Origin of the sequence: Paenibacillus aurantiacus (assembly GCF_042431225.1) — a bacterium.
GTDB classification, from domain to species: domain Bacteria; phylum Bacillota; class Bacilli; order Paenibacillales; family Paenibacillaceae; genus Paenibacillus_Z; species Paenibacillus_Z aurantiacus.
In genome coordinates this window covers 57,672-173,014 of record NZ_JBHMDO010000039.1, presented here as the reverse complement: position 1 = coordinate 173,014, position 115,343 = coordinate 57,672, and the positions used below count along the sequence as shown (strand labels likewise).

100 protein-coding genes, 1 pseudogene and 3 riboswitches (2 of these 104 cut by a window edge) are annotated in these 115,343 nt (G+C 56.4%); of the genes and pseudogenes, 66 read left to right on the top strand and 35 right to left on the bottom strand.

All coding sequences use genetic code 11. From position 1 onward, the window contains the following. The 3 genes from ACFFSY_RS24635 to ACFFSY_RS24625 form a co-directional block, all read right to left on the bottom strand. Positions 1 to 521: the 5' portion of an ANTAR domain-containing response regulator gene (locus ACFFSY_RS24635; RefSeq protein WP_377499112.1), read on the bottom strand. It extends 79 nt beyond the left edge of the window; 521 of the gene's 600 nt are visible here — the first part of the coding sequence; the start codon lies at positions 519 to 521; the stop codon falls past the left edge of the window. Positions 522 to 800: 279 nt separating this feature from the next. Continuing rightward, a complete protein-coding gene (locus ACFFSY_RS24630) occupies positions 801 to 1,796 on the bottom strand; it encodes a Gfo/Idh/MocA family protein (protein ID WP_377499110.1) in 996 nt (331 codons plus the stop codon). A gap of 13 nt (positions 1,797 to 1,809) precedes the next feature. Next, positions 1,810 to 2,829 carry a Gfo/Idh/MocA family protein gene (locus tag ACFFSY_RS24625; protein ID WP_377499108.1) on the bottom strand — a complete coding sequence of 340 codons (1,020 nt, stop codon included), beginning with the start codon at positions 2,827 to 2,829 and terminating at the stop codon, positions 1,810 to 1,812. A 174-nt stretch (positions 2,830 to 3,003) separates the two neighbouring features. Here ACFFSY_RS24625 and ACFFSY_RS24620 point away from each other — a divergent pair, with 174 nt between their 5' ends. Next, positions 3,004 to 3,888, top strand: a complete 885-nt coding sequence (locus ACFFSY_RS24620) for a helix-turn-helix domain-containing protein (protein ID WP_377499106.1) — start codon at positions 3,004 to 3,006, stop codon at positions 3,886 to 3,888. Between the two features lie 522 nt (positions 3,889 to 4,410). Here ACFFSY_RS24620 and ACFFSY_RS24615 read toward each other — a convergent pair. After that, positions 4,411 to 5,322, bottom strand: a complete 912-nt coding sequence (locus ACFFSY_RS24615; RefSeq protein ID WP_377499104.1) for a DMT family transporter — start codon at positions 5,320 to 5,322, stop codon at positions 4,411 to 4,413. A gap of 124 nt (positions 5,323 to 5,446) precedes the next feature. Here ACFFSY_RS24615 and ACFFSY_RS24610 point away from each other — a divergent pair, with 124 nt between their 5' ends. Continuing rightward, complete coding sequence (locus ACFFSY_RS24610) at positions 5,447 to 6,904, top strand: aminotransferase-like domain-containing protein (RefSeq protein WP_377499102.1); 1,458 nt, start codon at positions 5,447 to 5,449, stop codon at positions 6,902 to 6,904. Between the two features lie 89 nt (positions 6,905 to 6,993). Here the strand turns inward: ACFFSY_RS24610 and ACFFSY_RS24605 are convergent, their stop codons facing one another. From ACFFSY_RS24605 to ACFFSY_RS24585, 5 genes and pseudogenes are all read right to left on the bottom strand, one after another. Further along, complete coding sequence (locus ACFFSY_RS24605) at positions 6,994 to 7,779, bottom strand: SDR family NAD(P)-dependent oxidoreductase (RefSeq protein WP_377499100.1); 786 nt, start codon at positions 7,777 to 7,779, stop codon at positions 6,994 to 6,996. A 249-nt stretch (positions 7,780 to 8,028) separates the two neighbouring features. Then, positions 8,029 to 8,451: pseudogene (locus ACFFSY_RS24600) on the bottom strand (C40 family peptidase); the annotation flags it as partial. Between the two features lie 116 nt (positions 8,452 to 8,567). After that, positions 8,568 to 8,738, bottom strand: a riboswitch (cyclic di-AMP (ydaO/yuaA leader). 74 nt (positions 8,739 to 8,812) lie between these two features. Continuing rightward, a complete protein-coding gene (locus tag ACFFSY_RS24595; RefSeq protein ID WP_377499098.1) occupies positions 8,813 to 9,346 on the bottom strand; it encodes a C40 family peptidase in 534 nt (177 codons plus the stop codon). Positions 9,347 to 9,351: 5 nt separating this feature from the next. Further along, a riboswitch (cyclic di-AMP (ydaO/yuaA leader) is annotated at positions 9,352 to 9,522 on the bottom strand. A 283-nt stretch (positions 9,523 to 9,805) separates the two neighbouring features. Beyond that, positions 9,806 to 12,358 carry a sensor domain-containing diguanylate cyclase gene (locus ACFFSY_RS24590; RefSeq protein ID WP_377499096.1) on the bottom strand — a complete coding sequence of 851 codons (2,553 nt, stop codon included), beginning with the start codon at positions 12,356 to 12,358 and terminating at the stop codon, positions 9,806 to 9,808. 75 nt (positions 12,359 to 12,433) lie between these two features. Beyond that, on the bottom strand, positions 12,434 to 13,021 hold the full coding sequence (locus ACFFSY_RS24585) for a biliverdin-producing heme oxygenase (RefSeq protein ID WP_377499094.1): 588 nt from the start codon (positions 13,019 to 13,021) through the stop codon (positions 12,434 to 12,436). A 229-nt stretch (positions 13,022 to 13,250) separates the two neighbouring features. On the opposite strand from ACFFSY_RS24585, the gene ACFFSY_RS24580 reads away from it, so the two are divergent. From ACFFSY_RS24580 to ACFFSY_RS24535, 10 genes are all read left to right on the top strand, one after another. Continuing rightward, a complete protein-coding gene (locus ACFFSY_RS24580; protein WP_377499092.1) occupies positions 13,251 to 13,850 on the top strand; it encodes a TetR/AcrR family transcriptional regulator in 600 nt (199 codons plus the stop codon). Positions 13,851 to 14,083: 233 nt separating this feature from the next. After that, positions 14,084 to 14,845, top strand: coding sequence for an ABC transporter ATP-binding protein (locus tag ACFFSY_RS24575; RefSeq protein WP_377499090.1), 762 nt, complete (start codon positions 14,084 to 14,086; stop codon positions 14,843 to 14,845). A gap of 35 nt (positions 14,846 to 14,880) precedes the next feature. Continuing rightward, complete coding sequence (locus ACFFSY_RS24570; protein ID WP_377499088.1) at positions 14,881 to 15,945, top strand: aliphatic sulfonate ABC transporter substrate-binding protein; 1,065 nt, start codon at positions 14,881 to 14,883, stop codon at positions 15,943 to 15,945. 10 nt (positions 15,946 to 15,955) lie between these two features. Continuing rightward, positions 15,956 to 16,750 carry an ABC transporter permease gene (locus ACFFSY_RS24565; RefSeq protein WP_377499086.1) on the top strand — a complete coding sequence of 265 codons (795 nt, stop codon included), beginning with the start codon at positions 15,956 to 15,958 and terminating at the stop codon, positions 16,748 to 16,750. A gap of 1 nt (position 16,751) precedes the next feature. Beyond that, the gene (locus tag ACFFSY_RS24560) at positions 16,752 to 17,582 is read left to right on the top strand and encodes an ABC transporter permease (RefSeq protein WP_377499084.1); all 831 of its coding nucleotides are present in this window, start codon (positions 16,752 to 16,754) and stop codon (positions 17,580 to 17,582) included. Between the two features lie 39 nt (positions 17,583 to 17,621). Then, on the top strand, positions 17,622 to 18,968 hold the full coding sequence (locus ACFFSY_RS24555; protein WP_377499082.1) for an LLM class flavin-dependent oxidoreductase: 1,347 nt from the start codon (positions 17,622 to 17,624) through the stop codon (positions 18,966 to 18,968). A gap of 119 nt (positions 18,969 to 19,087) precedes the next feature. Further along, the gene (locus ACFFSY_RS24550) at positions 19,088 to 19,504 is read left to right on the top strand and encodes a DUF1284 domain-containing protein (protein WP_377499080.1); all 417 of its coding nucleotides are present in this window, start codon (positions 19,088 to 19,090) and stop codon (positions 19,502 to 19,504) included. Positions 19,505 to 19,571: 67 nt separating this feature from the next. After that, positions 19,572 to 20,129: a chloramphenicol phosphotransferase CPT family protein gene (locus ACFFSY_RS24545; RefSeq protein WP_377499078.1), complete on the top strand. Its 558-nt coding sequence runs from the start codon at positions 19,572 to 19,574 to the stop codon at positions 20,127 to 20,129. A 106-nt stretch (positions 20,130 to 20,235) separates the two neighbouring features. After that, positions 20,236 to 21,168 carry an AEC family transporter gene (locus ACFFSY_RS24540; RefSeq protein ID WP_377499076.1) on the top strand — a complete coding sequence of 311 codons (933 nt, stop codon included), beginning with the start codon at positions 20,236 to 20,238 and terminating at the stop codon, positions 21,166 to 21,168. Between the two features lie 44 nt (positions 21,169 to 21,212). Further along, on the top strand, positions 21,213 to 21,785 hold the full coding sequence (locus tag ACFFSY_RS24535; protein ID WP_377499074.1) for an antibiotic biosynthesis monooxygenase: 573 nt from the start codon (positions 21,213 to 21,215) through the stop codon (positions 21,783 to 21,785). A 69-nt stretch (positions 21,786 to 21,854) separates the two neighbouring features. Here the strand turns inward: ACFFSY_RS24535 and ACFFSY_RS24530 are convergent, their stop codons facing one another. Continuing rightward, positions 21,855 to 22,220 carry a bilin-binding protein gene (locus ACFFSY_RS24530; protein WP_377499072.1) on the bottom strand — a complete coding sequence of 122 codons (366 nt, stop codon included), beginning with the start codon at positions 22,218 to 22,220 and terminating at the stop codon, positions 21,855 to 21,857. Continuing rightward, complete coding sequence (locus tag ACFFSY_RS24525; protein WP_377499070.1) at positions 22,217 to 22,522, bottom strand: antibiotic biosynthesis monooxygenase family protein; 306 nt, start codon at positions 22,520 to 22,522, stop codon at positions 22,217 to 22,219. Before ACFFSY_RS24525 ends, ACFFSY_RS24530 begins: the two co-directional genes overlap by 4 nt. 203 nt (positions 22,523 to 22,725) lie before the next feature. Between ACFFSY_RS24525 and ACFFSY_RS24520 the strand changes: the two genes are divergently transcribed. From ACFFSY_RS24520 to ACFFSY_RS24480, 9 genes are all read left to right on the top strand, one after another. Then, the gene (locus ACFFSY_RS24520; protein WP_377499068.1) at positions 22,726 to 23,406 is read left to right on the top strand and encodes a bifunctional transcriptional activator/DNA repair enzyme AdaA; all 681 of its coding nucleotides are present in this window, start codon (positions 22,726 to 22,728) and stop codon (positions 23,404 to 23,406) included. Beyond that, the gene (locus ACFFSY_RS24515; RefSeq protein ID WP_377499065.1) at positions 23,357 to 23,899 is read left to right on the top strand and encodes a methylated-DNA--[protein]-cysteine S-methyltransferase; all 543 of its coding nucleotides are present in this window, start codon (positions 23,357 to 23,359) and stop codon (positions 23,897 to 23,899) included. The genes ACFFSY_RS24520 and ACFFSY_RS24515 overlap by 50 nt, the downstream gene beginning before the upstream one ends. After that, positions 23,896 to 24,519, top strand: a complete 624-nt coding sequence (locus ACFFSY_RS24510; RefSeq protein WP_377499063.1) for a DNA-3-methyladenine glycosylase family protein — start codon at positions 23,896 to 23,898, stop codon at positions 24,517 to 24,519. Before ACFFSY_RS24515 ends, ACFFSY_RS24510 begins: the two co-directional genes overlap by 4 nt. Positions 24,520 to 24,547: 28 nt before the next feature. Beyond that, entirely contained in the window at positions 24,548 to 25,237 is a 690-nt protein-coding gene (locus tag ACFFSY_RS24505; RefSeq protein ID WP_377499061.1) for a DNA alkylation repair protein, read from the top strand. Positions 25,238 to 25,657: 420 nt separating this feature from the next. Then, complete coding sequence (locus ACFFSY_RS24500; protein ID WP_377499060.1) at positions 25,658 to 26,647, top strand: cation diffusion facilitator family transporter; 990 nt, start codon at positions 25,658 to 25,660, stop codon at positions 26,645 to 26,647. Between the two features lie 178 nt (positions 26,648 to 26,825). After that, the gene (locus tag ACFFSY_RS24495; protein WP_377499058.1) at positions 26,826 to 27,611 is read left to right on the top strand and encodes a DeoR/GlpR family DNA-binding transcription regulator; all 786 of its coding nucleotides are present in this window, start codon (positions 26,826 to 26,828) and stop codon (positions 27,609 to 27,611) included. A 403-nt stretch (positions 27,612 to 28,014) separates the two neighbouring features. Next, entirely contained in the window at positions 28,015 to 28,215 is a 201-nt protein-coding gene (locus ACFFSY_RS24490; RefSeq protein WP_377499056.1) for a hypothetical protein, read from the top strand. Between the two features lie 168 nt (positions 28,216 to 28,383). Beyond that, positions 28,384 to 29,712, top strand: coding sequence for a DRTGG domain-containing protein (locus ACFFSY_RS24485; protein WP_377499054.1), 1,329 nt, complete (start codon positions 28,384 to 28,386; stop codon positions 29,710 to 29,712). A gap of 41 nt (positions 29,713 to 29,753) precedes the next feature. Next, positions 29,754 to 30,770: a S66 family peptidase gene (locus ACFFSY_RS24480; RefSeq protein ID WP_377499052.1), complete on the top strand. Its 1,017-nt coding sequence runs from the start codon at positions 29,754 to 29,756 to the stop codon at positions 30,768 to 30,770. Positions 30,771 to 30,899: 129 nt separating this feature from the next. On the opposite strand, the gene ACFFSY_RS24475 is transcribed toward ACFFSY_RS24480, so the two are convergent. Continuing rightward, positions 30,900 to 31,460, bottom strand: a complete 561-nt coding sequence (locus ACFFSY_RS24475; RefSeq protein ID WP_377499050.1) for a helix-turn-helix domain-containing protein — start codon at positions 31,458 to 31,460, stop codon at positions 30,900 to 30,902. A 182-nt stretch (positions 31,461 to 31,642) separates the two neighbouring features. On the opposite strand from ACFFSY_RS24475, the gene tdh reads away from it, so the two are divergent. Next, positions 31,643 to 32,752 (top strand): L-threonine 3-dehydrogenase, encoded by a 1,110-nt coding sequence (tdh, locus tag ACFFSY_RS24470; protein WP_377499048.1) that lies wholly within the window; start codon positions 31,643 to 31,645, stop codon positions 32,750 to 32,752. Then, a complete protein-coding gene (locus tag ACFFSY_RS24465; protein ID WP_377499046.1) occupies positions 32,727 to 33,905 on the top strand; it encodes a glycine C-acetyltransferase in 1,179 nt (392 codons plus the stop codon). Before tdh ends, ACFFSY_RS24465 begins: the two co-directional genes overlap by 26 nt. Positions 33,906 to 34,035: 130 nt before the next feature. Here the strand turns inward: ACFFSY_RS24465 and sdaAA are convergent, their stop codons facing one another. Both sdaAA and sdaAB read right to left on the bottom strand, forming a co-directional pair. Beyond that, on the bottom strand, positions 34,036 to 34,911 hold the full coding sequence (gene sdaAA / locus ACFFSY_RS24460; RefSeq protein WP_377499044.1) for an L-serine ammonia-lyase, iron-sulfur-dependent, subunit alpha: 876 nt from the start codon (positions 34,909 to 34,911) through the stop codon (positions 34,036 to 34,038). Beyond that, positions 34,908 to 35,639: an L-serine ammonia-lyase, iron-sulfur-dependent subunit beta gene (gene sdaAB, locus ACFFSY_RS24455; RefSeq protein WP_377499042.1), complete on the bottom strand. Its 732-nt coding sequence runs from the start codon at positions 35,637 to 35,639 to the stop codon at positions 34,908 to 34,910. The genes sdaAA and sdaAB overlap by 4 nt, the downstream gene beginning before the upstream one ends. Positions 35,640 to 35,818: 179 nt before the next feature. Between sdaAB and ACFFSY_RS24450 the strand changes: the two genes are divergently transcribed. From ACFFSY_RS24450 to ACFFSY_RS24365, 18 genes are all read left to right on the top strand, one after another. Next, entirely contained in the window at positions 35,819 to 37,255 is a 1,437-nt protein-coding gene (locus ACFFSY_RS24450) for a hypothetical protein (RefSeq protein WP_377499040.1), read from the top strand. Between the two features lie 127 nt (positions 37,256 to 37,382). Then, entirely contained in the window at positions 37,383 to 39,521 is a 2,139-nt protein-coding gene (locus ACFFSY_RS24445) for an AAA family ATPase (protein WP_377499038.1), read from the top strand. A 135-nt stretch (positions 39,522 to 39,656) separates the two neighbouring features. Further along, positions 39,657 to 40,235, top strand: coding sequence for a Pvc16 family protein (locus ACFFSY_RS24440; RefSeq protein ID WP_377499036.1), 579 nt, complete (start codon positions 39,657 to 39,659; stop codon positions 40,233 to 40,235). 1 nt (position 40,236) lies between these two features. Further along, positions 40,237 to 41,025, top strand: a complete 789-nt coding sequence (locus ACFFSY_RS24435; RefSeq protein WP_377499034.1) for a hypothetical protein — start codon at positions 40,237 to 40,239, stop codon at positions 41,023 to 41,025. Positions 41,026 to 41,201: 176 nt separating this feature from the next. After that, entirely contained in the window at positions 41,202 to 42,941 is a 1,740-nt protein-coding gene (locus ACFFSY_RS24430) for a phage tail sheath family protein (RefSeq protein ID WP_377499032.1), read from the top strand. Between the two features lie 58 nt (positions 42,942 to 42,999). Beyond that, a complete protein-coding gene (locus ACFFSY_RS24425; protein ID WP_377499030.1) occupies positions 43,000 to 43,434 on the top strand; it encodes a phage tail protein in 435 nt (144 codons plus the stop codon). A 125-nt stretch (positions 43,435 to 43,559) separates the two neighbouring features. Beyond that, positions 43,560 to 43,937, top strand: a complete 378-nt coding sequence (locus tag ACFFSY_RS24420) for a phage tail assembly protein (protein WP_377499028.1) — start codon at positions 43,560 to 43,562, stop codon at positions 43,935 to 43,937. Next, the gene (locus tag ACFFSY_RS24415; RefSeq protein WP_377499276.1) at positions 43,892 to 44,131 is read left to right on the top strand and encodes a DUF6760 family protein; all 240 of its coding nucleotides are present in this window, start codon (positions 43,892 to 43,894) and stop codon (positions 44,129 to 44,131) included. The genes ACFFSY_RS24420 and ACFFSY_RS24415 overlap by 46 nt, the downstream gene beginning before the upstream one ends. Before the next feature lie 8 nt (positions 44,132 to 44,139). Then, positions 44,140 to 44,589 (top strand): phage tail protein, encoded by a 450-nt coding sequence (locus ACFFSY_RS24410; RefSeq protein ID WP_377499026.1) that lies wholly within the window; start codon positions 44,140 to 44,142, stop codon positions 44,587 to 44,589. Between the two features lie 59 nt (positions 44,590 to 44,648). Further along, positions 44,649 to 49,454 carry a hypothetical protein gene (locus ACFFSY_RS24405; protein WP_377499024.1) on the top strand — a complete coding sequence of 1,602 codons (4,806 nt, stop codon included), beginning with the start codon at positions 44,649 to 44,651 and terminating at the stop codon, positions 49,452 to 49,454. A 41-nt stretch (positions 49,455 to 49,495) separates the two neighbouring features. Further along, positions 49,496 to 50,122 (top strand): CIS tube protein, encoded by a 627-nt coding sequence (locus ACFFSY_RS24400; RefSeq protein WP_377499022.1) that lies wholly within the window; start codon positions 49,496 to 49,498, stop codon positions 50,120 to 50,122. A gap of 3 nt (positions 50,123 to 50,125) precedes the next feature. After that, positions 50,126 to 51,226, top strand: a complete 1,101-nt coding sequence (locus ACFFSY_RS24395) for a phage late control D family protein (protein WP_377499020.1) — start codon at positions 50,126 to 50,128, stop codon at positions 51,224 to 51,226. Beyond that, a complete protein-coding gene (locus ACFFSY_RS24390; protein WP_377499018.1) occupies positions 51,223 to 51,939 on the top strand; it encodes a phage baseplate assembly protein V in 717 nt (238 codons plus the stop codon). The genes ACFFSY_RS24395 and ACFFSY_RS24390 overlap by 4 nt, the downstream gene beginning before the upstream one ends. Positions 51,940 to 51,971: 32 nt before the next feature. Next, complete coding sequence (locus ACFFSY_RS24385; RefSeq protein ID WP_377499016.1) at positions 51,972 to 52,376, top strand: gp25 family contractile injection system sheath assembly initiator; 405 nt, start codon at positions 51,972 to 51,974, stop codon at positions 52,374 to 52,376. A gap of 20 nt (positions 52,377 to 52,396) precedes the next feature. Further along, a complete protein-coding gene (locus ACFFSY_RS24380) occupies positions 52,397 to 55,456 on the top strand; it encodes a baseplate J/gp47 family protein (protein WP_377499014.1) in 3,060 nt (1,019 codons plus the stop codon). Between the two features lie 5 nt (positions 55,457 to 55,461). Further along, positions 55,462 to 57,762, top strand: a complete 2,301-nt coding sequence (locus ACFFSY_RS24375; RefSeq protein WP_377499012.1) for a putative baseplate assembly protein — start codon at positions 55,462 to 55,464, stop codon at positions 57,760 to 57,762. A 124-nt stretch (positions 57,763 to 57,886) separates the two neighbouring features. Continuing rightward, positions 57,887 to 59,899, top strand: coding sequence for a phage tail protein (locus ACFFSY_RS24370; protein ID WP_377499010.1), 2,013 nt, complete (start codon positions 57,887 to 57,889; stop codon positions 59,897 to 59,899). 58 nt (positions 59,900 to 59,957) lie between these two features. After that, on the top strand, positions 59,958 to 61,622 hold the full coding sequence (locus tag ACFFSY_RS24365; RefSeq protein WP_377499008.1) for a hypothetical protein: 1,665 nt from the start codon (positions 59,958 to 59,960) through the stop codon (positions 61,620 to 61,622). Between the two features lie 199 nt (positions 61,623 to 61,821). On the opposite strand, the gene ACFFSY_RS24360 is transcribed toward ACFFSY_RS24365, so the two are convergent. After that, positions 61,822 to 63,771: a hypothetical protein gene (locus ACFFSY_RS24360; protein WP_377499007.1), complete on the bottom strand. Its 1,950-nt coding sequence runs from the start codon at positions 63,769 to 63,771 to the stop codon at positions 61,822 to 61,824. A 5-nt stretch (positions 63,772 to 63,776) separates the two neighbouring features. Then, positions 63,777 to 64,163 (bottom strand): DUF4280 domain-containing protein, encoded by a 387-nt coding sequence (locus ACFFSY_RS24355; protein ID WP_377499005.1) that lies wholly within the window; start codon positions 64,161 to 64,163, stop codon positions 63,777 to 63,779. Between the two features lie 189 nt (positions 64,164 to 64,352). On the opposite strand from ACFFSY_RS24355, the gene ACFFSY_RS24350 reads away from it, so the two are divergent. From ACFFSY_RS24350 to ACFFSY_RS24340, 3 genes are read left to right on the top strand one after another with little or no spacing between them, the layout of a single operon-like run. Continuing rightward, positions 64,353 to 67,121, top strand: a complete 2,769-nt coding sequence (locus ACFFSY_RS24350) for an adenylate/guanylate cyclase domain-containing protein (RefSeq protein ID WP_377499003.1) — start codon at positions 64,353 to 64,355, stop codon at positions 67,119 to 67,121. Between the two features lie 19 nt (positions 67,122 to 67,140). Continuing rightward, positions 67,141 to 67,635 (top strand): GNAT family N-acetyltransferase, encoded by a 495-nt coding sequence (locus ACFFSY_RS24345; protein WP_377499001.1) that lies wholly within the window; start codon positions 67,141 to 67,143, stop codon positions 67,633 to 67,635. Positions 67,636 to 67,656: 21 nt separating this feature from the next. After that, positions 67,657 to 70,695, top strand: coding sequence for an Npt1/Npt2 family nucleotide transporter (locus ACFFSY_RS24340; RefSeq protein WP_377498999.1), 3,039 nt, complete (start codon positions 67,657 to 67,659; stop codon positions 70,693 to 70,695). Between the two features lie 40 nt (positions 70,696 to 70,735). On the opposite strand, the gene ACFFSY_RS24335 is transcribed toward ACFFSY_RS24340, so the two are convergent. Next, positions 70,736 to 71,659, bottom strand: a complete 924-nt coding sequence (locus ACFFSY_RS24335; protein WP_377498997.1) for a helix-turn-helix transcriptional regulator — start codon at positions 71,657 to 71,659, stop codon at positions 70,736 to 70,738. A gap of 78 nt (positions 71,660 to 71,737) precedes the next feature. Here ACFFSY_RS24335 and ACFFSY_RS24330 point away from each other — a divergent pair, with 78 nt between their 5' ends. Continuing rightward, positions 71,738 to 72,262, top strand: coding sequence for a dihydrofolate reductase family protein (locus tag ACFFSY_RS24330; RefSeq protein WP_377498995.1), 525 nt, complete (start codon positions 71,738 to 71,740; stop codon positions 72,260 to 72,262). Between the two features lie 59 nt (positions 72,263 to 72,321). Here ACFFSY_RS24330 and ACFFSY_RS24325 read toward each other — a convergent pair whose 3' ends face one another. After that, a complete protein-coding gene (locus ACFFSY_RS24325) occupies positions 72,322 to 72,747 on the bottom strand; it encodes a pyridoxamine 5'-phosphate oxidase family protein (RefSeq protein WP_377498993.1) in 426 nt (141 codons plus the stop codon). A 244-nt stretch (positions 72,748 to 72,991) separates the two neighbouring features. Between ACFFSY_RS24325 and ACFFSY_RS24320 the strand changes: the two genes are divergently transcribed. Then, the gene (locus ACFFSY_RS24320) at positions 72,992 to 73,213 is read left to right on the top strand and encodes a CHASE3 domain-containing protein (protein WP_377498991.1); all 222 of its coding nucleotides are present in this window, start codon (positions 72,992 to 72,994) and stop codon (positions 73,211 to 73,213) included. 148 nt (positions 73,214 to 73,361) lie between these two features. Here the strand turns inward: ACFFSY_RS24320 and ACFFSY_RS24315 are convergent, their stop codons facing one another. Further along, complete coding sequence (locus tag ACFFSY_RS24315) at positions 73,362 to 75,182, bottom strand: CHASE2 domain-containing protein (protein WP_377498989.1); 1,821 nt, start codon at positions 75,180 to 75,182, stop codon at positions 73,362 to 73,364. Between the two features lie 210 nt (positions 75,183 to 75,392). Here ACFFSY_RS24315 and ACFFSY_RS24310 point away from each other — a divergent pair, with 210 nt between their 5' ends. Together ACFFSY_RS24310 and cyoE are read left to right on the top strand one after the other, a co-directional pair. Further along, positions 75,393 to 76,169, top strand: coding sequence for a Cof-type HAD-IIB family hydrolase (locus tag ACFFSY_RS24310; RefSeq protein ID WP_377498988.1), 777 nt, complete (start codon positions 75,393 to 75,395; stop codon positions 76,167 to 76,169). Between the two features lie 197 nt (positions 76,170 to 76,366). Beyond that, on the top strand, positions 76,367 to 77,299 hold the full coding sequence (gene cyoE / locus ACFFSY_RS24305; RefSeq protein WP_377498986.1) for a heme o synthase: 933 nt from the start codon (positions 76,367 to 76,369) through the stop codon (positions 77,297 to 77,299). A 56-nt stretch (positions 77,300 to 77,355) separates the two neighbouring features. On the opposite strand, the gene ACFFSY_RS24300 is transcribed toward cyoE, so the two are convergent. After that, entirely contained in the window at positions 77,356 to 78,390 is a 1,035-nt protein-coding gene (locus ACFFSY_RS24300) for a lytic polysaccharide monooxygenase (RefSeq protein WP_377498984.1), read from the bottom strand. 427 nt (positions 78,391 to 78,817) lie between these two features. Here ACFFSY_RS24300 and ACFFSY_RS24295 point away from each other — a divergent pair, with 427 nt between their 5' ends. The 6 genes from ACFFSY_RS24295 (at position 78,818) to ACFFSY_RS24270 (ending at position 86,789) form a co-directional block, all read left to right on the top strand. After that, positions 78,818 to 78,961 (top strand): hypothetical protein, encoded by a 144-nt coding sequence (locus ACFFSY_RS24295; protein ID WP_377498982.1) that lies wholly within the window; start codon positions 78,818 to 78,820, stop codon positions 78,959 to 78,961. Between the two features lie 570 nt (positions 78,962 to 79,531). Then, a complete protein-coding gene (locus ACFFSY_RS24290; protein WP_377499274.1) occupies positions 79,532 to 80,467 on the top strand; it encodes an ABC transporter permease in 936 nt (311 codons plus the stop codon). Between the two features lie 30 nt (positions 80,468 to 80,497). Then, a complete protein-coding gene (locus ACFFSY_RS24285; RefSeq protein WP_377498980.1) occupies positions 80,498 to 81,394 on the top strand; it encodes a carbohydrate ABC transporter permease in 897 nt (298 codons plus the stop codon). A gap of 69 nt (positions 81,395 to 81,463) precedes the next feature. After that, positions 81,464 to 83,176, top strand: a complete 1,713-nt coding sequence (locus tag ACFFSY_RS24280) for an extracellular solute-binding protein (protein WP_377498978.1) — start codon at positions 81,464 to 81,466, stop codon at positions 83,174 to 83,176. A gap of 273 nt (positions 83,177 to 83,449) precedes the next feature. Beyond that, on the top strand, positions 83,450 to 85,003 hold the full coding sequence (locus tag ACFFSY_RS24275) for a response regulator (protein ID WP_377498976.1): 1,554 nt from the start codon (positions 83,450 to 83,452) through the stop codon (positions 85,001 to 85,003). Between the two features lie 22 nt (positions 85,004 to 85,025). Next, a complete protein-coding gene (locus ACFFSY_RS24270) occupies positions 85,026 to 86,789 on the top strand; it encodes a sensor histidine kinase (RefSeq protein ID WP_377498974.1) in 1,764 nt (587 codons plus the stop codon). A gap of 310 nt (positions 86,790 to 87,099) precedes the next feature. Here the strand turns inward: ACFFSY_RS24270 and ACFFSY_RS24265 are convergent, their stop codons facing one another. Genes ACFFSY_RS24265 through ACFFSY_RS24250 form a run of 4 tightly spaced genes read right to left on the bottom strand, consistent with a single transcriptional unit; the run spans position 87,100 to position 91,058 of the window. Beyond that, on the bottom strand, positions 87,100 to 87,561 hold the full coding sequence (locus ACFFSY_RS24265) for a RidA family protein (protein WP_377498972.1): 462 nt from the start codon (positions 87,559 to 87,561) through the stop codon (positions 87,100 to 87,102). 59 nt (positions 87,562 to 87,620) lie between these two features. Then, a complete protein-coding gene (locus tag ACFFSY_RS24260; protein WP_377498970.1) occupies positions 87,621 to 89,231 on the bottom strand; it encodes an N-acyl-D-amino-acid deacylase family protein in 1,611 nt (536 codons plus the stop codon). A gap of 25 nt (positions 89,232 to 89,256) precedes the next feature. Beyond that, the gene (locus ACFFSY_RS24255; RefSeq protein ID WP_377498969.1) at positions 89,257 to 90,408 is read right to left on the bottom strand and encodes an alanine racemase; all 1,152 of its coding nucleotides are present in this window, start codon (positions 90,406 to 90,408) and stop codon (positions 89,257 to 89,259) included. A gap of 2 nt (positions 90,409 to 90,410) precedes the next feature. Next, positions 90,411 to 91,058, bottom strand: coding sequence for a helix-turn-helix transcriptional regulator (locus tag ACFFSY_RS24250; protein ID WP_377498967.1), 648 nt, complete (start codon positions 91,056 to 91,058; stop codon positions 90,411 to 90,413). Between the two features lie 320 nt (positions 91,059 to 91,378). Here ACFFSY_RS24250 and hemA point away from each other — a divergent pair, with 320 nt between their 5' ends. Continuing rightward, positions 91,379 to 92,713, top strand: a complete 1,335-nt coding sequence (gene hemA, locus ACFFSY_RS24245) for a glutamyl-tRNA reductase (protein ID WP_377498965.1) — start codon at positions 91,379 to 91,381, stop codon at positions 92,711 to 92,713. A 297-nt stretch (positions 92,714 to 93,010) separates the two neighbouring features. Further along, entirely contained in the window at positions 93,011 to 94,186 is a 1,176-nt protein-coding gene (locus tag ACFFSY_RS24240; protein ID WP_377499272.1) for a M20 metallopeptidase family protein, read from the top strand. Positions 94,187 to 94,326: 140 nt separating this feature from the next. Here ACFFSY_RS24240 and ACFFSY_RS24235 read toward each other — a convergent pair whose 3' ends face one another. Next, entirely contained in the window at positions 94,327 to 94,485 is a 159-nt protein-coding gene (locus ACFFSY_RS24235) for a hypothetical protein (RefSeq protein ID WP_377498963.1), read from the bottom strand. 386 nt (positions 94,486 to 94,871) lie between these two features. Between ACFFSY_RS24235 and ACFFSY_RS24230 the strand changes: the two genes are divergently transcribed. Next, a complete protein-coding gene (locus ACFFSY_RS24230; protein ID WP_377499270.1) occupies positions 94,872 to 95,654 on the top strand; it encodes a squalene/phytoene synthase family protein in 783 nt (260 codons plus the stop codon). A 147-nt stretch (positions 95,655 to 95,801) separates the two neighbouring features. Here the strand turns inward: ACFFSY_RS24230 and ACFFSY_RS24225 are convergent, their stop codons facing one another. The 8 genes from ACFFSY_RS24225 to ACFFSY_RS24190 all read right to left on the bottom strand — a co-directional run bounded on the left by ACFFSY_RS24225 (position 95,802) and on the right by ACFFSY_RS24190 (position 104,613). After that, the gene (locus ACFFSY_RS24225) at positions 95,802 to 96,062 is read right to left on the bottom strand and encodes an HPr family phosphocarrier protein (RefSeq protein WP_377498961.1); all 261 of its coding nucleotides are present in this window, start codon (positions 96,060 to 96,062) and stop codon (positions 95,802 to 95,804) included. A 2-nt stretch (positions 96,063 to 96,064) separates the two neighbouring features. Continuing rightward, on the bottom strand, positions 96,065 to 97,789 hold the full coding sequence (gene ptsP / locus ACFFSY_RS24220; RefSeq protein WP_377498959.1) for a phosphoenolpyruvate--protein phosphotransferase: 1,725 nt from the start codon (positions 97,787 to 97,789) through the stop codon (positions 96,065 to 96,067). A 25-nt stretch (positions 97,790 to 97,814) separates the two neighbouring features. Further along, entirely contained in the window at positions 97,815 to 98,975 is a 1,161-nt protein-coding gene (locus tag ACFFSY_RS24215) for a mannitol-1-phosphate 5-dehydrogenase (protein ID WP_377498957.1), read from the bottom strand. After that, positions 98,972 to 99,409: a PTS mannitol transporter subunit IIA gene (locus tag ACFFSY_RS24210; RefSeq protein ID WP_377498955.1), complete on the bottom strand. Its 438-nt coding sequence runs from the start codon at positions 99,407 to 99,409 to the stop codon at positions 98,972 to 98,974. The genes ACFFSY_RS24215 and ACFFSY_RS24210 overlap by 4 nt, the downstream gene beginning before the upstream one ends. A gap of 3 nt (positions 99,410 to 99,412) precedes the next feature. Beyond that, a complete protein-coding gene (locus tag ACFFSY_RS24205) occupies positions 99,413 to 101,467 on the bottom strand; it encodes a PRD domain-containing protein (protein WP_377498953.1) in 2,055 nt (684 codons plus the stop codon). A 75-nt stretch (positions 101,468 to 101,542) separates the two neighbouring features. After that, the gene (locus ACFFSY_RS24200; protein WP_377498951.1) at positions 101,543 to 103,000 is read right to left on the bottom strand and encodes a PTS mannitol transporter subunit IIBC; all 1,458 of its coding nucleotides are present in this window, start codon (positions 102,998 to 103,000) and stop codon (positions 101,543 to 101,545) included. A gap of 235 nt (positions 103,001 to 103,235) precedes the next feature. Continuing rightward, positions 103,236 to 103,394 carry an aspartyl-phosphate phosphatase Spo0E family protein gene (locus ACFFSY_RS24195; protein WP_377498949.1) on the bottom strand — a complete coding sequence of 53 codons (159 nt, stop codon included), beginning with the start codon at positions 103,392 to 103,394 and terminating at the stop codon, positions 103,236 to 103,238. Between the two features lie 205 nt (positions 103,395 to 103,599). Further along, complete coding sequence (locus tag ACFFSY_RS24190) at positions 103,600 to 104,613, bottom strand: zinc-dependent alcohol dehydrogenase family protein (protein WP_377498947.1); 1,014 nt, start codon at positions 104,611 to 104,613, stop codon at positions 103,600 to 103,602. A 103-nt stretch (positions 104,614 to 104,716) separates the two neighbouring features. Between ACFFSY_RS24190 and ACFFSY_RS24185 the strand changes: the two genes are divergently transcribed. Next, positions 104,717 to 105,115 carry a winged helix-turn-helix transcriptional regulator gene (locus ACFFSY_RS24185; protein ID WP_377498945.1) on the top strand — a complete coding sequence of 133 codons (399 nt, stop codon included), beginning with the start codon at positions 104,717 to 104,719 and terminating at the stop codon, positions 105,113 to 105,115. A gap of 109 nt (positions 105,116 to 105,224) precedes the next feature. Here the strand turns inward: ACFFSY_RS24185 and ACFFSY_RS24180 are convergent, their stop codons facing one another. Continuing rightward, the gene (locus ACFFSY_RS24180; protein ID WP_377498943.1) at positions 105,225 to 106,061 is read right to left on the bottom strand and encodes a helix-turn-helix transcriptional regulator; all 837 of its coding nucleotides are present in this window, start codon (positions 106,059 to 106,061) and stop codon (positions 105,225 to 105,227) included. A gap of 124 nt (positions 106,062 to 106,185) precedes the next feature. Between ACFFSY_RS24180 and fabF the strand changes: the two genes are divergently transcribed. The 5 genes from fabF (at position 106,186) to ACFFSY_RS24155 (ending at position 111,903) form a co-directional block, all read left to right on the top strand. Then, positions 106,186 to 107,427, top strand: coding sequence for a beta-ketoacyl-ACP synthase II (gene fabF, locus ACFFSY_RS24175; protein ID WP_377498941.1), 1,242 nt, complete (start codon positions 106,186 to 106,188; stop codon positions 107,425 to 107,427). Between the two features lie 210 nt (positions 107,428 to 107,637). Next, on the top strand, positions 107,638 to 108,546 hold the full coding sequence (locus ACFFSY_RS24170) for an NAD(P)/FAD-dependent oxidoreductase (protein WP_377498939.1): 909 nt from the start codon (positions 107,638 to 107,640) through the stop codon (positions 108,544 to 108,546). Positions 108,547 to 108,648: 102 nt separating this feature from the next. After that, positions 108,649 to 108,799: riboswitch (FMN riboswitch) on the top strand. 125 nt (positions 108,800 to 108,924) lie between these two features. After that, complete coding sequence (locus tag ACFFSY_RS24165; protein ID WP_377498937.1) at positions 108,925 to 109,884, top strand: DMT family transporter; 960 nt, start codon at positions 108,925 to 108,927, stop codon at positions 109,882 to 109,884. A 154-nt stretch (positions 109,885 to 110,038) separates the two neighbouring features. Beyond that, on the top strand, positions 110,039 to 110,890 hold the full coding sequence (locus tag ACFFSY_RS24160; protein ID WP_377498935.1) for an alpha/beta hydrolase family protein: 852 nt from the start codon (positions 110,039 to 110,041) through the stop codon (positions 110,888 to 110,890). A 23-nt stretch (positions 110,891 to 110,913) separates the two neighbouring features. After that, positions 110,914 to 111,903, top strand: coding sequence for a Gfo/Idh/MocA family protein (locus tag ACFFSY_RS24155; protein ID WP_377498933.1), 990 nt, complete (start codon positions 110,914 to 110,916; stop codon positions 111,901 to 111,903). Positions 111,904 to 112,230: 327 nt separating this feature from the next. Here ACFFSY_RS24155 and ACFFSY_RS24150 read toward each other — a convergent pair whose 3' ends face one another. Further along, positions 112,231 to 113,004 (bottom strand): alpha/beta hydrolase, encoded by a 774-nt coding sequence (locus tag ACFFSY_RS24150; protein WP_377498931.1) that lies wholly within the window; start codon positions 113,002 to 113,004, stop codon positions 112,231 to 112,233. Positions 113,005 to 113,123: 119 nt separating this feature from the next. On the opposite strand from ACFFSY_RS24150, the gene ACFFSY_RS24145 reads away from it, so the two are divergent. From ACFFSY_RS24145 to ACFFSY_RS24135, 3 genes are all read left to right on the top strand, one after another. Beyond that, positions 113,124 to 114,452: an MFS transporter gene (locus tag ACFFSY_RS24145; protein WP_377498929.1), complete on the top strand. Its 1,329-nt coding sequence runs from the start codon at positions 113,124 to 113,126 to the stop codon at positions 114,450 to 114,452. Positions 114,453 to 114,579: 127 nt separating this feature from the next. Further along, entirely contained in the window at positions 114,580 to 115,203 is a 624-nt protein-coding gene (gene rnhA, locus ACFFSY_RS24140) for a ribonuclease H (protein WP_377498927.1), read from the top strand. 112 nt (positions 115,204 to 115,315) lie between these two features. Continuing rightward, positions 115,316 to 115,343: the 5' end (the start) of an ATP-dependent DNA helicase gene (locus ACFFSY_RS24135; RefSeq protein WP_377498925.1), read on the top strand. 1,913 nt of this gene lie beyond the right edge of the window; the window shows 28 of its 1,941 coding nt (coding positions 1-28); it begins with the start codon at positions 115,316 to 115,318; the stop codon falls past the right edge of the window.

Sequence of the window (115,343 nt, the reverse complement as noted above, 5' to 3'; positions counted from 1 at the left end):
TTGCGGAGCAGATCATACGCCTCCGCTTCAGGGATGTTCCTCGTGCTCGAGAGGATGCCTTTCGCCCGCTCGATCCACTTCCGCTCCTCCAAGCGGGTCAGCAGCTGCTCCCGCTCCTTGACCCACTGCCGGCGTGTTTGGAACTGTCCGAGGGCGAGCTGCAGCGACCACTCAAGCTCGGCAGGGCTCATCCCTGGTGAGAGAATGCCATCTGTCGTTATGACGCCTGGATAGGCTGCTGGCAATACATTGGCGGTGCGCTCGGAACACCACCACAATGTCGGCAGTGCCCGGTGGCTGGAGATGCTCACCCGCCAATCAGAGTAGACCGAGATGGGTACGGCGAGCACGCAGGCATCTGCGCTTGATAGGAGGGGGAGCGCTTGCTCGCAAGTAGCCGCTGCCGTCACCTGATAACCGCCGCGAAGCAAGACAGCTGCCGCCGAAGCAGAAGGGCGGCTGCCATCGCCGCTATCGCTAGGCAAGTCGCTCCGATTTTCAATCACGACTATGGCACGCATGTTCCGTACTCCTTTTGGTTTATTTGTTATGTAACATTATATAACGTATTCGGTCGTTGTCTATCCAATTTGTGATATAAATTTATTTGGCGTCATATTTGTTTACATTAAATTCGGAGGATGACTGTTTTAGTCGCGATGAGAGGTGTGTTGATCGTTCGGGATACGATATCGAACGAACAAGAAGCCTGATTCCGCCTCGGTCATCGATTATCGACCAATGCAGGAATCAGGCTCTTTATGGTTAAATAGCAAACGGCGATACACAGGAAGGGGATATCAAGATTCGATCAGCGGAATGGCGCGGCCGGCTTCCAGCGAACGGTATCCGCTCAGCGCGACAAGCGCCGCCCGCTGGCCGTCTTCGCCGGTGACTGGTACGGGCCGACCATCGCGAATTGCTTCGATGAACGCCTGGACCATATGCGCATCCATATCGTCGCCCCAATAGTCCCATCTGCCCTGCATGTCCGCTCGGCTGTAGACATCGTTCTTCTGGGCGAATGCATCGACGTAGATGGAGCCGTTCGTGCCGGTTATTTCCAACGTTACGTCACCCCAGGTCGGGAACGGCGCTTGGCGCGACCAGCTTGTGTCAATGACGCCGACGACGCCGCTGTCGAAATGCACATGGAGCATCCCGGCATCGTCTACCTGAAGCCCCGGCTGGAATAGATTGGCCGCGTAGGCGTACACACGTTCAACTTGAGCGCCGGTCATCCAGTGCATCAAATCCATCACATGCACGGTATGGTCGAGCAGAGCGCCGCCGCCAGACAATTCGGGACGTACGAACCATCCGCCCGGACAGGTGCCTCGGTTCGTACCTTTAATGGCCACGATTTCCCCGATTTCGCCGTGCTCAATCATTCGCTTAGCTTCCCGTACCGCGGGCAGATAGCGGCAAGGGAATGCGGTCATCAGCTGGACGCCTTGCTCGCGGCAGACGAGGATCATCGCCTCCATTTGTTCGGGCGTTATGCCGAGCGGCTTCTCGCAGAGCACATGGGCGCCGCTTCTGGCAGCCGCCATTGTATGCTCGGCATGCAGTGCGTTCTCGGAGCAGATGACGACGGCATCCAACCCAAGCGCGAGCAATGACGCGTAATCTGCATAGTAGGGGATGCCATAATCGTCCGCTAGCGCCTGAACGCGGGCGAATTCGGGGTCAGCGATGCCCGAGATCTCAATGCCAGGTATGCGGCGCAGCGCATGAAAATAAGCATAGGCATGCCCGTGAGCGAAACTGATCATACCGATTCGTAAAGGTTTCATCGCAACATTCCTCCTATTTCCCGTTTGGCTCAGGCGAGTGACCACCTGAAGCAGAGGCCAGCTTGACGGGTTGGCCGCTCCGGCAGCTTTCTTGTGCAGCAAGCGCGAGTTCCAGCGCCCGGAGCGCATCTTCAGCCGTCACGATCGGCTCCGCTTCGCCGCGAATGCAGGCGATGAAATGCTTCAGTTCACGCTCGTAGGGTGAGCTTGCGCTCGGACTGCCAGGTATAGCGACGAAGGGAGAGTTCTCGGTCGCCGGCTCTCTTCGATGCAGCTTGATCGAGCTGCTGTCCAGGCTGCTTGCTTGCGCGATTCCGCCGCTGCCGGTCAGCTCGGCCTTTGTCTGGAACGGCCCCGGATAACCCCAGTAGCCTTCGGCGTTCGCAACGGCGCCGCTCTTGAATTCCAGCGTGACGAGCGCGTACTCGAGGAGTGTCTCCTTGCGCTCCATGGCGTACACTTGACTCACATCGCCTAGCGACCAACGCAGAAAGTCCAGATCGTGGATCATCAGATCGACGATAATGCCTCCGCTCTTGTCCGCGTCTGCGTACCAAGGATGCGTCTTGGCAGGATGTCCCCCTCTGCGGGATACATGTGCGACGCCTGGCTTGCCTAAACTTCCGTTGTCCAAGGTATACTTCAGCCGGGCATAATCCGGGAAGAAGCGGACGACATGCCCAATGAACAGTCGAACCCCATTCGCGGCGCAGACATCGATCATGTCGCGCGCGTCTTCCGGCGTAAGGGCGATCGGTTTCTCGCAAATGACGTGTTTCCCCGCGCGGGCGGCTTGAACGGCGTATGTGTGATGCAGCCAGCTCGGCACCGCGATGCTAATGACGTCGAATTCTGCTTGGCGGAGCATCTCGTCAAAATCGACGTAGGCGGCAACCTCTAGCTCTTCTGCCAAGCTTTGTGCCCGTGGGGGATCAGTATCGCAGACAGCCGTCAGCGTCACATCTTCCATCCCGGCATAAATGCGCGCGTGGACATGGCCCATCCCGCCGCAGCCTAATACGGCAACTTTCATGCTTAAGCACTCCTTTGTATGGAACATTTGCCCGTCGTGAGGGCGCAAACCTAACGACGCATGCGCATGCTGCAGTATGGTTTACATGATATAATCGATTCAAGTATGTGGAAATGCGGCATTTTAGCCGTTTTCTCCTCATTTTTAACCTGCGGCGCGGGAGTGGTGAAGGCTGTGAGGTCGTTTCAAGAACCGATACATTATCAGGATCCGCGCCTTCGGCTGAAGGTCTGGACCTTCGCTTATACCGGAGTTGGCGACGCTGGTGCCGCTATCTGGCATTATCACAAAGAAGTGGAGTTTATTGTCGTGCTGGACGGGGAGATGGAGCTGTTCACGCCGAACAACCGCTATCCGCTGCGAAGCGGCGACGTCGTCGTCGTCGGGAGCAGCCAACTGCATCGTTCGCGGACGGAACAGGGGCGCGAGGTGCGCTACATCGTGCTTCACGTGGATTTAAGCTCGTATTTCGACCCTGCAATGATGCATTATTCGCGGCACTTCATGGAGGTGCTGAACCCGCTCGAAGCGCTCAATTACATGTTTCGGGAGTCGGAGCAGGCGCGCAGCGAGGTCGGAGCGGTGCTGCTGCATGTTCATGACGAAGTGATCGGACGGCCAAAAGGCTACGAGATCGCGGTCAGCATGTATATCAAGCAGCTGCTGCTGATCTTGCTCCGCCATGACGACCGGGAACTGCTTCAGCCGCATGAAGGAATCGAAGCGGGTCTGCTCCGCACGATCGCGGATTACGTCGAAACGCATTTGAGCGGCCGGATCGATATGGGACAAGTGAGCGAAATGGCGGGGATGAGTTATGTATATTTCTCGAAATATTTCAAACGCAAAACCGGACTTGCGTTCACGGATTACGTCAACCGGAAACGGATCGCCCGCGCCGAACAGCTGCTGATCGTCGAAGGCTTAAGCGCGAGTGCGGCGGCGATCGCGGTCGGCATCGAGAATATGTCGCATTTCTACGCGTTGTTCAAGCGATTCAGCGGCTGCACGCCGAAGCAGTTTCAGACGAGAATTGGCCGCATGGGCAATCGTCCGTAAGCGGCAAGCGAACGGGCGGACGATCCCGGACCTGACTTGCGTTCTCCAAAAGAAGAAGCCGATTCGAAGCGCCACGCATCTGCGGGCGGCCGAATCGGCTTTTGTGTTTGTAGAACAACCGCGTTAGACGGCCGGGCGGCCGCTTGCGGCAGAGACGGACATGAATCGGGGAAGGCGGTGCGGGTGGATTTTCAGGGGAAGTGGCCGGGGTGGCCGATCGAAGTAAGAGGGGGGGCGTAATTGCTGAGATGTTCATTCCATACGCAGCAGAGGCTGGGAACCTGCTTGCATTCGCGTAATCGATTCGTGGAGGGGATTGTCAGTCGTGCGTTCATTTGTTTCTTTCTTGTCTTTATCTTAGCATCAGCAGCCGGCCTCTCGGAAGAGGAGACGGTTCCCGAAGTTCGGGAAAATCGTTTGGCATAGCCGGGAATGGCCTTCGGGAATCTGCTCCTCGTGCAGCGGATTACACCGTGAATTACTCGACGCCATTCTTCAGTTGGACGAATTGCAGAATGAACGCTATGAACGGCTGACGGCCGTTCTGCGCAGACGCATTCCCCATTCGCGCCAATTGGTCAGCACGATGCCTGCGAGTACGAGCACGCTGCCGAGCACCGAATAACCCGTGAGCTGTTCGTCGTACAGCATGGCGCCAAGCCCGAGGGCGATAATGGGCGATACATACAGCCAAGTAGAAGGGAAGAAGGCGTTGGTCGTCTTCAGCAGCCACGCGTAAATGCTATGTCCAAGCATGGAGCCGACGACGATCAGATAGGCCAGCGAACCGATGCCGGACCATGAACCGAACGCCTCGAGGCGAAAGTCTTCGGTGAAGGTTGACAACAACAGCAGCGACAATCCGCCGAATAACATCTGAACGGCATTGACCGCGATCGGCGGGGTCTCCTTCGCTGCCATCATCACCTTACGCGTAAATAAACTTCCGGCTGCATAGCCAAGCTCGCCCAGGAGCACGAGCAGACAGCTAAGCAGCCACAACGGATCGCTTCCTATGCCCAGCTTGGGGAGCAGCAGTACGAAGACGCCCGCGAATCCGATGGCACAGCCGAGAAATGCGCCGCCCGGCGGCGACTGGCGGGCGATCGCGCTTTGCAGCACAAGAATCATCATGGGGCCGGTAGCAGAGAGCATCGCCGCGATGCCGGAATCGATGTGCTGCTCCGCCCAGTACAGCGTGGCGAACGTGAAGAAGGTGCTGCCCAGGCCAATCAGCCAGAAATTGGGCTCAAGCAGCATGCGCAGCGTTGCTTTGCGCTTGACGAGAAGCCAGGTGAACAGGATCAGTCCCGCTATAAAGAAACGGAGGCCGGCGGCGAAGAATGGCGGCATTCCCGCTTCCACCCCAATTTTAATGGCCAGGAACGTCGTGCCGAAGATCGCGCACATGAGCAAGTAAGCGGTAAGTATCATAGCGTTTCCTCCTTTTTGTATACTATAATAGGTGGCAATAGAACAGATGGCTGTTAAATAGAACAGAAACGTCATTTTGGCTGGTGAAGAAGCTGGCGATGAAGAAGGCGATGGAGGCGAGCAGATGGCTTCAAGGAGAGGAATGGCGCAAGCCGAAATAGGCAGCCGGCGGGCGAACTCGGTATACGAGACGATACGCAGCGGGATTAAAGAGAGAAAGTGGCTTCCAGGCGGCAAGCTCCCTTCCGTTCGGGAGATGGGAGAGCGGATGGAGGTGCACCGCTTAACCGTGCTCAAGGCATACAGACAGTTAGCGGAGGAAGGCATTATAGAAGCCAAATATAAATCTGGGTATTACGTCAAGTCGCATTCGATGGCATCGAGCGAGTCCCTTCATGCCGGAGATTGGGACTACAAGGCGCGTTCGCTGTACGTGAATCGGAGCCGACTATCGGACATCCACCGGCAGCAGGTCGACTATCAGATGTCGGAAGCGCTCATCGACCCGAATCTGCTGCCCAACGCGTATTTGTCCAATTACGTGAAGCAAGTCTTCGACCTTTATCCGCGTGTGCTGAGTACCTATTCCACCGTGCTCGGAGACCCTGAGCTGCGAGAAGAACTCGCCTGCTTCTTCTTGGCCAAACACGGCATTAGCGTGCATCCCGACGAGCTGCTTATTACGACGGGGTCCCAGCAGGCGATCGATCTCGTATCCCGCGCGCTCGCCAAGCCGGGCGACAAGGCGCTGATCGAGCGGCCGACGTATTCGCCGGCGATCGACGCTTTCCACCAGCAGGGCATTACGCTGCTGCCCGTCGAGATTGCGCCGGAAGGCTACGACTTGGACGAGGTCGAGCGGTTCATGAAGACCGAGCGTCCGCGGTTGTTCTATATGAATCCGACTTATCAAAATCCGACCGGCTATACCGTGCCTGCCGCGCAGCGCAAACGGCTGGTCGAGTTGGCTGAGAAGTATCAGTGCCTGCTCGTAGAGGACGACGTCTATCACGATATTTACTTCGGCAGTCCCCCGCCCCCGCCGTTGTTCTATTACGACACGGAAGGGTATGTCCTCTATATTCGAAGCTTCAGCAAATACGTCGCGCCCGGTCTTCGCATCTCCGTGCTTGCGGCGCGTCCTGCGCTGATGGAGGCGATTGCGCCGGTCAAGGCGCTGTCGGATAACGGCACGCCGCTGCTCAACCAGAAGATATTCCAGCACTATTTCTTCTCGACGCGGCTGCAGGAGCATGTCGTCAAGCTGCGCACGGCGCTCGAGCTTCGCAAGACGGCGATGGAGTCGCAGCTCGCGGATACCGGCTGGCATTGGGCAAGCCCCGAAGGCGGTCTGAATTTATGGCTGCGGCTGCCAAGAGACATCCCGGTCGACGAACTGTTGCGGCGCGCCTTGTCCCGGTCGATCGCCTTCGTGCCGGGGAGCATTTGCGATCCGCTGGGCGGTATGAACGATCGAATGAGATTGAGCTATTCTTATTTGAATGAAGGGAAACTAGCGGAAGGTGTGCATCGGTTGATCGCGATCGCCGATGAGATTCGTGTGGAGCATCGATTCTTATAACGCAAAATAAACGGCTTGCCGAGCATCCATGCTTATTGCTGGATGTTAGCAGGCCGTTATGCATTTGCTATAGGCTTTGTACGTGAATGTTACGTCTTGCTGCGTTGTTCGATCGATTTGCGCATGGCCGCGCCTAAGATTTTGGCCAAGGTCGCCCGCGGCAGCACGCGTCCGAGCAGCGCGGTGAAATAATTGTTCGCGCCATCGATGACGAACCCTTTGTTCGACGACAACGCTCGAAGGGCAGTCGAGACAACTTGGGCTGGCGTACGCTTGGATTTGGTCTCGACTTCGCTTGCGGTCCGGAAGAAATTCGTATCGGTCGGACCTGGGCAGAGCGCGAGCACCCGAACGCCGCGATGACGATATTCCTCCCACAGCGATTCGGTGAAGGAGAGTACGAATGCTTTCGTACCGCTGTAGACAGAACAATAAGGGAATGGCATGAACGAGAGGAGAGAGGCGACGTTAATGATCGCGCCTGACTTTCGCGCGGCCATATCGGCGAGATACAGGTGGGTCATCTCCATAAGCGCGTTCACATTCAGCATGATTTGATTTCGATATGCATCGACCGGGTGATTCAGAAATTCGCCGCTCAGCCCGAATCCCGCATTGTTCACCAGCAGGTCGATCGTTACCCCGAGCTTGGCGGTTTCCGCATGGAGGCGATGCGCCGCGCCGGGCTCGCTTAGGTCTGCCGCGATAACGTGCGTGTTCACGCCGTGTTTGGCCGATATTCCTGCCGCAAGCTGGTCCAATTTATCTCTCGAGCGCGCGACCAGCACAAGATCATTTCCTTTTTGGGCGAGCTGCCAGGCGAATTGCTCCCCGATACCCGATGACGCGCCGGTGATTAATGCCGTTGTAGACACGATGGTTTCATCCTTCCAAGCTAATCTGACTGCCACGCATGACAGAATGGCTTAAGTATAGCGTGCGAAAGGAGAAGTGTGCCAATGTTTTTCGACAATTTTCACGGGTATTCGATTACGCGTGAGGAAAACAGCTGCCTTGCCTGCGAGTTTGTACATGCTTCCCCAAAGCAAAAACACGCCTCGGTTAGAGACGTGTCTTGATAGGACAGAATATATGCATGGTGCTTCGCGCAAACTAGCTACAACTTAGATCGCGCTGCCGCCGAACACGAAGCGGTATTCCCAATGCGTGCCGGCTACTTTGCTGATCGTGACGCCGCCGGATTGCTTGGAGTACGTATGGAGCACTTTGCCGTTCCCGAGATAAATGCCGACGTGCGTGATGCGCTGGGCGGATTTATTGATGCCTGCATAAGCAGATTTGGACGTGCCTTTATAGCTCATGAAGAACATCAGGTCGCCTGGTTTCAAGCTGCTCCAGTTGGTCGTCGTGCCGCCTCTGTTCTTCACATAGGTTGCCTGACCTCTGGAATCGGCCGGAAGCTTCACGCCGGTCGCATCCAGGAAAGCCTGGCGGACGAAGTCGGAGCAATCGAAGGTGCTTGTATTATAGCGGCTAGAGCCGTTCTCGTATGGGGTTCCGATATATTTCATGCCGGCGTTGATGACGCTCTGGGCGGTAGCCGCGGAGGCGGCGTGCGCGGTCATGCCGAGCGTCGGCGTAACGGCGGCGATCATGGACATGGCTGTAATGGTTGCTGCGATCACGATTTTCTTCATGGAATAATTCCTCCTTAGATTGGCCGGCGAGGTTAGTTGTCGGGTTCGGGCGGAAGGAGTCGGCCCTGCGCCGATGTCGGCGATTCACCCCAAGCAGCGCGGCGTTGATCGCGGCTGCATATCTTGCGTCCCCCGCACTTCAGGTTAATGTCCTGAAGTTTTGGCTCTGTTAGGTTAACACGATGTCGAATTGAAAGTATAGACATACAATTTGGCAGTGCTGGTCGCTATTGAACCGGCTTTCCTTCATTTAAATCGCGCTGCCGCCGAACACGAAGCGGTATTCCCAATGCGTGCCGGCCACTTTACTGATCGTAACGCCGCCGGCTTGATTAGAATACGTGTTCATCATTTTGCCATTCCCCAGATAAATGCCGACATGCGTGATGCGTTGGGCGGATTTATTGATACCCGCATAAGCGGATTTGGAAGTGCCTTTATAGCTCATGAAGAACATTACGTCGCCTGGCTTCAAGCTGCTCCAGTTGGTCGTCGTGCCGCCTCTGTTCTTCACATAGGTCGCCTGGCCTCTGGAGTCGGCCGGCAGCTTCACGCCGGTCGCGTCCAGGAAAGCCTGGCGAACGAAGTCGGAGCAGTCGAACGTGATTGTATCCGAACGGCTGGAGCCGTACTCGTACGGTGTGCCGATATATTTCATGCCGGCGTTGATGACGCTCTGGGCGGTAGCCGCGGTGGCGGCGTGCGCGGTCATGCCGAGCGTCGGCGTAACGGCGGCGATCATGGACATGGCTGTAATGGTTGCAGCGATTACGATCTTCTTCATCGAATAATTCCTCCTTAGATTGGCCGGCGAGGTTAGTTGTCGGGTTCGGGCCGAAGGAGTCAGCCCTGCGCCGATATCGGCGGTTCACCCCAAGCAGCGCGTCGTTAACCGCGGCTGCGAATCTTGCGTCCCCCGCACTCCGGCATGTTGTCCCGAAGTTTTGGCCCACTCAGATTAGCATGATCCCGAGACGGAAATACACCCATAAAATTTGGGAGTCCGTGTGCTTTCCTTAATAGTGTCGGGTCAAAAATTGTTCCCGGGTCATAGCGAAGCGGGACATTATTGCAGAACAATCTTGGGCAATAAGGGAATAAGTAGGGCGGTGTCGTCAGTCTCATGTCGAGTAAAATCCAACCGAAGAGAACGATTCGGCAAACGCGCAAGAGGGACATCCGCAATCGCGGGCGTCCCTCTTCTTCATGCTTATCGAACCTATAAGTGCATCGGGCGACTAAGTCAGGCATGCATAACGCGGTTGCGGCCGCCGGACTTGGCTGCACGAAGAGACTTCTGCGCCGAATGAAATAAATCCGCCGGACCGCTCGACGCCGCGGGCACGGACGTGGCGCAGCCAATGCTGACCGTCACGTAATCGCCGGCGCCGCCTTGGTTTAGCGGGATCTGCATGCCGGCGACGCCTTGGCGGATTTGTTCAGCTAGTGCCAGTGTCAGCTCCGCGTCGCGACCGCAAGTGAGAACGGCGAACGTGCCGCCTTCATAACGGGCGATGACTGTCTCGTCGTCCGCGTAGGCGCAAGCGCGCAGCACATCCGCGATCCACTGGATGCAGGTGTCGCCGCCTTGCAGCCCGAACAGGGCGTTGTATGTTTTAAAGCCATCGATATCAATGATAAGAACGGATAAGGTATGCCCGTTGATTCGGCCGAGATCCCATGACTGCAGCAGCCGATTCTCGAACAAGCGTCGATTCGGCATTTCCGTCAGCACGTCTGTTTCGATGATGCTTTGCAGCTGGCTGGCCGTATCCCGGTAGATGGCTTCCTCTTCGGTGCCTTGCTTGTGTTCGACTTGCCGCGCGATCGCCAGTATCGATGGCTTGCCGCTATAAATAACTTGCGCCATGCTCGTCTCGAGCAAATGCTCGGCACCGAAGCATTCGACCGTCATCCTCACGGTGGTGACGAGCGTGCGGCCGAGCGTGCCATCCTTCATCTGGGCTGCCAGTTGGGATTCCTTCCGAAGCAGCGATAGAACGCGGTGTCCGATCAAATCTTCGGCTTGAGCGGCTTTGACAAGCTCGGCTGCTTGTTGATTCGCGTAGACGATTTTGCCATCCGTCACGGCGAAGAAGGCGACGGGCGAATACTCCATCAACTGGAGATATCGCTTCTCGTTATCCCGAACCGCCTGGAGATGCTGTTCGGCCAGCGCCTCCGCTTGACGAAGCTGAGCTTGCGTCCGTTTGAAAATGATCGACTTCAGCTCGGGCAGCAGACGCAGCTCGTTATCCAGCCATGGGGCAGAGGTAGAAACGACGGTCTGCAGCCACTTCTCGAACGACTTGCGCGGCGAGACGCGCAGTCCGTCCTCGGCACGGGTGACCGCCTTGGCGGGGTCCCCCGCCCATTCGACGGTCTGGACGACTTCAGGTCTGAACCAGATGATGAAATCCTTGTGTCCAGCGGACAAGGCCAGATAGAGCATGCCTGATGCGGTTGCCTTATACCCGATGGCCGGTGCGAATTCAAGCGGCAGCTCCGACGTATGGTGGACGTGCTCGGATGCTCGCTCTTTGGCCCAGGCCGCCAATTCGAGGACTTGCTGCGCGGAAGGCGTGTCGCCGTAGAGCGCCAGATGATTATGGTAGCTGATTGCGGCGCCGCTCGCGTTCATAAGCGTAAGAAGGGCAGCTTGCTCTTGCTCCAGCTGCTCCATGATGCGGGCGGGCGTCGGTTCGCTGATGAAGATGGCCGCGATGCGGGTGGAGAGCGATTTTAATCGCAGCTCTGTCTCATAGGCATCCAGCTGTTGGCGCTGATAGAGCTCCCGCGAGAAAAATTCGCCCAGGAAATTGCACAAATTGCGAACTCGATGCGGCACGTATTTTTTCGTTTCATGATGACACGTAATAAGTCCCCATAGCTCGTTGTTATGGATAAGCGAGATCGTCACCGTCGCGCCGACGCCCATGTTGCGCAAATATTCAATGTGCATTGGGGAGACGCTGCGCAAGGTAGACAAACTCATATTGAGCGGTTGGCCCGTATCTGGGCGAAGCGAGGGAACGAGGTCGACCGGTTCGTAATGAACGTCCACGATCGTTCGCAGCCAATTGCGGAGATACAGCGCACGCGCCTGCTTCGGGATGTCCGATGCGGGATAGTTGTGTCCGAGATAAGGCTCCATATGGGCTTCTTTCGCTTCCGCGATGACCTTCCCGTTCCACGCCGGATCGAATTCGTAGATCATGACCCTGTCGTAGCCGAGCATCTGCTTGATTTGCTCGGCCGCGAATCGACTCGCCTCTAACCGGTTACCCGCCTGCTTCAGCTTGCCGAAGAACGTCTGAATCCATTCGAAATCGTTCAGGCTGCTCGCTTGTTCTTCCGGAAGGGCAGGTTCAAGCTCCAGAAGCAGAAAGCCGTCGCTCTCGTGCAAAATTCCGCAAAATGCTTGTTCCACCCCCTGGATCGCCAGCGACAAATCCAAATAATGAAGCTTAAAAGGATCAGCTTTCGCCCGGCTAGCCTCCATCGCGACCAAGGCGGACTGCGCTTCGCCGAGCAGCGCGTGAAGAGGGTGGTCTAGCAGCTCCTCGGGCTGCATGTCGAGAAGTTCGCTCACGTTGCGGCTGCATTGCACGATCCGGTAATCGTCGGCGGAATGGCACGCAAGCAGCACGCCATGCGGCTGGATGCGTCCGGGAATATGGATCGGCTCCTTCTCGCAATTCGTCAAATCAATCGGTTCATTAAGAACGTACTCGCCATCGGTCAGGAGTTCGCGGTTCAGCAGTTCGTTGTTCCGCTTGTGGGGCACTTCGGTCATATTATCGTCCTCCGTTCGCGATTAGCGGCCTTGCTTAGCGGCCTTAACTTGCCGCGCGGCTGATGCCGTCATAGGTTAATGCTGAATCCACCGGTCTAGAAGGCGGAACGTGTCCACGGCCGTCTGGACGATCCGGTCTTCGGAGGAAGAACCGCCACGCTTGGCGGCCGATTCGAGCAGCTCCCGAAATTCACCCCATCTGGCGCGAACGTCGTCGCCGTAGCTGCTGAAATACTTGCCGTTCGTATCCGCGCTCACTGGCAAAAATTTCGCAAACTGGCGCATGATGACCTGTCCGCCGAGCGTTGAGCCTTCCAACACATACATATAGCCGAGCGCGCCTTCGAAGTCGGAGACATCCGGCAGCTCCGCGCAGCGGGGAAGTGCGGCGAGCTCGGTCTCGGACAACCCGAGCTCGCGCAAATCGCTAGCGATCAAATCCGCTTTGGTCCGGTCGTCGAAGCGAAATTCATATTCGGACCACTCCGGCCGGGAGGCGATCTCCCGTTCGATCGGCTCAATGAATCCATAGAACTTGCTCAGATAGGCTTGGTAGCCGTCAATAGTCAGTGACTGGTCCATGATCCCTTTGGCATAGGGGTTCTGTTCGATCTGTTTATGAAAGGTTGCGGTATGCTCCCTCAATTGTTGCAGCACGTTCATCGTCCAATAAGCTCCTTTGTTTGGATATGGGGTTGCGCTTTTTGCGAAAAGTCGGCGTTTGCAATACGGAAATTTCATAATCCTTACCAATCATAGCATAGTCGCCTGCCTATACGGCTCGTATGAGGAATTACTCATTTAGTTCGTGGATTTCGCGGATGAGGCTTGAACTTTCGCGCTGTACCAACTAAGGTGAGGAGGACACTTTCAAGACGGGAGCGCGTTCGAATTGCCTAGAAATGTAGAGAAGGACATGCAGCTGCGTGAAAAACGGATTGCCCACATTCTGGATACGGCGATCGAAACGATGGCGGTGAAAGGAATCGGTTCGGTTAGCATCGGCGATCTTGCCCGTGCGGCGAGCGTCAGCGTCGGGAACGTGTATCACTATTTCAAATCCAAAGATGAAATTTTCGCCGAGCTGCTGCGCAGAGGACAGACAGGGTACGGCGATTTCGTCGCCCAATTGGCGGATGCCGACATGACCGCGCCGGAGAAACTCCGTACGCTCTGCGCGACATGGTTGTCCACGGGCAATAACTGGGCGTACACGATTCTCATTCATACGGCCCGGATGTCCGAGTCTTCGACGGAGGAGCTGCGCGCCGAGGTAACGAGGAGGTTCACCGACAACTTGAAGCCCGTCGCTCGCATGATCGAGCAGGGGCAGCAGGAGGGTACGGTCGTACCGGGGGACCCGAGAGAGCTGGCATTTTATTTCGTCAGCCTTATTCAAGGCTTGACGCTGCAGCGCGCTCCAGGCGCGGAAGTGCCGGTCGATATTCATGCCGACAACGTGCTAGGTCTCTTTTTGCAAAAAAAGGTTTGACAGTCTAAATGAACTCCTGTTACTATGACGTCAACAAACCGAATAATAATTCGGTTTGTGAGAAGGGAATCGAACTCGACCAGACCACTGGAGATGTCGAACCGCTTTTCGGGAAGAAGGGGATGCACATGTCCGCCCGTTTTCCGCAGAGCAGCGTGCGAGTCTCTTTTTTATTGCTTAAAACCTATTAAATACATCGAAATACAAGGTAAAAGGAGTGGCTTACCCTGCTGATGATCGAGGGATTAAACAGAACATTCGCTTCACCATCCGGCGATGTCGTGGCGCTGCGCGATATTCGGCTTGAGGTGGAACAGGGACAATTGGTCACCTTCATTGGTCCGAGCGGCTGCGGCAAAAGCACGCTGCTGAAGATCATCGCCGGTCTGGATACGGCGTACCAAGGGAAGCTGACGCTGAACGGCAAGCGAATTACCGGCCCGGGCGTCGACAAAGGCGTCATCTTCCAGGAGCCGCGTCTCTTTCCTTGGATGACGGTCGAGCGTAATATCGCGGCCAATCTGCCGCTCTCCTCGCCGGAGGTCAGGCGACGGGTCGGCGAGATGGTCGAGCTCGTCCGGTTGAAAGGCTTCGAGCGCGCCTATCCGCGCGAGCTGTCTGGCGGCATGTCGCAGCGGGTCGCGATCGCGCGGGCATTGCTACGCAATCCGGACGTGCTGCTGCTGGACGAACCGTTCGGCGCGCTCGACGCGTTCACGCGCACGCATATGCAGGAGGCGCTGCTCGATATTTGGCAGCGGAATCGAACGACGATGCTCTTCGTCACGCATGACCTGGACGAAGCGGTATTTCTCGGACAGCGCGTCGTGATCATGAACCCGCGTCCCGGGCATATCCGCCAGGTCGTTGGCATTGATTTGCCTTATCCGCGCAAGCGCGCCGGCGCCGCATTCCAGGAACTGCGCAGCCGCGTACTTGCGGAATTTGAGAAGGCAGAGCCCGGACTTCTTTACGAAGAAGGCGCGGGCATATAGCGCAAGTTACCAATACTTACTCGGGGGAACGATCGATGAAGAGAAGAATGCTGGGGATAAGCGCATTGCTGGTTGCACTGCTGGCGATGGCTGGCTGCGGTGGCGCGGCGCAGGGAGATACGAACAAGGCGTCTGCCGGGACGAGCAGCGCGGAGCAGAGCACGACTGGCCGAGAGCCGGACTACGATGGCTTGACCGTCAGACTTGGCGTGCAGGGCAAAGGCGGTCTATTCGGCAAAGCGCAAGAAGAGAAGTGGTTCGAGGACGCTTACGGCAAGCTTGGCGTCAACGTGGAGTGGGTGGAATTCCAAAGCGGGCCTCCGATGGTCGAGGCGATGGCGGCCGATCATTTGGATTTCGCGGGAATGGGGAATATGCCTCCGATTGCGGCACAAGCGGCTGGCATTAAGTTCACGATTATTTCGCAGCTGCTCGAAGGCAAAAACAACGTGGCGATTATCGTGCCCGTCGACAGCGCGATCAAGCACCTATCGGATTTGAAAGGGAAGAAAATCGCGGTCACGAAGGGCAGCAACGCCTATAACTTCCTCTACCGCGTCTTAGAAGAGGAGGGTGTGGAAACGTCGGATGTTGAAGTCATCCAACTGCAGCCCGACGAGACGCAGCCTGCATTCGAAGGGGGCAAAGTGGACGCATGGGCGACTTGGGATCCATACATTACCCTCAATACGCTTACCGGCAAGGCGAAAGTGCTGACCGACGGCGCTGCGACAGGCGTTCTCTCGCCTTCCTTCCAGCTCGTCCGTGCAGATTTTGCGAAGCAATATCCCGAACTGGTGACGCTTTATTTGAAGGTGCTGGAGCAGACGAGGTTGTGGGAGGAAGGCAATCAGAATGAAGCGTATCAGCGCTATGCGGATGAGCGAAGCATTCCGATCGAGGTCGTGAAAGGCATGCAGGAGCGGAGCACGTTCATCAACATCCCGGTCTCGGATGCCATTATCGATGAGCAGCAGAAGACAGCGGACTTCCAACTGGCGCTCGGCACGATCCGGACGAAGATCGACGTGAGGGCCGTCTTCGACAACCGATATATCGAAGAAGCGTTGGCGCAAGTCGAACAGGAGACGCGGAAGTGAGGAACCCAACATGGAGGGGATGAGAAACAAGCTCGCTCATCCGGCCATGAACGCGCTGGTCGGCTTGCTGCTGCCGGCCGCGCTCTTGATTGTCTGGCAGCTCGCGTCATCCACGGGGATGGTGAACGCGGTATTGCTGCCGCCGCCATGGTCCGTAGTGGAGGAATTGCTGCGTATGTTTGGTTCCGGCGATTTACTCGGCCATCTGGGCATTTCGGCATGGCGGGCGCTGCTCGGGTTTCTGATCGGCGGCGGATTGGGCCTTGCGGCCGGCTTGTGGGTCGGTTTCTCGATCCGAGCGGAGCGATTGCTTGATCCGTCGTTTCAGCTGCTTCGGACGCTTCCTCACCTTGCGGTCGCGCCGCTATTCATCCTATGGTTCGGATTCGGGGAGACCTCCAAAATACTGCTGATCGCTAAAGGCGCGTTCTTCCCGCTGTACGTCAACGCGTTCCTCGGCGTCCGGTCGGTGGACCGCCAGCTGTTCGAGGTCGCTCGGGTGCTGGCGTTCACGCGCTGGCAGACGGTGAAGAAGCTGATGATTCCATCTTCGCTGCCGTCCATCTTCCTCGGCATCCGGCTCTCGGCCGGGATTAGCTGGCTTGGCCTGGTCGTGGCGGAACTGATGGGGTCGAGCTCGGGGATCGGATATATCATTAACGATGCGCGTTCATTCTCGTTAACGCCGGTTATTTTCGTCGGCATCTTCGTGTTCGCGGCCGTCGGCAAAATCACGGATTCCGCCGTCAAGCTGCTGGAGAAGAGGCTGCTGCGTTGGCAAAATACGATGAAAGGAGCGGGTTAGCATGAACCCGGTCTCATGGGCTTCATCGTCCGAAGCCTCGACGGCGCGTGCGCAGACGAAGCAGGGCCGTCATGGCTTCCCGCATTGGCTGCACGGCTGGCTAGTCCCCTTCGGCATATTGGCGATTTGGGAGACGGGAGCGGCTCTCGGATGGATCTCACCATCCATGCTGCCAGCGCCTTCCGTTATCGCAACGGCATTCTGGCGGTTGTTGATAAGCGGGGAATTGATCCATCATCTGATGGCAAGCCTCGGGCGTTCGGCCGGCGGCTTCGCGATCGGCGCGTCGGTCGGACTATTCGCAGGCGCTTTCGCAGGGCTTGGCAAATGGGTGGAGCGGACGCTCGATCCTTCGCTGCAAATGCTGCGGACGATTCCGCTGCTCGCGTTGATCCCGCTGTTCATTCTTTGGTTCGGCGTTGGCGAGCTGGCCAAATGGCTGCTTATTTCCCTCGGCGCGTTTTTCCCGGTGTATTTTCATACATTCCTCGGCGTGCGGGGAACTGATCTTAAGCTGTACGAAGTGGCGCGTACGCTCCGATTTTCGCGGACACAGCTGTTCGCACGTCTTATTCTCCCGGCCGCGCTGCCGAATATTTTGCTTGGCGTTCGACTGTCCGTCGGCGCTTCGTGGCTGCTGCTGGCGGTGGCGGAGATGATGGGGGCGAGCGAAGGCGTCGGGTATATGATTCAGGATGCACGCGTATATGCGCAGACGGATATCGTATTCGTCGGGATTCTGATTTTCGCGCTAGTCGGGAAGCTCTCGGATATGGGCGTTCGGCTGCTCGAGCGTCGTTGGCTGCGCTGGCAGGACACGTATCAGGGCTAGCAAATAGAAGAACTACAAGATCGCGAAAGGATGAACGCTATGGCGGAACAACGGCAAGGACAACTTCACTTGGGCGCTTTCCTATATTTTACGGGCCATCATCACGCCGGCTGGCGGCATCCGAGCTCGGGGGTCGAGCAGATGTTCGACATCGGCAATTACGTGAGGATGGCGCAGACGGCGGAGCGGGGCAAGTTCGATATGATCTTCTTCGCCGACTTGCTCCATTTGATCTACCCAAGCCATGCGGCGGCGGGTATGTTCGACCCGATCGCGCTGCTCTCCGCGCTATCGATGGCGACGGAGAAGATCGGCCTGACGGCGACGATGTCCACGACGTACAACGAACCGTATAACGCGGCGCGCAAGTTCGCGACGCTGGACCATATTAGCGGCGGCCGGGCAGGGTGGAACATCGTGACGAGCCAGACCGATGCCGAGGCGTTCAATTTCGGGCGAGAACAGCACCCGGAGCATGGTCTTCGTTATGAAATGGCGCAGGAGTTCGTGGACGTCGTGACCGGATTGTGGGATAGCTGGGAGGACGATGCGCTCGTGATGGACCGCGGCGCGGGCTTGTTCGCCGACCCGGACAAGCTGCATGCGCTGGATGGACAGGGAAGGTGGTACCGCTCTCGCGGGCCGCTTAACGTACCTCGTCCGCCGCAAGGATATCCCGTGCTCATTCAAGCAGGCTCCTCGGGGCCTGGGCAAGCGTTCGCGGCGAGAGTCGGCGAGGTGATCTTCACCGCCCAACCCCATCTCGCCGGCGCGCAATCGTTCTATCAAGGGGTGAAGAGTCAGCTGGCCCGTTTCGGGCGCACGCAGGACAGCCTTAAAATCATGCCCGGCATCTCGCCGATCATCGGCTCCACCGAGGAGGAAGCGCGCAGGAGGGAGCGGGAGCTGCTCGAGCTCATTCGCCCGGAGGAAGCGATCGGCTTCTTGTCCGGCATGCTGCAGACCGACTTGTCGGGCTACCCGGCCGATGGGCCGCTGCCCGATATCCCGGATCCCGTAATCGCATCGAACGGCATGAAAAGCCGCGTTCAGCTCATCATGGATCTCGCGCGGAACGAGAATTTGTCCATGCTTGAATTGGGGCGCCGTCTGCTGGGCGCGCGCGGTCATCTCCAGTTCGTCGGGACGCCGGAGCGCCTGGCGGACCTGATGGCGGAGTGGTTCCGGCAGTATGGCTGCGATGGTTTCAATATCATGCCACCCGTTCTACCGGGCGATCTCGACGATTTCGTTGACCATGTGGTGCCGATTCTGCAGCGCAGAGGCTTGTTCCGGGAATCGTACGAAGGCGCGACGCTGCGGGACCATCTGGGTCTTGCACGCCCTGGCGTCGGGCATTTTCACCCTGATCGCGTACAGCAGTAGAAGTTAGGCAATAATCCGCCATCCCCTTCGCAGTGAATCAGTCGAAGGGGATTTTTTGATGCACCGAGGTGCAAGTTCCACTATCCTCCCTTATAATCATCGTGGGGAGGGGACGCGCAATGACGATTTCCTTAAGGGGACACCATCTGCTGTGCCTGCTTGGCTATCGCGGGATGGGGTATTCGGCGGAGTACGTGAAGAACATGACGAACGTGCACCGCAAGCTGCGGAACGAGCCGGGGACGGAATGCCTGATCGTGGAAGGGCCGGATCAGCTGTGCGCTTGTTTTCCCGCCGATGGGGATTATCACTGCGAGAGCCGCACCGTCGGGGAGCGCGATGCGTTGATTCTAGCAAAGCTGGGGCTAGCGATCGGGCAACGTCTGGCTTGGTCGGAGATTCTCGCACGCGTCGCGGCTACCGTGAAGCCGGAGGATTTGAACCGCATTTGCGCGACTTGCCCTTGGCTCGGATACGGCGTATGCCAGGAAGGCGTGCGAATGGTCGCATGCGGGCAGCCGCTGCCGTCGGTATAGCCGACTGCATATCGCGGGGGAATAGATAAAGGATGCATGTACATTGGAAGAAGCTGAGGAACAAAGGATGACAACGACAAGAGGCAAAATTATCTTATTAAACGGTGTCTCGAGCTCGGGCAAAACGACGCTCGCCCGTGCATTAACGGAAAGAATGCCCGGCTTGTTTCGTCTGAGCATTGATCGCTACGACGATTGGATAGCCGGCGTCGAGGATAGAGATAAAGGCCGGTTGATCCCGGTCGACACCGAGCATTATTTTCATCGTACCGTGGCCATGTTCTCCGACAGCGGCGTCAGCGTCGTCGTCGATCAGATTCTGCACAGCCCATCGGTGATCCAAGACTGCGTTGAAGTGCTAGCGGGGTATCCGGTGCTGTTCGTAGGCGTGCATTGTGGATTGGATACTCTCCGTTCACGGGAGCGGGAGCGCGGCAACCGTACAATAGGTCAAGCGGAGGAGCAGCTTCGCTTCGTGCATCGGCAGCTGGAGTGCTACGATCTCGAAGTGGATACAAGCGAGGAACCGCCTGCCTTCGCCGCTGAACGGATCGCTCGCGTCGCGGAGACTCCATCAAGCTGGTCGGGATGGGCGGCATGGCGCGAACGAATGTTAACGCCGTGAATTTAATGCGCACAATAACGTTAATCGTCTAAAACTTGCAATGCGGCCGGTTTCGCGAGATAACGGAGAAGAGTCGTATCTTACTTCGAGCGGGAGCCGGTCAGCGATGAACGTATTTGTCTTGATTATCGTCAATATCATTTTTCCCGTATTCGCCTTGATCGGCGTGGGGCTGTTCGCGCATCGGAAGTTCAAGTTCGATCTGCAGACGCTCTCTAAATTAACGACGTATATTTTGATGCCGACCGTCAGTTTCGCCAACCTCTATGAGAGCCGGGTGCAATGGGGGCTGTTCGGGCAAGTGGCGGGTTATCTGCTTCTGCTTAGCTTGATGCTGGTAGCCGTATCCGCCGGTTTCGCCCGCTTGAGGAGCATGGACAGGAAGTCTGCAGCCGTCTTCAAGAACAACGTCGTGCTGATCAATTCCGGCAATTTCGGATTACCGGTCAGCCAGCTCGTCTTTCAGCATCAACCGATCGGCATGTCCGTGCAGGTCATTATCTCGGTGTATCAGAACTTGTTAACCTATAGCTACGGCATGCTCAATTCGGTGTCGGCAGACCGTGGGGGCGGGTGGAAGGCCATTGCGTCTTTCCTGAAAATTCCGACGCTCTACGCGGTCATGCTGGGTCTACTATTGAACACGTGGAACGTCGATCTGCCGAGCTTTCTATGGAAACCGATCGAGAATGTGTCGGATGCATTTCTGGCGATCGCGCTCTTCACGCTGGGCGCGCAGAGCGCCGCCCTTCGCATTCGGCCGATCCCGCCCTTGCTTGTGTTCAGCGTTATCGGACGATTGCTTCTGTCGCCAATACTGGCGTACTTGCTTATCCGACTGCTGGGCATGGAGGGCGTCGTAGCGCAGGCGTGTTTCATCGCGAGCGCATTCCCGACGTCACGCAACGCTTCGCTGCTGGCGCTCGAGCATGACAATCATCCGGATTTGGCGGCGAAAGCGGTTATTCTGAGCACTTTCCTAAGCAGCCTGACTGTCTCGGTCGTCATCTATTCGTCTCAATTGTTGTTCGGTTCTTGAGTACAATAGGAGCCAGGTGGAATCGATGGGCGAATTTAGCTAGAATGAGAAGGAGGGCGGATGCCCGCAGACCGCACGGCGCGACGCTCAAGCAGCGTGCCTTGACGTGCGGAGAACCGGCGAAGGAAGTTGCAGACGATGCGAGGACGTTCGAACTTTGCGAGCAAGGGAGCGAGAGAACCGTGATTGTAGTAGAGAACCGGATTGAAGTGCGCAAAGGATACGGCGAAGCGATTCTGGAGCGTTTCCGGACGCCGAAGAACGTGCATACGTTCCCGGGTTTTATCCGAATGGACGTGCTGCACGCGGAGAATGCGGAAGGCAATGAAGAGATTCGGGTGTGTACGACGTGGGAGAGCGAAGAAGCCTTCCAAGGCTGGGCGAACAGCGATTCCTTCCGCGGCGCGCATGCCAAACGCGCTGAGCAGGCGAACGCGCAAGAACAGGCGCAGCCGCAAGCCGCCCACGGGCATGGACACGGCGCAGGCGGTCGTCCTGGCCAGACGGAATCGGCGGAATCGGCGAGTCCGATTATCGGGAACAAAGTGACGATCTATCAAGTCGTCGCGTCGCATCTGCCGGCATCGGCGGCAGCGGAAGAGCACGCTTCATCATGAACAGAGCCCCCGCAGCGGAATGCGTTCCGCCAGCGGGGGCTCTGTTCGTCGTTGGAGAAGGCAGCCGCATTACTCGCCTTTCAAAATGCGGTTGGCGGCTTGGAGCAGCGCCGTCATCCGGGCTTGTTTCTCTTCGGGGATCCGGTCTTGGATCGCGGCATCGATTCGTTCGAAATTATCGATCACGTGGTCGGCCTTCATGCCGCGCTTCTGCAGGAGGTTGTTCAGCCATAGGGCATAATCGGTGAACACTTTATCGTCGCCGAGCGCGATCGAGGTCTCTAGGTAACGGAAATGATGCTCGTTATCCTCGATGCATTTCCGCTTGCCGGCTTCTCCATATTTGTCCATCAGTTCTGGAAAGGCGGCGTAGATCCCGTCTGTGACGTCTTGAATAATGGAGGCGTACATGCGTACATCGGGCTGTCCGCTCATTGCGCCACCACCTTGAATTTCTCGACGGCAGGAATGATGTTCGCCAGCTCCTGGTCGGGGTATTTGCGCTCCAGCTCGTGGATGCGCTTGAATTGCTCGCTGGTCACCCAAGCCAAATAATCCGCCTTGCTGCTCCACTCCATATGGACCGTTAATTCCCCTGGCCGCCGGTCGTTCTGCAGCAGCAGAAATCGAATGAAGCCCGGCGCCTCGTCGACAAGCCTTGCGCGATTGCGGTAGATGGCGATGACTTCGTCCGCCTTATGCGAGGGGACGTCGAACGTTGAGTGCACGATATACATAATGGCTTGTCCTCCAGCAACTCGAGTGTAGCTTCATCGTACTCGCGGCGAACGGACATCGTCAAGCGACCGGACATGGATGATCGAGAGCTGCTGGACTGTGGATATCGCAAGCAACGGCTTTCGCGATCTTGCGCTTCTATCCGGCAAAACGTACATAAGTTCGCTTTTGAAGGTATAATGGGGAAAGAGGTGATGGAGCGATGCGAAACAGCGAGAACGGGCAGAACGGCAGTAGATCGGTGCAATTCGCAGACGGCATTCCCGCGTCGGATCGGCAATGGGAAGCGATTGTCGCGTGCGATGCCGCATTTAACGATAGGTTCTTCTATGCCGTGAAAACAACGCGCATATTCTGCCGGCCTTCCTGCAAATCGAAGGAGCCGAGGCGCGACCATGTGCTCGTATTCGGAAAGGTTGGGGATGCGATCGGCGCAGGCTTCCGCGCATGCAAGCGATGCAAGCCGACCGGAGAACGACTTCCCGACCAAGAGTGGGTTCATCAAATTACAGCATATATCGATTCTCATCTTCAGGATGACCTGTCGTTGGAGTCGCTCTCGCAAATAAGCCATGGCAGCGTATTCCACATGCACCGTACATTCAAACGGCTGCAAGGGGTTACGCCGATCGCCTATATCCAGAACCGGCGGATCGCCGAGGCGGGGAGACTGCTGGCATGCTCCGGATTGGGCATCACGGAAGTGGCGGCCAAGGTTGGGCTGCCGAACGTGCCTTACTTCACGACGCTGTTCAAGCGAGTAACCGGACGGACGCCGGCCGAGTATAGGACGGCCAATCTGAATTCGGAACCAAGGGAAAGGAAGGATGAACATGAATCAAGCGAATGCAGTGCTGGTCCGGTGGACGCGGGTCGATACTGAGCCAGGAACGCTGCTGATCGCCGCAACCGCTTCGGGATTGGGCTTCATCGGATCCCCGAACGCGCCGTTCGAAGAGTTGGAGCGCTGGGCGAGGCGAACATTCCCTGGCGGCTCTTCACTTGCCAACGACGATGATGCGATGGCTCCTTATGCGAATCAAATCAAGGCATATATGAATGGGGAGTCGAATGCCTTAGCATTGACATTCGATTTAGCGGGAACGCCTTTTCAACGGGAAGTGTGGCAGACGCTCCTTGAAATTCCATATGGGGAGACGACGACATACTCGGATATCGCGCATCGCATCGGACGTCCTGCCGCCGTTCGCGCCGTCGGAGCCGCCATCGGCGCGAATCCGGTGCTCATCGGCATTCCGTGCCATCGCGTAGTCGGCAAGAACGGCGCGTTGACCGGCTATCGCGGAGGACTTGCGATGAAACAGCACCTGCTTGAACTCGAGGGGCGAGTGCATGCGGGGCAGGGGGTCAAATGACCCGATATGCCGCGATCAAGACGTTCGCTTACGGTGAGGACGCGATCGGTTACTTGTCGCGCGCGGACAACCTGCTTGGCGAGACGATGGCACGGCTTGGCCGAATTGAACGCGCCATCATTCCGGATCCGTTCGCCGCGATCGTGCACGCGGTCGTCGGTCAGCTCATCTCCGTGAAGGCGGCGAATGCCATCTGGCTGCGCCTGCAGGAGCGGCTGGGAGAGATGACGCCAAGCCGCGTTGCGGAGCTGCCCGCGGAAGAACTGCGAGCGTGCGGCGTAACGATGCGCAAGGCGGAGACGATTCGGGCGATCGCCTGCGCCGAGCTTGCGGGGGAACTCGGTTTAGATCGGTTGAACGCGCTCGCTGATGAGGAAATCATTCGATCATTAACGGCATTAAAGGGAATCGGACGCTGGACGGCAGAGATGCTGCTGATCGGATCGCTGGAACGTCCCGATGTCGTGAGCTGGGGCGACGTGGCGATCCGCCGCGGCATGATGAAGCTGTACGGGCTGTCCGAGCTGACGAAGAGGCAGTTCGACGAATACCGGTCGCGGTACTCGCCATACGGTTCGGTCGCTTCGATCTATCTTTGGGCAATTGCAAGCGCCCCATAAGCGGGAGAGGGGAGAAGGAGCACGTAACGTGGAAGCGAACAGCTGGATTCGACGACAATTGATGGAGGCTGCCGAGGACCAATACCGGTTGTTCTCCTCCTCGCTGATCCCGAACATCGACAACGTCATGGGTGTCAGGCTGCCTTTAGTTCGGAAGGTAGCAGGACAGTTGTCGAAAGGAGATTGGCGTACATATTTGGACCACGCGAAGGATGATTATTTCGAGGAGACGATGATGCAGGGAATGGTAATCGCGCAGGTGGATGCGGAGTTGCCGGAGTGGCAATCGCGAATAGCGTCGTTCGTACCGAAAATCAACAACTGGTCGGTATGCGATACGTTCTGCAACGATCTCAAGCGTACGAAGCGGCATCTGCCGGAAATGTGGGCGTTCCTCGAGCCGTATTTCGCTTCGCGCGAGGCATACGAGCTGCGGTTCGCCATCGTGATGCTGCTCCACTATTATTTGAACAACGATTACATCGTCCGCGTCCTGTCGCTGCTGGATGCGGTCGATCACCCGGATTATTACGTGAAGATGGGCGTGGCATGGGCCGTCTCGATCAGCTTTATCAAGCAGCCGGATGCGACGTTGTCGTACCTGCGCGCCAATCGCCTCGACGATTTCACGTATAACAAATCGCTACAAAAAATCGTGGAATCGCATCAAGTGGACGCGGAAACAAAAGCGATGATTCGCGGCATGAAGAGGAAATAACCAGGCGCATATTTCCTGGGCAACCGCAAAACTCGACGGAATACGAGACTATCCTGCCTGCGGTGTCGCTATGCGCGCGACTTCCCATGGAACGAAGACCCCGGAGCTCAGGTTCCGGGGTCTTCATCTGTCGTGTGCGATCGTAACGATCAATGGTCTTCCGTGCTCCGCTGGCAAGACAGCATGATCACGACTCGGTGGTAGTCCTGGCAAGCCGGGCATGTACTGCCTTTGTATTGCGTTTCGCAAGGATTCAGTGACCTACAATGTAGTCAGAACTTCTCTCATACGATGAGCGGACAAAGGTTTCGGGCATTTGTGCTAGAATAGGAACAATCGGTTTAAATAGAAATATGAAACCGAATGCGAGGCAGCTCGTAGAAAGGAACGTTGTACATGACAAGGAGGCAAATGATCGTAATGGATTCAGACAGTAGTCACACTAATTTTATCGAGCTTTTGAAGAAAGGCAATACGTCGTCGGCAACGGCCGCCATCGGCAACACGGGCATCGCGATCGTCAAAGGTATCGCAGCTGTCATGACGGGCAGCGGGGCCATGTTTGCCTCGACGATGCACTCAATCGCAGACGCGGTGAACCAAGCGTTCGTGTTTACGGGCAGCGTGCTCGCCGAGAAGCAGGCGACCAAGCGTTTCCCGGCCGGCTTCGGCAGGGTTATCAACTTGTTCTGTATGGTCGCGGTTATCGTCGTGACCGTCATGGCGTACGAGACGATTCGCGAAGGATTCCATTTGCTGGCACACCCGGTCGAGTCGCACGGATTCTGGCTTAACTTGATCGTATTGCTCTTATCGATCGCCGTTGACGGATTCGTACTCATTAAGGCCATGAAAGAAATCGTCCATGAAGCACGCGTCGAAGCGAAAGGTTTGGCGATCGTGTCCAAGGCGTTCCGCAATGTCGGACGCGCCGCGCCGCCGACAAGACTCGTATTCTATGAAGATTTGGTCGCGACAACAGGCGCTGTGCTTGCTTTGATTGCCGTCGTGGTCACCTCGTTAACGAGTTTCTCGATGCTGGACGGTATTTCGACGATTCTGATCGGCTTGCTGATGATCGGCGTTGCTTTCCGCGTCGGCTACGATAATATGGTTGGACTGATTGGCGTATCCGCGCCTCCGGACGTGGAAGAGAAGGTCGCAAGAATCATCTTCTCGAACCCGTACGTGACAGACATTTTTCAAATGCGCATTCTGCAGGAAGGCCGTTATTACCACGTCGAAGGCTTGATTGAGCTCAAGCCAGGCCTGACGTTGGCTGATGCGGACGACATCAAGTTCAAAGTTCGGGATAGCCTGCTGAAGGACGCTGACATTGCGGACGTGACGCTGGGTATAATAGAAGATAACGGAGTTAAGAACTGGAATCCCGAGACGGTTAACGTATAACATTGGACGGGAGACCGGGGAAGGAAGAAGAGCGGACAGCACGATGCTGCCCGCTCTTTCTCTCGTTTGCGCCAGCGTGTGCCGATACGCATGCCTATTAAGGGTGACAATGGAGACTTTCGCTCCCGGCGGCGTTATAATAGGGGGACAGATTTCCGCGAAGAGGGGGATATCCGCGTTGTCATTGGTAGGAGAAGAGAGGAAAGACTATATACTCAACAAGCTTAATAGGGATGGCAAAGTCAAATCGTTCGAGCTGGTCGAAGCGCTCCAAGTCTCTTCCGAAACGGTTCGCCGGTATTTAGAGGAGCTGGAAGAGGAGAAGAAGCTGAAGCGGGTATACGGCGGTGCCATCAAAATCAATGCATACGGCGAAGAACCGGCCCAAATTAGCCGCGAAGTGATGCACGCGGATGAGAAGAGGCGAATCGGCAAAGCGGCGGCGGCGCTGGTGGAAGACAACGACGTCATCTTCATGGGGGACGGAACGACTTCGCAGCAGCTCATCCATTATCTGCTCAATAAGAAGAATCTGACGGTGCTGACTGTGTCCATCCCTGCCATGCATCTGCTGATGGACTATCGGAACAAGGAACTGTTCGATGGGGAAATCTATCTTATCGGCGGCAAGGTGAGCAGCAAGCATGCGCGCGTAGCGGGACCGATCGCGGAGAAGATCGTCTCCATGTTCACGGCGGATAAGGCCTTCATCTCGATCGACGGCATCACGCTGCAGAATGGAATTACCGGATTCGACGTCGAGAACGGCATGTTAATGGCCAAAATGATCGAGAACGCGAAACAGACGGTTATTTTGACCGACCATTCGAAAATCGGCAGCGCGCAAAAATTCAAAATCGCGGATTACAAGGACATCGATATCATTATTAGCGATACAGCGATGCCGGCTGATTGGGAGGGCGCGTTGTCAGAGCTGGACGTGGAGTGGATTCGCGCGGAATAGCGGCGCACGGAAGGCCACGTAATATCGGCGGCTGACAGTTTACCAATATAAGATCGATGAGGCGGACCCAAGGCGGGTCTGCTTTTTTGTCGTCCATACAGCAGGTTCGTCAACGGATGCGGTGGACTTCGAACGTATTGGAATGCGTGATCGGGCTGGTTAGGTTATGCACGGAAGCTGGCGGCGGGAGGAAACACTTAAGCGGACGAGCAGTCGAGCTAGCGGGCGGACAACAGGCAGATGATGTGATTGCCCAAGCCTGTTATATAACAATTGATTAATTATCAAAAACAGTATTGCAACAGAATCGGATCAGTTATATAATAACGATAAATAGAAATCTTTGTTATATAACAGATTGGGCTCGCGGACGGTCAAACTACATTTTAGGAGATGCTTGCGGATGATGAACAATCAACCATTTCGGATGCTGGATACGACGGAAGTATGTTTCTCATGCGGAGAACGGCTGGACGAGAGCGGCCATGCGGCTGAAGAACGCGCGATTCAAGGCGGATTGCTCTGTCCGGTCTGTGCGGAGGCAAGCGGGAAGTCTAGCGCTCATTATTATATGATGCAGTATTATTACCGCTTCGCAGATTAGCCTGGTCACGCGTCGTGACGACATATTCGCTGTTAAGCCCCCAATCCGGCAGCCTTCGGGAAGCCGTGGATTGGGGGTTGTTTCGTTGTGCTCCTGTTTCAAAAGGTTATCCGCTGTTATATAATAGTTCCAATATTTGATAAACGGCGCTTCGAAAGGGCGGATGGCATGAGTTCCCCGGAGTTCTCCACGAAACACGAGCAAATCATCCAATATATCGCGGAGCTGTCGGTCGGCACGAGGATCTCCGTCCGCAAAATCGCGCATGAGCTGGACGTTAGCGAAGGGACGGCTTACCGGGCGATCAAAGATGCCGAGAATCGGGGCATCGTCAGCACGAAGGAGCGCGCCGGCACGTTCCGCATCGAGCAGAAACAGCCGGTCGAGATCGACAAGCTGACGTTCGCGGAGATCGTCAATGTTGTCGACGGCCATGTGATGGGCGGCAGATCGGGTTTGTACAAAACACTGAACAAATTCGTCATTGGCGCTATGCAGCTCGAAGCGATGGTCCGCTACATTGAACCGGGCAATCTCCTTATCGTCGGCAACCGGGAGAAGGCGCATGAGAGCGCGCTTAATCTCGGCGCAGGCGTGCTCATCACCGGCGGGTTCCACGCAGCAGAAGGCGTGGTGAGGCTGGCCGATGAGCTTGAGCTCCCGATTATCGGCAGCGGCTATGACACGTTCACGGTCGCGACGCTGATCAATCGCGCCATCTCGGACAAGATGATCAAGAAGCAGATCGCACTGGTCGGCGACTTGATCGAAGACGTGCAGGAGATCGCCTATCTGACGGGGAACGATGCTATTGACGACATGCTTCGTTTGATCGGCGAGACGAATCATAACCGTTTTCCGGTCGTGGACGAAGGGATGCGACCTGTCGGCGTTATTACGGCGAAGGACATTATCGGTGCTGGAGGCGGTGATCCGGTCATTCGCTTCATGACGAAAGATCCGCATACGGTTACGCAGCATACGACCGTCGCGGCAGCCGGCCACTTGATGGTATGGGAATCGCTTGAGCTGCTGCCTGTCGTGGATGACGTTGGCCGGCTAACCGGCGTGATCAGCCGCAAGGACATCCTCCGTTCGATGCAAAATATTCAGCTTCAGCCGCAGTACGGCGAGACGTTGGAGGAGCAGATTTGGTCGTCGTTCAAGGAAGTGAAGGACGAAACGGGCAAGAGCGCGTATGTCGGCACGGCCGCGGCTCCGATGACGAATGCGGTCGGCAATCTATCGGATGGCATTTTGGCCAGTCTGATTAATCAGGTGGCCGCACGGGCAATCAGCGGCATGCGTCGCGGCAATCTGCATATTGACAGCACGTCCGTCCATTACTTCCTGCCTGTCGAGATCGACAGTCACCTTCGGCTCAAGCCAACGGTCGTTGAATCTAGCCGCCGCTTCTGCAAAGTAAGCGTGGAGGTCTATCAGGAGTCGAAGCGGGCAGCCCAGGCAATGGTGACAGCGCGTTTGTTCGAATCGTAGCCTGGAGTAGACATGCGAATGCGAGAGAGGGGAGCTGGATCATGATCCGATATCCACAATTGGAAGCAGGTGCGTCCATTGCCATAACGGCCCCGTCATCCGGGGTGAGGCAGGAGCTGCACGGGCTGATTCATCAGGCGCAAGCTCGGTTGGAAGCGAAGGGCTACCAGGTAGTCGTCGGCAAGACGGTCTGGACACAGCATAATGCAAAGTCCGCTCCGGCGGACGTTCGCGCCGCCGAACTGAACGCAATGCTGCGGGATGAGTGGATATCGCTGATCTTTCCTCCTTGGGGGGGAGAGCTGCTGATCGAGCTTGTCGACTTGATCGATTATGGGGCAATACGTCCGAAGTGGATCTTGGGCTATTCGGATACGAGCGTGCTGCTGCTGGCCGTAACCTTGATGACCGGCCTTGCCACGGCGCACGGCGCGAATTTGATCGATAACAGAGGCGAATTCGCCGACGAGACGACCGGGATGTGGGAGAACGTGCTAGCCACGCGCGCCGGGGAATCTGTTCGGCAGCAGTCTTCGCCTAAGTACCAGCTGGCTTGGGACCCTGACAATCCTTCGCCATGTGTGTTCCACTTGACGGAGCCGACGTACTGGAGAACGGTTGGCGGGGGAAGCGCCAAGATGAGCGGACGGCTGCTTGGCGGCTGCATCGACGTCATCCGCCACCTCATTGGAACAGCATATGGCGACGTTGCGCGATTCCGTCAGACGCATCTGAATGGAGAGCCGATCATCTGGTACTTGGAGAACTGCGAGCTGTCGACGGCTGATATGCGACGTTCGCTCGTACAGATGAAGCTGGCAGGCTGGTTCGACCATTGCGCCGGACTGTTGTTCGGCCGCAGCGGGGCGGAGCGTTCCACAGATGGTTACACGGCCGAGGATATGTACCGGGAGCTAGCCGAAGAGCTGGGTGTGCCGGTTGTGTACGATGTGGATTGCGGGCATGTGCCGCCGCAGCTGACGTTCGTGAACGGAGCGAGGGCGGACATTGAGGTGAATGAGGGCAAAGCGGTCATGACGCAGATTTTCGTGGAATAAGACAATATCGGATGGCGACCGACTGGCGGTTTGATGCGGCCATTCGTCATCAATATCATTAGCAAACAGGCGACGGGTTATGTACCGTCGCCTGTTCGCTATTCGTGCGCGTATTCATTAAGGTGCCGATCACAGCGGATAGCAGATAATCGAGTGGTACACCGTTCGCTCATCGGCGATATTCTCGTATCGGTGCGGCTGATCGGCGGCGAAGTGAAGGGCGTCTCCGGCTTTCAGCTCGAACACTTCGTCTTGGATATGCACGCGCAGCTCGCCGCTCATCATGAGCAAATATTCCTCGACGCCTTCGAAATGGGCTTCGGAATCGTGAATGATGCCGCGTTCCATCTCGACTGTGTAGATCTCGAACCGCTTTTGCTGCTCGTAGGGTACGATCGGGAACGCGCGATAGTCGCCTTCTTCTTCGACGAAGGGTTCAACGTCCTTGAACCGGTAAACTTTGGCGACCGACTCGTTGTCTTCGATCAGCGCCGTGAACGAAATATGGAGCCCATTCACGATTTTCCACAAAATCGAGATGGTCGGGTTCGTGTCGCCGCGTTCGATCTGGCCTAGCATCGCTTTGCTGACGCCGGTCAACTCTGCGGTCTGGTCGAGGCTAAGTGAGCGGGACTTGCGGATCGCCTGCAAATTTTTGCCGATCTTCTTGTGAATTTGTTCGTGTTCCATGACGGTTCTCCTTCTGGAATGATGGTTTCATTATAAACGATCCTACAGCGGGTGTAACATTATTTTTGTGTCCTCTGTACAATATAGCGCACATGTGTATAATGTATTGTATAGATAATATAATATAGCGCACGAATGGTTTAATATAACAATCGTGAGACGTGCGCAGGAGGCGTATAGATATGAGCGCGACGATGATCGGACTTGTCAAAGACAAGCGGGCTCCGGGTGCGGTTCTAATGAATGTGCCGGTGCCGGAGTGCGGTCCCGATGAAGTGTTGGTGCGCGTGAAAGCGTCTTCAATTTGTGGGACGGACGTGCATATTTATCAATGGGACGCGTGGGCGGAGAAGAACGTGGTGACGCCGAACGTGTTCGGACATGAATTCGCGGGTATCGTCGAAGAGGTCGGCAGTCGTGTAACCCATGTGAAGCGAGGCGACTATATTTCGGCGGAAGGTCACATGGTCTGCGGCGTGTGTAAAGCGTGTCGGACTGGCAATGCGCATGTGTGCCAGTTCACGCGCAGCTTCGGCATTACGGCGCCGGGCTGCTTCGCTGAATATGCGGTCGTGAAGGCGACGAATGTCATTCATAACGAACCGGATCTACCTTACGAGTTGGCCTGTCTGCAGGACCCGCTCGGCAATGCGGTACAGACGGTGCTCGCAGGCGATGTCGTCGGCAAGTCCGTGCTCGTCGTCGGTACCGGACCGATCGGCCTGATGGCTGTCGCGGTAGCGAAAGCAAGCGGCGCGGGAATCGTCATGGCGGCGGATATTAACCCTTATCGGTTGCAATTAGCGGAACGTATGGGAGCCGACTATTTGATCAACACCCGCACGGTCTCGATGACCGAAGCGGTCGCGGAATATACGAAGGGCGAAGGCGCTGAGATTATACTTGAAATGTCTGGTCATCCCGGCGCGATTCAAAGCGCGTTCGAATCCGCGGCCCCCGCCGCGCGCGTGTCGCTGCTGGGTATTCCAACTCAGACTGTATCGCTCGATTTGTCGAAGCACATTATTTTCAAAGGCCTGCGGATCGAAGGCATAACGGGCCGCCGCATGTACCAGACGTGGTATCAACTTAAGGGGCTGCTCAACCAGCGCCGGATCGATCTGTCGCCGATCATTACGCACCGGATGGCGCTGCACGATTTCGAATATGGTTTCGACTTAATGGCTTCGGGGCAGTGCGCCAAAATTATTTTCAATCACGACAAGAAACCCGTCAGCGCGAGCTTGCAGGGAGAGGAGACGAACCATGGCCAATTGGAACCGGTTGTATGACGAGCTGGAGCAGCTGAAGGAAGAGGGGCGCTACCGTCCGCTTACTGTATGGGAGAGCGGGGCGGCGGCGAACATGACGCTTGGCGGCCGGGAGCTGATCCAGCTGTCGTCGAACAACTACCTGGGGCTTGCCGGCCACCCGGCGCTGCGCGAAGCAGCGATCGCCGCAACCGAGCGATATGGCGTCGGCAGCGGTTCCGTAAGGACGATCGCCGGTACGCTTGATATCCACGCTAAGCTCGAAGAAGAGCTGGCCACGTTCAAAGGGACGGAAGCCGCGCTCGTCTTCCAGTCGGGCTTCACGGCTAATCAAGGCGTTATTGCATCGCTCGTGGGTGCGGAGGATGTGGTCATAAGCGACGAGCTGAACCATGCCAGCATCATCGATGGTATCCGGCTGACGAAGGCCGCGCGCAAAATTTACGCCCACAAGGACATGGAGCAGCTGGAGCAGGCGTTGAAGGAAAGCGCCGGTTACCGGAACCGCTACGTCATTACGGACGGCGTGTTCAGCATGGATGGCGACATTGCGCCACTGCCGGCGATCGTGGAATTGGCCGAGAAATACGACGCGTACGTCTACGTCGACGATGCGCACGCCAGCGGCGTCCTCGGGAAGAACGGCAAAGGAACGACCGATCATTTCGGACTTCACGGCAGGGTCCATATCCAAATCGGCACGCTGTCGAAAGCGGTCGGCGCCGTCGGCGGCTACGTGGCATGCGATGCGGTCGTGAAGGATTATCTCATTCACAAAGCGCGCCCGTTCCTGTTCAGCACATCGCAGACGCCGGCGGTCGCCGCGACGGCGCTTGCCGCCATCGGCCTGCTTCGCGAGAGCGGATCGCTAATCGAACGGCTATGGGACAACGCGGCTTACTTCCGAGGCAAGGTGCAGGCGCTCGGCTTTGATACCGGCGCAAGCGAGACGCCGATCATCCCGGTTATCGTCGGCAGTCCAGCCGATTCGATGGCGTTCTCGGATGCGCTGCTGCAGGAAGGCGTGTACGCGCAGGGCATCGTATTCCCGACAGTTGCCTATGATAAAGGGCGGGTTCGATTCATCGTCACCGCGCAGCATACGCGCGAACAGCTCGATACGGTTATTGACGCGCTCGAACGCGCGGGCCGCAAGCTTGGGCTGCTGCGTTAGCAAGGAACAACGTAAGCGGCTACAACTATAAATCAATAACTAGTTATCGTTTCGAAACCAAAGGCCAAATCCGCGTTATGCAGGATTTGGCCTTTTCTTCGCGTTAAGTTTGGTCAATTTCGATCCAAGATTATTTCTTCCGCAGCTGAGACATGATTGCGCGCCCCGTCGGCGTTTGGGCCAATCCGCCGCCGGCAGTCTCGCGATGCTTCTCCGGCATCGCGGAACCAACCTCGAGCATGACCTGGATGACCTCGTCGGACGGGATTACGCTGCGTACGCCAGCCAGCGCCATATCGGCGGCTGCCAGCGCGGTGACCGATCCGAAGCCGTTGCGCACGATGCAGGGGATCTCGACGAGCCCGCCAACGGGATCGCAGATCAGTCCCAGCGTATTCTTCAGCGCGAGCCCGACCGCATGCATGGCCTGCTGCGGCGTTCCGCCGCGCAGCTCGACGAGCGCGCCTGCCGCCATGCCGATCGCCGACCCGACCTCGGCCTGACAGCCGCCTTCCGCGCCGGAGACGAACGAGTTGTTGGCGATGACATATCCGATCGCGCCTGCCGCGAACAAGCCGTATACCATATGCTCGTCGCTCCAGCCGAAGCGTTCCTGACTGCTCACGAACACACCCGGGATAATGCCGCACGAACCGGCTGTCGGCGTCGCGATGATGCGCCCCATAGAAGCATTGATTTCGGATACGGCTAGCGCATAGGCCATCGCGTTCCCCGCATGTTCGCCGAGACTAAGTTCGGCGCCGCGTCCGTAGTCCATGACGCGCTGCGCGTCCCGGCCGGTCAGTCCGCTGCGCGAAGTGGTATCCTCCGTAAGGCCGCGCTGTACCGCTTCTTTCATGATCCGGTAGTAATCGGCCATCGTACGAAATTCCAGGTCGGCGTCCCGGCCGGATTCCGCGCTTTGTTCCTCGACCATTAAGCGGCCGATCGATTGACCGCGTGTCTCGCATCGTGCAGATAGTTCGTCTAAGGTGCGAAAATTCATGGTTCTTCCTCCTTATTCGTCTTGCTGCCGATATCTATCGATGCCGCGGTTTCTTGCAAATTAACGGCATGAACCGCTGTGACCGTTTCGATCTGGTTGATCTCCGCGATCAATGTCTTGGTAATAGGGGAATCCAGCTCGAGTACGGTAAGCGCATCGCCGCTTCTTGCCTTGCGATCGACCGACATGAAGGCAATGTTGGTCCTGCTGCGTCGCATGGCATCCGTAACGCTTGCGACGACGCCGGTCCAATCTTTATGCCGAATGACAAGCGTTGGATAGATGCCGGTAAGCTTGACGCTGAATCCGTCGATTGCCGTGATTTCGATGTTGCCGCCGCCGATTGACGTACCGGTGACGGCGACCTCGCGCGGCGTGTCGCCGCTTTGGGCTCGCAGTAATAGCTTCGCCGTATTCGGATGCGAGAATGCGCCGCGTCCTTCTCGGAACGCCACCGTTAGTCCTTGTTCTTCCGCGAACTGAAGCGATTTCGGAATCCGGGGATCGTCTGTCTGCCAATCCAGAAGGCCGCCGACGATCGCGATGTCGGTGCCGTGACCTTCATATGTTGCGGCGAACGATCCGAAGAAGGTGATTTCGGCTTCGGCGGGCGTGATGCCCAGCAGCTGCCGGGCGAACCGGCCGATACGCGCAGCGCCTGCCGTATGCGAACTTGAAGGCCCGATCATGGCCGGACCAATAATGGAGAATACGTCTTTAAAACGCACAATGGATCACCTATCTTCGCAGGATGACTGATGATGCAGCATGACAGTGACAGTTCTCTTCTACTATAAGCTAACCACAATCCAATCGGAGCAGACAACTTGTCACAAATTCAATTTACAGCTGGATTTGGCGCGTCTTATAATAAATTTATGATCAAAATGCCGGATGTGAAGACGCGATGAAGATAAGGCAGCACAAGCCGGCTCGGCCGGAAGGGCACAACCTTCCCCCGAATCGGAAGAGGACGGAAGCGAACGGCATTCAACAGCTGCAGCGCAAGCTCGGCAATCAAGGGCTGAGACAGTTGCTTGCGGCGGACGAATCGGCAAGAGCAGCGCAAGTAAAGGCGTCTCAGGCGATGATGGAGGAACAAAAGGACGCGGAGCAAGAGTACACGGACTACATCGAACCGGAAGCGTTCCGGCGGCCGTTCCAGACGTTCGACAAAGAAAACCACACGCTCTGCATCGAACAGGAGGGCGAGGGCTGGCGGCTTGTCATGCACAGCGAACCGACGCCGCTCGGCGAACATCTGGAGCGGATCCGGGATTGGATCGAGAACAACGGTTCCGTGCAGCAGAAGACGGATTACGAGCGTGCTTGCGAATTAGCGGAAGAGATCGACCGCGGAATTGCGCCTCGCGGCGCTTGGGCGGCTTGGCGGCCGCAAGACGGGGATGAGGTCGAGCGGCGGTTAGCCGAGCTATCCGTGTTGATGGAGAGTTTGCCGGGCGACGAATACGGCAATCAGACCGGCGCGCAGGCGAGACCGGCATCCACGGCCGCATGGACGTCCGCGAACGTCACGATTTCCGACGGTAGAGGCGGCACGGTCGCAAGCACCGATGGACGCAGCGTCGACGCGGTCGTTACGGTCAATCCCGGCGCGCTGCGCGGCACGGAGCCGCAAGCTGGCGCTCGGAGCCCGCTTCTCCAAGCGGTCAACGCGTTAACTGGCGGACAAGCGACCTATATTGCCGGTCACTTGCTCAATCATCACCTTCACGGCAAAGGGGACGCGGTCGAGAACTTGGCGCCGATCTCCGCCACGGCGAACCGGCTGATGGAATCGAATTTCGAGAAGAGCGCCAAGCAAGCGGTGCTCGGCGAGAACAAAGTTCTTAGTTACCGTGTGACCGCCACGTATCCCGGCGGTCGCGACGATTCGGTCGGCCCCGAGAGCTCGCTTCCAACGAGTCTGGACGTCCAGATCCGGGAATATGAGTTCGACAACGCGCACGGGGATACCGCGGTGCTGCGCAAGGATATCGACAATTGGACGCTGACCGGTCCCGCCTTGTATAGCCAAGGCAACTATCCGCTGCACCGGAACAACGACTACGTTCGGATCGAGAGCAGCATTGTGCAGCGGGCGCAGGATCATATCGATAAGGTGAATCATTTCATCAACAACCCTGCATTCGGGACGCTTCGTGCCCCGCTGCAAGTAAGCGCGAACCAATTTCTGACCGACGGCCAGCAGATCGTGAACGATCCGAATCTGATGCACAACTACTTGACTCATGAACAGAAGCTCGTGGCGATGGCCGTCGCTTGGAACGCCTTGGAGAACGACCTGATGATCGCGCTGCCCAGAGGCAAACGCAAGCGATGACGATTACAAGCCGCCATGCCGGTTATTTGGCGCAGGCGAGGAGCGTGCTGGCATGGTGCGCTCCTATTCGTATGTCGGCCTGCCCTGCATCTAGAATGGACATTAACCCGAATGGAGCGACTTTGCTATGATGGCGTCAATTCCTTACGAGAACGGCTATGAGCATTGGCGGGACGAGCTGCTGTTGCTCGACGCTATCATTCAATTCCGGCTGGATTGCCGGGTGCAGCTGGAACATGATAACCCGTACGACCCGATGCGCGGCTTGCTGGTCACCGAGGAGGAGGTCGCGCGCTTGTTGAGTGATCGCGGAGGCGATGAAGCCATGAGCGCGCCGCTTGCGGCTCGCCAGCGCGCCATCTTGGACATGCGGACCGCGATCGACGCGCGGCTGGCCGCGAATTTGTCCGAGAACCGCCCGCTGCCGCTGCTTGAGCTTGCCAGTCGTTTCGGACTGCTCGCATTCGAGCGGCAGTGCGTCATGCTCGCGCTCGCGCCCGAGCTGAACCGCAAATACGAGAAGCTCTTCGGGTACTTGCAAGATGATGTCACGTGCAAGCATCCGACGGCTGATTTGGCGCTCAAACTGTTCGGCGGCAGCGAAGCTGGACAATATGCGCTGCGCGCGACGTTTGAAGACGATGCCCCGCTTATGAAATGGGTGATGGAAGAAGGGGAGCGCCCGGTCAGCGGGCTGGCCAAGCCGCTGCGGCTTGATGCGCGAATTGTTGCGTACTTGCTGGGCGCTTCGGATTTCGACTCGCGGCTTGCGCCATTCGCAAGACCGCTTGCGCACGCGGACGAGCGATCTCTCGTGGAGGTCAAGGCTTTACATGGGAAGCTGCTGAATTTCGTTCGGATGAACGAGAATAAGCGGCAGGGGGGACCGATGCTCATCCACTTGTGGGGCGGCGAAGGCGCCGGCAAGAAGACGCATGCATCCCTGCTCGCAGGCTCGCTCGGCAAGCGAGCGCTTAGCCTTCGGCTTCCACCCGAGAGTAAGTGGTCGGCCGAGACCGACCGTCTACTGCATCGATTCTTCCGGGAGGGACGTCTCTCCGACGCAATCGTCGTGTTGGAGCCGGAGGAGCCGGCCGGGGAGGAGGTCGGGAGCTACAGAAGGCTGTTGACCTGGACGAGAGATTACCGGAATCCTGTTATTTGGGCGACGGTGTCGTCACAAGCTATGAGCGGGCTTCCTACCGGGGATGAGATGCCGCTGCTGCAGGTGGAAGTGCCTGGGCCGGATATTTTACAGCGTCAGCGTTTATGGATGCACATGACCAGTCTGAACGAGCAGCACGCCGAGACGATAGCAGCCAAGTACCGTTTTACGCCAGGACAAATTCGCCGGGCTGCGGAACATGCGTCACAACTGGCTCGACTGGAGGACGGCGAGACGGAGGTTCATCATTACGAGCAAGGGGCAAGAGCGCAAGCGCATCATCGGATGGGCGACAAAGCCCGCAGACTGAAACCCCGCTACAAGTGGTCGGATCTCGTTCTGCCGGAGGAGCAGCTCGACATGCTGCGCCAGGCGAGCGCGATGATGCGATTTCGGGGAGAGGTATTCGGCAAATGGGGGTTCGAACAGAAATTGTCGTACGGCAAGGGGGTCAGCATGCTGTTCGCTGGACCGCCGGGCACGGGCAAAACGATGGCAGCCGAAGCGATGGCGAGCGAACTTGGCATGGAAGCGTACAAGATCGACTTATCCCAGGTCATCAGCAAATATATTGGCGAGACCGAGAAGAACTTGCGGGGTATCTTTGATGAAGCGCAGCGCTCTCATGCCATTTTGTTCTTCGACGAGGCCGACGCGATCTTCGGCAAGCGATCGGAAGTGAAGGATGCGCACGACAAATACGCGAACGTCGAGACCGCCTATTTATTGCAGCAAATGGAAGAATACGACGGCATCTCAATTCTGGCGACGAACTTCCAGCAGAACATGGACGATGCGTTCATGCGGCGACTAAGTCTAGTTGTTAAATTTCCATTCCCGGATGCAGATCACCGGGCGCAATTGTGGAAAGCGATGATACCTGCAGCAACACCAATGTCGAACGATGTCGATTTTGATCTGCTCGGAAGGAAGATCGAGGTCGCCGGAGGAAGCATCAAGAATATCGTAGTGACGGCTGCCTTCATGGCCGCATCGGCGGGGAACCCGCTTGGGATGCGGGAATTGGTCGCCGCCGCGAGGCAAGAACTGCGGAAAACGGGCAAAATTTTGCTCCCAAGCGAGTGGGACGGCCTATTCTAAAACAAGAGTCGAAACTTGTAAAATTTCATAGTCAGACGTTAGTGGAAAAGCTATAATAGGAGCGTGGAACTAGTTACATAAATTTATAAGCTTCCGACCGGACTTGCTCCGTGCCGGAGAGGTGGAGGGAACTTCATGGCCACTTACGCGGCGATCGCGGAGGCCGGCGCCTCGCTTCTAGCGCTCCTTCGGGAGACGATGTCCCCCGAACCGGTTACCCATCCCGAATTAATCGGCATGGCATCGCCGGCGGACAAGGGCGATTTGACCCTTTCCCTGTATCTGCACCGGGTCGCGGAGAGCTCGGAGGGCAGGCGAACGGAATTTATAGCGAGCGGTAGCGGCATGCTTCAGTTCCCGCCGCTTGCGCTTGATCTCTACTACTTGCTTACGCCTTACTCGAATGCGGATTTGCAATCCCGGACGCTCGACGAACATCGGATTCTCGGCAAGGCGCTTCAGGTGCTGCACGATAACGCGGTATTACGCGCGCCTTATTTGGTCGGTTCGCTCGCCGAACGAGGCGAAGAGCTGCGTATACAGGCGGATCCTTTGACGGCGGACGCGATGAATGGTGTGTGGAACTTCGGCAGCCTGCCTCAGAAGTTATCCATTCCACTGCGCATCGGCCCGGTTTATATCGAATCTACCAAGCTCAAACCAACCACGCGGGTCGTCGAACGGCAAATCCGCGTGCGCGACAAAGGAGAGTAGCATGCGGACGATATCGACTCGCTGCTCGCTCGTGCTCCGAATAAGCGACGGATTCACCGGCCGTCCACCCTCGCCGTCGGCAATTGGCGTCTCGCTGCTAGGCCAGACGCGCAAGCCGATCGCCAAGCCAGGCGGACTTTGGGTTTTTACTGATCTAGATGGATTGGAAGTAACCGTGATTGTTGCATCCGCGCAATTTATCGAACAGAAGCTGCGCATCCGGTTGGACGAGCTATCTTCATTGGAACCGGTCGTCCCCATAGCGCTGCTTCCCGGACCTGCTTATCCGCTTCCAACAGGTACGACGGTGTTGGAAGCGCTAATACGCGATCGCGCAGGGAATCTATTGATTGATGAACGGGTGGATGCGGATATTACGCTTCCCCAGACCGCTCGAGGGCGACTCGTAGCAGGCGCCGCGGCAGGCATGAACGAGATCGAAGTGATGAAGTCCGGCGTCATAAGCCCTGGCGATTGGTATAGAATCAGCGGCCGCGATCAAGCGGCTTCCGGGCAGCTTGTCCGCATCCTTGAACTTCGCGACGGTGTCCGCCAGTATCGAACGGCGAATCCGCTGCTTGCGCAAACGACTCGGGGCGATTTGCTTCTCCCGCACATGAAGTCGGCAACGGATGGCAGAGGTCGATTACGGCTGGTGCTGGGTCAGCCGCTGCCGAACGAGGCATTCGAAATTTTTTTGAGCTTTCCTGATCGAGAAGATCAGACTCCCATTGGGATTACCCTTAAGCCTTCTGTTTTGAATCAAGCGGACATATGTCTTGAGGTTTGAACATACGAACAATACGAGTTTCGATAGGTTCATTGATGCCGGACCGTGCCTGTTACGGCAGCGTGCATCAGTTTATCTTATATAACCAAATGGGAGGAGGAACTGGTTTCGCCCCCAGTGGGCAAGGCTGACCGTATCGGACAGCTGACGTCGCGGGATAAGCGAAACCGGGGATCATGGCAGAATATTTGTCGCCTGGCGTGTATGTGGAAGAATTTGAGAGCGGTGCGAGGCCCCTTCAAGGCGCCAGCACGAGCACGGCTGGTTTTATCGGATTGGCTCAAAGAGGCGCGACCGAAGGTTTGCCCGAGCTTGTAACCAGCTTTGCGGAGTTCAAACGGTTATTCGGCTCTTATCTGTCCGAGAATGCGTTCGGTCCTTATCGTTTCCTGGCTTACGCGATCGAACAGTTCTTCATGAATGGCGGCTCTCGCTGCTTCGTTATGCGTGTGGCGCCGAAAGATGCTCGCGCTTCCGTGAACACCTCCGCTGAATCGGGCGTGCTGTCGCTGTCTGCGACGAATCCCGGCGCATGGGGAGATCAGATCCGGGCGGAGCTGCTCCCGTCTAGCAAAGCGAAGACGCAAATCTTCGAAATCATCGGTGATGCGGCGGAGTCCAAACGTTACCGTGTCAAGAACAATGCTGGCTTCAACGCGGGCGATGTCGTCGCATTCGACGACGCTGCAGGCAAGCAATACAACCGTGTCGTATCTTCGCAAGACAACATCATCGAGCTGGAACAACCACTTGCGGGCGGAATCGAAGTGGTGGACAACTCGCTGCTGCCGGCGAAAGTACTGTCGACATGCGAAGTGACGTTGAACGTCTTCTGCGGCAACGAAGCCGAGAGCTTCGAGAAAATGTCGCTTAACGCCGCTGCTGCGAACCATATCATGAAGGTTATGGAGCGCTCCGGTTTGTTGAATGCGGCTGACCTAAGCACGGAATCCGAGGAAGCGGTGCCGCCATTTACAGTCATCAGCGGATTGCCTGAAGCTGCCGGCAAATACGACATCGTGTTCGGCGGCGGCAGCGACGGTTCGATCGCAAGCTTGTCCGCGTCGGATTTCGTGGGCGAGGACAATGGTCCGGGTCGCCGCACGGGCATCCAATCGTTCATCGATAACGACGTCGTCAGCATTATGGCGATCCCTGGCGTGACGGACCCGAACGTGCAAGTGCAGCTGGTGGCACATTGCGAGAATCTCGGCAGCCGCTTCGCGATTCTGGACATTCCGCGCGAGAAAACGAAAGTAGCCGACGTGCTGACGCACCGGAATATTTTCGACTCCAGCTATTGCGCCATGTACAACCCATGGCTGCAAGTATTCGATCCGCTGGATAAGCGCAACATCTTCATTCCGCCATCCGGTACGGTAGCGGGCATCTACTCCCGTTCCGATCAGACGCGCGGCGTGCAGAAAGCGCCGGCGAACGAAGTGCTTCGCGGCGTCGTCGGTCTGGAAGTGCAATATAACAATGGCGAGCAGGATATTCTCAACCCGGCAGGCGTGAACCTCATTCGCAGCTTCACCGGTCAAGGCATCCGCATCTGGGGCGCGCGCACTTGCTCGTCCAACTCGCTCTGGAAATATATCAACGTGCGCCGTCTGTTCATCTTCATCGAAGAATCGATCAAGAACGGCACGAGCTGGGTCGTCTTCGAACCGAACAACGATCAACTGTGGGCGCGCGTACAACGCACGATCGATGCGTTCCTTACGCGGGTTTGGCGCGATGGCGCACTCATGGGCACTTCGCCAGCCGAGGCGTTCTACATTAACATCGGACGCGAGACGATGACGCAGGACGACATCGACAACGGCCGCCTGATCTGCGTCATCGGCGTCGCGCCGGTGAAACCAGCCGAGTTCGTTGTATTCCGCATCACGCAGAAGACCGGTTCCGAATAATAGACAAGCCGCTAAGAACGTTTAGACCAGCAGTATATATGAATGGAAGGGGATTTCCATGCCAGGCGAACGTAATGATCCATACCGCAATTTTAGGTTCCGCGTAGAATTGGAAGGCATCCAGCAAGCGGGATTTAGCGAAGTATCCGGTTTTGAAGCATCGCTCGACGTGATCGAATACCGGGAAGGCAACGAAGTTATTACCCCGCGCAAGCTCCCGGGTTTGGCGAAATACGGCAACATCACCCTGAAATGGGGAGCGACGGACTCGCTCGACCTGTTCGATTGGATGCAATCGTGCATCGAAGGAACGGTAGAACGGAAGACGGTCACGATCATCGCGATCGACGAGGAAGGCGGCGACGTTGCGACATGGCAAGTTATCGAAGCATGGCCGGTGAAGTACTCGGCGCCAAGCTTCAACGGTACAGGCTCCGAAGTGGCGATCGAATTCGTCGAGCTTGCCCATGAAGGCATGACGCGCACGGCGTAATCATGTAGGTCAACAACACGATTAATGGTGAGGGAACAAGGGATGGTGAGGCGCCGATTGCGCGCTTGCGTCATCTCTTGTTTTCCGCTTTAGCAGCTTTGAAGACAAATTATGGAGGGATTACGATGGCATTTCAAACGGAATACCAATTCGAGCTTCCGCGCGGTTACGTGGACGATCAAGGGACGCTGCACAAGCGGGGCGTCATGCGTCTGGCTACGGCGGCGGACGAGATTCTGCCGATGCGCGATCCGAGAGTGCAGCAAAATCCGGGCTATTTGACAGTCATCCTGCTGGCCCGCGTCGTGACGCGGCTTGGCGATTTGAAGCATCTCGACACGAAGGTGATCGAGCGTCTGTTTACGGCGGACTTGGCGTATTTGCAAAATCTATACCGCTCCATTAACGACATGGAAACGCAGAGGGTGCATACCGCTTGCCCGAAATGCGAGCATGAATTCGAGGTGGATTTCGATTTTTTGTCCGCGGCGGAAAGCCTTTAACGGGCTATCCGATCGACAAGCTGTACGAGGAAGCGGGGTTCATCGCGTATTATTTCCATTGGCCGCATGACGACATTATGAATATGGAGCACCGGGAACGGCGGCGTTGGTGCGAAGAAATTTCGCGCATTAACCGGAAGCTCAACGATGACGAAGACAAGGTGAACGTGTTCGACGTCTTCAAGAAGAGGTGAGGGTCAGGTTGAGCGCGTTAACAGAGAGAATGCCTTATGGCGGCGTGTTCCGATTTTGGGTCGAGCTGGATGGCATGCTGGTCGGCGGGTTCAGCGAAGTGACCGGATTGTCGGCGGAGATCGAGACCGAAGAGTTCCGCGAAGGCGGCGTGAACGGGTATGTGCATCGGATCCCGAAGTCGGTCAAATATTCGCCGATCGTCCTCAAGCGCGGCATGTCCCAATCGAGCGAGCTTTGGGATTGGTATGCCCAGGCGATGAACGGGAAGATCGTGCGCAAGAGCGGATCGGTTATATTGCAGCAGCTGGACGGCGAAGAGATGTGCCGGTGGAATTTCTTCGAAGCATATCCGGTCCGTTGGAGCGGTCCAGACTTGAACGCGTCCCAAAGCGATATTGCAGTCGAGACGATCGAGCTTACGCATAACGGGCTGAAAACGATTTTTAAATCGAAATAAACGTTTTTCACAGCCCAGAAAAATTAGACCGAAGCGTCAAGCGAAAGGGGGGGACGTAAGTGATAAATCGCGAAGACGTGCCGTCGTCCGACCAATCGGCAACCGCGATGCTAGAGATGGGCCGCTCGCAGCGGCATCAATCTTTCGCGCAGACGATCGCGGACAAATACAGGTTCGTCCGGCGGGATGACAGAGGACGACTATCACTTACGTTCCGGGAGAAAGGCGCTGCGGCGGCTGCGCTGCCTCCAGCTTCGATCACGACGGTCGTTCAGCACGTGCAATTGAAGTTAGGTCTGCTTATGCCGCTGCAAGTCCAGCTGGAGACTCTGGAACGCAGGTGGCTTATGCAAGTGGAGCGCTGGTTGAAAGGAACGGATCGGTCGTTCGACCGCGTCGTGAAGCGCGTAGGAGAGAGATTGCGCGACGAGGATCGTCGCCAGCCCGGCGTCGACAGGAGCGCAAAGGCAATACCGCCAGCGCATAATCCGTCTCCTGCTGCACAAGCGGCAAGCGGCATTCCAGCTTCAAGACCTGTAGCCGGAGCAAACGGGTTACCAAAGCCGATGTCCAGCGAAGATCGAGGACGTAGGGCGGAGACGCCGTTCATTCACGCATATTCTCGCGTACGTCCCGAGGCGATGACTGACGACGGCACTTCGCTGCGCAAGCTCGAATTGCAGGTGGATCGACATCGTGACGAGCGAGTCGAGGATTTGCTGGTGCGAACGCGGGAGGAATGGCGAAGAGCTTGGCGGAGAGAGGAGCGTCCGGCTTCGGCAGCGGAAGGGCGCCATCTGGACGCAGGTCGTAATGGAAGAGGCGATCACCTTCATTCGATGGCGCAGACGAGGACGAATGAAAGGCGCATCGAACAGGGAGACAAGTCAAGCTTACCCGTTCAGGGGGCGAACGTCCGCAACGATTCGCAAGTCATCGATTCGGAGCGAGAACGTCTGAATGGAACAGCAACCCCTGTCATCGCAAGCCAGGCGTACCGCTCTCAAGCAACGGTGGTTATGCAGCGCTATTTGCAAAAGCTGAACTCGAGCGCTTCACTTGTGTCAGGCGTTAGTGCGCTTCGGCAAGCCCTGCAGCATGCTGGGAATATTGCGGACGTTGCATTGAACGCTCGCTCCATCGACGGAAGCGAAAGTGGCGCAGCTAAGAGCCGTAACGCGCGAATCATGCAGTCGGCAACGCTTTTTGCGACGTCACCGGGAGTTCTCAACGCTGAACGCGTACACGATGTTCGCAGCGGAGCGGCACCCAGAGTTCTTGTCATTGGCCGTATGCGCGACATTCACGCCGGACTGGCAGCGGAAGGCTCTGAAGCTGGCCGCACGCGTGAAGTTCGCACCGGACTGGCGACCGAAGCACGCATGGCAGACCGCAAGCCAAGCGGTCATTCGAAGTGGTCAACACAGCTTGTATACGCGATGTTGGGTCGGCTAGCCGGCGAGCGATCCGTCACGATCCGTCCGTTCCTGAATCGGACGCTAGGGGCCAATCGGATAGCTGCGGTAAACACGGATACGGACTTTGAGTTGCTGCGTGAACGTCGGGACGCACGCCAGCAAGACGCAGTTACGAACCCACCAAACACGAAGCCGACTCGAACGGTAATCGCGCGAGAAGATAGCCCTCCAACCCGTATGGCGCGGGATGCCAACCGAGTGACAGGGAGTCAAGGCGACACGAGGGCAGACATATCGGCTCTACATGGCAATGTTGTTGGAACGAGAGGTTCGGCACCATTGACGCCAGGCATGACGAGCGCGCCGATTCAGCTACGACTGCTTCGTCGACCAGCAATGGCGAATGTCGAACGACATGCAGATGCCACTGTGCAGCAGCGAACCGTGAGTCATCAACAAGATGCCAATGATACTGTGCAGGAATCACACGCTCGTCTTCAACAAGATGCGTCGAAGCGACCGGATGCGCCGAGGACTAGGAATGAAGTTGCCGCGAGCACAGCATCTACAACGGATGGCTTGCCTGCAATAGACAATCCTGCTGATCGATTGGCGGAATCCGCCGACTTGCGGCCAAGTCAATCTGCGCCTCAGCACAAGCGTAGTTTGGCGAAGGAGCGTCAGCAGTCTGCTCGTGGCAGCCAGTCCGCAGAAGGTACGATGATGCAGGCTTACCGCCGACGGGATGCGGAAGGCCGTCTGGCTTTCAGCCGCTGGCAGCTGGTTGAGGTTGAACCGGCGCCGGATGACGGTCTTGGGCAGAAGCAGGCAAGCTCAACCATACGGCCGGTACGAAGCGTGCTGCTCGTCCAGCGGATCCGAAGTAGCGAGAATCACGGTTTGCTCTACGAGGCAGGCGAGGAAGCGATCTCGAAAGCTTCCGGGAGATCGGCTCGAAGCGGCGATATCCAGCTCATCGTCAAGCCTGCTTCATCCGTGCAAAACGCAGATAAGTTGGCGCGACAACCGTCGGAGCTGCTCTCGCAGCAATCATTGCTGCAACCGTCTGTGCAGCCAACGTCGGAGCAACCGTCGCAGCAGTTGTCGGATCTACCCTCGCAGCAACTGTCGGTGCAGCCGTCGGCAAGAAGCTGGATCGTTGCGACCTCTCCGTCGCAGATTCAGCGTTACATCCATAGATTACAGACCAATGGACGTAATCCAGCGGATGGCGTGAATTCGGGTGGCGCGAAGTCTGATGCGTCGGAGCATCAATCTCCGCGTCGGCTCAACATTAATGGGTTAAGCGCGATCGCGTATGGAAATGAACATTCGATATCCTCGGTTACATCCGATCCGTCCGTTCGTCTGATTCTTGCAAGACGCAAGGCTAATTCGACAGTAATCACCGCAGGAGTCGGACGCGACAAGACAGATTCGACGACGATTCGCGAGATCCGCGTTGAAGTGAAGAAACAAGTGACCGTTCAGGGGACGTCTTCTTCATCTAGAGCGACCGATAAGCAACAGGCTATTGGACAAGTTCGCAGTCAGGACGCGCAGGAATTATCGATCGCGGTCCGCGCGCAAGCGAACGTCGGGCGATTCAAGCTGCAATCGCGCGCGTTGTCTGCTTTGATCATGGATGGGGCGTTGAGCCGGAGCAAATTCGGGATCCGCGACGAGCATGCCGAAGTTGGCCATATTTTGGCAAGGCGTATTCTGCCTAGAGGAGAACAACCGCTTCAAGGGCGAAGAGCAGAGGCCGCTTCCGAATCGAAGGAACAAACCTTCCATATCCATCTCCGGCTGAATCGCACGGATCGGGAAGGCTTCGCGGCGCAATCGTCGCGCACATCGCACGTACATTCTGACGAACCGATTAAGTTTCGGGAATCCGATTTTAATGCCGGCCGTACTGGTAGCTCATCTAGTCCACAGCAAGCCAAGTCGGCAACAGGAACGACGTCGACTCCGCTTCGGCAGGCCCGGCAATCGATTGAACAAGCAGCAGGAACAGCACGTTTCGCGCGAGCTGCCAACTTGTCACTCGTGTTTGCTGCGGCGGCGCGCGGCTTGAATCGGCTTCATATCGGAACAACAGCCAGCCGTTTCACAGGTCTGCAAGGAGGTAGACCGTTGTCGGCCAGAGTGGCTGACAGGAAGAACAGGCAGGTACCCGTAGAGCACGGGAGCTTCGACAATGGAGCTTCGCAACGTTCGAATACGGCCGCTCGCGTGCAATCGCCGGCATCGCGCAGCATCGGAGCTATGAATGCGGTGCATCGCAACAGTGACCGAACTCGTGAACCGCTCTCTGCCGCTCAAGGCGAGCTGCGCTTCGCAAGGCCGGGCTTCCCGGGATCGTCTGCAGAAGGGATAACGCATCGGAACAATCCAGTAGCGAACGATGTGCAATCAGCTGTTGAGCGCTCAGCTGCGCGACGGATATCGTCACTGGGAGATCGTCATGCTGCTGATCTGAGCCATCGGACTTCGACTGCCGACGGCGCCAGCCCCGGAATTGCATCCCGCGCAAGAGGCATCGCGCAATCCGACTTGTTCGTCGATCGTCCGAACGTCGGAAGCACGCACGTGCGTCGCGCACGCCGATCAACCGCAGACGAAGTGGCAAGTCGTATGCTCACAGGAAACGCTGCCAGCCGGCACTTGGCCTTCGGGCGCGAGAATCCTGCGCCGTCCGTTCCCAATACTGGACATCGTTCAGTACGGCAAGCTATCGTGCAGCATCCTATGCAGCCAAGATTATCAGCTAGCTTGGCCCGTAATGCGATCCAGGATGCTGCGGTTGTTCCGAGGAACGAAGGATCGATCCAGACGGTCAACGGCTCATCGGGGATTCGGGACGGCAACTATTCGTTGACGGTAAGAACCATCCCAGCATCAATCGCTGGCCAGCTTGCAGCGTCGAACGAATCGACGATCGAGCCGAACAACTCGGCCAGGCCAGCTGCAGCGCGAATGAACCGCCGTCTGACGCAAGTCAATCTGACCGAAGCCGTGCAATTGCGGAACCGTCGTTATGCGACTGCGGGCAGATTGGATCGATCGACCGCGGACCAGCCCTTGCAGGGGCAGGATGGCGAACTGTCATCGCGGACGGGAATAGAACGCCGGACGACCTCATCTTCGCCGCCGATGCACTACACAGCGGCGCGCCCGCAGCTGGCTGCCGGGCCGAGCCGGGCGAACGTTCTCGCCCAGCCTGCCATGATGCAGCATGCGGCGAAGACGTCGCCATCCCAAGCGCAGCCGGTACAACCCGTCATGCCGATCGAACCGCCGCGAGCGGCACCGATCGATCCCGTTGTGCTCCAGCAAGCGTTAAACCAACTGCCGCAGCTGCAGCCCGACGTCATCGCGGGCAAAGTCATGACGGCGATCGAGAAGAAAATGAAATTCCAGCAGCGGACGAGAGGTTATTAAGGTCGACCGCTTGTCCCGGAACGTAAAGGAGCGAGAACGCCATGGCATTGAAAAAAGCGAATATCATCGTGAAACGGGGGACTGGCCAGGAGACGCTGGAAGTGCTGTTCAACCCAAGCGAATATTCGTTGGAATCGGCCAACACGTTCGCGTGGCAGACGATTCCCGGGCTGCAGACCCCGATCGCGCAGTTCATCAGCGGCGAATCGACGACGCTAAGCATGGAGCTGTTCTTCGATTCGTACGAGAAGGGAACGGACGTGCGGAAGCAGACATCCAAAGTGTCCAAGCTGCTAGACGTGGACAAGGATTTGCATGCGCCGCCTACCTGCAGGTTCGTTTGGGGCTCGCTGGATTTCAAAGGCGTCGTCGAGCGCGTTTCACAGAAGTTCACGATGTTTCTCGATTCCGGACTTCCCGTGCGCGCGACGCTGTCCGTGACGTTCCGCGCAATCGCCAGCATGAAAGAGCAATACCAGAACATCCCTCGTCAATCGGCTGATCGGACGAAACAGCGTACGCTTGAGCAAGGCGATCAACTGTGGATGATCGCGGCGCACGAATATGAGGACGCGGGCGAATGGCGGGCGATCGCGGAAGCGAACGCCATCGACAATCCGCGGACGGTCCGAACCGGACGCAAAATCATCATACCGAGGCTGGATTAGACGATGGCAGACGTGAAATTCGACAACAGCACCTATACGTTTGATGCGCTCGAGCAGAAATACCGCAATTTTTTCGCGCCTGCGTTCGAGGTGACCATCGACGGCACCAATTTGACCCGTCAAAGCGTGGCGATCTCCTCCATCACGGTCAATACGATCACGAAGAATGAAGCTGATTCGGTCTCGTTCACCGTCGAGAACGCCTACGATCCGATCCGGCGGGAATTCCAGTGGACGGATTCGCTGCTTGCCATCGGCAAATACATGACCGTCAAGATGGGGTATACGGACAAGCTGGAGACGGTCTTCTATGGCATCATCACGACGGTAGACCTCGATTTCCCGGCCCAGGGCAATCCGACCATACAGGTGCAGGCGATGGATGCTTCGTTCTTCATGACGAAAGGCACGCATTCGAACACGTGGTTGAAGAAGAAGGATTCCGACGTTGTCAAGGCAGTCGGGGCGAAGTACGGGCTTCGCATGGTGGTCGATGATACGGTCGTGGAGAAAGAAACGATCGAACAGTCCGAAACGACCGATTTTCTATTCCTGAGCGAGCTGGCGCAGATGAACCACTTCGACTTCTTCGTTGTCGGCAAGACGCTGTACTTCCGCAAGCCGAAGCAGTCGAAGGTGCCGGTCATGACGCTTATGTACGGCAAGAACCTCCGCAGCTTCTCCACCACGATCGATCTGTCGGGTCAAGTGAGCCAGGTTGTGGTCCGGGGCTATGACAAAAAAACGCTTGAACCGATCGAAGCGACAAGCCGCAATATCGATATTATCGGCAACAACTCCAGGACGGGTCGCGACATCATGCGGTCGCTCGCGGATTACACGAAGCAGTACTACTATACGAACTCCGGCACGCTGCAGGAAGCGCAGCATTTGGCCGACGCGATCATGAACGAGATTGCTATGGACCTGATCAAAGGGCAGGGGGAGAGCATCGGCATCCCCGAGATGCGGGCCGGCCGATACCTGAAGCTGGACGGATTGGGAAGTAAATTCAATCAAGTGCTTTATTTGACGCGAGTCACGCATACGATTTCGGCATCCGGTTACTTAACAACATTCGTCGTGGAGGGCAATGCGATATGATGGGATCGAATTCGCCAGGCAGCCGCTCTGGCAGAGGGGCTGGCGTGGAAGGCGTCATGCTGGCTCAGGTGACGAACAATCAGGATCCGGAGAAATTAGGCCGGGTAAAGCTGAAATTCCCGCACCGCGAGACGAATCAGGAGAGCGATTGGGTGCGTACCTTGACGTTCATGGGCGGCAAAGACCGCGGCGGACTGTTTGTTCCAGAGGTCGGCGACGAGGTGCTGGTGGCGTTCCACATGGGCGATTTCAATCAGCCGTATGTCATCGGCGCGCTATGGAATAAAACTAATCCTGCTCCGGCAGGCGGCGAGAAGAACAGCATCCGCAAAATCAAATCGCGCTCCGGCCACGAGTTTATTCTGGACGACACCGAGGGCGGCGAGAAAATTACGCTGAAGACGAAGAAGGGGCACAAGATCGAATTCGCCGACCAGAACGACGAGCTGAAGCTGACCGACAAGAGCGGCAGTCATGCGGTGACGATTAGCGGCAGCGGCAGCGGGACCGTGACGATCAAGAGCTCTGCGACCAAAATCGAAATTACGGGCGGCGGCGACGTCACGATCTCCAGCACGAAGGCGATTAACGTCAAGTCGACGCAGGTGAGCGTCGAAGCGTCGGCCGCGCTGAGCCTGAAGGGGACGGCTTCGCTGGAGCTGAAGTCGGATGGTATCGTGTCGATCAAAGGCTCGATGGTCAAAATCAATTAGCGCGAACGTAACCGGAAAGGCGGTGGACGAAGATGGCTTCCTTTATGGGAAGAGGCTGGAAGTTTCCGATCGAAGTGGACGCGACAACCGGCCGGATCAAGACGAGCGGACAGGAAGAAGATATCGCCGAGGCGATCCGTATTATTCTCTGGACAAGCAAGGGAGAGCGGGTCATGCGGCCGGATTTCGGCTGCGGCCTGCGGGAGTTCGTGTTCGAGACGACGGACGAAACGACGCTGCGCTTGTTGGAATCCGATATCCAAGAGGCGATCCGCGTATGGGAACCCCGGGTTCACGAAGTGGAAGTGGAAGTGGAAGCGATGCGGGACGCGGAGGAGCCGGGCAAGCTGCTGCTGAACATTTCGTACGTGGTCAGGACCACGAACAATTTGTTTAACCAGGTATTTCCTTTCTATTTGGAGGAAGGCACGAAGTAGAAGGGCGGCGTACAGCGACGATGAAAGACAAGCGAGAGTTGAGCGAACTCACACAATGGATGAAAGAAACAGCGCCGTATTATACGCCCGAATGGCGATTCGCACCGGATGATCCCGATCCCGGCACGGCGTTGTTCCATATTGCCGCGGACATGGTCCAAGAGAGCCGCAAGCGGCTGGACCGCGCGCCGAACAAACATTTTATCGAATTTCTGAACTTGATTCAGACGCAGCTGCAGCCGGCTCGCCCCGCTCGGACAGACGTCGTGTTCGAATTGAGCGAAGGCGCGCAGGAGTCGGTGTGGATTCCGAGAGGGACGCAATTGACGGCACCCGCACCCAGCGGAGGGGACGAACTTATCTTCGAGACGGACCGGCCGCTGCTCGTCACCCCGGCCAAGCTGCTCGATGTCATCAATATCAGTCCGCTCCAAGATCGTATCGTGCTGGCAGCGGAAGATTATCCGAACCGCGTTATGGTCGGGCGATCTGAAGTATCGCTCTTCGATACGTCCGTCGGCGTCAACTTGCAGGAGCACGCGCTTTATCTTCGGCATGATGAGTTGTTCATGGCGACGCATCCAACGGAATTCACCGTTCTGCTCAAACATGCCGCCAAACAATACAAGCTGCCGGAACTCGCGGAGCGGCTGGCGGGGACAGTTGATTTGGAATGGTCGTATTGGTCGGGGGGCAGCTGGACGGCTTTCGACGAAGTCAAAGCGGACGGCCATGCGATCAAGCTTCGCAAAACGGCCGTTCGGACAGTGGACGCGACCGTGGTCGGCGGCGTGGAAGGGCGTTGGATCCGCTGCCGGCTGCACAATGCGGAGAGCGGCGAGAATCCGCTCCTCTCCCGCGACTTGGAAGTCGAGGCGTTGGCGGTGTCAACCTCGTTCGATGAAAACTGCGGCGTGGAAGGGATTCCGCCTTCCATGATGGCTTTCAATGACATGGAGCTTATCGCGGGAGGCTGCTATCCGTTCGGCGAGCACTTCGCGCCGTTCGCCGCGTTCTATATGGAGAGTCAGGAAGTGTTCGGTAAGCGTGAAGGCAAACTTACCGTACGATTCCGGATGACGATGACGCCGAATCTGCTGCGCGTCGCGCCGGATCCCGAGATTCGCTGGCGGATGGTTATGCGGCGGAGCGAACTGGAGAAGAAGGATCCGCCGCGCGTCCGAATCCAGCGCGTCATGTGGGAATATTGGAATGGCAGCGGCTGGATGCGGATTCCAGGCACGGAGCGCTATGAGACGCTGTTCGGCGAGATGCCAGAAGGCGAAGCGGTCGACTGCACGGTTATATTCGATTGTCCTCGTGACTTGGAGCAGACCTTCGTGAACGCGCAGTACGGATATTGGATACGCGCACGCGTGACGGCGGTCGACAACATTTATGCGCCGGAGATGGTTTATGTTTCGCCGCATCTGGATCAGATCAATCTGAGGTACGCTTACGATTCGCGGACATTCGCGGCGGAGAACGCGATTGCGTTCAATAATGCGGCGCTGCGGGACTACTCGCATGCGGCAGCTCAAGGCGGCAAGCCATTTCGAGTGTTCGAACCGCTGGATAGCCGCGAGCCTGCCGTCGTCCTGGGATTCGACGCTCCGCTCCTGAAAGGACCGATTCGACTGCAGCTAGCGCTTCAGCCGGGCAAATGGTCTTCCCTGCAGCGGCCGTGGATCGAATGGGAGGCGCTTGTCGGCGATGGCGAACGCTTGCGCTGGCAGGGCATCACGGCGGCCGACGAGACGAACGGCATGACCGAGCAAGGGGCCGTACAATTCGCGGCGCCGCCCGATATGGCGCGCACGCTGCTGTATGGACGAGAGCGTTATTGGCTCCGAGCGGTGAATCGTGACCGCTATTACGATATGTCGCTCGCGTCCGACTATCCGGTAGCAGCCCGGATTGACCTGAATGCCGTACCGGCCATGCAGCAAATGACGATTCGTTCGGAGACGCCGACCTATCGGCGGGGCCTGTACAGCTTATCGCGAACGCCTGTTATTTCGGAGGAAGTCTGGGTGGACGAGACGGGAACGCTGCTGGAGCCGGAGCTTACGCAAAGGCTGCGGGATTATCCGGACGATCATGATGTCTTATACGACAGCGAAGGCGGCGTTCATCGGGTGTGGGTGCGCTGGCAAGGCATGGATACGTTGACGGGCTCCAGCTCGGAAGACCGCCATTATTTGCTCGATCGCGCCGCGGGAACGATCGGATTCGGCGACGGGATCCGAGGAAGAGCGGTCCCGCTAGGCGGTCCGGATGGCGTGCGCTGCCACTACAAGGTCACGGCCGGAGCCGGGGGCAACATTCCAGCCGGTTCGATCAAGGGCTTACTTCAATCGGTGGCTTTCGTCGCCCGCGTCGCCAATCCGGCTCCGGCCGGCGGCGGCTGCGACACGGAGCGTATCGAGGCTGCTCAAGTCCGTGGACCCGAACGTCTGAAGCACCAAGGCCGCGCAGTGACCGCCTCCGATTTCGAATGGCTCGCCCGCGAAGCGTATCCGGGCTTATCCAAAGTAAAGTGCCTTCCGAATCGCGACGTACTGATGCGGCGGGCACCCGGCGCGATCACGCTGGCCGTGCTTGCCGATCCGGGAGAGGCCGGGCATGCATTGTTCCCTGCGGTCAAACGGCAGATCGAATCGTATCTGATCGCGCGGGCCGCCAACACGGTTACGGTCCGTCCGACGATTCAGGTGACCGAGCCGGCATTCCTGGAAGTGTCCGTCAAGGCGACCGTGACGACCGAATCGATGGATCAGCTTCTGGAGACGGAGGAAGGATGCTTGACGAAGCTCCGGGCGTTTCTAGACCCGGGGCATGGGCATTTTGACGGGAAGGGCTGGGAGATCGGCGAAGAGGTTCATGCCTCGCTATTCTATTCGCTGCTCAAATCGGTGCGTACCGTGAAGAACATCGATCATCTCTATATGTCCATCGTGAAGGTGGAAGACGGCCGGCGGATCGAGATCGATCCCGCCAAGCAACCTCAATTTCCGCACGGCATCGTGCGAAGCGGCCAGCACCATGTCGATGTGCTGGTCGGCGAAGGGAGAAGGTGACCGGCATGCTGCCATCCCCGAATTTGGATGACCGGAAGTTCGAGCAGATCGTCCAGGAAGCCAGACGCGCCATTCCGAAGTGGATGCCGGACTGGACGGACGAGAACGCGCACGACCCGGGCATTACGCTCATCGAAATGTTCGCGTGGTTGACCGAAATGCAGCAGTTCTACATGAATCGTATTCCGCTGCGCAGTCAACTGAAGTTCTTGAAACTGCTCGGCACGAAACCGAAGCACCCGAGCAGAGCGAAGGCGCAGGTCAGCTTCAGCGGTTTGGAGCAGGCGCTTGCGCTGCCCGAGGGAACGAAGCTGGACGGAATCGACCAGCGGTTCGAGACGGTCGAGCGGATCGTGCTGCATCCGGCTAAGCTGGACCGCATTATCGTGCGTACGGAGAAGGAAGCCAACGATTATACATCGACGAACGACAACGTGGGGGTTTCCTTCTATGCCTTCGGCGCGGATGCCAGAGCGGGGAGCCGGTTCTACATGGCGTTCGACCGCGAGCTGGCGGCTGGCGACGAGCTGACGATCTCGGTGACGCTAGCCGAAGAAGACGGCACGACGTTCGTGCCCGCGCGTCATCCGCAGCAGGATGTGGTGCCGTCGGCAGCGGTATCCTGGAAGTTCTACGGCACGGAGATCCAAGGCGATGAACCCGCTGAACCGTACGCAGTCGGCTTCGGCGCCGCTCGTGCTTCGGCTTGGCTGCCGCTGGATATCGTCCGGGATGATACGCTTCAACTAATGTACAGCGGGACGATCACGATTCGGATCCCGCACCCGATGCGTCAAGTGATGGTGCATCCCGCCAACGATCGCGGGCGATGCTGGATCAGCTGCGCGATCGAACAGGAAGGTTATGAGAGTCCGCCTCGTATCGAACATATTGCGCTGAATACGGTACAGGCCGTTCAGCAGGATACCCATGCCGTTCTCTACGATACGAAAGGCGGGGGCAAGACGGATCAAGCCATACGGTTAAGTTCCCATCTGGGCGTGCATGGGGCGCTGCGGATCCAATTGGCGAATTCGCGCGGGCAATGGGCGGATTTGCCCCATGTAGGCGCTGCGAGTGAAGAAGCGCGCCTTGAAGAGAGCGCTAGACTGGCTAGTTACCGCGTGACGCGTAACCTGGAAGCGGGCGAAGCCGACGTCGCCGTCGAAGGAATTCCGGAAGATATCGCCGCAACTATGGCGGGTAAATCGCTGCTGCGCGTCATCGCCTACTCGGAAGCGTTATATGACAGACGGTTGATCGGTCAGACGAATGGTCTGCCCATGCAGAAAGTAGCGGTCTACGATCATCCGCTGCAGAACGGGCGGTTCAAGCTGCAAGTCGGACAGCTCCAGGATGGGCAATGGCTATGGGAGGATTGGGTCGAAGTCGATGATTTCGACGCTTCGGCTCCCTCGGACAAACATTTCGTCTGGGATGAAGCCGCTCAAGAGCTGCGATTTGGCGACAATGAGCGTGGTCTTGTTCCAGCGGCTAGCGCGAAGCCGAACATTTGTCTTGTAGCTTGCGCCTACGGCGGTGGAAGCCGCGGCAACGTGAAGCCGCATTTCATCGATCGGATCGCGCATGATTTGTACGCGGACACAGGACTGCAAGTCACCAATCATCAATATGCGCAAGGCGGGACGGAGCGCGAGACGATCGAAGCCTGCATCGACCGGGTTCGCAATGAACTCCGGCAGCCATTCCGCGCGGTAACGGCCGAGGATACGGAATACATCGTGCGGCGAACGCCTGGCCTGCGCGTCGCCCGTGTCAAGGCGCTGCCGTTGTATACGAAAGGGCTGGCTGATTATCCGCGGGAACAAGCCCCGGGTCAGCTAACGGTCGTCGTTGTTCCGGGAAGCCCGACATTGACGCCGAAGCCGAGTTCGGGGTTTCTGCAGACCGTGAAGCGGCATTTGGACGATCGCAGATTAATCACGACGGAGACGCATGTGATCCCGCCGGATTATATCCGAATTACCGTGCATGCCGTCATCGTCGTGGAGCCGCATTATGTCGACGAGCACGGCAAGGTGAAGGCGGCGCTGAACAAGCTGCTCAAGCCGCTTGACGGCAAAGACGGCTCCCAGGGCTGGACATTCGGCCGAACGGTGCACAAGAGCGATCTATACAGCATCATGAATGCGATGGACGGGATTTGTTATATACAGGAATTGTGGCTGGACGCGGATGGCAAGCAGTGGAGCCGAACGGCTTCGGGCGATATCGCGCTTCCGCCATACGGCCTCGTCTATTCGGGCGAGCATGAAATCGAACTTATCAGTCGCCTGAACGTATAGTTTCAGCCGCACAAGTGAAAGGAGGCGAGCGTCTCTGGAACGCGATCCGTTATTTTTTTCCTTTAATAAGGAATCGGACTGGGCGAACGGCCTGACCAGCAACCTTGAATGGTCGGACGACGGATTGCGCATCCGTCAGACCTATAAATACGGCATTCGCAGCACGGTTCAACTGAACGGTCTGGACGGAATCCGGGACGTTCACGACTTCGCGATCGGTCCGTATGGCCGGCTGTACGTGTTGGACGAGAGCGGCGACGTCTGGATGTACGACCAGGAGAACCGCCATCATGAACGGTTGTTCCCAAGCGGACATGGATTGTTCGGGCAGCACGCGCTGTTGGCGGCCTCCGGCGAAATGCTGCTCGTGGCCGACCTGGAAGGCGAGCAATCGATTGCGGCTTACTCGGTATCCAACTCGCAGACGTATTGGAGTTTCGGGGATCACCGCGGCATGCCGATCCTTCCGCTGGCTGTCGCGTCGGACGACGACTTTTTCTACGCGGTTACACCGCTAGACGCAATTCGGTCCGAACAGGGCGATTGGACATCCCCGGCAGGGGGAAGGATGGGCGTCGTACAGATCACCAAAGCAGGCGAGGTGGTCGCGGTCATCGAGGAGGACAAATGGCGGACCAAGGAGGCGGTGTCTGTGCGCCGTCTGCGTTATCGGTATTATTTGGCCGTCTCGTCCGAACAGGATGTATTCGTCTTCGATGCCGCCGGTCATTTCCTGGTCGGCTTCCCGCATGACGGCGAGCCGCCCTCCCGGATTTATCTGCCATCGCTGCAGTTCGCGGGGCTTGCCATCGACTCGCGCAACCAGCTTTATATCGGGGATTCGCGCCACGTAGACGACGAAGGAGAAGACGACCGTTTTATCCTCAATCTCGGGGAGAACGGCGAGTGGATTAACAAGGTGCCGGGCTTCCGGGGGAAGGCCGACAAGCTAATCTTCGGCGAACGCGATCAGATGTATATCCTCAACGCCGAATCGGAGCGTGCGACCATTACGGTGCTGGAGCTGCAGCGCCGAACGCTCGAGAATGAAGAGAGCGGCATGCTGGAAGGCATTCTGCTCATGCCTGCTCTCGATAGCAAGGAGGCTGAGACGGAATGGCACAAAATGCAGCTGGACGCCGACATCCCCGATGAGACGCAGCTGCGTCTGTCTTATTTCTGCTCGGATCGGGATAGCCTCGTCATGAACGGTCGAATCGTTCATATCGACACGCTTATTCACGATCCATCGCTTACGCTCCGGGAGAAGAATCGGTTGCTGGCGGAACTGTGGTCCGAGCCGGTCATCAACCCGAGAGACGCGTTGTTCTTCGAGGCGAAGGGCCGCTATTTGTGGTTGAAGCTCGAATGGATGGGCAGCGAGCGCAAGACGCCTCGGCTGAACCGGCTACGGGTATATTTCCCGCGGCTCACGTATTTATCGTATTTGCCTGCGATGTATCAACAAGATCCGGGCGGATTCATGGAACGGTTCCTTGCGCTGTTCGGCTCGATGTTCGATCGCGTCGAATCGGATATCGCTGATTTGCCTAGACGGTTCGACAGCGACCTTGTCTCGGGATCGGCGCTCCGTTGGCTCGGAAGCTGGCTGGGTATCGAGGTCGACGAGCATTGGAACGATGCGCAGATCCGGCGGTTCATTCAGGAAGCGCCGCAGCTTTACCGCTATCGCGGCACGCGCAAAGGCATTGAAACGATGGTCGAAATTTACACAGGCGTTAAGCCGCATATCATTGAATATTTTCAATACAAAGCGATGCGCGAATCAGCCGATTTGCGGGCGATTACCGATTTGCTATACGGCATGAATCCGACCAGCTTCTCCGTCCTTGTGACGATGGAGCAGGCGCCGACCGAGAAGCAGCGGCTCATGCTGCAGCGCATGCTGGATGAGCAAAAGCCGGCTTTTACCGAAGCCCGCCTGATCGTGCTGCAGCCGTGGATGTACCTGGATATGCATACGTATTTGGAGCTGAACACCGTGCTGACGGAGCCTTCGCTGCTGACGCTGAGTCCCGACCGCTCCATGCCGAGCGATACGCTTCTCGTCGATGTCGACAGGGATCGGCGGCTCGACTCGCATACCCGGCTGGGATTGGATTCGGAACTGGAATAAGGAGCGCGGCTATCTAGCAAGCGAGCTGCTGTCTTAAACTTATCAAGGAGTGGAGAGCGTGAAGAGAAGCCGGTATTATCCGTTTGAACGGAACCGTTATTTCTATGGCAAGCTTTTGACGGTGCGTGACTTTGAGTCGGAACAGAAATACGCCAACGACAAGCGCCGGCTGTTGAACAGGCTGACGACAGGCAGCGGTGTTGTCTCCGGCATGCAGGTCGTGCCCGTGGACGACAAATCGATTACGGTCGAGATGGGCGTCGCGATTGACTATGCCGGTCGGGAGATCGTCATTCCTTCGCCCGTTACGCAGAAGCTGTCCATGATCGACGGCTTTACGAACAACGAATACATGAAGAATGTGTACCTTTATGTCGCTTATGACGAGAAGGGCAAAGAGCCGGTTCATGCCATTGCCAATTCGGCCGTCCGTTCGGAGGAAGTGAGCGAATATAATCGTATTCTCGAAAGCTACCGGCTGTTCGTAACCGAGGAGGCGCCGGATCCGGCATCGTTCGAATACGTGCGGCTGACGGAGACGATCGCGCCGATCTATCAGGACGGGCATGTCCGGATCTACCAGCGCATGCCGAAATATATGAATCCTGACGCGGTTGGCGACGTTACGCTCGTCATCGAAAAGACGCTGCAGACGCCTAAGATCGCGATTGAATTCGACTACGAATGCGATGCGTTATATTCGATCGGGGTAACCCGCCAGCATGTCTCCTTTGCCGATCCAGGGGACGGCCGCGATACGGAATATACGTTCAAATACGCGGTCAAAGCGGGTAATCCGGCCAGTGGCCGAGCGGCGCTGCGTATCCTGCGCGAAAGCATTAAATTGACGATCGGCGATGCCAAAGTGGCGGTCGACGCCAATCCGCGCCATGAGATCGAGCTCATTCACGATCGGATTCCGGAGCGGATCGTGCGCGATTATTTCGAGCGGACGCTAGATCAATCCCTCGACGGCATGGCGGAGCAAAGCATCTGCCTAGCCAAGATCAGCCTCATGAAGATGGGGCCGACCTACATGATCGAGAAGGTGGAGCGTGTTCCGTTCGGGGAATACGTGCACAATCCGTCACTGCTGCAGCGGGTCGGAGGATTCGGCGGTCAAGATGCGGTCAGCCGGTTCTTCACGAAAGCCGAGGCGCACGAGCTGCCGAACGGATCGAAGCCGAACCTTGATGTGTCCTTCAACCCCGACCGGAGCGAATTCACGTTCAAGCTTGGCGTTCCGCAGCCGCAGCACATTCAAGACGAGATTGCGACCGGGACTGTGACGGTGGAGCTCGAGCCTAGCAACAAGAGCGGCTTGTATTTTTTCAGCAGGGGACAAAAGAGCTACGTGACGGAAGAGATCGCCTCGACGTTGGGCGCTGGACAATTCTATGTGCAGGTCGGATTGGAAGAGAAGGATATCCACGTAACCAGCGATCTTCTTCAGTCCGGCGATCAGGTGTATTATGGCAATGCCGACGTGTTCAAAGGAAGCGAGTTCGAATCGCCGCTGCCAAGCGTTACGTTCGGCACGATCGTCTACCCAGCTAAAGGCACGTTCCGGATCGGCATGAAGCTCAGCCAAGCGACGGAAGCATCCGCAATCAAGCTTCGCTGGTGGGCATTCAAGAAGCTGCCAGGCTCGGAAACGGCAGCTGTCGTCGCGACGTCCAAAGCGGCTTCGAAAGAAGCAGCGGCGGGGCAAGAGGGAGAATAACCGAAGAAGGAACAGTCAGATGCAATCATGAGGTTCTATGCATCCAACCTACGCCGTGCGGCCATATGGCCTGCACGGTTTTTTTTCGCGCATGGATGCTTCTTCGTGACCAAGGGAGCCGAAGAGGCCAGGCTCGCCACAAAAGAAAAACCTTCTCTCGCTGGGCAGCAAGAGAAGGTGATGAAGCCGTTAAGCAAGGTCAATGCTGACTGCTTAGCGTCTTGACGATCGACAGCCGAACCGGCTGCGATTTGTTCTTGAGATACGTAAAGGTGAGAATATCGTTGCCCCATATATAGATGACGACTGTTTTATCCTCGGATAATTTCGCTTTCTGACCTTTAAGTTTTTGCGCCTCGGCCAGCTTCAGCACCTCGGCGATGACCGGCTTGTTCCACGTATTGAGCTCGGATACGTATGATTCTTCCGGATTCGCTTCATCCGCTTGCATGACGAACGACATCTGGTACGCGGCGTAGACGAGCAGGTTAGGCGACGAGGCGAGCGAATCTGTGGCGCTCGCTTCGCCGCCGCTTGCCGCATCCTTGGCCGCGGCATCCTTGGCAGCTTTCGCTGCCGGCGTGTCGCTGCCCGGGTCGATTTCGTCCAGCTCGCTCACGTTGTTCTCCGGTTCCGCTTCGCTGCTGGCCAGCTGAATCGAACCGCCTAGCATGGCTGTCTGCCCGTTGGCTGGCTTCGCCGCGTTGACGTCGGCACCGCCTGCGCTATTCGAATTCTTGGGCGACGTCGTAGAGGAAGCATCGCCGCCTGAGGCATTCGCGCCGGCGCCTTCTTGCGTCGTCGAAGGCGTAGACGGGGTGTCCGAAGCAGCAGGAGCCTTGCTCGGGTTCGATGCTGTTCCGTCCGCTGGCGCCTGCGTCTCGTTACCGGTGGTCACGCTATCGGCCGGAGGTTCGACCACCTCGGCCGGTTGTTCTTCGTCAGCCGTCGCTTCCTCTGCAGGAGGGTCTGCTTCACCGAGCACGTCGAGCAGTTTCTTGCGTGATTGGTCGAGGAAGCCCTGGACGTTAATATTGCCCGATTTGAAGTAGCCTTTGTAGAACGGGTTGCCGTCCTGATCGTGCATCGTACCGACGCCGTCATATAAGCCGTCCTTGAATTTGCCTGCGTAGAGCAGCGCTCCTCCGCTTGCGAAAGCTTGACCATCGCCGCTTGCGAGCCCGCCCAGGAAGTTCCCGGTATAGACCGGCGCCCCGGATTCGTCCGATAACGTGCCGGCGCCGTTGTATTTGCCTTGCTGGAATAACCCCTTGTATTTGACCGCGCCCGACGGATAATACTCGGTGCCTTCGCCTGACAGCGTGCCGCTCTTGAACAACCCTTCGAATTCCACGCTGCCATCCTTGCGGAATAGTTTGCCTGCGCCTTCATAGACGCCGCCGTTCCAGTTTCCTTCGTACTTCGGCTTGCCGTCTTGATCGAACGATTTGCCGGCTCCGGCGTAGAGATCCTGCAGGAACGCGCCTGTGTAGAGCGGGCGTCCTTGCTCATCGTATAGCGTACCGCTGCCTTCGAATTTGCCTGCGGCAAAGTCGCCTTCGTACTTGACCTGCGTGCCGCCCGGATAATACAGGATGCCGGCACCTGCATATTGATCCAACGCGAACGCGCCTTTGTACAGCACGTTACCGTCCGCATCGAATAGCGTTCCGCCGCCTTCCTTCAGACCTTTGACGAAATCGCCGCGGTAAATCACCTTGCCCTGACCGTCATAAAGCACGCCGGCTCCTTCATAGACCCCGTTCGCTAACGGGCCTTCATAGATTAGCTGACCCTCGGCGTTCTCGACCTTAGCTGTTCCAGTAAATCCTTCAGCCGACTTGGAGGATGCTTCGATCGTCGGCGTACGGGCGAATAGCTTATTGACGAACTTAGGCGGCTTGATGAAGCCGAAATAAACGATCACCAGCGCGAGCAGCAAAATGATGACGACCAGCTTCTTGGCGATATAGAACCGTCCGAGCGGGAAGTAATTCTTCACCGATTGCTCTTTGGGGTTGAGGATGCCGCGCACGAACCTCTGGAGCCAAGCCATGATGAACTTCGGCAGCTGTTTGGCTTGCCGAAGCGGAGCGAGCACGCGTTTGCGGATCGGGTTAATGAATGGTTTGAGGAATTGCTCGATCATTTTCATTAGGGCACCTGAATGGTGAACTGACCGGGCATCGTGACTTGAATGACGCCGCCCCAGTTGCACATGCATTTGGATGAATTGTTGAGCGCCGGAAAGTTGCTGACCAGCACGGTTGGCGAACCGGGCGCCCAGGGCGCGGCGGTAACGGGCACGCATGGCATCGGGGTTAACGCGCCAAACGCCGCTGCCGTGGCCGCCGCGACGGTCGGATTCGCCATCGATTGGCACATGCCGAACGGCATAATATTGAGCATCGGTTTGTTATCCATTATATTCGCGATCGGCGTCGACGTTAGAACGCGGTTCACAGGCAGCACGTTCAGCGTGCTAGGGGCCATGCCGAACGAGCATTGCAGCATTGCGCCTTGACAGACTAACTGTCCCATTCGTGTTTTCTCCCTTTGATACGAGCTATTATTTCTACTATTAATAATAGTACTATAAAGCAAATTAAGCCATCAAGAGAAGATGTCGGATTATGGCGAATGAAGGAAAGTTTAAGTGTTGCGGCTTACCTGTTTGTAGTAGTATAGAAGTAGATTCTATAGACCGATTGGAAATGGAGCAATTGGCAAATGAAACCGAATTCGAAGAAAAAACCGCCGGCGCAGCCATCCGCCAGGGGAGTGGTCTGGCTCTGCATCGCGCTTATGGCGCTTGCTTCGCTCGCGATCTATTTATTCGTTAATCGCGAAGTGCTGAAGTCAAGCCCGTTCCAATCCGCGACGCCGCTGTCGAACGTATCGGCGCTTGCGAGCGACGGGAATGGCGGCCGTTATGTCATCAGCGAGGAGAAGCAGCGGATCGAGGCGTTCGACGCGCAAGGGCGGCGTCTATTCCAAGTCAATCAGAGCCAGCGCAGCGGTGCCGCGCCGAGTATCTATACGGAACTCGCCGTTGATGGGGAAGGACGTCTGTACGTCCTCAACACGCAGTTAGACGATTACGGACTATACGTGGTCTCCGAACATATTCTTCGTTATACGAAGGAAGGCAAGCTGGACCGTCAGCTATTCGAATGGAAGGGCGACCGGAGCAGCAAGCGGATCGGCCAAATTAAAGCGCTTCAGGTGAACGGAGACGAGCTATCGTTCTTTATTTCGCGCAGTTCCAGCGTCGAACAGAAGCGCATGAAGCTGTCCACGGGCGCATGGGACCAGCCTTTCGCGTTCAAGCTGCCTCCGGACCGGTACATATCCGAGATTACTGGCCACGAGCCGGGCAAGATTTATTACGCGACCAAGCGGGGCTCCGTCTACAGCGTCGGGAAAGACGGCCAAAGCACGAAACTTTATCCGACGACAGTGATGTCCGCCACGCGCAAAAATTTCCCGGAACGGCTCGAGATTGGCGAACGCGACAGCGTGACGTTCATCGATCGGGCGCAGAATACGGTCACCCGGCTTCGACCGGCGGCCAAACAGCCGCTGGAGACGCTCTCGCATGCCGAGATTAGCGCGGCGGGCGAGCTTGCCGACTACGAGATCGGCGACGCATCGAGCGTATATGTCCTAGCTGATCGCCTCGTGGAGGAGAATTCAGCAGGCGAGCCGATGCGAACGGTGGACAAGATTACGTACAACAACGAAGAGCGTCTGCATCATTGGCTTGTTTGGACGGCGGCAGCGGTCGCGGCGCTTCTTGTGGTCATCGCGCTCCGGTTGATTTATATACACGTCATGCGGCGGCGTATCTCGTTCTTCCTGAAGCAGATGGTTGCGTTCGTTCCACTCATCGCGATATCGATGGTGCTGCTCTCCAACTCGATCTATCAATCGTTCTCGGCGAAGATGGAAGAAGAGATGCAGCGTGAGCTGTCGGTACTCGCCCAGAGCGGCAAGTACATTATTGACGGCGATCAACTAGAACGGTTGACGTCGCCGAACGATTATATGAACTACGACTACCTCCAGATCAAAGAACGGATGAACGTGCTGTTCGAAGGCGAGAACAGCGAGAACCGGCGTGGATTGTACAGTACGGTATACAAGTATGAGGACGGCAAGCTGTACATCATCACCGATGACAACGACGGCATCAATATGTTCAAGCCTTATGAGCTGACGTCGGAGAATTTGGCCGTACTGGAACAGGGCCAAATCCGCAGCAATTCCGGCGACGATGCGGAAGGACAGTGGACATATGCCTTAGCCCCGATCTATAACTCGGAGGACAAGATCGTCGGTATCTATGAGACCGGCCGCGACCGCAATGTTCTCAATCAAGAGAATCGCCAAATCTTCGATAGCGTGATTCGGCAGATTATCCTCATCACGTTCCTGATCTTGCTCGTATTCGTCATCTCGTCGTATTTCTTGCTCGCCTCGCTTCGCAAGCTTCGCAAGAGTGTCACGGATATAACGAACGGCAATTGGGACGTCGAAGTCTCGATTCGGTCCCGGGACGAAGTCGCGGATTTGGGCGAGCAATTCAATCTGATGGTTCGCCATATTCGGCAGTATATTCGCGACATTACCGATTTCAGCGAAGCCTCCTACCGGTTTGTTCCGCAGCAGGTCATTAAGTATTTGGGCAAGCGCGGCATATTGGACGTTCATCTTGGCGATCAGGTGCAGCAGAACATGGTCGTCATGGTCGCCAAAATCCGGTCGTTCTATGAGATGACCAAGCGGTTGACGCCGAAGGAGAACTTCAACTTCATGAACTCCTTCCTAAGCCGGTTCGGTCCGATCGTCCGGAAGGAAGAAGGATTGATCAGCAGCTATTTGGGGGCGGGATTCATGTCGCTCTTCCCGACTCGAACGGAAGACGCGATCCAATCGGCGATTGCCATCCGCAAGGAACTGATCGTCTATAACGGCCACCGCCGCAAGTCCGGGTATCCGCCGGTCGATCTGGGAATCGCCATTCATAAAGGCGCGCTGATGATGGGCATTATCGGCGAAGAGTCGCGGATGGAGAGCAACGTCATTTCCGATGATGTCAGCTTGACGACGCGGCTGGAAGAAGTGTCGGAGCAGCTGGGCGCTTCGATCCTCATCACACGTACCGCCTTGGAGACGATGGAAGCGCCGGAGCGATTCCAATTCCGGTGGCTGGGGCGCATTCAGCTGGACAGCAAGGAGCTTCCGCTGGAACTGTACGATATTTACGAAGGGGACGAGGAGACGGCGCGGCTGGGCAAAGACAAAACCAAAGCGCTCTTCGAGCGCGGTGTCGCCTTGTATCAGGAAGGACGTTTCTTCGACGCCCGCGAGACGTTCGTGGAGGTCATTAAGTGGAATCGGCAGGATAAGGCGGCCAAATTGTATTTTTATTTGTGCGACGAATATTATCAGCACGGCACTGCAGCGGATTGGAACGGTACGCTTGCCGTTTCATAAGAGGAAAGGACTAAGCAGCATGAGTACGAATCGCTACCAGGTTCAATCATTGCAAACGGAGGAGGACGCGGCGAATATAACCGCGTTCTTCCTGTCTGATCGCTCGTTTGACGATACGCGTCACACGCCGGGGGAGATCGAACATTTTCAGAACAATCCGTTGCGAGCGCTGGACGGGGAATATACGTACCGTTTCGTGACGCGTGAGAACGATGGCATTATCGGCGTGAACAGTTTCATGGAGAATGAACAGCGAACGGGCGGCTATTATTGGGATTATATCGTTGTCCATAAGGCATTCCGTAAAGACGGTGTCGGATCGCTGCTCATCGAGGATATGATCGCGCTTCTGCGCAGCCGGGGAGCGCGATACATTATTACATACACCTGCGATCTGGAATCGTACCTGCCGATACGCCGGCTGTTCGAACGGCACGGATTTGAGGTCGCGGGAAGAATGAAGGACTATTATTTTGAAGGCGAGGACCGGCTCGTCTATTATTTGAAGCTGTAATCGCGAGTGGGTGCAACGAACATGATCAATACGTTGTTAAGATGGATCGGCGTCAAACTCGAAGACCGGCGGAAGCTGGCGATGATGACCCCGATATTTTTTCTGTGCGGCATTTCCGAAATGCTGAATTATAACGGGTATATGACCTTATTCAATGAACGGTTCGGCAGCGAATACTTGCCATACGTCTATGCGGCCGAAGCCGTGATTCTGCCGATAGAGGCGTGGATTATGTCCTGGGTTGCGAACCGGTTGCCCAAGCCGCAGTGGATGAGGACGATGTTTATCGTCATGGGCGCGATCGTGGCGCTGAACGCGGTCGTGCTCTTGATCGTTCGGCTAACTGGACTCGACATGCTATTCTATTATCCGTTCTTGTTCCTGACCTCCAGCTTCGTCGTACGCCAACAGACGATACTTCTCTGGAGCTTGGCAATCGACCTCTGTCCGACTCAGCAGGCGAAGCGGGTCATGCCCGTATTCGTCTCCGGCGCAGCGCTCGGGGGTATCGCGGCAGGTCTGATCAGTCAAGCCGTCAGCCGTGCGCTTGGCGCCGATGCGGTGTACATGCTCGCGCCGCTGCTGCTGCTTGCCGGATCGTTCAATTATTGGCGATCGATCTCGGTCTATCTTGTTCCGCTGACGCTGAAAGAAGAACGCGCCTCGAAGGGAGCAGAGCCGGAGGGTGTCAGTTCGTTCGCGATTTTCAAGCGGGTGTTCCAATCGCCGTACTTGCTAGTCGCAGTGGCGATTATGACGCTGATGCCCGCCTTGTACTTCCTTATGGAATATACGTTCTTGTCGCAAACGCACCGGTTCTATCCGGATGAGACGGACTTCGCGGCGTTCTTCGGGCGAGTGACCACACTGCTGTTCACGTTCGCGCTGCTGCTTCAGCTTGTCTCGGGCCGCCTGATGAACGCGCTCGGACCAAGCAGCATGCTGGCGGCGATCGCGGCGGTATTCGCCGCCAGTTTCGTGCTTGTCGGGGTTACGCTCGGAATGGATATGCTGTTGTATACGCTCTCGGCAGGCTATATGTTTGTCTACTTGCTGCTCTATTACTTTGCGGAACCCGCGAATCAGATGTTCTTCAAGCTGCTGCCCATCCAGGAGCGGGATGGTTACCGTTATGTCGCGCAAGGTATCGCGGCTTCGGGCGGCATTCTGCTCGGCGCGCTGCTGCAATACTTGCACGCAGGCGTCGGTCTGTCCTGGACGCTGCTCGTATGGACGGGAGCGATTGGTTCAATCCTGCTCGTCGCGCTTGCGATTCTGGGCAGACAGCTGTACATTAGACAGCTCGTACGCACGGTTCAGACGATGACGACGGGAGGGACGGATCTCGTCTCGGCGCTGGATGAATTCGTCCAGCAAGGTCGATCGGATGCGGTGCTGCAATCGCTGCTTCGTCACGAGAATGATTACGCCCGTGAGCTAGCGCTTGAACTGATCGGGCGATTGAATCAACCCTCTTATCTGCCGGAGCTGTTGAAGCTCGCCGACGATCCAAGCGCGCGGCTTCGATTGGCTGCGCTGCGTGCGATGCGGCTGGATCATGCGGGTCTGCAGACGCTCGTTCGCGTAGCGGCATTCTTGGAGGATGACGATTTCGAGGTGCGTGCGCAAGGTGTGAAGCTGCTTGGAACTGCGATACATATGCCGCATCAAGCGGTCTACTTCGTCCGGCTCAAGCTGCTTGATCCGCATCCGAAAGTCGTGGCAGAAGCGATCAAGGCGTTGTTCGCGCTCGGCAGCGAGTCGAGCTACGACGCGTGCTATGAAGTGATTGAGCGGTATTTGGACGAGATGGGCGAGCCTGCCGTCTATATGTGCCGGACAATTGCCGAGCTTGCGCTCGTTCGTTTCCTCCCCGATGTCGAACGGCTGCTTGGCGATGCAGACCCGGCTGTGCGGGCCGAAGCGATCAGCTGCATGGGCGCATTGCGGCATACGGAGGTTATCCCGTGGCTGCTCGAAGGGCTGGAATGGGCGGAACCGGCGCTGCAGGAGACGACCGTCGAAGCATTCTCGCGTATGGGCGAGGAAGCGATTGAACCGCTTCTGCTCTACGTGGGCGAGCTGCCGATGAAGGCATGGAATGTTGCAGTTCGATCGCTAGCAGTCCTGCTGGATGAAACGCGCATCCGCGAGCTGCTCGTGCCGCAGGCGGCTAACGCAGCTGCCTATCTCCGGCAAAGCCGCGAGCTTGCAGCCGCGCTTCATGCTGGCGGCGATCAAGGCTTCGCGGAATTGGCAGCCATGCGCAGCGACGAATTGCGCCAGCTTGTGCTTGGCGGATGCTGGGCCGTCATGGACCGTCTTGGGGATGAAGAGGTGATGCGCGCGATCCGTCTGGCAACCGAGGACGCGGACGAGGAGGTCCGCGAGAACGGCATGGAGGCGCTTGCCGAAGGCGCTGGCGACAAGCGCCTGGCATCTGCGATTCTACTTCTCCTGTCGGAGTGGAAAGAGCTTGCGCATGTGAATATGAATGAAGCGGGCATTCAGGCTGTGCTAGAACGTATGTTGGTGGATCGGGACTCGTGGCTGCGGATGTTAGCGGCGGATGTAGTCCATAGAGAGGAGAGTGCGGAGATGCACGAGCCGCGTCAATTAATGGGCATGCTGGACAAAGTGCTGTTTTTGAAGGAAGTGCCTTTCTTCAAAAGGCTCACGTTGGAAGAACTCGGCTATGTGGCGGGCATCGCGGAGGAGGAGAGCTTCCCGGCGGGCAAGCGGATCTTTACGATGGGGCAGCCGAACATGTCCATGGGCGTCATTATGGAAGGCTTCGTCGAGCTTACCGCCGGCAGCAGCGATGAGGTTATTGCCCGGCTCGGTCCGCGCTATGTCTATGGCGAATCCTCATCGCTCTACGGGACGCTGGCTACCACGAACGGCATGGCCGCCGGACCGCTGCTCCGGCAGTTGACGATCGAGGGTCAAGCGATGTCCAGGCTGATCCAGCTGCATCCGGGCATCGGCATCGGCATGCTTCGCGCCACGTTCGAGCGGGTGCGCAGATTGGAGCAGCGGATCGCGAAGCAGCAGGGGTAGGCTTGCGGGAAAGAGACCGGCGTTACGATGTACCTTGAGCTTACGTGGCATCTACACCTTCATTCGCGTATTGATCGGCTGCTTGGCGGAGCGATTCGGCAACGAGTCTGCGAAGCGCCGGCGGCTGTACGACCAGAACTTCGGGGCCGAATCGCAGCAGCTTGCGGGCCATGAACGGGATCTCTTCAATCGGCACCATGCCTTCCCATCTGTCTTCAGTCATTTCGGCAAAATCAGGATCATTCTGTGCGATACGGCCTCCGAAAGGTGTGAACTGAAGTGTGACGCCTACGCGCTCGCGCCGATCCTCCTGGTTCATCCAATCCGTTAATGTCTGGAGTTCGGGCAACGTTCGCTCTAACTTGCGCACTTCGTGCATGCGATCCGCTCGATACAACAGCGTACGTTCTCCCCTTAAAGCGGGTACATACCAGCACCCTTGTTCGTAATACAGCCCAAGCGGGAACGCTTGGGTTGTTTTCATTCCGCCCGTTGAAGCATACGCGAATGATAGTTCTCTCTTCTCCATGGCCGCTTCCAAAATGAGGGTCGTATACGGTGCCATCACGATGGACGCGCGCTGCATAAAGGTCAGATGGTCGCTGATCCGGTCGATTTGGTCTTTCGTATCAGAGGGAAGGGAACCATAATAGTGATCGGCCAAGTGGCTCCGGATCTCTCCGTATGGTGAGTCGGGAACGAATTCCAACAGCCGCAGCAGCATGAACAATCCGACTGCTTCGAATTGGTTGAGCTGCAATGGCGGCATGAGCCGGTTCGGCAGCGCCCGATAACCACCGCCGGCGCCAACTTCGGTATACAGCGGCATCCCGATCGACTGCAAATAATCCAGGTCGCGCTGGATGGTCCGTACGGAGACGCCGAATCGTTCGGCCAATTCGCGAGCCGTGAATTTTTTGCGTGAATCCATAATCTGCATCAGTGCCAAGCGTCTGCCGTTCATCTCCAATAACTCCTTTAATTACGTCATGTTATGTCATAGTTTGATGATACCATGAAGTCATGAAAGGAGTGAATCATAATGACGAAGCAAAAAACAATCTTGTACATTGCCATGAGTTTGGACGGTTACATTGCGAGAGAAGACGGCTCGGTCGACTGGTTGGAGGCGGTAGAAGGGGATGGCGACAACGGTTACGGCGCGTTCTATGAAGGGGTAGGATCGTTGATCATGGGCCGGGCCACTTACGACATCTGCTTGCAGCTTTCGGAGCAGTGGATGTATGCGGGCAAACCATGCTACGTGTATAGCCGAACACCGCGGCCGAGCGGGGAGTTGGTCGAATTTACGTCGGAATCGCCGGACCGGTTAACCGAACGGCTGCAGCAAACTTCTCAAGGCCATATTTGGCTGATGGGAGGCGGCGAGATTGTACGGATGTTCTTGGAACGCGACTTGATCGACGAGATGCAGTTGGCGATCATTCCAACTGTATTGGGAAGAGGGATTCCGCTATTCCCTGTCGACACGAAGACCTCCGGCTTTCGACTGGATGAAACAGAGAAGCACGGCGACATCGTGATCATTACCTATACGCGTCCGTAAACAACACGTAAGCCGTGTACAAACGTTGATCGACCAACGTTTGTACACGGCTTTTCGTTTTACGGCGTCCAGGTTTGCGGTTGCCCTTGCTCATCGTAATAATGGATTTCGGAAGGCGTAATGTCCAAGATGACGTAATTCGGGTCTTCTGGTCCGTCGAACCACTTCGAGAGCTCTTCATTCCACAGCTTCTGCCGTAAGCTATCGTCCTTCGTGATCGAAGCAGTCCCTTCTAGCTCGACGACTTGGGGAGGCGTCCCCTTTTCATAGCCGAGCAGCAGCGATACATTCGGGTTTTGCTGAAGCTCTTCGACTTTTTGTGTTTTGCGGTCTGTCGCCAAATAAATGTTGAGGCCATCATGAAATACAGCCATATATCTGACCTTCGGCTTGTTGCCCTCTACGGTAGCGAAAGCAGCGATCCGATGCTTGTCCATCGCCTCGAATATTTTGGCCTGCAGCTTGTCCTTCTCCGCGACTGTCAATTTGATCCTCTCCTTTACATTTACATAAATGTTCGAAGTTGGCGCCAATCTGTACACCCTGTAATTACCCAATAACATGCCAAGCATCACGCTAGCTCGTTTTTGAACCTTATTCTTGACGTGTGCCTGCATTTCCCTCGCCACGTGAAGGCGCACTTGCGTTAAGATGGCTAAGTTACGTTGAGGGAAGAGCTTCATCGTCGAACTAGACCAGAGACTGACATATCTAGGGGGAGAATGACGGGTGAAAATGACTGTAGGCGCCAAGCTGCAAAGCGGATTTTTGATTCTGTCCGTGCTCATGGGTACGATCAGCTACGTGTCTTATTCTAATATAACGAATGTCCGCGATTCCTATGCGGATTTGATTAACCGCAAAGCGGCAATCGTCGTGAATGCGAAGTCCATCCAAAACAACGCCTCGCAGGAGATTTGGAAGAAATCGCGGCTTCGGCCGTGGATTTGAGCAAGTTGGCGCAGGAGCTGCAGGAAGCGGTGAGCGTATTTAAGGTATAGTCCGTCCGGGATCAATCAAGTATCGAGACGCTAATATATACAAAGAACCTGCCGCGGAAGACGACAGGTTCTTTTCTTTGCTCTACATCGACGATTTATCACACGGATTCCGGATCGTTTTCGTCGATCATGCCGGTGGGTTCATACACGTTGATCGTGCTGCTCTTGCCTTTGAACAGCTTCTCGCCGACGAACGCGTAACGGAAGTGCGATTTGGTCGCTTCGTACGTCGATTCGGAGACGAGCACTTGCCCGGCTGTCGTGCTGGACTCGATCCTGGCCGCGATATTGACGTTATCGCCGATGGCCGTGTAGTCGATGCGCAGGAAGGAGCCGATATTGCCGACGACGACAGTGCCCGTGTTGATGCCGATGCCAATATTGACTGTCACGCCGTGCTTCTCAAGAATCGATTGCCGGATGGCGACCATGCCTTCTTGGATTTCGAGCGCGGTCTTGACCGCATAATATTCGTGCTCCCTTACATCCAACGGCGCATTGAAGATAATCATGGCGGCATCGCCAATGAATTTGTCGATCGAGCCGTGGTTATCCAGCGTTGTCTTCGTAATAAAGTTGAACATCGTATTCAGGAAATCGACGACTTCTTCAGGCGACAGCTTCTCGGAGAGACTCGTGAATCCTCGAATATCCAGAAACATGATCGTGGCGTCTTTGCTGACGCCGCCAAGCTCGATCTCGATGTTGTCTTTGACGATCTTCTGGACGAGCACAGGCGAGATATAACGTCCGAACTGCTTGGTAATGAAGTTCTTCTGCAGACTTTCGGCGAACGACTTGATCGTAATATTAACCAGGAACGTCAGGACGAGCGCGAACATCGTATAGGTGACGGTCAGAATGATGTGCTGCGGATATACAAAATATTGCCCGCCGAGCAGCAGCGTCATCGCGATTAGAAAATAGAGCAGCGCCCAAAGCGAACGAACGCGCCATACCAAGAAGAGCGTCAACCCGTATAGAAGCAGCATGCCGGCCAAATCGACCCAAGGCGGAATGACCTGAATGTGTACGTTGTTCAAGAGCTGATTCACGATATTCGCATGCGCGTAGACGAGCTTCATGCTTTTCTCGATCGGCGTGACCCCTTCGTCGGTAACGCCTGCCGACGTATAGCCGACGAGCACGATTCGGTCCTTGAAATTCTCAAGCGGCACTTCGCCGGTCAGAATATAGGAGAAGGGTATCGTCATAAAGCCGTTCCCGTCGCTGACGTACTGGATCGTCATCTCCGACATCGGATTCGGACCGGGGTCGGAGTAGGCGAGAAAATGGTCGACGTCCGCTCCGTACATTTTCGCAGCTTGGAAGGCAAGCGACGGGACCCGACCTTCGGGCGTCTCGATCTGCAGCCACGTTCTTCGGATGACGCCATCATCGTCTAATAGCCGGTTTATATGAGCCGGTTGCACCACTTCGTTGAAGGCTGGAATCGGCTTGACGATTTCTTGCGCTTGCAGCGGAGCCGATTTGCTCGCGATCGATGTGCGGGTGAATTCATTCTCCGTATTAATGTAAGAAGGCATAATGACGTTATCGTACTTCGCGAGCGTGGCCGCCAAGTCGGCATCAATCTGCGGATCCTCGCCCGGATCGGTAAACAGGATATCGAAGGCGATCGCCTTCGGCCGATTCTGCTCCTCTTCAAGCGCTTCCAGGAACGAAATGTACACATCGCGGCTCCAGGGGAATTGTCCGAGCGTCTGAATCGATTCTTCATCGATGGCCACGACGACGATATCTTCATGAGGGGCTACCCCCTTCGCAGCTTGTCGCGTGTTGTAGTCGGCCAGCGAATACGATACGTTCTGCAGCGAGTCGAAGCCGTACACCGTGAGCAGGACGGCCAGGATGAATAAGTTGAAGCTCCATTTCCATTTGCGAAGGCTCTTGTTCATTCCGTTCTCTACCTCATTCAGTCGGATATTTAATTAGTCCTATCATACCATGCGCTTGGGAATTAGAGGTCGAAAATCATAGAATGACGTCGGATCTGCGCGACAGTGCTGGCGAATCCTCACTGCCCGTGTATGGCGAAACGTGTTATACTGTACGTTATAGAAAAGTTTGCTAGAGGCAAACGAGAGAAGAGGATGGGAGAGGGAAGCATGTCGTACAAAATCGCTTTTTTCGATATCGACGGAACGCTTGTCAACGAAGATAAGGTCGTGCCGCAGGATACGATCAATGCCATACGCGAACTGAAAGCAGCCGGCGTGGAGCCCGTCATCGCTTCGGGCAGAGCGCCTTATTTCATTAAACCGCTAGCGAAGCTGCTCGGCATCGATTCGTTCGTTTGTCTGAACGGTGCACTTGCGGTCTATCGGGGCAAGACTGTATACAAACGCGTCATTCCACGGACAAGCATCGAGACGTTAGTTGAACTTGCGAGGCAGCATGGCCATACGCTCGTCTATGAAGGCGAACAGGACTTCTTCGCAAGCCGCGCCGAATGCCCGCTTGTGACGGAATCGGTGCTTTCGCTGAAAGTAGAGCTTCCTGGGACGGATCCGGACTTTTGGCGGACCAATGAGGTGCTTCAGCTGTTCCTCCACTGCGAAGATCATGAAGATGCGCTTTATGATTCACTGTTGAGCGAGTTCACGTTTATTCGCTGGCACCGCGGCGCGCTGGACGTGCTGCCTTATGGCGGGTCCAAGGCACAAGGCATCGAAGCGATGCTCCGCGAGCTCGGCATACCGGTCGCGGAATCGATTGCGTTCGGCGACGGTCTCAACGACAAGGAGATGCTCCGATTCGCCGGACTTGGCATCGCCATGGGCAACTCGCATCCCGAGCTGCTTCCGTTCGCGGATTATGTGACGACTTCGGTCGACGAATGCGGTATTCGCAACGGATTGAAATACGCCGGGCTGATCGCATAACGACGGCAGCCGACCTGCGAGAGCGGGTCGGTTTTTATGTAGACCCGGTGTGCTGCAACGAGCATAGGTGGCGACATTATTAACGAAAGTGTCACAGGATTTTGACAGATTGATGATGGATTGACGAACGATGCGTATGGAAGCGACGATTTATGATAGCATAAGAATACAAAGAGGAGTGAGGAGGCGTTAGCTCCATGAGCGCGATCAAAGGAAACCGGCTCAATTCCGGTTACGACCTGTCTACAGGGTCTCTATCTAAAATATTGTTCGATACGATAAAGGTCGGCATCATCAAATCGAATCTGATCTCGATGTTCGCGGGTCTAAGCATGGCGCTGCTGGTCGAGGACATCCCGTTCTACAATGAGATGAATCATATTCTGCTGGCGCTGATCGGCTCCGCGCTTGTGATCGGATCGGCTGGCGCTTTCAATAACGTGTACGATCGTGACATCGACGTCATTATGGAACGTACCAAGAGCAGGCCGACTGTAACCGGAACGGTGAGCAAGGGCAGCGGACTTGCGATCGGCATCATGATGGCGATCGGCGGGGTGGCCGCATTGTACGCCGCATCGCCGCTGTCCGCGTTATTCGGATTCTTGGGCTTATTCTTATATGTCGTTCCCTATACGATGTGGACCAAAAGAAGAACGGTTTATAACACGGAAGTGGGCAGCTTATCCGGCGCCGTCCCGCCGCTGATCGGTTGGACAGCGATTAGCTCGGATCTATCGCATATGGGAATTGCCGCGCTGTTCGTTCTGATGTTGGTGTGGCAGATGCCGCACTTCTATGCGATCGCGATTCGCAGGATGGAGGAGTACCGCGCAGCCAACATTCCGATGCTGCCCGTCGTGAAGGGCATGCGGCGTACGTACCGGCAGACGAATTTCTATCTGGTTCTGCTGCTGGTCTCGGGCTTATTGTTCTGGTCGTTCAGTCCGTTCGTGGCGATCACGTCCGTCGTGCTCAGCGCAGGCTGGCTGGTCCTTAGTTTAGCGGGGTTCCGCCGGATGGGGACGGATGGTTGGGCCAAATCGATGTTCATTTTCTCGTTGAATCATATTACGATTCTGCTGTTGATCGTGATCGGCTATTCGTTAATTAAGCCGCTGATGGGGTAGAATAACGTAACAAACAAAGAACCCGCCTGATGTCAGGCGGGTTCTTCGTTCAAAGATTAAGGAATCAGTTTCCACACATCGGCGGATCCTGGCGTTTCGCCTTGCGTCCACCATTTGGCTTCATAGTTCGCGCCGTTATACGACACTTTGCTGCCGCCGACGTATGCCGTCGTGGAGCTCCATGCCGGGTACGTCGTCGTCGTGCCGCCGGTTGTGGATACGGTCAGAGCAGAGGATGCTGCGGAAGTCGTTGTCGCATTTTTCGCTTTGACCGTGAAGGAGTAGGAAGTTCCCGCCGTCAGGCCGGTATTCGCGAAAGAAGTCGTTGTGGACGTGCCAACGAGTGCGCCATTACGGTAGATCTCGTAGCTAGTCGCGCTGGATACTGCAGTCCAGGAGAGCGTCAGGCTCGTGTTGGTGATGGAGCTAGCAGTCAGGCCAGTTGGCGTGCCCAGACCTGGGTTTGTCGTGCCGCCGCCGAAATTAGCGTCGATGACGTTGTAGAATGCGTTAGCCGTGTCGGCAACTTCCCATACGGCCAGGATGACATGGTAGCCGGATTTTGCAGGAAGGTTGCAGCTGCTTGCATAGTTAGTTGGCGGTTTAACGCCGTTGTAAGGAATATCGCAGAATGGCGTCAGGTTGAAGGAATCACGGGACAGTGGCGCGTTCTGGTTCCAGCCGTCTTTCGTGATGTAGTATTTCCAGCTCGCAGTTGCATGGTTCGCCGTCAGTTTCCATTGGAACGTGACAGGGCCGGCTTGCACGTTGACTTTGCTCCAACGTGTGGAGGATTGCTCGTCCAGGTTAGGGAACGCGCCGCCTGCGCTTGCGATTTTGCCGTCGGCAGGACCGGCAGCTGGCCAGCCTTTAGGTGCTTCAAGGCTTTGCGGCTCGTATACGATGGAACCGCAGTTCGTGTTGGCGCCGGACTTACAGAGTGCGGCACGGCTTGCTGGTCCTTCAATGTAACCATGAGCGGATGCTTTGTTGTTCGTGAACAACACCATCGACAGCGCGACCAGGAACATTACCCCGCCGGCAACGATCATTTTTCTGAGCAAAGCTTGATCAGCAAAACGCAGTGTCATACAATATTTTCCTCCTTAAAATGTTTGATTAATCAGTTTATTAAGCGCTTACATGCGTTGGCTTCTGCAGCCTGCATTGCCTCCTTTCGTCGAAACCTGTATGTCGTTGCTTGTAAAGCGACGGCCGGGTGATAGGTTAGTTGGCTTGCAGCGTATAAACGCCCGACTCGTTTATATCATTTATCATATAATACAGGCTGTTCTTCCACAATATAGCGTCGATTACACATACTAACGATTTCTTACACAAATCAACGATCGACAAAAAAATATCGGACAGGGGATGTTAGATGTGCTACAAAAGACATAGTAAATATATAATATGAGATAAACTGGTAATATAAAACAGAGTAATATCGTGATTTTACAACCAAACTATACCGGAATGACCTTAAAATCATCAAAATCATGTAAAGGGGATGAAACGATGAGCCGCAAAAGCAAAGACTTCGCCGGACAGCAGCAGGCATTTCAAACAAAGTCGAGCCATGCCGAAAATAATGAAGCTTCTGTGGAAAACAACAACCGCAGGCAAAAAGGAAGCGAGCCGAACACGCCTTCGACCGGATAGGAAGGTCGTACCTGATTGCTTGAAACAACAAACAGCTGGATCAAACGCGTCATTGACCCGTTTATCCAGCTGTTTTTTTGTATATTTTGTTCAGAATGACCGTCATCCCGAATAGGTGCCGAAATCGATATATTAATGAAGCGGAAATTCTCAAGTCTGCATGACGGCGGGGAGGACGCTCTTCAAGTTAGGTCTGGCGACCTGCAAGGATCCGCGTTCCTCTTCATACGCACAACCCTTTCGTCCTTGATTCGTGCGGATCGATCGGTCAACATACGCATTTTTTTGGGGCGGGGAGTGGATGATGTCGCATTTTCTATCATCGTAATTGAATACTATCATTTTTCGTTGTTCAGCTATATAGTTCCCTATTTCCGCCTTCGATACAATAAACGTACAACAAGGAACTGAAACGGTTACTGGAGGGAGATTTAACCGAAATGTATAACGAAAGGTTCTCCTTTTCAAATGGTTGATGCTCCAAGTTAAAGCGCTTTAAGCGATCAAACAATGAAAAAGGAGGAGGATTCTTGAATGGCGAATACACCTGCCGCCAGCCAGGACATTCAGATGCCGACGCATTTGGGAACATCCAAGAAAAGTGTAGTGAAGCGGTTCTTCAAGCAGCTTGATATTCAACTCATGGTGCTGCCAGCCCTGGCCTTGATCTTCGTATTCGCGTATATGCCGATGTATGGCGTATTGATCGCGTTCCAGAATTACAAATTGGGCGCAGATCTGCTTAATAACGATTGGGTAGGCTTCAAACACTTTCACGATTTCTTCACTTCACCCGAGTTTTATCCGGTCATGCGCAATACGATCGTCATCAGCGGTCTGAAGCTTATCTTCGGATTTCCGGCGCCGATCATACTGGCACTTATGCTGAATGAGATTAAGAAAATGTTTTTCAAAAGAGTCGTTCAAACCATTACCTACCTGCCCCACTTTCTATCCTGGGTTGTTATCGGCGGCATGGTCACCTCGATGCTCGCAACGGATAACGGAAGCTTCAATATGGCGCTTGAGAAGCTGAATTTCATCGATGAACCGGTGAACTTCCTATCACTGCCGGAATACTTCTGGAGCATCCTGGTTACCACGAACGTCTGGAAGGAAATTGGCTTCAGCTCGATTATTTACCTGGCCGCGATCGCCGGCATTGATCCGCATCTGTACGAGGCTGCCGCGATGGACGGAGCGAGCCGGTTCCGTCAAATGTATCTGATTACGCTGCCATGCATTATGCCTGTCGTTATTATTTTCATGATCTTGGCCATTGGTAACCTGCTCAACGCAGGCTTTGAAGATATTCTCATCCTCGCTTCCAATCCAGGCTTAAGGGACGTATCGGATTCGCTGGATGTATTCGTGGTTCGAGTCGGTATCGACAACTTCCGGTACTCTTATGCGACGGCGATTGGCTTATCCAAGGCAATAGTTAGCGTAACGCTGCTCACGATTGCCAATTTGATCGCCAGAAGAACCGGAAACAGTTTGTGGTAAAAATCGACTCACGATTAGGGGTGCATTCCATTGATTCGTTCAAGTTTCGGCGATAGAGTGATGGTCGCGTTTATCTACGTCTTCTTGACATTGTTAGCATTCTCAACGTTCTATCCGTTCTGGAACTCACTGATCATCTCGCTCAATGAAGGCATGGATACGAGCGCAGGCGGGGTAACGTTCTGGCCGCGCCAATTCACGTGGGATAACTACGAGATCGTATTCCGCGAAGACAAATTGATCAACGCGTTCGGCGTCACGGTTCTTCGGACGATCGTGGGTACGGTCGCTTCTATCTTGGCTACCGCCATCTTCGCCTACGGGATGACCAAGCGCGAGCTGATCGGCCGCAAGTACTACATGATCATGTGTATCATCACGATGTATTTCGGCGGCGGTTTGATCCCAACTTATTTGTTGATCCGTAAGCTGCACCTGTTCGACTCCTTCTGGGTGTATATCATCCCCTCGTTGATCAGCGTGTGGAACATGATCATATTCCGTACTTTCTTTAAAGAGCTGCCGCAAGGGTTGGAAGAATCGGCCAAGATCGACGGCGCTGGCAACTGGGGAACGTTCTTCCGCATCATCTTCCCGTTGTCCGGTCCGGTGCTGGCTACGCTGTCGCTGTTCACCGCAATCGCGCACTGGAACGAGTGGTTCGTTGCAAGCATCTACATCATGAACGAGAAGTTGTATCCGATTCAGACGCTGCTTCGCCAGATCTTATTCTCGAACATCGCGTCCGATCAAATGGCGAACCTGGATGCCGGCGCATTATCGCGCTTGAACAATGCGAAGTCGATCACTTCGAAGTCGCTCTCTATGGCGACGATGATGGTGGCTACGCTGCCAATCGTGATCGTGTATCCGTTCCTCCAGCGTTATTTCGTCAAAGGCGTATTGGTAGGCTCGCTGAAAGAGTAGATTTCCTGCTTGCGTTTAGAGCCGAATGGCTTTAAACATAGATTAATATGATGAGAGGGGTAAGTGCTTGTGAAGAACAAGAGAAAGATTGCGCTTAACGCCGCAACTGTTCTGTTGTCGCTGTCGTTCGTTGTCGGCTGTAGCAGCAATGGGGGCAACAATGGGGGAGAAACGGGCGGCAACGGCAATGCGCCGGCCAACACGGAGAAACCGGCGAATGAGTCCACGACGCCGGCGAATGATGCCAAGGAACCGGAAAGCAATCTGTTCAAGCTTGGCAGCGAACCGCTCGATCTGACGTTCTATGGCAACTATGGCTGGTATACGATGCCGCAATGGGGCGCCGACGCGTCGACGAAGTGGATCCAGGACAACCTCAAAGTCAATATCACAGGCATTTCCTCCGGCGGCAACAACGCCCAGAAGCTGCAGACGATGATCGCGGGTAACCAGCTGCCGGACATCATCTGGGGTGAGCGCGACGACAACATGAACCGACTGCGCGAATCCGGTCTTCTCGTGCCGCTTGACGAGTACATCGATAAGTATCCGAACTTCAAGAAGTGGATGGACCCGAAAGTGCGTAAATTGCTGACCGCGCCGGACGGCAAGATCTACACGCTCCCGAACTACTATACGAATCAGCCGAACGGCAACGCCGGCTACATCGTCAACAAGAAGATGTACAAAGCGCTTGGATCGCCTGAGCTGAAGACGACAGACGATCTGTACAACTACCTGAAAGCCGTCAAAGCGAAGTTCCCTGATGCCATTCCGTTCGAGACGGGTCTTGCGAAGGACGGCCATGGTATCGACCAGCTGTTCTCCGCGTTCAAAGAGAACAACCTGAGCTTCACGCGTTACTTCGCGGTTCCGAACAACGACAAATTCGAGTCGATCTACCTCGATCCAGGTTTCCGCGAATCTTCGGTGTACTCGGCGAAGCTGATGCGCGAGAAGCTGATGACACAGGACGCAATGACACAAACCGAAGACCAAGTCAAGGAGAAATTACTTAGCGGCCGCGCTGCGGTATATGCAAGCTCCGATCCGATGAAGCTTGCCGCTGAAGCCGACATCGCCCTGAGCGCGAAAGATCCGGAAGACGGTTACTTCTTCATCGATCCGATCGTGAAGCCAGGCAACGACGTGACGAAAACATATCCAGGTACGTACAACATGCTGGGTTGGAACGTTGCGGCGATCACGACGAGCGCGAAAAACCCTGAAGCGGTATTCGCCCTGCTCGACTGGATGACCGGACCTGAAGGTACGGCAGTCCTGTTCTGGGGTCCTCCGGGAGCAGACGGCTTCTGGGATGGCTTCCAAGAAGACGGCCTGACGCCGAAGTTCACGGATCGTTACGCGAACGACCCGGCGGGTCTGACCGAGATTCAAGCGGTGAGCGCGAACACGATCTGGGTCGGCAACACGGTGTACATGGATGGCGTGAAGTCGAAATACGAGGCGACGCTGCCGGAAGAGAAACGCAACTGGTCCACGAACTGGCAGTACAAAGTGACCTGGAAATCCCAGGGCGACTCGACGGAATTCGTTAACCTGTTCCCGATTCCGGACACGGAAGAAGGCATCGCGTTCCAACGCGTCAAAGACATCTGGCTTAAAGCGCGCGCGGAAGCCTTGTTCGCCAAAACCGACGACGATGTCCTGAAGATCCTGGACAAAGCGCACAAAGACTCCATGGATGTCGGCTTCCAAACCGTGCTGGATTCCTATACGAAAAAATGGCAGCAAAACAAAACGATCATGAACGGCAACTAAGCAGCCGCTCGTGAACGAGTATCGCAATTATTAATCCATTAGGAACAAGCGGGGATGTGCTGAGATGCAGCATATCCTCGCTTTTTCATACAGCATCTTGCTATATATTTGTAAGGGAATCAGAGGATTTTCGCCTTGCGCTCGTCCCCTATTTATGGGAAATTTGCCTTAGCAACTAGTATGCAAGCAGGATAGCAGAGGGGGCGTGAAGGCTGTATACATACCAGGTATACAACTTGTACCCTCGATATTTCTCATCAGGGAGTGGTGAACATGTCCTATAAAGTATTGCTGGCTGACGACGAGAGGTTAGATTTGGAAGGAATGCGGACGTTCATACCGTGGCAAAAGCTTGGGATGGAAGTTGTCGATGCCGTCACCAATGGATTCAATGCCCGCAGCGTGCTGACTTCCGAGAAGATCGATATTTTGGTCACCGATGTACGTATGCCGCATATGTCCGGACTGGAGCTCGCCGAGTTAGCCTTGACCGAGAAGAAAGACCTGAAAATCATCTTCGTCAGCGGATATCAGGATTTTCACTATGCCAAACAAGCCTTGTCGCTTAATGCTTGCGGATATGTATTGAAACCGATGGATGATCAAGAGCTGATCGATTCGCTCATCAAAGCCCGGGATCAGCTGGATCTGGAGCGCAAGCGCCAGGCGGAATACTCGCAGATGATTCCCGTCGTCAAGAATGAATATATGCTGCAGCTGTTCGAAGGAGCTTATACGGAATCCACGATCGAAGTGCTGCACCGTGAATATAATCTTGTGCATTTCGCATGGCCGGGACGCGTGTGCGTCTTGGAGATCGATGATCTGTTCAAAATGGAAGGCCAGACGGACGAAAGCAGGGGGAAGTCGAACACCTGGCTGGATAGCCTGCTCGAATGGAGCCAAGAAGCCGGTATTCTGCACGGCTGCAAAATCGATAAAAATCGCGTGGCACTGCTTCTGCAGCAGCATACCGGGCTAGCGGTCGTCGAACGTCTCGTCGACAACGTGAAGCGCGAGTTCGGCACGACGCTGACGGCAGGAATCGGCGGGAACTGCAGCGAAGTGTATGAGATCGAGCGATCGTATCGTCAAGCGCTGGAAGCCGTGGAGCTGAAGATGTTCCGGGGCAAAGGCAAGCTGATTGAATTCGAAGATGTGCCCAAGTCCGAGATGGACGATATCAAGATGTTCGACGTCCGGATGGATGCGTTGTTCAAAGCGTTGTCCAGCTACGAGCTCGTGCGCATTCACGACGAGCTGGATGCGTTGTTTCAGACGGCCAAGAATGCCAAGTCGAAGTTCACGGTACGCAATTATGCGTTCTACCTGCTGCTGAAGCTGGATGATTATCTGCATACCGTAAACGAAGATTTATTCGAGCTGCTGAACATGGATATGCGCAGCTTGGACATTATTTTGCAGCTGGAGACGATCGATGATATCCACCTGTGGCTGCGGCAGCGGCTGTACCAAATTTCGGAATTGCTCAATTCCAAGCGCCAGAAGAAAAATTGGAAGCTGATCTCGGAGATCATCTCATTCATTAAAGACCGCATCCAAGACAATATCACGCTGCGCGACGTCGCCGAACAGTTCTCGTTCTCGCCGAATTATCTCGGTCTGCTCTTCAAAGAGGAGACGGGCAAAAATTTCAGCGAATACTTGATTATGCTGCGCATGGAACGCGCGTGCGAGCTATTGAAGAACACGAATCTGAAAATCTACGAAATCGCGGATCAGGTAGGCTACCGCTACTTGCCATACTTCAGCAGACAATTCAAAGAGACCTACGGCAAGACGCCGCTCGAATACCGCAGAAAATAACTTGCTCATGGGACGGGGAGCTATGAAGTCGGATTATAAACGTTATTTGCCTTTTGGCCATAAGTTGATGATCACCTATTGCGTGTTCATCATGATCCCCGTTCTGCTGGCCGGTTACGTCGCGAACGCCATTCTCGTCCGTTCGATAGAGGAGCGGACCAAAGAGTCGAGCGTCGGCACGTTGAAGCAAATGAAGGACAACATCAGTTACCGGATGCAGGACATTGTGCGCGTATCGGAGCTCATCTATTACGACACGACGCTGACCGAATATTTGCGCAACAACGAAGCGGGCTGGGTCAGTTATTTCACGACGAGCAAATATTTGATCCCGCGACTTCAAACCTTGTTGGAATCTGTCAACAGCAATATCTGGATATCCATCTATCTGGATAATGAAGAAATACACGAAGTGTACAATCGGCAGGTCACCGACCCGCTCGATAGCGGGAACAGCACGTTCGATATTTTCCATACGGATCGCATCCTGGAGAAAGACTGGTACAAATCGTATCCGGAAGAACATTTTGGCCAGACGCTGCAATGGGTGCAGATCGATGAGGATAAGACGTTCGGCCATATTTCGCTGCTTCGCCGCGTGGTGGATGCATCCAAGCTGTTCATGGTGGATGAGATTGGCTTCATGCGTATCCGCATCCGGCTGGAGGATCTGTTCGAGAGCGTCGACTCCAGCAAAATCGGGGAAGGATCCATGATCTATTTGCTTGACGATGCCGACCGTCTCATCTCTGCTTCCGGGCCGATCGATCGCTCCTCGGGCCAGACGCTGAGCATGGCCCGCAAAGCCGGCCACATTATTATCGAGGAGAAAATCGAACCGCTGAATTGGCGCATCGTGGCGCTGATTCCTTCGGACATTACCGAATCGGCCGCCCAAACGATCCGGATGTGGACGATTGCCGCCTGTTTCATCGCCAGTATCGTGTTCGCCGCGGTAGGCCTATTCATTTCCCGTTACTTCGCGCGCAAAGTATCGAAGATCGTGCAAGTGCTCGATTCGTTCCAGGAAGGCGATTTCACCAAACGGATTCACTTCAAGGGACGAGACGAGTTTACCCGTATCTCGATCGCGCTCAACGATATGGGACACAACATCGGATCGCTCATCCGCGAAGTGTACATGACGAATATTCAGAAGAAAGAGGCGGAATTGGAATCGCTGCAGGCGCAAATCAATCCGCATTTCCTCTATAATACACTCTCGTCCATCAGCCGCTTGGCCCGGTTCGGCGAAGTCGACAAGCTGCACCGGATGGTATTGGATTTGGCGAAATTCTATCGGTTGTCGCTCAATGAAGGGCGGACGATCATCCCGATTCGCAACGAAATCGAACAGGTCGAGGCCTATGTGAACATTCAGAAGACGAAGTTCGGCGATGGGATGATGGTGTATTATGATATTGACCCGGGCGTCCACGACTTCTTGACGATTAAGCTGATCCTGCAGCCGTTCGTGGAGAACGTGCTCGAGCACGGATTATACGGAGACCACATCAATCTGCGCATCGTGGGCAAGCTGGAAGAGGGGACGGTCGTCTTCAAAATCATCGATGACGGCGTCGGCATGTCCGCGGAGACCATTCGGCAGCTGTTCGATCCGGCCGAGAGCCTGAATGTCGGTTACGGGATACGGAACGTTCATCAGCGAATCCGGCTGCATTTCGGCGGCAAATACGGCGTAAAAATCGTGAGCAAGCCAGGCTTCGGCACCGCAGTCGTCATCCGCATTCCGGCGGAATCGGCAATCGAGGGAGAGGCCGTGTAGCAGCGAACGGGGTGAAGATACCGGCTGCACTCGCAGGGGCCAATAGGAAGAGGAAAGGCGCATCAGCTCGTGGCTGCTGCGCCTTATTTGTTGTTAATCAAGTGAAGAAATAGAAATTCATCATCCAGCGTTAGCTTTGTCCGTAAGGACAATAGCGTGCCCCGCTCGAACGCAACCCGCCGACCGCAAACAATGGTGGCTGCACGAAGAAGGGAGTCCAGAGGTAAAAGTTTTCCGGAGGAAAACTGCTTCGGAAGCATACGCTTAGTCCTATGGTTCCCCTCGGCGGAGGGAAAAGGGGGAGGGAACCCTATTCGATCTCGACAATCAGCTCGATCTCGACCGGCGTATCGAACGGCAGCTCGTTCGCCGAGATAGCGGAGCGGGCGTGACGGCCTTTCTCGCCGAAAATCTCAACGAGCAGATCGGATGCGCCGTTGATGACGTAAGGCTGATGGGTAAAGCCGTCTGCCGAATTGACGAACGCGAGCATTTTGACGACTTGCTTCACGCGGTCCAGATCGCCGAGATGCTCCTTCAGCACGGAGATGAGGTTAATCATGACTTGTCTTGCGGCATCGTAGCCTTGCTCGACCGTCAAATCTTTGCCGACTTTGCCGGTATACTTCAGAACGCCGTTAATGCGGCAATCATTGCCGGATGTATAGACGATATTGTTGACCGTCTTCGCCGGAACGTACTGCGCGACCGGAGTAGGGACCTTCTCCAACTGAATGCCTTTTTCCTCGAGAATTTGTTCAATGCGTGCCATGAATGATTCGCTCCTTTGTGGTTAAGTAGATGGGAATAGACGTACGTCAGGATGAGTCCTCAATGATGTCCCTTGCACGAACAAGCGCGAAGGAACGAACCGGCCAGCGCCCCGGTATGACGGCTGTCGCGAACGGTCAAGGCGCCGCCTACGATGACATGGGTCAATCCAACCGGCGTCTGGATCGGCTGCTCGAACGTGGCCGTATCGCGGAACGCATCCGGATCGAAGACGGTAATATCAGCCTTGTAGCCGGGGACGAGCAGTCCGCGTTTGCCGAGTTTGAACCGCTGCACCGGGAATGAGGCTACTTTGCGGACGGCTTGTTCCAGCGAGAGAATCCGTTCGTCGCGGACATATTTGGCGAACAGCCGCGGGAATGTGCCGTAGGACCGCGGATGAGGCTTGCCGGTCACGCAGCCTAAGCTATCGGAGGCGATCAGCGAACGATCGTACCGGATCACTTCGCGGACGTCATCGTCGGACATATGGAAGTAGACGATCGACACTTGGCCGTTCTCCTCGAGCAGCAGGTCCATCATGACATCCTCCGGATCGACGCCGCCGCGTTCGGCCGCGATCTGGGCGACATGCTTGCCTTCAAGCGGCTTGTTGGCGGCTGTATTCACCGCCGACACATAGACGCTCTGCCAACCGGTCGAGCAGACGAGGTTGTCCCAGGTTGTCTGCTCTTCACGCAGCTCGCTCTTGATCTGTGCGCGCAGCTGCGGGTTCGCCAGACGACTTAACGTGGCTTGAATGCCGCCCTCGAGCGCCCAAGGGGGCAGGATCGTCGTCATGGAAGTCGAACCCGCGGTATACGGATACACATCGCAGGTGACATCCATACCGCGGGACCGGGCGGCTTCGATCAGCTCCAGCGCCGTCATCGTCTGTCCCCAATTAATGCGTCCGGCTGCCTTGAGATGGCTAATATGAAGCGAGATGCCCGCGCGTTCCGCGATCCAGATCACTTCCTTGACCGATGCGATCAAGCTGTTGCCTTCGCCGCGAATGTGCGTGGACAAGAGACCGTCATACTTCGGCAGCACGCTGCACAACTCGGCGAGTTCCTCTTGGCTCGTATAACTGCCCGGCGCGTAGAGCAGGCCGATCGATAAACCGATTGCCCCGGCGCGCATGCCTTCTTCCAGCAACGACTTCATCAAGGCCAGCTCATTAGCCGTGGCGGGCCGGTTCTCGAAGCCCATCACCGCGATGCGCAGCGCCCCGTGCGCGACGTATGTCGCGACATTCTCGGAAGCTGAGTTACGGGCGAGCGTCTCGATATAGCCTTCGATCGACCGCCAATTCCAAGCCCACGACGTGCTGCCGAGGACGGGCTGCACGTATTGCTGCAGCGCATCCGCGTAGGCGGGCAGGAAAGGGGCAGGGGCGAGCCCGCAATTGCCGACGACTTCGGTCGTGACGCCTTGCAGCAGCTTGAAATCGCTGGTCGGCTGATCCAGGACGAGCAGATCGGAATGACAGTGCCCATCGATAAAACCGGGGGAGATGACTTGTCTGCCGACATCGATCGTCTGGTCTGCTTCCTGGTCCACGTAGCCGACCGCAGCGATTTCTCCATTCTTGATGCCGATATCGCCGACAAACCATGGGTTGCCGGTTCCATCGACGATTTTGCCGTTCTTGAGTACGAGATCCAGCATAGGCTTCCTCCTGTCCGCGAGGACGCTACTCGAGCATGCCGCGGGCGGCGACGTCGAGCTGGCGAACGCGGTCTTCTTCGAGCAGGTAGACTTTGTTATGCAGGTTGATCGTGCTGCAAATATGATTCGGGATCACGCGTACCCGGTCGCCAGGCGCAAGTGGCGTCCCTGGCTCCATCCGCAATATCCCGTGTTCTTCGGACAAGCGTTCGAGCAGCGCGCCGGGCGCTTCCAATACGTGACCGAAGCCTTGAAGCTGAAGCGGGTTCGTGTTCGGCTGCACGTCCGTCGCGAACGTCTTGCTGCCCCCATCGATCACCGCGTGACCTTCATGGGGTCTGCTCGTCACGACGGTCGCCAGTACGTAGGCCGCGCACTGCTCGATCGCGCAGGTGCGGAACGCGACCAGCGTGCGGTCTTGGAATACATAGGTGCCCGGCCGGATCTCGGTGACGCCCGGCACGGCGGCTGCATAGCTGCCGGTAGGGGAGGAGCCGACGCTTACATCCTGAATGGAAACGCCTGCTTCTCGAATACGCTCCGCAAGCTCGACCATCATAAGCCCTTCCGACTTGCCCGCAGCCTCGATATCTAACGTTGGCTTGCCATCGAGGATTGCGCCTCGGAAGGTGTAGATCCCGGTGAGACTAATCCCTTCAAGTCCTTGAATGAATGAAGCGAGCTGAGGCGCTTCATCATAGGGGATGCCGGTTCGCCGAAGCCCGGTATCGATTTCCAGGCGAACCTCAAGCGTATGTCCCTCGCTCATCGCGATGCGGGAGAGGAGGCGAGCGCCTTCTTCGCTGTCGACGCCGACGATCAGTCGCTTGATCTGACTGCTAATGCGGATCGCCCGGCGAATCTTGGATTCGGCGATAAGCGGGTAGGCGATGAAAATATCGTCGATGCCGCCATTCATCATGATTTCGGCCTCCGAGACTTTCGCGACGGTAATGCCTTCCGCGCCTGCCTCGATTTGTTTCTTGGCAATCAGCGGCATCTTGTGCGTCTTCACATGGGGGCGCAGCTTAACGCCTGCTAGTCTCGCCAGTTGAGCCGTCTGCGCGATATTCGCGTCCATGACAGCCCCATCGATCACGATACATGGGGTCTCAAGCCCGGCGAGTGCAGGGTGTAACGTCTGAGGGGCGCCGGTGCTGCCGCTTGGCTTCGTCATGATCAACCCTCCTCCGTTGATTTGCCTTCATCCAGATAGCTGTAGAGCGTATACTTCGAAATGTTCAGGTACGCGCAGACGCGCTCGCCGGCTTTCTTGACGAGGAACGCGCCCTTGGCATTCAGGGTCTGGATGAATTTGACCTTATCTTCCTTCGTCATATGCGCGACCGGGCGGCCCACTGTATCCTGCGCCTCCTGAAGGAGGGCGTCGAGCAGGTCGCCGACATTCGATACGAACGATTCACGCACGATCGGAGTGCCTCCCCCGAAGGTGAGCGACTGCAGCGTCTTCTCGGCAACCGCCAGATCGGTAATATCAAAGTTGATGCATAGCGAGCCGACCGTCTGTCCGCCTTTATTCTTCATATAAAGGGAGGTGGAGCGCAGCAGCCGGCCGTCCTTCGTTTGGGTCACGTAACCGGATTTCGCGTCGCCGCTGGCATGCCCGCTCAAAATCTCGAGACCGAGATTCGTGCCGGGGTCGCCGACTTTGCGTCCGGTAATATGGCCGTTCTCGATGGCCACGATCGTACTGTCGTATTCGCGCTGCAGATCATGCAGGACGACTTCGCAGTTCGGGCCGAATTGGGCGGCGAGCCCTTTGACGAGGGAGGTCAGGAAAGGCAATTCGTCTTCTATGGATTCCATGGGTGGCTCCTTTCTATATATTGACTGCCGGATTTAACTTGATGGTAGCATATTTCATCAGAGGTGCAAACAAATAATTTGTCGAAATAACAAAAAGTTTGAATGGGAACTAACATGCTTGCTATGTATGGATTCGGCTAGACGTTCCACTCAAGTCGGAGTGAGCAGGAATTCTACTAAATAACGGGAGGACACTCTCTTAATTATAATAATTATAATATAGTATTGATTTTTACCCTCTTCGTGATATGATGTGTACAAGAGTCATGTACATGGGAATAACGGATCTTAAGGGACGAAGCAGAAAGGCAGTGTAGCGTATGCGCATCATGGCGGCAGGCTTAAATTATAGAACGGCACCGGTTCACATTCGTGAGAAGCTGGCGTTATCCGAGCACGACATAGCGGATGTATTGTCCGGGCTTCGCGGCTCCAAGAGCATTATGGAAGGCGTCATACTCTCTACCTGCAATCGGACGGAAGTGTATGCGGTGGCGGAGCGCAAAGATCAGTTCATGCGCGAACTGGCATACATGATGGAACGCAAGTACAACTTGAGCCAGGAACAATTCGAGGCTTCGTTCTACCTTCATGAAGACAATGCGGCGGTCGAGCATCTGTTCCGCGTAACGAGCGGGCTAGATTCTATGGTGGTCGGCGAGACGCAGATTTTGGGCCAAGTGCGGGATGCTTTTCTGTATTCCCAAAGCTTGCCGGCCACGGGTGCTGTGTTCAACCGGCTGTTCAAGCAAGCGGTGACGCTGGCCAAACGGTTGCACACGGAGACGAGAATCGGCCACAAGCCCGTCTCGGTCAGCTATGCGGCTGTCGAGTTGGCCGCCCGTATGATGGGCTCGTTGGCGGGCAGGAATATCGTCTTGGTCGGCGCGGGCCAGATGACCGAATTGGCGCTCAAGCATATGCAGGCGAGAGGGGCGGATAGGATATCCGTCGTGAACCGCTCCTACAACCGTGCGCTTGAATTCGCGGATCAATTCGGCATAACGGCAGAGCCTTGGGAGTCGCTCGGGACGCTGCTTAATACGGCAGAACTGGCGATGGCGGCTACCGGAGCTGCCGAGCCGGTCGTCACGTTCGACATGCTGCGGGGGGCCAGGCAGCACCGGAGCGCGCCGCTGCTCCTGATCGATATGGGCGTCCCTCGCGATATCGATCCGCTGGCGGAACAATTGGATGGCGTGACGCTCTACGATATCGACCGGCTCGGAGCGATCGTGAACGAGAATGCGGAGGCGCGGGCGAAGGAAGCGCTCAAGCTGACGCCCGTCATCCAGAAGGAGCGGCATGATTTCACCCGGTGGATGAAGGAGCTGGGCGTGGCGCCAGCCATAGCCGCGCTGCGAGAGAAGGCGGATGCCATCAGGGAGAGCGCCTGTCAAGATATGCTCAATAAGCTGCCGGACTTGGACGAGCGGGAACGGAAAGTAATCGGCAAACTGACGAAGAGCATCGTGAACCAGCTGCTGCGCGACCCGATCTTGAATATTAAAGAGTTGGCGTCGGAACGCGGCGGCGAAGTTGCGATCGAGGCGTTCACGCGTATATTCGGAATTGAAGAGCAAGCGCAACGGCTGGCCGAGCCGGAAGGAACGGAAGCATCCGACGCGATGGATCCGCGCAATGCAATAGCATAAAAGAAAATATTGGCATGATTATAGCCTCTGATAACTAACGGAGGCTATTTTTTGTTGGTTACAACCTGTCCATATCAGAATAAAACGAGAAATGTCGTTTCTTTTGATCAAATTAATACTAAATAATTACATTAAAAAATTATTATCATCTAATTTTTTGCTTGATAAAATATGAAGGGTGGTATAATATTCGGAATATTACAATTAGGAAGCGGATACAACGCCGTTTCGATGGCATTAGCGTCAATAACCTACATATAACAAAAAAAGAGAATATTCAGGAGAGGGCGAATGCGCATGCTGGAGGATTTGTACAAAGAATTGCAGAAGAGCGAGGAAGAGATCATCGGATGGCGCAGATACTTGCATCAGAATCCGGAGCTGTCGTTCCAAGAGACGCGAACGGCCCGATTCATCGCGGATCATCTGAAGTCGTTCGGTCTGGAAGTCAAGGAGAATGTTGGAGGCAACGGAATATTAGCTTATCTCCGCGGCGGATCCGAAGGCCCGACGATCGCGTTTCGCGCCGATTTCGACGCGCTGCCGATCCAGGACGAGAAGGATGTGCCGTACAAATCGCAGGTGCCCGGCGTCATGCACGCCTGCGGACATGACGGTCATACGTCGGCACTGCTCGGCGTTGCCCGTGTGTTAAGCGGCGTACGCGATCAATTGAAAGGCAATATCGTCTTCATCTTCCAGCATGCAGAGGAACTGCCGCCAGGCGGCGCCAAAGGTATGATCGAAGCCGGCGCGCTAGAAGGCGTCGACGCGGTATACGGCATCCACCTTGCGTCAGATCTGCCGCTTGGCAAGATCGGGCTGAAGGAAGGGCCTGCGATGGCGGCAGCCGATGCATTCACCGTTCATATCTATGGGAAGGGCGGGCACGGGGCGATGCCGCATACGACGGTCGATTCGATCGTTATCGGCTGTCAGGTCGTGAACGGTCTGCAGCAGATCGTTAGCCGCCGTGTCAACCCAATCCACCCAGCCGTCGTCTCCGTCGGCGTGTTCCAAGCTGGTAACGCGTTCAACGTCATTGCGGACAAAACCAAACTGCAAGGTACCGTCCGGACGTTCGACAAAACGGTACGGACCGAGATCGAGCAGGAAATCCGTTCGATCGTCGATGGCATAACGTCGGCTTACCATGCGGGACATGAAATCGAGTATACGAACGGCTATCCGCCGGTCGTCAATGCGCCCGAAGAGACGGCGCGTGTACAGCGTCTTATCCAAGCCGTATACGGCGAAGAAGCCTTGCTCGCGCTTGCTCCGCAAATGGGGGCGGAGGACTTCGCGTATTACTTGGAGCAGCGTCCGGGAGCGTTCTTCCATGTCGGTGCGCGCAACGAAGATGAGCGTACCCAGTACGCGCATCACCATCCGAAGTTCGACATCGACGAGCGTGCCTTGCTCATTTCGGGCAAAATGTTCTTGGCGCTCGCTCTGGATTATTTAATGGATTAAATGCAAAGACAGCCGTGCGGGACGATGAACCCATACGGCTGTCTTTGCATAGGGATGAATGGCTTAAGGCGAATTCGCGACGCACAAGCTCTTCCGGCAGCATGCGCATCGTGGACGTGAACCATAAGACTTCCGGGCGGTTAATCGTCGATCGTAATGTCGGCTTCCGCCTCGGCGGTCATTTTCCGGCTGTCGGTGATTCGTTTCTTGAATATCCCTTCCTCGTGCGAGATGACTTCTTCATTAAAGTGGATGTCTACATTGCTCAGCGACACGTCCGACTCTTCGTTGGCCAGCACTTCGCTGCCGAACTCCTCCGTAATATTGTCCAGCGCCTTGCGCTTGACGAATTGCGCGGCTTCTTCTTTGGCCGAGCGGCTGTCCCGCTCGTTGACTTCGACCGAAATTTTGCCGCTCTCGATATGGCGTTTGTAAGAGATGGGGATCAGCTCCTTTCTTTGTAAGATGGCCTCAATATTCGCCGCTCATGCATGCGTCCGGCAAGGCCGAATCGGGTAAAGAGAGGTGTCGCGCAATGTTGCATCGACTTGACTAATGTGAGAAAATTGGTACATATGCTGTTTTGCGCGGAAATGCCTTTATCCAATACCATGATTCATTTGCCGCTGCACACTCGTTGACTTTGGAGGGAACACCAATTACGACTATGATCCATCAAGATGCCATGACGATGTTAAAGAAAACGAGCCGCACCTTCTTCATCCCGATCAGCCGTTTGGAGGGTAGACTGCAGGAAGCCGTCGCTTCCGGCTATCTGTGCATGCGGGCGATCGACGAGATCGAAGATCATACCGACTTGGACGACGAGCTCAAAATCAAGCTGCTGCACGACGTGCGGGATTCATTCCGGTCCGAGGAGCCGCTCGATCGGGCGCGGGAAGTGCTTGCCCCTTATAAGCATGACTTGCCGGAAGTCAGCTGGCAGCTGCACGAATGGGCTGGCTTATGCCCATCGGACATCGCGCCGACAGTATATCGCTATACCGCGAAGATGTCCGATGAGATGGCGTATTGGGTGGACAAGAAGTGGATCATCGATACGGAAGAGGATCTCGATCGCTATACCTACAGTGTGGCGGGCATGGTCGGCGAGATGCTCTCAGAGCTGTGGCTGTGGAATGACGGCACGCAATCCGACCGAGGCAGAGCGGTCGCCTTCGGCCGCGGTCTCCAGGCGGTTAACATTCTCCGCAATAAGGCGGAGGACAGCACGCGCGGCGTTAGTTTCTTCCCGAAGGGGTGGGGCATGGAGGAGATGCTGGCCTATACGCGCCGCAACTTGAAGGAAGCCGATGCGTATTTGGCCGAGCTGAAGGACGGTCAGGCGAAGGCGTTCTGCAAAATTCCGCTGGCGCTCGCGCACGCGACCGTCAAGCTCATCTCGGGCGGCGGCAACAAGCTGACGCGGGATGCCGTACTGAAGATCGTGAATAAGCTGAGCGGCTAGTTAGAAGTAGCGGCAGGGATGAAGCGGGCGCGTGGAGCGCCTGCTTTTTTTCATAAGTAATAGAAAAACCGTACGCGCCCATGAAAGGCTGCGTACGGTTTATTGGCGCTTACGCGATATAAAGCGGAAGAATGATGGCGTGACGAATTACTCGTACATCTGGGTCAACAGCCCGCCGAGGGTCTCCATCGCTTGTTCTTCCTGCTCGCCGTCGATTTCGAGCGTAACCTCGTCATGCTGGGCGATGCCAAGCGTCAGGAGGCCGATCGAGCTTTTGCCGTTCGCTTTTTTGCCTTTGTTCAGCACGGTGACTTTGCAAGGAAAGCCATTGGCCGCTTGCACGAACGTTTTCGCGGGGCGGACATGGAATCCGGTAGGGTTAATAACGGTGAACGTTTGGGTCATCATGGTTATTTCGCTCCTTTAAGCTGTTCTTGTACCAATTGAAGCACTTCTTCCTGCGTGCGCAGGGTGAGCGCTTGCTCGGCGATGCGCGCCCATTCGGTCTTGGACAACCCCGCGATCAGCTCGCGGGTCGGCAGGATCGAGCCTGCGCTCATGCTGAATTCGTGCAGACCGAGTCCGAGCAGGAGAGGAACCGCCGACGAATCGCCGGCCATCTCGCCGCACATGCCAACCCACTTGCCTTCGCGTTCCGCGGCGCGGATGACCATGTTGACCAAGCGCAGGATCGTCGGGTGACAAGGCTGATACAGATAGGATACCGATTCGTTCATGCGATCGGCAGCCATTGTATATTGGATCAGATCGTTCGTGCCGATACTGAAGAAATCAACTTCCTTCGCGAACAGATCCGCGGTGACGGCTGCCGAGGGGACTTCGATCATGATGCCGACCTCAATGTCCGCGGCCACTTTGACGCCTTCCGATTCGAGCTTGGCGCGTTCCTCGTCCAAGACGCGTCTGGCTTCGCGAAGTTCGTCCAGGACGGCGATCATCGGGAACATGATCTTCAAATTACCGAAGCGGCTGGCTCGAAGCAGCGCGCGCAGCTGGGTGCGGAACAGATCTTCGCGTTTCAGGCAGAAACGCAGTGCCCGCAGACCAAGGAAAGGGTTGCTCTCCTTCGGCAAATTCAGATAGGGCAGCTCTTTGTCGCCGCCGATGTCGAGCGTCCGAATGACGACGGGCTTCCCGTTCATCTTCTCCAACACGGCCTTATAACTATTCATCTGCTCCTCTTCGCTCGGCAGTGAATCGCGTCCCATGTAGAGGAACTCGGTACGGAACAGGCCAATCCCCTCTGCACCGTTCTCCAGCGCCTTGACGGCATCCTCCGCGCGGCCGATGTTGGCGGCTAATTCGACGCGGACGCCATCCAGCGATGAGGTTGGCTGGTCCTTCAATCTGGCTAAGTTGGCCTTGCGCTCATCGTACAGACGTTTGCGAGTCTCGTAATCGCGCAGCTCTTCTTCTGTAGGATCGATAATAACGCGGCCTTCCATCGCGTCCATCACGACAAGCGTGCCGCCTGGAAGCCCACTCAGCGATTCCCCAATTCCGACGATGGCCGGCACGTCCAGTGACCGGGCCATGATGGCGGAGTGGGAGGTGCGGCTGCCGACGACGGTGACGAAGCCTTGAACCGCGTCCAGATTAAGCTGAGCCGTATCCGAAGGCGTCAAATCTTCGGCTGCGATGATGCAGGTTTCCGTGATGGTCGACAAGTCTTGGTGCGGTTCGCCCAGAAGATGGCTGGTCACGCGCGCCGTAATGTCGCGAATATCGACTGCCCGTTCGCGGAGCAGCTCGTTGTCCATCGATTCCAGCATCGCGATGAACATGCCGGCGACCTCGTGCAGCGCGTACTCGGCGTTCAGCGACTCCTCCGCGATTCGCTCGTTCGTCGCATCGATGAGTTCGGGGTCTTCCAACAGCATCAGATGACCTTCGAAAATTTCGGCCTTCTCCGCCCCAAGACGCTGCTCGGTCAGCTGACGGATCGTCTCAAGCTCCGCTCTAGACTGTTCGATCGCAGCCGCGAAGCGGGCTTGCTCCGCTTGCGGGTCCGCGATTTGCTCCCGCTCGGGAGCGGGGCGCGCCGGCTTCAACGTTACAATTCGGGCGATCGCATAACCGGGCGAGGCGGCGATTCCTGATAGGGTTTGACTCATGTAGATGTTACCTCCTTCTCCTCGGTTAGGCTTGCTCCCGGGGGCGCATTGCTTCATAGCGACGAACGACCTCGTCGTGGATCGGATGCTCTTCCGCCAGTCCCGTATAGCGCGCGATCGTCGCGGACAGACCTTCTGCTTGGAGCGATTGCTGGATCTCAGCCGCCTCGGCGTCATCCTTGTTATCAAAACGCAGCGCCGCTGCCATGGCCTCAGCGAGATGCGCGTAGCTTAATCCGTACTCCATGGCTAGGAGGGCAGGGCGGGCTAAGCGATCGTTCGGCGACAGCTTCCGGATCGGCGAACGGCCGACGCGTTCTACTTCATCGCTCAGATACGGATTCGCAAACCGGTCCAAAATTTTGTCGATGTAGCGGGCATGTTCGTCCGCCGGGAAATCGTATTTACGAATCAGCACGGCGCCCGTCTCTTCCAGCACAGCCCGGACTTCAGCGCGGATCGGCTGGGAAGCCATAGCTTCTTGGATCGTACGGCGGCCTGCCAGATAACCATGATAAGCGGCGGTACAGTGACCCGTATTAACGGTGAACAATTTCCGTTCGATGTAGGGCTCAAGGCCGTCTACATAATGAACACCCTCGATATCGGGGAAGCCCGGCAGCATGGCGGATCGATCGATCACCCATTCGTAGAAGGGCTCGACGGTTACGTGAAGCGGATCCTCGTGATGTTGGATGGGCACGATGCGGTCGACAGCCGCGTCCGGGAAAGCGATATAGCGTCCGAATGCGTCATGCAGCTCGGCTGGCAGGTGTCCTAACACCAGCTCCTTCAGTTGGGTGCTGCCGCCGATCGCATTCTCGCAAGCGATTACGTGCAGCGGCGCGGGGCGCTCAGCCTGGAGTCGCAGGGCAATACCCTGTGCGAGGGCCCCGGCGATATGCTTCAGGATGTGTACGCCGACGGCGGTCGTGACGAGATCGGCCTTGGCGACCGTCTCAGCGACGAGCTGCGCATTCTTGCCGTCAATTGCGTCTACGCGATCAACTTGAATTTTCTCGCCGCTGCCGTCTGCCAGCGACACGGTATAGGCATGACGGGACTGGATGGCGTCGACAAGCGTGTCGTTCACGTCGGAGAAGGTGACGTCATAGCCGGCGCGCGAGAGTACGAGCCCGATGAAGCCGCGTCCGATATTGCCGGCGCCGAAGTGAACAGCCTTCATCCTTCCATCCCTCCCTCGAAGATGGCGATCAACTCTTCGGCGGAGGAGGCGTTCAGAATTTGCGCCATATTCTCGTCATCGGAGACGAGCATCGCGACATTGGTTAGCAGTTCCAGATGTTCGTCGCCGGCAGCGGCAATCCCGATAACCAGGTTCGCCGGTTCGCCTTCGCCGAAGTCGACGCCTTCCGGCAGCACGACGATCGACAGCCCCGTCGAGCGGATCAAGCTTTTCGCCTCGTTCGTGCCATGCGGAATCGCGAGTCCGCCGCCCATATACGTGGAGAGCGCATTCTCGCGTTCGATCATTTTGTCCACATACTCGGCCGGCACGTGGCCCGCTTGAACGAGAAGTTCGCCTGCAAGGCGGATTGCTTCGTATTTATCTTGCGCTTTGGCATTTAATTGTACTTTGTCGATCGATAGAATAGGCATGGTTTAGACTCTCCAATCCAATTTTGATTTAATGACGTGCTCCAGCTCGCTGGCGAGAAAGACGCGTATCTGTTCTGTATCGCCGTCTTTCAGTAGCGCCATCGTTTCCGGCAGGAGCAGCAATGCGCTAATTTCGCTTAGTATGGCAAGCGCAGCCTTAGATAGATCGTTCGGCGCGAGCATGAGCAGCAGCTGGCGGGCACCCGCGCCGCCTGTCAGCGTGACCGGATGATCGAGGCGGAACAGCAGCAGCAGCGGGAATAACACGGCATCGCTTCGCGTGTGCACGAGCGCAAGCTCCGTATCTGGAATGAGCTGGCTGCCGTGAAGTTCGCGTTCGAGCAATCCGGCGACGACTTGGTCCGCGTCGGTCAACGCGCCGATATCGAATGCGTGCCCGCAGATCCGATGCAGGATCGGCTCGAATTCGAAGCCGAGCGGAGTATGCAGCGCAATGACGTCGAAGCGCTCAATCAGCGCGTGCGCTTCCTGTGCGTGATCGCGTAGCACGGCCAATCGGGCGACGGCGTTCAGTTCGGAAGCTGCGGATGAAGGCGGCGGACGCTTGTTCCCATCTAGCGGGGGAGCAGGCGCTATCGCCAACTGGTGCACGAACTTGCGCAGCCGTTCCGTCTCCTCCGGTGTCAGCAGCGGACTGAGTTTGATATAACGCTCCGGCTTGATCGGCAAGTCCACGGTCGAGATGATGAGATCGTAATCCGACGGCGGCGTGCGAACGGCTTCGAACCAAGAGACGCGTCCGATCAGATCGATCTGTGGCAATTCTTTGGTAATACGGACCGCCAGCATCTTCGACGAGCCGATGCCGCTCGTACAGACAAGCAGCGCGCGCACGGGAACGGTCAATAGATTGGCGCGTTCCATCGCCGCGCCGAAATGCATGGTCAGAAATCCGATCTCCTCATCAGGCAGCTCGTAACCGCGCAGTTTGCGGGCGGCTGCATCCTGGACCGCGTCGAATAGCTCAGCGTAATCCCGCTTGATCTGGAGCAGGAGCGGGTTGCGAATGTGCTGTCCTTCCCGGAGCCGCTGCAGAACGGGCTCCATATGATGCAGCAGTCCTTCGATGAGCGAACGATCGCGCATGAGCGTGATGTCCAGTCTGCTCTCCACCTCGGAGACCAGCTCCACGACGAGCTCGATGTACGAGAAATGCTCGGCGACCGCCACTTGCCCAGGTGCATCCCAGTCAGACAGCAGATGAGCGGCGTACGCCATCTCTCGCTCAGGCAAAGTCACATCCAGGAATCGCGCGTATAACTGTGCACGCTCCTTATCCGCCGTTGAAGCTTCCTCCGGTAACGCATCCACGATATGTCCACCGCGGAAGCGGGATAGGGCGATTGCCAGACGAAGAACGAGGAGCGTGTATTCCTCTTCGGAGAGCTTCGCCTTATGAAGTTCCTCGAGCCGCCAGAGCGCCTTCTCGACACGGAAGAAGCCTTCGAGTTCGATTAATTCCAGCAATCGCCCACGAATTGGCGAATGACCCGCGGTAGAAGATGACTCGAACAAGTCGGCTGGATCGAGGAATTGGCGGGCCAATCGGTAGATGAAACGACGGATCGCGCGTTCGCTGCCTTGCAGCTCGACCCCGTAACCGCGACGCCGTTCGAGCGCGAGCCCCGAGCCGGTCAATAACGATTCCCACTCGTCCAAATCATGGCTAATCGTCGGGATTGCCACCTGAAGCTCATGTGCGAGCGCGAACAGCTTGATCGGTTCCGTCTCCTCAATCAACCGCAGCATCGTCAGCACTTTACGTTCTTGGGCGTTGTGACCGGAAGCGTCGGCATTCTCCAGCTTGAGCCGGAAGGCCTCCAGCTTCTCAGGCTCTGCCTCGAGCGCGAGCCCTGAGCCGGATTTGCGCAGCAAGGCGATGCCGGCGGCGGTAAGAGCGGACTCAATATCCTGCAGCTCGCGGTGGACGGTTCGTGCGCTAACGCCAATCGACTCCGCAATCTCCGCGACGGTCATGCCGCCTTGCCGGTTCGTGAGCAGCGCCGCGATCTGGCGCTGGCGGTTCGACATTTTCATGGGCATCATCCTACGGCTTGTAATAAAAGAGCTGTAACGCCGATGCCAGAGGCGTCAGCGTTACAGGGGCGCGGGTTACGTCAAGCGTTTGACGAGTTCATCATATTCCGGGCTTTTCAAGAAATTATCGATGGAGATATGCTCCGCGTTCGGTGCTTTCTGCTTCGCGCGGTCGGTCAGCGTCTTGTGCGTAATGACGATGTCCGCATCGGAAGGAATGTCGCTAATTGCCGTGTTCACGACGGTGACCGGAATGCCGGCGGTCGTGATTTTCTTCCTTAAGATGGACGCGCCCATTGCGCTTGATCCCATACCGGCATCGCAGGAGAAGACGATCTTGTTAACATCCTCTCTCGCACGCTGGCCAGCAACGGGAGCCGCTTGCACGGAAGGAGCAGTAACCGCAGCGCTGGCAGTTGCAGAAGAAACGTTGCCTGCGCTCTTCATTTCCTTCATTTTGGCGGAAGCTTGCTCCAGTTCGTCGTCCTGCTCGGTTTTGCGGCTCGTCTTCAGGAGCAGCGCCGCCACGAGGAAGGAGACGAGGGCACCGGCAATGACGCCGGTGAAGATTGCGAACATACCGCCTTTAGGCGCCATGGCGATGTAGGCGAAAATACTGCCCGGCGATGGCGGTGCGACAAGACCCGCATTGAAGAGGGAGAAGGTTGCCGTGCCGGCCACGCCGCCCGCGATTGCCGCAAGGATGAGGCGCGGGTTCATCAGTACATACGGGAAGTAGATCTCGTGAATCCCGCCGAAGAAGTGGATGATCGCTGCGCCTGGCGCCGATTGCTTGGCAGAGCCGCGTCCGAAGATACAGTAGGCCAGCAGAATGCCTAGGCCAGGACCCGGGTTCGACTCCAGCATGAAGATAATCGATTTGCCGGCTTCCGACGCTTGCTCCAGCGCGATCGGACTCAGCACGCCATGGTTGATCGCGTTGTTAAGGAACAGAATTTTGCCAGGCTCGATGAGTACGTTGGCAAGGGCGAGCAGGTGGTTATCGATCAGGAATTCGACACCGTTAGCAAGTACGTTGCTGATCGCTTCGACGATCGGGCCGATCGCCTTGAAGGCGATGACGGCGAGAATGGCGCCGATAATGCCGGACGAGAAGTTGTTGACCAGCATCTCGAAGCCGGACTTGATATTACCTTCGACCGCTCGGTCGAATTGCTTCAGCACCCAAGCTGAGCCTGGGCCGACAAGCATCGCGCCGAGGAACATGGGGATGTCCGCGCCGATGACCACGCCCATCGTGGCAACCGCGCCGATGACGCCGCCCCGCGTGCCATGAATCATCGTGCCGCCCGTGTAGCCGATCAAGAGCGGCAGCAGGTACTTAATCATTGGGTCGACTAGTTTGGCCAGCTCTTCGTTCGGTATCCAGCCTGTTGGAATGAAGAGCGCCGTGATCAGCCCCCATGCGATGAATGCGCCAATATTCGGCATGACCATCCCGCTTAGGAAACGCCCAAATCGTTGTACTGCTACCCGGACACCTTCTTTTTGTGGTTGTACGGTGTTGGACATCAGGTAATCCTCCCTTTATTTCGTGACGCCCGCCTCGATAGCATTCGATAACGGGGATGACTTCATCCTAAAGGAGAACGCTTACAGCTTCAATTGAAGGAAAAGGAGATTTCGTCATGAACGCTGTTGACAATATTTCATTTGCAAACAGGCATAGCAAAAAGAGCCGATGCATTAGCGCAAACATTGTTAGGCTAATAGACGGCTCTTCGATTATCGGCATGTTCCCTACGGATCATGCGGTTCGGGGCATTCGCATCGATTGTACGATCAGCAGATCCAACTGTTGGCTCCAGTAAATAACCTCGGGATGGAGCAGATTCATCCCGTGCTTTTCGGCAACCGCCATCATTTTCGTACGCAACCGGTTGATCATTGGATTCATATCCGCCATCTGGGCACCATCCCTTTACCGAAGTTATGAGCCAAGTATAGTCCCTATTTATGAGAAAACAATTAGAAAAGCGTGATATTCAGGAAGCGCACCGAATTTTTTCCTATACAACCTACATATACCCGCTCCAATACGTAGCAAATCATCCTGAAGCAAAAAAAACCATCTTTTGGCATATACTGCCTGAAAGATGGCGGGATGATGTTTATATGGCGATCACGATTTTACCGAAATGAGTGCCTTGCTCCAACCGACGCAGCGCGTTCACGGCCTCTTCGAAAGGAAACACGCTATCGATCACGGGATGGACGCGGCCAGCCGCAAGGGCGGCATTCATCGCCTCGAACATCGCGCGACTGCCGACGTTGATGCCTTGCAGCGTGATCTTCTTCTGCAGCACGGCAATCAGATCGAGGTTGTTCGCCCGCGCACCGGACAATATCCCAACGATACTAACCCGCCCGCCGGTACGCACAGCGTTAACCGAACGGTCAAGCGTCGCGGCACCTCCGACATCAAGCACGTGATCGGCGCCTACACCGTCTGTGATGGATAGTACAGCCTGATCCCAATCGGGATTCGAGCGGTAATTGATGCCGTGATCGGCGCCGAGGGCTACAGCGCGAGCCAGCTTCTCGTCACTGCTTGAAGTTACGATTACAGTCGCGCCGTGAAGCTTCGCGAACTGAAGCGCGAAGAGGGAGACGCCTCCGGTACCTTGCACAACGACCGTATCGCCCGCTTTCACGCGTCCTTCGCTCACGATGGCGTGCCAAGCGGTCACGCCCGCGCAGGGTAGGGCGGCCGCTTCGGAATCGCTCAGGTAGCCCGGTACGGAGACGAGACCATTCTCGTTCAGGATGACGTACTCGGCGAGCAGACCAGGCAGCGGACTACCGAGGGTGCTGGAGGCGTATCGGCGTTCCGGCGGACCCGTGAGCCATTGCTGGGTGAAGATGCCGCTTACACGGTCGCCGAGCTTGAACCGGGTGACGGCTTCGCCGATTTCAACGATTTCACCGACGCCATCCGAGACCGGTGTGAACGGCAGTGGCAGATCAGGCGCGTAGAAGCCGCTAATAACGCCCAAATCCCGATAGTTTAGCGCTACGGCACGCAGTTTAATCCGTACTTCGCGTGGTCCTGGCGAGGGGACGGGGCGCTCGGCTATTTTCAAGTGGTCTAAACTCAATCCGCCTGCAAGTTCATAGGTTCTCATCAACATCGCTCCTTTGGTTAACGGTATAGACACACTTTAATCCGAGAACTAAAATAAAGTAAGTAGGCACTATAAAGTATCCAGTTCGATGGAGTGAGATGCGATGGGCAAGCGCAAGGCGGTGGAGCCGGATATTTCGATCGCGAAATGCAGATACAGTTTGTTGCTGGAAATCATCGCAAGCAAGTGGGCGGTTCTCGCGATCTATGCGATGGAGGGCGGAGCGGTCCGTTACGGAGAATTCCTGCGTAGAATCGAAGGCGTCTCCAAAAAGATGCTCACGCAGACACTCCGGCAATTGGAGCGGGATGGCCTTCTCGAACGGGAAATCCACGATACGGTCCCGCCAGGCGTCGAATATCGGCTGACTCCGCTCGGGCAGTCGCTGATCGTCCCGCTACGGCACATGAAAACATGGGCAATCGCTCATTATCCGCTCGTGCGGGAGGCACGTGACGATTATGATCGGCGTGCGGTTAACGCTACAATTAGCGAGGGATGAACCAAGCTTAATCTCCAGCTGGCACGCATGAAGGGATTTGGAATATCGCATCCGAGAATAACGGCTGCGATATCGCAAGTCCCTTGTTCAGCGTCGATCCCGATAATCGTTACGCATCCATGAATTGCTTCAACTTCGCTTCTGTATTCGACTCCGGGGCTGGCGTATAGATGCTGCACCGCAGGTCGCCGCTGCCTCGCGCTTCAAGGGAGGTCAGCTGGAACAGCATTTTGCGCGCTTTGGCATGCCGGAATTCAAGCAGCACCTCGGGGGCGGCACTGACCTGTCCTTGTTCCCAGAGCCTTCTGAAATCGGGGTGAGCGGATTTCATGCCGCTCAGAAATTGCTCGTACCATTCGTCTTCCACATATTGTCCGTAATAGGAGCGGAACATAGCCAAGAAGCCGCCGGCGAACTGCTCCCAATTCACGGCCAGCCGCCGGAACTCGCGTCTAGTGAACAGCAGCTTGATCATGTTACGTTCGTCGTCCGGAATGTCCCCGAAATTCATGAACACATAGGCCGCTGCGGCATTCCAACCGACAATCTGGCATCTTCGGTCCGAGACGATTACCGGGCAATAACGCAGCTCGTCGATGATTTTGCGCAGGGAAGGCGTCAGCTGCGGATCGTCGGTCGCAAGCTTGGCGACGTTCAGGCCGGTATCCGCAGCCAGCGCGAACACGTACTTCCGCTCGTCGTCCGTCAGCCTCAAGGCCGCCGCGACATTGTCCAGCACAGAAGCCGATACTTGAATATCTCTCCCTTGTTCCAGCCACGTATACCAGGTCGAGCTTACGCCGGCCAATTGCGCGACTTCTTCCCGCCTTAGACCGGGCGTGCGTCTTCGCGAGCCTGCCGGCAGACCGGCTGTCTCCGGGGTTAATCTGGCGCGAGCTGCCTTCAAGAACGCGGACAAAGCTTGCAGTCGGGTAGGATGATGCATGCGGAAACCTTCTTTCCTTGGCGTATGCTGGTAGCGATTATACTAGGATAAACAACAACTTGTAATAGGATAACATAGATGGCAAGATTACATCCATAAGCGATTGGAAGGGGATGGATCTACCATGGAAAGAGTCGTTATAACAGGTATGGGCATTATTTCGCCGCTTGGCAACAGCGTGGATGAATTTTGGGACAAGCTGACGCGAGGCGAATCGGGCGTACGGGTGGTCGAGTCGTTCGAAGCGGCGGGGCACAAAGCGCGAATTGCCGGAGTCGTGCGGGATTTCGACGCCAAGGCGCTGTTCGGGGCGAAGGAAGCCAGGCGGATGGACCGCTTCTGTCAATACGCGCTGGCGGCCGCCGACCAAGCGTTCGCGGACTCGGGATTAGATAGGGCGGATATCGATAAGGAACGGCTCGGCGTCTATGTCGGGTCGGGCATTGGGGGCATTCAAACGTTAACGGAAGAGCATGCGACGCTGCTGGAAAGAGGACCGGACCGCGTCAGCCCGACGCTTGTACCGATGATGATCGCGAACATGGCGGCGGCCATGATCAGCATCCGGTTCGGCGCGCTCGGTCCGACGCTCGCGCCCGTGACCGCTTGCTCGATCGGCAACACGGCAATCGGGGAGGCGTGGCACCGCATCCAATCCGGGCGGACGGATGTCATTCTGGCCGGCGGCTCGGAAGCGGCGATATCCGAGATCGCTGCGGCGAGCTTCGCCAAAGCGACCGCGTTGTCGACAAGGAACGACGCGCCGGAACGCGCGAGCCGGCCGTTCGATGCCGGCCGGGACGGGTTCGTGCTCGGCGAAGGCGCGGCGATTCTCGTGCTGGAATCGTTGACGCACGCCCGGGCCCGCGGGGCGCGGATTCTCGCCGAAGTCATCGGTTACGGGGCAAGCTCCGACGCCTATCACATGGTCGCCACCCATCCGGAAGGGGATGGCGCGTACCGCGCAATGCGCGAAGCGATTCGGGAAGCGGGCATCCGGCCGGACGAGGTGGACGTCATCAGCGCGCATGCGACGAGCACGGAGCTCGGCGATCGTTCCGAGACGGCGGCGATTAAGCGATTGTTCGGCGAATATGCTTACCGGATTCCTGTGACCGCGAACAAATCAATGACCGGTCACATGCTCGGCGCGGCGGGGGGAGCAGAGGCGATCGCACTCATTCAGAGCCTGCGGACGGGCATCATCCCGCCGACGATCAACCAGGAGACGCCGGATCCCGAATGCGATCTGGACGTCGTGCCGAACGAGGCGCGCCGGGCGGAATTGCGTATCGGAATGTCGAATTCGTTCGGTTTCGGCGGGCATAACGCCGTCATTGTGCTGAAGCGCTGGGAAGACGAATAAAGAAGTAGGAGGCGGGCGCCGCATACAGAGGCGTCCGCCTTGCCGTTCGCCTGAACTAGCCAATTACAAGCATCCTTCGCGACATCTGCACATAATTTCACTCGTTTGGGTATGAAACTACAAGCCTCCGCCATATTTATCTACATCCATGTTATCGGCCCGACATAGCGCAGCTGCGATAGTGAGCCGGATAAGCGAAGGAGGAGAACTATGCGTTATGACTGCGCGATTGTCGGCGGCGGACCGGCCGGGTTGAATGCCGCTCTCGTGCTCGGACGCGCCAGAAGGGAAGTGCTGCTGCTAGACGACGCTAAGCCCCGCAACCGTGTAACGCGCGCCTCCCATGGTTTCGTCACCCGGGATGGCGTGCAGCCGGCCGAGTTCCGAAGACTAGCGCACGAGGAGCTTGCCCGTTATCCATCCGTCTCCGCGGCACGTGAGAAGGTAACCCGTGTTACCCGCACCGAAGCGGGATTCACGCTGGATACGTCAGCCGGGTCGTCATATGAAGCGAGGCGCATCTTGCTCGCGACGGGGCTGCGGGAAGCGTTCCCGGATATCGCGGGTTTCCGGGACTTCTATGGCAGCAGCCTGTTCAACTGCCCGTACTGCGACGGCTGGGAGCTGCGCGACAAGCGTCTTGTGCTCGTCTCCGAGAGCGCGGGCGCGTTCCATACGGCCAAGCTGCTCCATAATTGGAGCAAAGATCTGATTGTCTGCACGAATTGGCAGACGAATCTGTCAGCTGAACAGCAAATCCTGCTTCACCGCAAAGGCATCATCGTCTATACGAAACCGATTGCCGCATTCGAAGGGAAGGACGGACAGCTAGAGGGAATCCGATTCAAAGACGGAACGACGATCCCGCGGGAAGGCGGTTTCGTGACGCCGCAGTTCGCGCAGAAGAGCACATTCGGCGAGCAGCTTGGCTGCGACTTGAATGCGTATGGCGCGATTATAACCGATGCGTTCGGACGAACGAATGTCAAAGGCGTCTATGCAGCTGGCGATTCGACGGTCGTCTCGCCTTCACAGCTGGTAATCGCAGCGGCAGAGGGCAGCAGGGCCGCGATGGGCGTGAACGCCGATTTAACGGAAGAAGAATTCGAAGCGGAATAACCGGATATCCAATTCACACTGCTGCACTCTGAATTATAGGCTAGACATTTTGCAAACAAAGTAATAAACTATAGAAAGTGAAGTGAAAGTCCAAAATCTAATATCGATCTTCGGGGTAGGGTGCAATTCCCGACCGGCGGTAACTTTCACATGGAGGAAAGAAGCCCGCGACTCCTCTTCCCGATCACGGGCGGGGGACTGATTTGGTGCGAATCCAAGGCCGACGGTATAGTCCGGATGGTAGAAGATCAGCTGTAAATCTGCGGGGTACTCGTCTATACTCAGCAGGTTTATTTGACTGGCCCCGTTACTGCGTTCGAAGCGCAGCAACGGGGCCTTCTTCCTTCATGTCCCTGGATCCAGAAGGGGTAATTATTCATGAGTACCGCATCCGTAACACCAGTTCTAAGGACCAGGCGCGGCTTGCCCGCGTTCTGGCTCGTCGTCATCGGCGCCGCCCTGTGGGGCGTCGATCCGCTGTTCCGCATTCTGCTGCTGGATCACTTAACTTCTACGCAGATCGTCCTGCTCGAGCATGTGATTCTGTTCGTCTTCGCCGCGCCGGTTCTCTGGAGCCGCCGCAGCGAGCTTGCCGGACTTCGGATGACGCACGTCGGCGCCTTGCTCTTCATCTCGTGGGGCGGGTCGGCGATCGCTACGATCCTATTCACGAAGGGCCTTGCCAGCGGTGATTTGAACGCCGTACTGCTGCTCCAGAAGCTTCAGCCGCTGTTCGCGATCGTGCTCGCGCGCTGGCTGCTGAAGGAGCATCTGCCGCGCATGTTCGGGCTGCTATTCGTGCTCGCGCTGCTTGGAACGTACCTCCTGACCTTCGGATTCTCCATTCCGCGCAGCGGCGCATCCGACTTCATTCAGATCGGTAGTCTGTTCTCGATCGGCGCCGCGCTTCTGTGGGGCGGATCGACCGTAATGGGCCGCTACATGCTGGGCAAAGCATCGTACGAAACGGTCACCTCGCTTCGCTTCATGCTGGCGCTGCCGCTGCTGCTCGTCTTGACCATGACCCAGAGCCACGGATGGACGCTCCCGGCTGAAGGACGCGACACCGCGCTTCTCGTCATTAATTTGGCGCTTTCGGCGCTGCTGCCTGGACTATTCAGCATGCTGCTCTACTACAAAGGACTTAGCGCGATAAAAGCTTCCTACGCTACATTGGCGGAGCTTAGCTTTCCGATGGTGGGGGTCATTATTAATTGGGTCGTCTTCGACCAAATGATTTCTTTCCCGCAAATGATCGGCTTCATGCTAATCTGGACAACGTTGTTCGCCATTTCCTGGCAGCAGGACGATCCGGGTAAACCGTCGCCGACGCCATAAACTGTACGTATTGACGAAAAGAGCGCGCCTTGCGAGAGGCGGCTCTTTCGTCGTCTATACGGAGATGGATCAAATTCGATTACCCGCGCGGAATCATTATTTGGTAAGATAGTGAAACGCACAGTATCAAGACAAGCAGCGGGGAGGAATGGCCATGCAGGCGTTACATACGGCATCTTTCGCATTCGAGCTTGAGCAGGATTTGACGATTCGGGGCGAGGTTCGCGTGACCGGCGGGGAAAGCCGCAGACCGGTCGTGCTGCTTGTCCACGGTTTTAAAGGCTTCAAGGATTGGGGGTTCTTCCCGTATGCCGCCGAGCAGCTGGCGCGAAGCGGGTTCGCGGCCGTGACGTTCAATTTCAGCTGCAATGGGGTCGGCCGCTCCGATTTCGACGAACTCCATAAATTCGGACGCAATACATATAGCCGCGAACAATCGGATCTGTCCGAGCTGCTGGATCGTTTGCGCGCCGGGGAGCTCCCGCTCGCGGATCGGATGGACGCCGGAAGGCTCGCGCTGATCGGTCATAGCCGCGGCGGCGGCAACAGCTTGATATTCGCCGCCAGCCAGCCGGATGCAATTCGTGCGGTCGTGAGCTGGAACGGGATATCCGATGTGAATCTGTTCGGGGACGAATTCCGGGAGCAAGTGCTGCGCGAGGGGCTCGGCTATGTCGAGAATGCGCGTACGAAGCAGCACATGCCGATAACGGCAGCGTTCTTCGAGGATTTGGATCGGAATCGGGAACGCTTCGATATTACGACCGCGATCGCGGAATTACCTATGCCGGTGCTGACGGTTCAGGGGGATCAGGACGCGCGGCGGCTTGTCCTTGGACAGGAACGGCTGCAGCAGGCGGCCCCTCGGCAGCGGCATATGCGCATTGAAGGCGCGAACCACACCTTCGGCGCGGTTCATCCGTTCACCGGCACGACTTTCCATCTTGAGCGAGCGCTCGGATTGACGATTGGTTTTCTGACCGAACACTTGCGGCATTCTCATTAAATCAAGCAACAGGAGCGAGGAATATGATTCGATTTGGCATTATTGGCACGAACACGATTACGGAGAAATTCGTCAAGGCGGCGAGATTGGCGGATGGGGTGGAGATTGCCGCGGTCTATTCGCGCACCGAAGCACGGGCAGACGAATACGCGGATAAGCTCGGCATCGAGCACCGGTTCACGTCCTTGGAGGAGATGGTGCAAAGCGATGTGATTGATGCGGTCTATGTCGCCAGCCCTAACGCGTACCATGCGCGGCATGCGATCTTGGGCATGGAGCATGGCAAGCATGTATTATGCGAGAAACCTGCTGCCTCCAATGCTCGCGAGCTGCGCGAGATGATCGACGCGGCCAAGCGGAATAATGTCCTGTTCATGGAGGCGCTGAAATCGACGCTCATGCCGAATTTCACGGCTATCCGGAACCATCTTCACAAAATTGGGCGCGTTCGCCGCTTCTTCGCGAGCTATTGCCAGTATTCTTCACGATATGACGCCTACAAGCAGGGGACGGTCATGAACGCGTTCAAACCCGAGCTGTCCAACGGCTCGCTTATGGATATCGGCGTCTATTGCGTATACCCGGCGGCGGTGCTGTTCGGGAAGCCGAACGCGGTTCATGCGGAAGCCTACATGCTTGAATCCGGCGTCGACGGCAACGGCAGCCTGATTTTGAAATACGGCGATCTGGATGCGGTGCTGATGTATTCCAAAATCTCCAATTCTTATGTGCCCTCGGAGATTCAGGGCGAAGAAGGCAGTATCGTCATCAACCATATCAGCGAGCCTAGCCAAGTTCGGATTCATTACCGGGATGGCCGGATCGAGGATATTACCGACGCGTCCCAAATCGAAGACAATATGATGTACGAGGTGCAGGAGTTCGTCTCGCTGCTCGAGCAAGGCAAGCGGGAGTCCGAGGTCAACTCCCATGCCAGCTCGCTCGCGGCGATGGACATCATGGACGAAGCGCGCCGGCAGATCGGACTTATCTATCCGGCCGATTCGAACTAACAACGAGAACAGCGTTAAGACCGGATAGTGGTGCGTCGACGACCGACATAAAACGCAAGCGACCCGCATAGATATGGTACGGGAAACGTAAGCGCCATAGTCGGGGCACGGCATGGGAGAGAGCCAGCCGAAGGAGCAAGACGAACGCATGGAGGGAATGCCATGAGTGCCGATCTGCTCATTCAACTGTTGATTCTCATTGTCATGATTATCGAGCTTGCTGCCAAATCCGACAAATCGTAAACAAGCAAAAACCGGACGGAGCATGATGCGCCGCCGGTTTTTGCGCGTTGGCCGCCTGCCTCGAAGCATTCGCCAGACAAGGCGTTAATCCCGTCCGGCCTGGACAAGCAGCTGCGCGAGCTTGGCAGGCTGCACATAGGCGGTGGTCATATGATCGCCGTGACCTTTGATAAGCCGGAATTGGCCAAGCCTGCTTGAGAAATGCGGGTGCCAACCGGTATTATCGAATTGAGGCAGGACGTTGTCTTCCGTGAAGTAGAGATAGCTCTTCGGCACTTGCAGGGCATAGAATCGTTTCAGATCCAATTTCTCCATGAACGGGGCAGCCGGTTCCGGAGGCGAATGACGGTAAATATATTGCGCCGTCGGCAAATCCGCGGTATTGACGAATGCGTCTCGGAAGTATGGGAATGGGAGCGTAATCGTATTGTCCGATGACGCTTCTGCCAGCTTCAGGAAGAAAGACGAAGCTTCCTTAGGCAGGACATCCGCCAGCGATTCGCCGTCGTTCAGGACGAATGCGTCCCAGAAGACAAGCCGTTTGAGTCGATTGGGGACAAGCTCTGCCGCCTTCTGAATGATGGTGCCGCCGAAGCTGTGACCAACCAGCACGATATCTTGAAGTTGTTTGGCCGCGATATAATCGCCCACGGCTTTGCTCATCTGGGCATGAGAGACGTTCTTGTTCGGGTCGCCCCCGTGGCCAGGATATTCCGGCACGAATACCGCATGACCCATTTGCCGCAGGGCGGCGGCCGTTCCGTTCCAGAAGCCGGCATCTGCCCACGAACCGTGGATAAGCACGAAAGTGAGCGGCTCGGAACGAACAGGCGCCGCATGAGCGGGGTAAATACTCATCTCGGGCATTCTCCTTCTTTGATTTGGCGTTATGGATAGATATGCGCACTCAGGCAGAACGATGCGAATCCGATCCTAGCGCCGAAGAGGATGACCCGCCACCGAAAGAAGGGCTCAGCATGAATGACAAGGTAGTAATGCCCGTCTGGACATTCGGCTTGTTTATCGTCGTTATGAATACGACAATGTTCAACGTATCGATCCCGGGCATTATTCGGGATTTGGACATCTCAACCGACCTGGGTTCTTGGGTTGTCTCCAGTTATTCCATCGGGTATGCGCTGTCGACGGTCGTGTACAGCCGTTTGTCGGACGTAGTCCCGATCCGGGCGCTGCTCGCCGCAGGTCTGGCCGTTCTTGGCCTGTCGTCGGTCTACGGGCTGTTCGCCCATAGTTTCGAAGCCGTCTTGGCTGCTCGCATCCTGCAATCGGCCGGGGCAGGCGCGATGGCCGGTCTCGGGCTTGTCTTGGCCAGCCGCTATATCCCGTTCGAACGCAGAGGCAGGGCGATCGCGATGATTTCGGCCGGCAGCGCGATGGCGTTCGGTCTCGGACCGATCGTCGGAGGATTGATCACCGAATATTTCGGTTGGAACGGCGTGTTCGGCGTAACCGCGCTTGTGCTGGTTGTGCTGCCCGTCCTCTGGTTCTTGCTGCCGAAAGAAGCGCCGCGCCCGTTCCGGTTCGATGTTATCGGGGCCGTGTTGACGCTGCTTAATGCTTCAACGCTGCTCGTGGCCGTGATGCAGCGATCAGCCTGGTGGCTCGCTGGAAGTCTCGTCACCTTCGCGGCGCACGCGGTGCATCTGAAGCGGGCTAAGGAGCCTTTCGTGAATCCTGCGCTGCTCGCAAGTCCGGCCTACCGCAAGTTGTTGGCGATTGGCTTCTGCATTCTGGTACTCAATCTGGGGAACTTGTTTCTCATGCCGCTGGTGCTGGCGGATTTGTTCCATCAATCGCCGATGGCGATCGGGCTGCTCATCGCGCCGGGCGCGATCGTGTCGGCATTCCTGACGCGATTCGTCGGCCAATGGATCGACCGGTACGGGAATCTCCGTTTCCTGCTGGCAGGCCAGTGTATTCTCGCGCTTGTTCTGCTGCTGTTCGCGATTGACATAGAAGCGTCGCGATACGTGATCCTGGCGGGCTATCTGTTCTTCTCGCCAGCCTTCTCGGCGTCGATGGCTTCATTGAATAATGAAACGTCGCGCATGCTGCCCAAACAGGCGGTCGGCTCCGGCATGGGCCTGCTGCAGCTTGTTCAATTTTTCGGCGGCTCGGTATCTGTGGCGGCCTGCGGAATCGCGCTTGCGCTGCAGCCGGACGCGGCGCCTGCTCAAGCGTTCGAGCACGTGTACGCGCTGCTGTTGGCCGTCTGCATACTGTCGCTGGCGGTCATGATCTGGTATAGTAAATCGGTCCATTCGGTGCGAGTCGCGGCTAACTAACGGGAAGTGGCGAACACCCGAATTGCTTATTGCACACTAGGATGAGTTCTGATCGGAGCGGCATCGGTTATCCTTCAAGCAACGCTACGCGAGCAGATAACTCGCAGTATTTAATGAGGTGAATCAATTGGCGAAATCGAAATATTACGTGGTATGGGCAGGCCGTAAGCCTGGCATCTACACGACATGGGCAGACTGCCAGAAACAGACGACGGGTTTCTCGGGCGCCCGCTTCAAGTCGTTCGAGTCGAAGGCCGAGGCTGAGGCGGCATATGCCGGCGAAGCCGCGGAGCGTGCCGTGACATCGGCAGCGCGTGGGGGAGGAGCTGCGGCCTCCAAGGAGGAAATCGTGACGAACAGCATCTCCGTCGATGTCGGCAGCAAAGGCAATCCGGGCATCGTGGAATACAAAGGCGTCGATACGGTGACAGGCGCAATCGTGTTCGAGCACCCGCCGATCGCCAAGGGCACGAACAACCTCGGCGAATTCCTCGCGATCGTTCACGCGCTTCGGCTGATCCATGAACAAGGATTGGACAAGATTGTCTATTCCGATTCGCAGACGGCGATGCTGTGGGTGAAGAACCGCGCGGTGAACACGAATCTGGCGCGCGACGCGTCGACGCTCGAAATATGGACGCTCGTCGACGAGGCGCTTGACTGGCTCAAGCTGCATCCCGTCCACGCGCAGGTGCGCAAGTGGAATACGGCGGTTTGGGGCGAGATCAAGGCGGATTACGGGCGAAAATAACGAGGCTGGCGGGAGAAGACGCGAAGATTGTCGCAATATTTTCCCGCCGGCTGTCTTTTGCGGTATAATGGTGGAATGTTTGTTAATGCGAAGAGACGGAGGCACGTCCTGATTGAGTACTTATCCATTTGACTTTGATC

Excerpts from the sequence above, each read along its gene's own strand:
- ACFFSY_RS24200 (WP_377498951.1), bottom strand. The coding sequence starts at position 103,000 with ATGTCCAACACCGTACAACCACAAAAAGAAGGTGTCCGGGTAGCAGTA.
- ACFFSY_RS24485 (WP_377499054.1), top strand. The coding sequence starts at position 28,384 with ATGAGTTCCCCGGAGTTCTCCACGAAACACGAGCAAATCATCCAATAT.
- ACFFSY_RS24255 (WP_377498969.1), bottom strand. The coding sequence starts at position 90,408 with ATGACGAAGCCAAGCGGCAGCACCGGCGCCCCTCAGACGTTACACCCT.
- fabF (WP_377498941.1), top strand. The coding sequence starts at position 106,186 with ATGGAAAGAGTCGTTATAACAGGTATGGGCATTATTTCGCCGCTTGGC.
- ACFFSY_RS24375 (WP_377499012.1), top strand. The coding sequence starts at position 55,462 with ATGCTGCCATCCCCGAATTTGGATGACCGGAAGTTCGAGCAGATCGTC.
- ACFFSY_RS24435 (WP_377499034.1), top strand. The coding sequence starts at position 40,237 with ATGCGGACGATATCGACTCGCTGCTCGCTCGTGCTCCGAATAAGCGAC.
- ACFFSY_RS24345 (WP_377499001.1), top strand. The coding sequence starts at position 67,141 with ATGAGTACGAATCGCTACCAGGTTCAATCATTGCAAACGGAGGAGGAC.
- ACFFSY_RS24595 (WP_377499098.1), bottom strand. The coding sequence starts at position 9,346 with ATGAAGAAGATCGTAATCGCTGCAACCATTACAGCCATGTCCATGATC.
- ptsP (WP_377498959.1), bottom strand. The coding sequence starts at position 97,789 with ATGAGTCAAACCCTATCAGGAATCGCCGCCTCGCCCGGTTATGCGATC.
- ACFFSY_RS24195 (WP_377498949.1), bottom strand. The coding sequence starts at position 103,394 with ATGGCGGATATGAATCCAATGATCAACCGGTTGCGTACGAAAATGATG.
- ACFFSY_RS24530 (WP_377499072.1), bottom strand. The coding sequence starts at position 22,220 with ATGAGCGGACAGCCCGATGTACGCATGTACGCCTCCATTATTCAAGAC.
- ACFFSY_RS24295 (WP_377498982.1), top strand. The coding sequence starts at position 78,818 with ATGAGCCGCAAAAGCAAAGACTTCGCCGGACAGCAGCAGGCATTTCAA.
- ACFFSY_RS24185 (WP_377498945.1), top strand. The coding sequence starts at position 104,717 with ATGGGCAAGCGCAAGGCGGTGGAGCCGGATATTTCGATCGCGAAATGC.
- ACFFSY_RS24625 (WP_377499108.1), bottom strand. The coding sequence starts at position 2,829 with ATGAAAGTTGCCGTATTAGGCTGCGGCGGGATGGGCCATGTCCACGCG.
- ACFFSY_RS24170 (WP_377498939.1), top strand. The coding sequence starts at position 107,638 with ATGCGTTATGACTGCGCGATTGTCGGCGGCGGACCGGCCGGGTTGAAT.
- ACFFSY_RS24300 (WP_377498984.1), bottom strand. The coding sequence starts at position 78,390 with ATGACACTGCGTTTTGCTGATCAAGCTTTGCTCAGAAAAATGATCGTT.
- ACFFSY_RS24535 (WP_377499074.1), top strand. The coding sequence starts at position 21,213 with ATGAGAAGGAGGGCGGATGCCCGCAGACCGCACGGCGCGACGCTCAAG.
- hemA (WP_377498965.1), top strand. The coding sequence starts at position 91,379 with ATGCGCATCATGGCGGCAGGCTTAAATTATAGAACGGCACCGGTTCAC.
- ACFFSY_RS24355 (WP_377499005.1), bottom strand. The coding sequence starts at position 64,163 with ATGGGACAGTTAGTCTGTCAAGGCGCAATGCTGCAATGCTCGTTCGGC.
- ACFFSY_RS24570 (WP_377499088.1), top strand. The coding sequence starts at position 14,881 with ATGAAGAGAAGAATGCTGGGGATAAGCGCATTGCTGGTTGCACTGCTG.
- ACFFSY_RS24265 (WP_377498972.1), bottom strand. The coding sequence starts at position 87,561 with ATGGCACGCATTGAACAAATTCTCGAGGAAAAAGGCATTCAGTTGGAG.
- cyoE (WP_377498986.1), top strand. The coding sequence starts at position 76,367 with ATGAGCGCGATCAAAGGAAACCGGCTCAATTCCGGTTACGACCTGTCT.
- ACFFSY_RS24205 (WP_377498953.1), bottom strand. The coding sequence starts at position 101,467 with ATGAAAATGTCGAACCGCCAGCGCCAGATCGCGGCGCTGCTCACGAAC.
- ACFFSY_RS24250 (WP_377498967.1), bottom strand. The coding sequence starts at position 91,058 with ATGGAATCCATAGAAGACGAATTGCCTTTCCTGACCTCCCTCGTCAAA.
- ACFFSY_RS24590 (WP_377499096.1), bottom strand. The coding sequence starts at position 12,358 with ATGACCGAAGTGCCCCACAAGCGGAACAACGAACTGCTGAACCGCGAA.
- ACFFSY_RS24440 (WP_377499036.1), top strand. The coding sequence starts at position 39,657 with ATGGCCACTTACGCGGCGATCGCGGAGGCCGGCGCCTCGCTTCTAGCG.
- ACFFSY_RS24555 (WP_377499082.1), top strand. The coding sequence starts at position 17,622 with ATGGCGGAACAACGGCAAGGACAACTTCACTTGGGCGCTTTCCTATAT.
- ACFFSY_RS24290 (WP_377499274.1), top strand. The coding sequence starts at position 79,532 with ATGCCGACGCATTTGGGAACATCCAAGAAAAGTGTAGTGAAGCGGTTC.
- ACFFSY_RS24335 (WP_377498997.1), bottom strand. The coding sequence starts at position 71,659 with ATGAACGGCAGACGCTTGGCACTGATGCAGATTATGGATTCACGCAAA.
- ACFFSY_RS24350 (WP_377499003.1), top strand. The coding sequence starts at position 64,353 with ATGAAACCGAATTCGAAGAAAAAACCGCCGGCGCAGCCATCCGCCAGG.
- ACFFSY_RS24310 (WP_377498988.1), top strand. The coding sequence starts at position 75,393 with ATGTCGTACAAAATCGCTTTTTTCGATATCGACGGAACGCTTGTCAAC.
- ACFFSY_RS24230 (WP_377499270.1), top strand. The coding sequence starts at position 94,872 with ATGACGATGTTAAAGAAAACGAGCCGCACCTTCTTCATCCCGATCAGC.
- ACFFSY_RS24450 (WP_377499040.1), top strand. The coding sequence starts at position 35,819 with ATGAAGATAAGGCAGCACAAGCCGGCTCGGCCGGAAGGGCACAACCTT.
- ACFFSY_RS24465 (WP_377499046.1), top strand. The coding sequence starts at position 32,727 with ATGGCCAATTGGAACCGGTTGTATGACGAGCTGGAGCAGCTGAAGGAA.
- ACFFSY_RS24260 (WP_377498970.1), bottom strand. The coding sequence starts at position 89,231 with ATGCTGGATCTCGTACTCAAGAACGGCAAAATCGTCGATGGAACCGGC.
- tdh (WP_377499048.1), top strand. The coding sequence starts at position 31,643 with ATGAGCGCGACGATGATCGGACTTGTCAAAGACAAGCGGGCTCCGGGT.
- ACFFSY_RS24150 (WP_377498931.1), bottom strand. The coding sequence starts at position 113,004 with ATGAGTATTTACCCCGCTCATGCGGCGCCTGTTCGTTCCGAGCCGCTC.
- ACFFSY_RS24340 (WP_377498999.1), top strand. The coding sequence starts at position 67,657 with ATGATCAATACGTTGTTAAGATGGATCGGCGTCAAACTCGAAGACCGG.
- ACFFSY_RS24425 (WP_377499030.1), top strand. The coding sequence starts at position 43,000 with ATGCCAGGCGAACGTAATGATCCATACCGCAATTTTAGGTTCCGCGTA.
- ACFFSY_RS24615 (WP_377499104.1), bottom strand. The coding sequence starts at position 5,322 with ATGATACTTACCGCTTACTTGCTCATGTGCGCGATCTTCGGCACGACG.
- ACFFSY_RS24155 (WP_377498933.1), top strand. The coding sequence starts at position 110,914 with ATGATTCGATTTGGCATTATTGGCACGAACACGATTACGGAGAAATTC.
- ACFFSY_RS24360 (WP_377499007.1), bottom strand. The coding sequence starts at position 63,771 with ATGATCGAGCAATTCCTCAAACCATTCATTAACCCGATCCGCAAACGC.
- ACFFSY_RS24520 (WP_377499068.1), top strand. The coding sequence starts at position 22,726 with ATGCGAAACAGCGAGAACGGGCAGAACGGCAGTAGATCGGTGCAATTC.
- ACFFSY_RS24240 (WP_377499272.1), top strand. The coding sequence starts at position 93,011 with ATGCTGGAGGATTTGTACAAAGAATTGCAGAAGAGCGAGGAAGAGATC.
- ACFFSY_RS24500 (WP_377499060.1), top strand. The coding sequence starts at position 25,658 with ATGGATTCAGACAGTAGTCACACTAATTTTATCGAGCTTTTGAAGAAA.
- ACFFSY_RS24275 (WP_377498976.1), top strand. The coding sequence starts at position 83,450 with ATGTCCTATAAAGTATTGCTGGCTGACGACGAGAGGTTAGATTTGGAA.
- ACFFSY_RS24400 (WP_377499022.1), top strand. The coding sequence starts at position 49,496 with ATGGCATTGAAAAAAGCGAATATCATCGTGAAACGGGGGACTGGCCAG.
- ACFFSY_RS24180 (WP_377498943.1), bottom strand. The coding sequence starts at position 106,061 with ATGCATCATCCTACCCGACTGCAAGCTTTGTCCGCGTTCTTGAAGGCA.
- ACFFSY_RS24210 (WP_377498955.1), bottom strand. The coding sequence starts at position 99,409 with ATGCCTATTCTATCGATCGACAAAGTACAATTAAATGCCAAAGCGCAA.
- ACFFSY_RS24420 (WP_377499028.1), top strand. The coding sequence starts at position 43,560 with ATGGCATTTCAAACGGAATACCAATTCGAGCTTCCGCGCGGTTACGTG.
- ACFFSY_RS24330 (WP_377498995.1), top strand. The coding sequence starts at position 71,738 with ATGACGAAGCAAAAAACAATCTTGTACATTGCCATGAGTTTGGACGGT.
- ACFFSY_RS24395 (WP_377499020.1), top strand. The coding sequence starts at position 50,126 with ATGGCAGACGTGAAATTCGACAACAGCACCTATACGTTTGATGCGCTC.
- ACFFSY_RS24380 (WP_377499014.1), top strand. The coding sequence starts at position 52,397 with ATGAAAGACAAGCGAGAGTTGAGCGAACTCACACAATGGATGAAAGAA.
- ACFFSY_RS24490 (WP_377499056.1), top strand. The coding sequence starts at position 28,015 with ATGATGAACAATCAACCATTTCGGATGCTGGATACGACGGAAGTATGT.
- ACFFSY_RS24630 (WP_377499110.1), bottom strand. The coding sequence starts at position 1,796 with ATGAAACCTTTACGAATCGGTATGATCAGTTTCGCTCACGGGCATGCC.
- ACFFSY_RS24430 (WP_377499032.1), top strand. The coding sequence starts at position 41,202 with ATGGCAGAATATTTGTCGCCTGGCGTGTATGTGGAAGAATTTGAGAGC.
- ACFFSY_RS24585 (WP_377499094.1), bottom strand. The coding sequence starts at position 13,021 with ATGAACGTGCTGCAACAATTGAGGGAGCATACCGCAACCTTTCATAAA.
- ACFFSY_RS24390 (WP_377499018.1), top strand. The coding sequence starts at position 51,223 with ATGATGGGATCGAATTCGCCAGGCAGCCGCTCTGGCAGAGGGGCTGGC.
- ACFFSY_RS24560 (WP_377499084.1), top strand. The coding sequence starts at position 16,752 with ATGAACCCGGTCTCATGGGCTTCATCGTCCGAAGCCTCGACGGCGCGT.
- ACFFSY_RS24525 (WP_377499070.1), bottom strand. The coding sequence starts at position 22,522 with ATGTATATCGTGCACTCAACGTTCGACGTCCCCTCGCATAAGGCGGAC.
- ACFFSY_RS24445 (WP_377499038.1), top strand. The coding sequence starts at position 37,383 with ATGATGGCGTCAATTCCTTACGAGAACGGCTATGAGCATTGGCGGGAC.
- ACFFSY_RS24165 (WP_377498937.1), top strand. The coding sequence starts at position 108,925 with ATGAGTACCGCATCCGTAACACCAGTTCTAAGGACCAGGCGCGGCTTG.
- ACFFSY_RS24545 (WP_377499078.1), top strand. The coding sequence starts at position 19,572 with ATGACAACGACAAGAGGCAAAATTATCTTATTAAACGGTGTCTCGAGC.
- ACFFSY_RS24145 (WP_377498929.1), top strand. The coding sequence starts at position 113,124 with ATGAATGACAAGGTAGTAATGCCCGTCTGGACATTCGGCTTGTTTATC.
- ACFFSY_RS24515 (WP_377499065.1), top strand. The coding sequence starts at position 23,357 with ATGAATCAAGCGAATGCAGTGCTGGTCCGGTGGACGCGGGTCGATACT.
- ACFFSY_RS24480 (WP_377499052.1), top strand. The coding sequence starts at position 29,754 with ATGATCCGATATCCACAATTGGAAGCAGGTGCGTCCATTGCCATAACG.
- ACFFSY_RS24510 (WP_377499063.1), top strand. The coding sequence starts at position 23,896 with ATGACCCGATATGCCGCGATCAAGACGTTCGCTTACGGTGAGGACGCG.
- ACFFSY_RS24550 (WP_377499080.1), top strand. The coding sequence starts at position 19,088 with ATGACGATTTCCTTAAGGGGACACCATCTGCTGTGCCTGCTTGGCTAT.
- ACFFSY_RS24190 (WP_377498947.1), bottom strand. The coding sequence starts at position 104,613 with ATGAGAACCTATGAACTTGCAGGCGGATTGAGTTTAGACCACTTGAAA.
- ACFFSY_RS24160 (WP_377498935.1), top strand. The coding sequence starts at position 110,039 with ATGCAGGCGTTACATACGGCATCTTTCGCATTCGAGCTTGAGCAGGAT.
- ACFFSY_RS24215 (WP_377498957.1), bottom strand. The coding sequence starts at position 98,975 with ATGAAGGCTGTTCACTTCGGCGCCGGCAATATCGGACGCGGCTTCATC.
- ACFFSY_RS24315 (WP_377498989.1), bottom strand. The coding sequence starts at position 75,182 with ATGAACAAGAGCCTTCGCAAATGGAAATGGAGCTTCAACTTATTCATC.
- ACFFSY_RS24270 (WP_377498974.1), top strand. The coding sequence starts at position 85,026 with ATGAAGTCGGATTATAAACGTTATTTGCCTTTTGGCCATAAGTTGATG.
- ACFFSY_RS24575 (WP_377499090.1), top strand. The coding sequence starts at position 14,084 with ATGATCGAGGGATTAAACAGAACATTCGCTTCACCATCCGGCGATGTC.
- ACFFSY_RS24540 (WP_377499076.1), top strand. The coding sequence starts at position 20,236 with ATGAACGTATTTGTCTTGATTATCGTCAATATCATTTTTCCCGTATTC.
- ACFFSY_RS24385 (WP_377499016.1), top strand. The coding sequence starts at position 51,972 with ATGGCTTCCTTTATGGGAAGAGGCTGGAAGTTTCCGATCGAAGTGGAC.
- ACFFSY_RS24475 (WP_377499050.1), bottom strand. The coding sequence starts at position 31,460 with ATGGAACACGAACAAATTCACAAGAAGATCGGCAAAAATTTGCAGGCG.
- ACFFSY_RS24610 (WP_377499102.1), top strand. The coding sequence starts at position 5,447 with ATGGCTTCAAGGAGAGGAATGGCGCAAGCCGAAATAGGCAGCCGGCGG.
- ACFFSY_RS24225 (WP_377498961.1), bottom strand. The coding sequence starts at position 96,062 with ATGATGACCCAAACGTTCACCGTTATTAACCCTACCGGATTCCATGTC.
- ACFFSY_RS24565 (WP_377499086.1), top strand. The coding sequence starts at position 15,956 with ATGGAGGGGATGAGAAACAAGCTCGCTCATCCGGCCATGAACGCGCTG.
- sdaAA (WP_377499044.1), bottom strand. The coding sequence starts at position 34,911 with ATGAATTTTCGCACCTTAGACGAACTATCTGCACGATGCGAGACACGC.